This is a genomic window from Microbaculum marinum (assembly GCF_037855135.1).
GTDB classification, from domain to species: domain Bacteria; phylum Pseudomonadota; class Alphaproteobacteria; order Rhizobiales; family Tepidamorphaceae; genus Microbaculum; species Microbaculum marinum.
Genome location: NZ_JAZHOF010000004.1, coordinates 56,600 through 169,279 on the forward strand (window position 1 = coordinate 56,600; position 112,680 = coordinate 169,279).

108 protein-coding genes and 1 riboswitch (2 of these 109 only partly in view) are annotated in these 112,680 nt (G+C 67.1%); of the genes, 41 read left to right on the forward strand and 67 right to left on the reverse strand.

Annotated features, from left to right (window positions below):
• From V3328_RS10285 to V3328_RS10300, 4 genes are all read right to left on the reverse strand, one after another.
• Window positions 1-442, reverse strand: the 5' portion of a protein-coding gene (locus V3328_RS10285) for a lytic transglycosylase domain-containing protein (protein ID WP_340329563.1). 371 nt of this gene lie to the left of the window's left edge; only the first 442 of its 813 coding nucleotides appear in the window; its start codon is at window positions 440-442; its stop codon lies off the left edge, out of view.
• 276 nt (window positions 443-718) lie between these two features.
• The gene (locus V3328_RS10290) at window positions 719-1,456 is read right to left on the reverse strand and encodes an N-acetylmuramoyl-L-alanine amidase (RefSeq protein WP_340329564.1); all 738 of its coding nucleotides are present in this window, start codon (window positions 1,454-1,456) and stop codon (window positions 719-721) included.
• Between the two features lie 6 nt (window positions 1,457-1,462).
• Window positions 1,463-2,395: a DMT family transporter gene (locus V3328_RS10295; protein ID WP_340329565.1), complete on the reverse strand. Its 933-nt coding sequence runs from the start codon at window positions 2,393-2,395 to the stop codon at window positions 1,463-1,465.
• A complete protein-coding gene (locus V3328_RS10300; RefSeq protein ID WP_340329566.1) occupies window positions 2,392-3,111 on the reverse strand; it encodes a TerB family tellurite resistance protein in 720 nt (239 codons plus the stop codon). Before V3328_RS10300 ends, V3328_RS10295 begins: the two co-directional genes overlap by 4 nt.
• A gap of 149 nt (window positions 3,112-3,260) precedes the next feature.
• On the opposite strand from V3328_RS10300, the gene V3328_RS10305 reads away from it, so the two are divergent.
• Window positions 3,261-4,382 (forward strand): calcium:cation antiporter, encoded by a 1,122-nt coding sequence (locus V3328_RS10305; protein ID WP_340329567.1) that lies wholly within the window; start codon window positions 3,261-3,263, stop codon window positions 4,380-4,382.
• Between the two features lie 278 nt (window positions 4,383-4,660).
• Window positions 4,661-5,083, forward strand: coding sequence for a hypothetical protein (locus V3328_RS10310; RefSeq protein WP_340329568.1), 423 nt, complete (start codon window positions 4,661-4,663; stop codon window positions 5,081-5,083).
• 146 nt (window positions 5,084-5,229) lie between these two features.
• Here the strand turns inward: V3328_RS10310 and V3328_RS10315 are convergent, their stop codons facing one another.
• Window positions 5,230-5,769 carry a winged helix DNA-binding protein gene (locus V3328_RS10315; protein WP_340329569.1) on the reverse strand — a complete coding sequence of 180 codons (540 nt, stop codon included), beginning with the start codon at window positions 5,767-5,769 and terminating at the stop codon, window positions 5,230-5,232.
• A 135-nt stretch (window positions 5,770-5,904) separates the two neighbouring features.
• Here V3328_RS10315 and V3328_RS10320 point away from each other — a divergent pair, with 135 nt between their 5' ends.
• Entirely contained in the window at window positions 5,905-9,675 is a 3,771-nt protein-coding gene (locus V3328_RS10320) for a hydantoinase B/oxoprolinase family protein (RefSeq protein WP_340329570.1), read from the forward strand.
• Window positions 9,676-9,828: 153 nt separating this feature from the next.
• A complete protein-coding gene (locus V3328_RS10325; protein ID WP_340329571.1) occupies window positions 9,829-10,482 on the forward strand; it encodes a LysE family translocator in 654 nt (217 codons plus the stop codon).
• Between the two features lie 53 nt (window positions 10,483-10,535).
• On the opposite strand, the gene V3328_RS10330 is transcribed toward V3328_RS10325, so the two are convergent.
• On the reverse strand, window positions 10,536-11,282 hold the full coding sequence (locus tag V3328_RS10330; protein WP_340329572.1) for a hypothetical protein: 747 nt from the start codon (window positions 11,280-11,282) through the stop codon (window positions 10,536-10,538).
• Between the two features lie 441 nt (window positions 11,283-11,723).
• Between V3328_RS10330 and V3328_RS10335 the strand changes: the two genes are divergently transcribed.
• Window positions 11,724-12,113: a hypothetical protein gene (locus tag V3328_RS10335; protein WP_340329573.1), complete on the forward strand. Its 390-nt coding sequence runs from the start codon at window positions 11,724-11,726 to the stop codon at window positions 12,111-12,113.
• A gap of 163 nt (window positions 12,114-12,276) precedes the next feature.
• Here V3328_RS10335 and V3328_RS10340 read toward each other — a convergent pair whose 3' ends face one another.
• The 3 genes from V3328_RS10340 to V3328_RS10350 form a co-directional block, all read right to left on the reverse strand.
• Window positions 12,277-13,233, reverse strand: a complete 957-nt coding sequence (locus V3328_RS10340; protein ID WP_340329574.1) for a lysophospholipid acyltransferase family protein — start codon at window positions 13,231-13,233, stop codon at window positions 12,277-12,279.
• A gap of 162 nt (window positions 13,234-13,395) precedes the next feature.
• Entirely contained in the window at window positions 13,396-13,887 is a 492-nt protein-coding gene (locus tag V3328_RS10345) for a DUF2852 domain-containing protein (RefSeq protein WP_340329575.1), read from the reverse strand.
• 135 nt (window positions 13,888-14,022) lie between these two features.
• A complete protein-coding gene (locus V3328_RS10350) occupies window positions 14,023-14,661 on the reverse strand; it encodes a TetR/AcrR family transcriptional regulator (protein ID WP_340329576.1) in 639 nt (212 codons plus the stop codon).
• Between the two features lie 234 nt (window positions 14,662-14,895).
• Between V3328_RS10350 and V3328_RS10355 the strand changes: the two genes are divergently transcribed.
• The gene (locus V3328_RS10355) at window positions 14,896-15,531 is read left to right on the forward strand and encodes a hypothetical protein (RefSeq protein WP_340329577.1); all 636 of its coding nucleotides are present in this window, start codon (window positions 14,896-14,898) and stop codon (window positions 15,529-15,531) included.
• 39 nt (window positions 15,532-15,570) lie between these two features.
• Here V3328_RS10355 and V3328_RS10360 read toward each other — a convergent pair whose 3' ends face one another.
• From V3328_RS10360 to V3328_RS10390, 7 genes are all read right to left on the reverse strand, one after another.
• Window positions 15,571-16,923, reverse strand: coding sequence for an MFS transporter (locus V3328_RS10360; protein WP_340329578.1), 1,353 nt, complete (start codon window positions 16,921-16,923; stop codon window positions 15,571-15,573).
• 116 nt (window positions 16,924-17,039) lie between these two features.
• Entirely contained in the window at window positions 17,040-18,170 is a 1,131-nt protein-coding gene (locus tag V3328_RS10365; protein WP_340329579.1) for a serine hydrolase domain-containing protein, read from the reverse strand.
• A 134-nt stretch (window positions 18,171-18,304) separates the two neighbouring features.
• A complete protein-coding gene (locus V3328_RS10370) occupies window positions 18,305-18,673 on the reverse strand; it encodes a hypothetical protein (protein WP_340329580.1) in 369 nt (122 codons plus the stop codon).
• Window positions 18,674-18,853: 180 nt separating this feature from the next.
• On the reverse strand, window positions 18,854-19,681 hold the full coding sequence (locus V3328_RS10375; protein WP_340329581.1) for an alpha/beta fold hydrolase: 828 nt from the start codon (window positions 19,679-19,681) through the stop codon (window positions 18,854-18,856).
• A 71-nt stretch (window positions 19,682-19,752) separates the two neighbouring features.
• Window positions 19,753-20,892, reverse strand: coding sequence for a M64 family metallopeptidase (locus V3328_RS10380; RefSeq protein ID WP_340329582.1), 1,140 nt, complete (start codon window positions 20,890-20,892; stop codon window positions 19,753-19,755).
• A gap of 83 nt (window positions 20,893-20,975) precedes the next feature.
• A complete protein-coding gene (locus tag V3328_RS10385; protein ID WP_340329583.1) occupies window positions 20,976-21,707 on the reverse strand; it encodes a hypothetical protein in 732 nt (243 codons plus the stop codon).
• Window positions 21,708-21,800: 93 nt separating this feature from the next.
• Complete coding sequence (locus V3328_RS10390) at window positions 21,801-22,478, reverse strand: extensin-like domain-containing protein (RefSeq protein WP_340329584.1); 678 nt, start codon at window positions 22,476-22,478, stop codon at window positions 21,801-21,803.
• A 153-nt stretch (window positions 22,479-22,631) separates the two neighbouring features.
• Here V3328_RS10390 and V3328_RS10395 point away from each other — a divergent pair, with 153 nt between their 5' ends.
• Window positions 22,632-23,270: a CGNR zinc finger domain-containing protein gene (locus V3328_RS10395; protein WP_340329585.1), complete on the forward strand. Its 639-nt coding sequence runs from the start codon at window positions 22,632-22,634 to the stop codon at window positions 23,268-23,270.
• 23 nt (window positions 23,271-23,293) lie between these two features.
• Window positions 23,294-23,773, forward strand: coding sequence for a hypothetical protein (locus tag V3328_RS10400; protein WP_340329586.1), 480 nt, complete (start codon window positions 23,294-23,296; stop codon window positions 23,771-23,773).
• Window positions 23,774-23,795: 22 nt separating this feature from the next.
• On the opposite strand, the gene V3328_RS10405 is transcribed toward V3328_RS10400, so the two are convergent.
• From V3328_RS10405 to V3328_RS10420, 4 genes are all read right to left on the reverse strand, one after another.
• The gene (locus tag V3328_RS10405) at window positions 23,796-25,172 is read right to left on the reverse strand and encodes an extensin family protein (protein WP_340329587.1); all 1,377 of its coding nucleotides are present in this window, start codon (window positions 25,170-25,172) and stop codon (window positions 23,796-23,798) included.
• 289 nt (window positions 25,173-25,461) lie between these two features.
• Window positions 25,462-29,190, reverse strand: a complete 3,729-nt coding sequence (gene metH, locus V3328_RS10410) for a methionine synthase (RefSeq protein ID WP_340329588.1) — start codon at window positions 29,188-29,190, stop codon at window positions 25,462-25,464.
• Between the two features lie 24 nt (window positions 29,191-29,214).
• On the reverse strand, window positions 29,215-30,120 hold the full coding sequence (gene metF, locus V3328_RS10415) for a methylenetetrahydrofolate reductase [NAD(P)H] (RefSeq protein WP_340329589.1): 906 nt from the start codon (window positions 30,118-30,120) through the stop codon (window positions 29,215-29,217).
• A complete protein-coding gene (locus tag V3328_RS10420; RefSeq protein WP_340329590.1) occupies window positions 30,121-31,140 on the reverse strand; it encodes an ArsR/SmtB family transcription factor in 1,020 nt (339 codons plus the stop codon).
• Window positions 31,141-31,431: 291 nt separating this feature from the next.
• Between V3328_RS10420 and tsaA the strand changes: the two genes are divergently transcribed.
• Together tsaA and V3328_RS10430 are read left to right on the forward strand one after the other, a co-directional pair.
• On the forward strand, window positions 31,432-31,941 hold the full coding sequence (gene tsaA / locus V3328_RS10425; protein ID WP_340329591.1) for a tRNA (N6-threonylcarbamoyladenosine(37)-N6)-methyltransferase TrmO: 510 nt from the start codon (window positions 31,432-31,434) through the stop codon (window positions 31,939-31,941).
• A 395-nt stretch (window positions 31,942-32,336) separates the two neighbouring features.
• Window positions 32,337-33,560 carry a sensor domain-containing phosphodiesterase gene (locus V3328_RS10430; protein WP_340329592.1) on the forward strand — a complete coding sequence of 408 codons (1,224 nt, stop codon included), beginning with the start codon at window positions 32,337-32,339 and terminating at the stop codon, window positions 33,558-33,560.
• A gap of 43 nt (window positions 33,561-33,603) precedes the next feature.
• On the opposite strand, the gene V3328_RS10435 is transcribed toward V3328_RS10430, so the two are convergent.
• The 12 genes from V3328_RS10435 to katG form a co-directional block, all read right to left on the reverse strand.
• On the reverse strand, window positions 33,604-34,377 hold the full coding sequence (locus V3328_RS10435) for an enoyl-CoA hydratase/isomerase family protein (protein WP_340329593.1): 774 nt from the start codon (window positions 34,375-34,377) through the stop codon (window positions 33,604-33,606).
• An 11-nt stretch (window positions 34,378-34,388) separates the two neighbouring features.
• Window positions 34,389-35,096 carry a B3/B4 domain-containing protein gene (locus tag V3328_RS10440; protein ID WP_340329594.1) on the reverse strand — a complete coding sequence of 236 codons (708 nt, stop codon included), beginning with the start codon at window positions 35,094-35,096 and terminating at the stop codon, window positions 34,389-34,391.
• 31 nt (window positions 35,097-35,127) lie between these two features.
• On the reverse strand, window positions 35,128-35,796 hold the full coding sequence (locus V3328_RS10445; protein WP_340329595.1) for a DNA-3-methyladenine glycosylase I: 669 nt from the start codon (window positions 35,794-35,796) through the stop codon (window positions 35,128-35,130).
• A gap of 86 nt (window positions 35,797-35,882) precedes the next feature.
• On the reverse strand, window positions 35,883-36,515 hold the full coding sequence (locus V3328_RS10450) for a LysE family translocator (protein WP_340329596.1): 633 nt from the start codon (window positions 36,513-36,515) through the stop codon (window positions 35,883-35,885).
• A 62-nt stretch (window positions 36,516-36,577) separates the two neighbouring features.
• Window positions 36,578-37,090 carry an OsmC family protein gene (locus tag V3328_RS10455; RefSeq protein ID WP_340329597.1) on the reverse strand — a complete coding sequence of 171 codons (513 nt, stop codon included), beginning with the start codon at window positions 37,088-37,090 and terminating at the stop codon, window positions 36,578-36,580.
• A gap of 54 nt (window positions 37,091-37,144) precedes the next feature.
• Window positions 37,145-38,587, reverse strand: a complete 1,443-nt coding sequence (cls, locus tag V3328_RS10460) for a cardiolipin synthase (protein WP_340329598.1) — start codon at window positions 38,585-38,587, stop codon at window positions 37,145-37,147.
• 131 nt (window positions 38,588-38,718) lie between these two features.
• Window positions 38,719-39,519: a COG3904 family protein gene (locus V3328_RS10465; protein ID WP_340329599.1), complete on the reverse strand. Its 801-nt coding sequence runs from the start codon at window positions 39,517-39,519 to the stop codon at window positions 38,719-38,721.
• Window positions 39,516-40,862: a hypothetical protein gene (locus V3328_RS10470; protein ID WP_340329600.1), complete on the reverse strand. Its 1,347-nt coding sequence runs from the start codon at window positions 40,860-40,862 to the stop codon at window positions 39,516-39,518. Before V3328_RS10470 ends, V3328_RS10465 begins: the two co-directional genes overlap by 4 nt.
• Before the next feature lie 111 nt (window positions 40,863-40,973).
• Window positions 40,974-41,801 carry an alpha/beta hydrolase gene (locus V3328_RS10475; RefSeq protein ID WP_340329601.1) on the reverse strand — a complete coding sequence of 276 codons (828 nt, stop codon included), beginning with the start codon at window positions 41,799-41,801 and terminating at the stop codon, window positions 40,974-40,976.
• Window positions 41,802-41,880: 79 nt separating this feature from the next.
• Window positions 41,881-42,486 (reverse strand): 3-isopropylmalate dehydratase small subunit, encoded by a 606-nt coding sequence (gene leuD, locus V3328_RS10480; protein ID WP_340329602.1) that lies wholly within the window; start codon window positions 42,484-42,486, stop codon window positions 41,881-41,883.
• A 117-nt stretch (window positions 42,487-42,603) separates the two neighbouring features.
• Window positions 42,604-43,167, reverse strand: a complete 564-nt coding sequence (locus V3328_RS10485; protein WP_340329603.1) for a hypothetical protein — start codon at window positions 43,165-43,167, stop codon at window positions 42,604-42,606.
• A gap of 205 nt (window positions 43,168-43,372) precedes the next feature.
• The gene (katG, locus tag V3328_RS10490) at window positions 43,373-45,559 is read right to left on the reverse strand and encodes a catalase/peroxidase HPI (RefSeq protein WP_340329604.1); all 2,187 of its coding nucleotides are present in this window, start codon (window positions 45,557-45,559) and stop codon (window positions 43,373-43,375) included.
• 311 nt (window positions 45,560-45,870) lie between these two features.
• On the opposite strand from katG, the gene V3328_RS10495 reads away from it, so the two are divergent.
• Window positions 45,871-46,770, forward strand: coding sequence for a hydrogen peroxide-inducible genes activator (locus tag V3328_RS10495; protein WP_340329605.1), 900 nt, complete (start codon window positions 45,871-45,873; stop codon window positions 46,768-46,770).
• Between the two features lie 11 nt (window positions 46,771-46,781).
• Here V3328_RS10495 and V3328_RS10500 read toward each other — a convergent pair whose 3' ends face one another.
• From V3328_RS10500 to V3328_RS10510, 3 genes are read right to left on the reverse strand one after another with little or no spacing between them, the layout of a single operon-like run.
• Window positions 46,782-47,582 carry an SDR family NAD(P)-dependent oxidoreductase gene (locus tag V3328_RS10500; RefSeq protein ID WP_340329606.1) on the reverse strand — a complete coding sequence of 267 codons (801 nt, stop codon included), beginning with the start codon at window positions 47,580-47,582 and terminating at the stop codon, window positions 46,782-46,784.
• Between the two features lie 11 nt (window positions 47,583-47,593).
• Window positions 47,594-48,610, reverse strand: a complete 1,017-nt coding sequence (cydB, locus tag V3328_RS10505; protein ID WP_340329607.1) for a cytochrome d ubiquinol oxidase subunit II — start codon at window positions 48,608-48,610, stop codon at window positions 47,594-47,596.
• A 4-nt stretch (window positions 48,611-48,614) separates the two neighbouring features.
• Window positions 48,615-50,009 (reverse strand): cytochrome ubiquinol oxidase subunit I, encoded by a 1,395-nt coding sequence (locus V3328_RS10510; protein WP_340329608.1) that lies wholly within the window; start codon window positions 50,007-50,009, stop codon window positions 48,615-48,617.
• A 229-nt stretch (window positions 50,010-50,238) separates the two neighbouring features.
• Here V3328_RS10510 and V3328_RS10515 point away from each other — a divergent pair, with 229 nt between their 5' ends.
• Complete coding sequence (locus V3328_RS10515; RefSeq protein ID WP_340329609.1) at window positions 50,239-50,997, forward strand: SDR family oxidoreductase; 759 nt, start codon at window positions 50,239-50,241, stop codon at window positions 50,995-50,997.
• Between the two features lie 102 nt (window positions 50,998-51,099).
• Here the strand turns inward: V3328_RS10515 and V3328_RS10520 are convergent, their stop codons facing one another.
• From V3328_RS10520 to V3328_RS10535, 4 genes are all read right to left on the reverse strand, one after another.
• The gene (locus V3328_RS10520) at window positions 51,100-51,666 is read right to left on the reverse strand and encodes an ABC-type transport auxiliary lipoprotein family protein (RefSeq protein WP_340329610.1); all 567 of its coding nucleotides are present in this window, start codon (window positions 51,664-51,666) and stop codon (window positions 51,100-51,102) included.
• A gap of 81 nt (window positions 51,667-51,747) precedes the next feature.
• Window positions 51,748-53,076, reverse strand: coding sequence for an MlaD family protein (locus tag V3328_RS10525; RefSeq protein ID WP_340329611.1), 1,329 nt, complete (start codon window positions 53,074-53,076; stop codon window positions 51,748-51,750).
• 13 nt (window positions 53,077-53,089) lie between these two features.
• A complete protein-coding gene (locus V3328_RS10530; RefSeq protein WP_340329612.1) occupies window positions 53,090-53,974 on the reverse strand; it encodes an ABC transporter ATP-binding protein in 885 nt (294 codons plus the stop codon).
• A 10-nt stretch (window positions 53,975-53,984) separates the two neighbouring features.
• A complete protein-coding gene (locus tag V3328_RS10535) occupies window positions 53,985-55,121 on the reverse strand; it encodes an ABC transporter permease (RefSeq protein WP_340329613.1) in 1,137 nt (378 codons plus the stop codon).
• A gap of 154 nt (window positions 55,122-55,275) precedes the next feature.
• Between V3328_RS10535 and dgcN the strand changes: the two genes are divergently transcribed.
• Together dgcN and dgcA are read left to right on the forward strand one after the other, a co-directional pair.
• A complete protein-coding gene (gene dgcN, locus V3328_RS10540) occupies window positions 55,276-56,289 on the forward strand; it encodes an N-acetyltransferase DgcN (protein ID WP_340329614.1) in 1,014 nt (337 codons plus the stop codon).
• Window positions 56,286-57,269 (forward strand): N-acetyl-D-Glu racemase DgcA, encoded by a 984-nt coding sequence (dgcA, locus tag V3328_RS10545; protein ID WP_340329615.1) that lies wholly within the window; start codon window positions 56,286-56,288, stop codon window positions 57,267-57,269. The genes dgcN and dgcA overlap by 4 nt, the downstream gene beginning before the upstream one ends.
• A gap of 4 nt (window positions 57,270-57,273) precedes the next feature.
• Here dgcA and V3328_RS10550 read toward each other — a convergent pair whose 3' ends face one another.
• Entirely contained in the window at window positions 57,274-58,443 is a 1,170-nt protein-coding gene (locus V3328_RS10550) for an MFS transporter (protein ID WP_340329616.1), read from the reverse strand.
• A gap of 25 nt (window positions 58,444-58,468) precedes the next feature.
• On the opposite strand from V3328_RS10550, the gene V3328_RS10555 reads away from it, so the two are divergent.
• Window positions 58,469-59,236 (forward strand): hypothetical protein, encoded by a 768-nt coding sequence (locus V3328_RS10555; protein WP_340329617.1) that lies wholly within the window; start codon window positions 58,469-58,471, stop codon window positions 59,234-59,236.
• On the opposite strand, the gene V3328_RS10560 is transcribed toward V3328_RS10555, so the two are convergent.
• From V3328_RS10560 to V3328_RS10570, 3 genes are all read right to left on the reverse strand, one after another.
• Entirely contained in the window at window positions 59,233-60,234 is a 1,002-nt protein-coding gene (locus V3328_RS10560; RefSeq protein ID WP_340329618.1) for a threonine ammonia-lyase, read from the reverse strand. The genes V3328_RS10555 and V3328_RS10560 overlap by 4 nt on opposite strands.
• 90 nt (window positions 60,235-60,324) lie before the next feature.
• Complete coding sequence (locus tag V3328_RS10565; protein ID WP_340329619.1) at window positions 60,325-61,374, reverse strand: glycosyltransferase family 4 protein; 1,050 nt, start codon at window positions 61,372-61,374, stop codon at window positions 60,325-60,327.
• Between the two features lie 10 nt (window positions 61,375-61,384).
• Window positions 61,385-62,185, reverse strand: a complete 801-nt coding sequence (locus V3328_RS10570; RefSeq protein WP_340329620.1) for a UDP-2,3-diacylglucosamine diphosphatase — start codon at window positions 62,183-62,185, stop codon at window positions 61,385-61,387.
• Between the two features lie 202 nt (window positions 62,186-62,387).
• Here V3328_RS10570 and V3328_RS10575 point away from each other — a divergent pair, with 202 nt between their 5' ends.
• Window positions 62,388-63,167 carry an SDR family oxidoreductase gene (locus tag V3328_RS10575; protein WP_340329621.1) on the forward strand — a complete coding sequence of 260 codons (780 nt, stop codon included), beginning with the start codon at window positions 62,388-62,390 and terminating at the stop codon, window positions 63,165-63,167.
• A 112-nt stretch (window positions 63,168-63,279) separates the two neighbouring features.
• Here the strand turns inward: V3328_RS10575 and V3328_RS10580 are convergent, their stop codons facing one another.
• Window positions 63,280-64,608, reverse strand: coding sequence for an OmpP1/FadL family transporter (locus V3328_RS10580; RefSeq protein ID WP_340329622.1), 1,329 nt, complete (start codon window positions 64,606-64,608; stop codon window positions 63,280-63,282).
• A 287-nt stretch (window positions 64,609-64,895) separates the two neighbouring features.
• Between V3328_RS10580 and V3328_RS10585 the strand changes: the two genes are divergently transcribed.
• On the forward strand, window positions 64,896-65,738 hold the full coding sequence (locus V3328_RS10585) for a fumarylacetoacetate hydrolase family protein (protein WP_340329623.1): 843 nt from the start codon (window positions 64,896-64,898) through the stop codon (window positions 65,736-65,738).
• A 58-nt stretch (window positions 65,739-65,796) separates the two neighbouring features.
• Here the strand turns inward: V3328_RS10585 and V3328_RS10590 are convergent, their stop codons facing one another.
• From V3328_RS10590 to thiM, 4 genes are read right to left on the reverse strand one after another with little or no spacing between them, the layout of a single operon-like run.
• Entirely contained in the window at window positions 65,797-66,888 is a 1,092-nt protein-coding gene (locus V3328_RS10590; RefSeq protein ID WP_340329624.1) for a TRAP transporter substrate-binding protein, read from the reverse strand.
• The gene (gene thiD, locus V3328_RS10595) at window positions 66,885-67,706 is read right to left on the reverse strand and encodes a bifunctional hydroxymethylpyrimidine kinase/phosphomethylpyrimidine kinase (protein ID WP_340329625.1); all 822 of its coding nucleotides are present in this window, start codon (window positions 67,704-67,706) and stop codon (window positions 66,885-66,887) included. Before thiD ends, V3328_RS10590 begins: the two co-directional genes overlap by 4 nt.
• Window positions 67,703-68,383: a thiamine phosphate synthase gene (gene thiE, locus V3328_RS10600; protein ID WP_340329626.1), complete on the reverse strand. Its 681-nt coding sequence runs from the start codon at window positions 68,381-68,383 to the stop codon at window positions 67,703-67,705. The genes thiD and thiE overlap by 4 nt, the downstream gene beginning before the upstream one ends.
• Complete coding sequence (gene thiM, locus V3328_RS10605) at window positions 68,380-69,138, reverse strand: hydroxyethylthiazole kinase (RefSeq protein WP_340329627.1); 759 nt, start codon at window positions 69,136-69,138, stop codon at window positions 68,380-68,382. The genes thiE and thiM overlap by 4 nt, the downstream gene beginning before the upstream one ends.
• A gap of 77 nt (window positions 69,139-69,215) precedes the next feature.
• A riboswitch (TPP riboswitch) is annotated at window positions 69,216-69,322 on the reverse strand.
• Between the two features lie 58 nt (window positions 69,323-69,380).
• Between thiM and V3328_RS10610 the strand changes: the two genes are divergently transcribed.
• Window positions 69,381-70,196: an alpha/beta hydrolase gene (locus V3328_RS10610; protein ID WP_340329628.1), complete on the forward strand. Its 816-nt coding sequence runs from the start codon at window positions 69,381-69,383 to the stop codon at window positions 70,194-70,196.
• Between the two features lie 238 nt (window positions 70,197-70,434).
• Window positions 70,435-70,671 carry an Lrp/AsnC ligand binding domain-containing protein gene (locus tag V3328_RS10615; RefSeq protein ID WP_340329629.1) on the forward strand — a complete coding sequence of 79 codons (237 nt, stop codon included), beginning with the start codon at window positions 70,435-70,437 and terminating at the stop codon, window positions 70,669-70,671.
• An 18-nt stretch (window positions 70,672-70,689) separates the two neighbouring features.
• On the opposite strand, the gene V3328_RS10620 is transcribed toward V3328_RS10615, so the two are convergent.
• Window positions 70,690-71,652, reverse strand: a complete 963-nt coding sequence (locus V3328_RS10620) for a DMT family transporter (RefSeq protein ID WP_340329630.1) — start codon at window positions 71,650-71,652, stop codon at window positions 70,690-70,692.
• A 143-nt stretch (window positions 71,653-71,795) separates the two neighbouring features.
• On the opposite strand from V3328_RS10620, the gene V3328_RS10625 reads away from it, so the two are divergent.
• From V3328_RS10625 to V3328_RS10635, 3 genes are all read left to right on the forward strand, one after another.
• Window positions 71,796-71,951: a DUF5993 family protein gene (locus V3328_RS10625; RefSeq protein WP_340329631.1), complete on the forward strand. Its 156-nt coding sequence runs from the start codon at window positions 71,796-71,798 to the stop codon at window positions 71,949-71,951.
• 8 nt (window positions 71,952-71,959) lie between these two features.
• On the forward strand, window positions 71,960-72,562 hold the full coding sequence (locus V3328_RS10630; RefSeq protein WP_340329632.1) for a disulfide bond formation protein B: 603 nt from the start codon (window positions 71,960-71,962) through the stop codon (window positions 72,560-72,562).
• A 177-nt stretch (window positions 72,563-72,739) separates the two neighbouring features.
• Entirely contained in the window at window positions 72,740-73,333 is a 594-nt protein-coding gene (locus tag V3328_RS10635) for a hemerythrin domain-containing protein (protein ID WP_340329633.1), read from the forward strand.
• A 146-nt stretch (window positions 73,334-73,479) separates the two neighbouring features.
• On the opposite strand, the gene V3328_RS10640 is transcribed toward V3328_RS10635, so the two are convergent.
• The 4 genes from V3328_RS10640 to V3328_RS10655 all read right to left on the reverse strand — a co-directional run bounded on the left by V3328_RS10640 (window position 73,480) and on the right by V3328_RS10655 (window position 77,954).
• Entirely contained in the window at window positions 73,480-74,991 is a 1,512-nt protein-coding gene (locus tag V3328_RS10640; protein ID WP_340329634.1) for a malonate--CoA ligase, read from the reverse strand.
• Window positions 74,992-75,045: 54 nt separating this feature from the next.
• Window positions 75,046-76,362 (reverse strand): TRAP transporter large permease, encoded by a 1,317-nt coding sequence (locus V3328_RS10645; RefSeq protein ID WP_340329635.1) that lies wholly within the window; start codon window positions 76,360-76,362, stop codon window positions 75,046-75,048.
• A complete protein-coding gene (locus V3328_RS10650; protein ID WP_340329636.1) occupies window positions 76,359-76,859 on the reverse strand; it encodes a TRAP transporter small permease subunit in 501 nt (166 codons plus the stop codon). Before V3328_RS10650 ends, V3328_RS10645 begins: the two co-directional genes overlap by 4 nt.
• Window positions 76,860-76,964: 105 nt before the next feature.
• Entirely contained in the window at window positions 76,965-77,954 is a 990-nt protein-coding gene (locus tag V3328_RS10655; protein ID WP_340330049.1) for a TRAP transporter substrate-binding protein, read from the reverse strand.
• Window positions 77,955-78,234: 280 nt separating this feature from the next.
• On the opposite strand from V3328_RS10655, the gene V3328_RS10660 reads away from it, so the two are divergent.
• Window positions 78,235-80,022 (forward strand): SLC13 family permease, encoded by a 1,788-nt coding sequence (locus tag V3328_RS10660; RefSeq protein ID WP_340329637.1) that lies wholly within the window; start codon window positions 78,235-78,237, stop codon window positions 80,020-80,022.
• Here V3328_RS10660 and tam read toward each other — a convergent pair.
• From tam to ettA, 3 genes are read right to left on the reverse strand one after another with little or no spacing between them, the layout of a single operon-like run.
• Window positions 80,009-80,806, reverse strand: a complete 798-nt coding sequence (gene tam / locus V3328_RS10665) for a trans-aconitate 2-methyltransferase (RefSeq protein WP_340329638.1) — start codon at window positions 80,804-80,806, stop codon at window positions 80,009-80,011. The two genes, V3328_RS10660 and tam, sit on opposite strands and share 14 nt — an antisense overlap.
• Window positions 80,807-80,815: 9 nt before the next feature.
• The gene (locus V3328_RS10670; protein WP_340329639.1) at window positions 80,816-81,016 is read right to left on the reverse strand and encodes a hypothetical protein; all 201 of its coding nucleotides are present in this window, start codon (window positions 81,014-81,016) and stop codon (window positions 80,816-80,818) included.
• A gap of 49 nt (window positions 81,017-81,065) precedes the next feature.
• Window positions 81,066-82,724: an energy-dependent translational throttle protein EttA gene (gene ettA / locus V3328_RS10675; RefSeq protein ID WP_340329640.1), complete on the reverse strand. Its 1,659-nt coding sequence runs from the start codon at window positions 82,722-82,724 to the stop codon at window positions 81,066-81,068.
• Window positions 82,725-83,064: 340 nt separating this feature from the next.
• Here ettA and V3328_RS10680 point away from each other — a divergent pair, with 340 nt between their 5' ends.
• Entirely contained in the window at window positions 83,065-84,021 is a 957-nt protein-coding gene (locus V3328_RS10680) for a S1 family serine peptidase (RefSeq protein WP_340329641.1), read from the forward strand.
• A gap of 91 nt (window positions 84,022-84,112) precedes the next feature.
• Here the strand turns inward: V3328_RS10680 and V3328_RS10685 are convergent, their stop codons facing one another.
• Window positions 84,113-84,478 (reverse strand): hypothetical protein, encoded by a 366-nt coding sequence (locus V3328_RS10685; protein WP_340329642.1) that lies wholly within the window; start codon window positions 84,476-84,478, stop codon window positions 84,113-84,115.
• Between the two features lie 275 nt (window positions 84,479-84,753).
• On the opposite strand from V3328_RS10685, the gene V3328_RS10690 reads away from it, so the two are divergent.
• From V3328_RS10690 to arsB, 3 genes are read left to right on the forward strand one after another with little or no spacing between them, the layout of a single operon-like run.
• Window positions 84,754-85,104: an ArsR/SmtB family transcription factor gene (locus V3328_RS10690; RefSeq protein WP_340329643.1), complete on the forward strand. Its 351-nt coding sequence runs from the start codon at window positions 84,754-84,756 to the stop codon at window positions 85,102-85,104.
• Entirely contained in the window at window positions 85,101-85,637 is a 537-nt protein-coding gene (locus V3328_RS10695) for an arsenate reductase ArsC (RefSeq protein WP_340329644.1), read from the forward strand. The genes V3328_RS10690 and V3328_RS10695 overlap by 4 nt, the downstream gene beginning before the upstream one ends.
• Before the next feature lie 15 nt (window positions 85,638-85,652).
• Window positions 85,653-86,723 (forward strand): ACR3 family arsenite efflux transporter, encoded by a 1,071-nt coding sequence (arsB, locus tag V3328_RS10700; RefSeq protein WP_340329645.1) that lies wholly within the window; start codon window positions 85,653-85,655, stop codon window positions 86,721-86,723.
• A gap of 10 nt (window positions 86,724-86,733) precedes the next feature.
• Here arsB and V3328_RS10705 read toward each other — a convergent pair whose 3' ends face one another.
• Window positions 86,734-87,903 carry a DUF3095 domain-containing protein gene (locus V3328_RS10705; protein ID WP_340329646.1) on the reverse strand — a complete coding sequence of 390 codons (1,170 nt, stop codon included), beginning with the start codon at window positions 87,901-87,903 and terminating at the stop codon, window positions 86,734-86,736.
• 214 nt (window positions 87,904-88,117) lie between these two features.
• On the opposite strand from V3328_RS10705, the gene V3328_RS10710 reads away from it, so the two are divergent.
• Entirely contained in the window at window positions 88,118-89,404 is a 1,287-nt protein-coding gene (locus tag V3328_RS10710) for a histidine-type phosphatase (protein WP_340329647.1), read from the forward strand.
• A 50-nt stretch (window positions 89,405-89,454) separates the two neighbouring features.
• Here V3328_RS10710 and V3328_RS10715 read toward each other — a convergent pair whose 3' ends face one another.
• A complete protein-coding gene (locus V3328_RS10715; RefSeq protein ID WP_340329648.1) occupies window positions 89,455-89,706 on the reverse strand; it encodes a DUF6455 family protein in 252 nt (83 codons plus the stop codon).
• Between the two features lie 173 nt (window positions 89,707-89,879).
• Here V3328_RS10715 and V3328_RS10720 point away from each other — a divergent pair, with 173 nt between their 5' ends.
• Entirely contained in the window at window positions 89,880-90,161 is a 282-nt protein-coding gene (locus V3328_RS10720) for a helix-turn-helix domain-containing protein (protein ID WP_340329649.1), read from the forward strand.
• Window positions 90,162-90,165: 4 nt separating this feature from the next.
• On the forward strand, window positions 90,166-91,896 hold the full coding sequence (locus V3328_RS10725; protein ID WP_340329650.1) for a SulP family inorganic anion transporter: 1,731 nt from the start codon (window positions 90,166-90,168) through the stop codon (window positions 91,894-91,896).
• 15 nt (window positions 91,897-91,911) lie between these two features.
• Here the strand turns inward: V3328_RS10725 and V3328_RS10730 are convergent, their stop codons facing one another.
• The 6 genes from V3328_RS10730 to V3328_RS10755 all read right to left on the reverse strand — a co-directional run bounded on the left by V3328_RS10730 (window position 91,912) and on the right by V3328_RS10755 (window position 99,794).
• Window positions 91,912-92,421 (reverse strand): hypothetical protein, encoded by a 510-nt coding sequence (locus V3328_RS10730; protein ID WP_340329651.1) that lies wholly within the window; start codon window positions 92,419-92,421, stop codon window positions 91,912-91,914.
• Window positions 92,422-92,589: 168 nt separating this feature from the next.
• Window positions 92,590-93,849, reverse strand: coding sequence for an FAD-dependent oxidoreductase (locus V3328_RS10735; RefSeq protein WP_340329652.1), 1,260 nt, complete (start codon window positions 93,847-93,849; stop codon window positions 92,590-92,592).
• Between the two features lie 149 nt (window positions 93,850-93,998).
• Window positions 93,999-95,555, reverse strand: a complete 1,557-nt coding sequence (locus V3328_RS10740) for an adenylate/guanylate cyclase domain-containing protein (protein ID WP_340329653.1) — start codon at window positions 95,553-95,555, stop codon at window positions 93,999-94,001.
• A 68-nt stretch (window positions 95,556-95,623) separates the two neighbouring features.
• Complete coding sequence (locus V3328_RS10745; RefSeq protein WP_340329654.1) at window positions 95,624-96,514, reverse strand: hypothetical protein; 891 nt, start codon at window positions 96,512-96,514, stop codon at window positions 95,624-95,626.
• Window positions 96,511-98,994, reverse strand: a complete 2,484-nt coding sequence (locus V3328_RS10750; RefSeq protein WP_340329655.1) for a Lon protease family protein — start codon at window positions 98,992-98,994, stop codon at window positions 96,511-96,513. Before V3328_RS10750 ends, V3328_RS10745 begins: the two co-directional genes overlap by 4 nt.
• A gap of 221 nt (window positions 98,995-99,215) precedes the next feature.
• Window positions 99,216-99,794, reverse strand: coding sequence for a TetR/AcrR family transcriptional regulator (locus V3328_RS10755; protein ID WP_340329656.1), 579 nt, complete (start codon window positions 99,792-99,794; stop codon window positions 99,216-99,218).
• A 101-nt stretch (window positions 99,795-99,895) separates the two neighbouring features.
• Here V3328_RS10755 and V3328_RS10760 point away from each other — a divergent pair, with 101 nt between their 5' ends.
• Entirely contained in the window at window positions 99,896-100,561 is a 666-nt protein-coding gene (locus tag V3328_RS10760) for a glutathione S-transferase (protein ID WP_340330050.1), read from the forward strand.
• A gap of 36 nt (window positions 100,562-100,597) precedes the next feature.
• On the opposite strand, the gene phnF is transcribed toward V3328_RS10760, so the two are convergent.
• Window positions 100,598-101,356: a phosphonate metabolism transcriptional regulator PhnF gene (gene phnF, locus V3328_RS10765; protein ID WP_340329657.1), complete on the reverse strand. Its 759-nt coding sequence runs from the start codon at window positions 101,354-101,356 to the stop codon at window positions 100,598-100,600.
• A gap of 126 nt (window positions 101,357-101,482) precedes the next feature.
• Here phnF and phnG point away from each other — a divergent pair, with 126 nt between their 5' ends.
• From phnG to phnL, 6 genes are all read left to right on the forward strand, one after another.
• Window positions 101,483-101,968, forward strand: coding sequence for a phosphonate C-P lyase system protein PhnG (gene phnG, locus V3328_RS10770; protein ID WP_340329658.1), 486 nt, complete (start codon window positions 101,483-101,485; stop codon window positions 101,966-101,968).
• A gap of 50 nt (window positions 101,969-102,018) precedes the next feature.
• Complete coding sequence (gene phnH, locus V3328_RS10775) at window positions 102,019-102,642, forward strand: phosphonate C-P lyase system protein PhnH (protein WP_340329659.1); 624 nt, start codon at window positions 102,019-102,021, stop codon at window positions 102,640-102,642.
• Between the two features lie 4 nt (window positions 102,643-102,646).
• Window positions 102,647-103,759 carry a carbon-phosphorus lyase complex subunit gene (locus V3328_RS10780; protein ID WP_340329660.1) on the forward strand — a complete coding sequence of 371 codons (1,113 nt, stop codon included), beginning with the start codon at window positions 102,647-102,649 and terminating at the stop codon, window positions 103,757-103,759.
• A 269-nt stretch (window positions 103,760-104,028) separates the two neighbouring features.
• Window positions 104,029-104,922: an alpha-D-ribose 1-methylphosphonate 5-phosphate C-P-lyase PhnJ gene (locus V3328_RS10785; protein WP_340329661.1), complete on the forward strand. Its 894-nt coding sequence runs from the start codon at window positions 104,029-104,031 to the stop codon at window positions 104,920-104,922.
• A complete protein-coding gene (phnK, locus tag V3328_RS10790) occupies window positions 104,922-105,704 on the forward strand; it encodes a phosphonate C-P lyase system protein PhnK (RefSeq protein ID WP_340329662.1) in 783 nt (260 codons plus the stop codon). The genes V3328_RS10785 and phnK overlap by 1 nt, the downstream gene beginning before the upstream one ends.
• 340 nt (window positions 105,705-106,044) lie before the next feature.
• Window positions 106,045-106,737, forward strand: coding sequence for a phosphonate C-P lyase system protein PhnL (phnL, locus tag V3328_RS10795; protein ID WP_340329663.1), 693 nt, complete (start codon window positions 106,045-106,047; stop codon window positions 106,735-106,737).
• 752 nt (window positions 106,738-107,489) lie between these two features.
• On the opposite strand, the gene V3328_RS10800 is transcribed toward phnL, so the two are convergent.
• Window positions 107,490-108,839, reverse strand: a complete 1,350-nt coding sequence (locus tag V3328_RS10800; RefSeq protein ID WP_340329664.1) for an NAD(P)/FAD-dependent oxidoreductase — start codon at window positions 108,837-108,839, stop codon at window positions 107,490-107,492.
• 249 nt (window positions 108,840-109,088) lie between these two features.
• On the opposite strand from V3328_RS10800, the gene phnC reads away from it, so the two are divergent.
• The 4 genes from phnC to V3328_RS10820 all read left to right on the forward strand — a co-directional run.
• Window positions 109,089-109,934 (forward strand): phosphonate ABC transporter ATP-binding protein, encoded by an 846-nt coding sequence (gene phnC / locus V3328_RS10805; RefSeq protein ID WP_340329665.1) that lies wholly within the window; start codon window positions 109,089-109,091, stop codon window positions 109,932-109,934.
• A gap of 60 nt (window positions 109,935-109,994) precedes the next feature.
• Entirely contained in the window at window positions 109,995-110,993 is a 999-nt protein-coding gene (phnD, locus tag V3328_RS10810; protein WP_340329666.1) for a phosphonate ABC transporter substrate-binding protein, read from the forward strand.
• A gap of 86 nt (window positions 110,994-111,079) precedes the next feature.
• The gene (gene phnE / locus V3328_RS10815) at window positions 111,080-111,907 is read left to right on the forward strand and encodes a phosphonate ABC transporter, permease protein PhnE (protein ID WP_340329667.1); all 828 of its coding nucleotides are present in this window, start codon (window positions 111,080-111,082) and stop codon (window positions 111,905-111,907) included.
• Window positions 111,908-111,915: 8 nt separating this feature from the next.
• Window positions 111,916-112,680, forward strand: the 5' portion of a protein-coding gene (locus V3328_RS10820) for an alpha-D-ribose 1-methylphosphonate 5-triphosphate diphosphatase (protein WP_340329668.1). 378 nt of this gene lie beyond the right edge of the window; 765 of the gene's 1,143 nt are visible here — the first part of the coding sequence; it begins with the start codon at window positions 111,916-111,918; its stop codon lies beyond the right edge, outside the window.

Here is a 112,680-nt window from a genome sequence, read left to right on the forward strand (position 1 = left end):
AGGGCTTGGAGGAGGAAACGGTGGACGCCGCGGTGGACGCGCCCTCGTCACCGGCGGAATCGGATGCCGGCGCCGACGCCGTTCGGCCGCGGCCGACGGGCAGCGACGCATCGCCGCCGAAACGAGACGTCGTCGCGGAGGCCGGCGCCGCCGGATCTTCGATATTGCCCGTCGCTGCCTGTCCCGTGAAGCCAAGCGGTCGGTCCTCCTCGACCTTCAGCGTGACGGTCGATCCGGACTTGGCCTCGGGCGCTGCCGTCACGGCGGCGCCTGCGACGAGTGAGGATGCGGCATCGAAATTTCCCCGCGACTCGGCATGAGCCGGTTCGACGGCGGCAATCGTCAGGCACACGGCCAAGCCTGCCGACAGTGCGGCGGCCGCGGAATTCAGGGTGAGCTTCATCGTCGGCAGCGCCGCTGCCGCGCGAATGCGTACTTTCATCAGGTGTAATCCCCGCTTGTGGTGCGAACTCTTGCAAACACATCGCCGCTAAGCGGGGAATGCGGCGACACATCGCGGTAAATCGGGCCGAAATTGGGAGATTTCACGGAAAATCAACCAGGATCGTTAACTTCCGTTGAGGATCTTCACGGAAACCCGTTGCTTCGTTTCAAAGGAGAAATATTCGTGAGCCGGGAAGCATTTGCTCCCCGACGAGAAGGTCACGCGGGGTCAGACTCGCCGGCTCCGCGGGAATACTGAACGGCCGCCACCCGACTATCGCCGCGGCAGCGCCCGGAGGAGCCGGTCGAGCGTCCGGCGCGTGGAGACGTCGGCAATACCGTCCACCCTCGCCGGCCGGAAATGCCGCTGGAACGCCGTCACGACTGCAACGGTGGCCGCGTCGTAGACGCCGTCCGGCGTGATGCCGTACCCGTAGGAAGCAAGCCGCCCCTGCAGGTCGGCGACGTCCGGTCCCGCCGCGCCGGGCTCCAAGCGCCTGCCGGACGTCAGCCGTTCGGGTTCCACCCAGTGCCCTATCCCATCCGACGCAAGACGCGCCCACGGGAACAGTTCGCCGGGATCCTGCTTGCGGGCCGGCGCCACGTCCGAATGGGCGAGCACACGCCCGGAAGGTATCGGATGGCGCGCCAGTATCTCGCGGCACAGCCCGGCGACCGCTTCGACCTGGGCATCCGGAAACGGCCGATAGCCGAACTCGTGGCCGGGATTGTCGATCTCGATCCCGACCGACCGCGCGTTGATGTCGATCTCTCCGGCCCAACTGGAAACCCCTGCATGCCAGGCACGTTCGCTCTCGGGAACCAGCCGCACGACCCGGCCGTCGACATGGACGAACCAGTGGCAACTGACCTTGGCCGTGGGATCGCAGAGCCGGTCGAGTGCCGCCTCCGCCGAGGTCATGCCGGTGTAGTGGAGCAGCAGGATGTCGACCGGCGCGCCATTCCGGGAGTCGTGATTAGGGCTCTCCCGTATTTCGCTGGACACGGTCATGATGTGCTAGAGGGCGACGTCGCTCACCTTCGCCGAAGGCCTGCGGCGGCCCTCCCGCATGGTGATGATCAGCACGCCGATCAGCGTCATCGCCCCGCCGACGATCATCCGCCAGGTGATGACGTCTCCCAGGAACAGAGCGCCGCCGGCCGCCCCGAGTATCGGCGCCAGCAACATGAACGGTGCTGTGAGACCGACCTCGTAGCGCTGCATGATGTAGAAATATGCCGCGTGGCCGATGAGGCTTGTGCCGAGGACGACGAACAGCAGCCCGCCCCACCCCGCCAGGCCGGCGGAGAGCAGCGGCGGCACGGGATCGCCCTCGAAGATCAGTGAGGCGACCAGCAGCGGAGGCCAGGCGAAGATCGCGATCCAGGCTTGCATGTCGTAGACCGGCACGCCCCGCACCTGCCGCATGAAGATCGTGCCGACGGCCATGACGAAGGCGCCGATCGCCACGAATACGAGCGCGTTGGCGTACTTGAAGACTGCGGGATCGAACCCGACCACGAGCACGCCGGAAAACGCCACGATGAGCGCGGAAATACGCCAGATGCCGAGCCGTTCGTGCAGCACGAAGACCGACAGCAAGGTCGCAAAGGGGACGCCCAGCTGCACGAAGATCGCAACGGGCGCGACATCCTCGGCCATTGCCAGGCCGGTATTCATCAATCCGAAATGAAGGGCGCCGGTAAAGAACGATATTCCCGCCACAAGGTGCATCTGGCCGGGATGCCACCGCAGGAACCGCATCAGCAGCAGCGAGACGATCAGGAATCTGAGAGCAACGAACAGAAGTGGCGGGATCTCGAACATCGCCAGCTTCGTGAAGACGAAGCTGCCGCCCCACACCGCCTGCATCAGCAGCAGAAGACCGAGGTCCGGAAGCTTCAGACCCCGGTGGGCCGTCGAGGCATCGGTACGGGCACTCGCCGTCACAAACCCCGCTCCCGTTCGATCCTGTCGTAGGCGCCGTTGATCCGGGCGAGCTTCTCCGTGGCGATCTTGACGAACTCTTCGGGCAGCCCGCGCGCTACGGCGCGATCGGGATGGTTCTCGGCGACAAGCTTGCGATAGACGCGCTTGATCTCGTCGGCGCCGGCGCTGCGATCGATCCCGAGAATGAGATACGGGTCTTCGCCATCTGGCCTGACGTGGCGCGCGGCGATCCGTTCGAAGTCCGTTTCGGAGAATCCGAAGATCGTCGCGACGTTCTGCAGATAGGCCAGTTCGCGCTCGTGGATCGCGCCGTCGGCCTTGGCGATGTGGAACAATCCGTCGATGACGTCTTCGAGCATGTCCGGCTGTTCACCGAACAATGCGGCGAGCTGGCGCGCGTAGGCCTCGTAGCCGTCGACGGACCGGTTGGCGAGTTCGAAGACCCGGGCGACGTGGCCGACGTCGCGCTCGGGCACCTCGAACACCTGCCGGAACGCGCGCACCTCGTCGTCGGTGACGACGCCGTCGGCCTTCGCCATCTTGGCGGCAAGGGCAATGACGCCGATCGTGAATGCGAGTTGCGCCTGCTGGGGAGACGTAGCCGCCTTGCCGCGATCGAACATCATGTGTCCGGCGACCGCGCCGATAAGCGCGCCGAGCGGACCGCCCAGCGCCAGGCCGGCCGCCGCACCGCCGATCTTTCCCCAAATGCTCATGCAAACCTCATGGCTGCGATCCTAGGACAGTGCCTGCAACAATACGATGCATGTCGCCGGGACGCTGGAGCTTGAGCCCTGCACCCGGCGCATGTCATACGGAGCCGAAGATAACATGCCAGACCGGCAGCAGGTCCGGGGAGCGATCGATGTTCAAGTTGCTGCGAAAGGAAATCCAGCTCGTCGCGGGCTGGGGCACGGTCGCGCTGGTCCTGGCCTTCGGTCACACCCTGACGTCGATATCCTCGATGCCGGTCCGCGCCGCCGTGTTCCTGTGGCTGTTCGGCACGATACTCTGGGGCGCCTTCAACGTGGTCCGGCACGCCGAGGAACTGGCACACCGTCTCGGCGAGCCATTCGGCACACTGGTGCTGACGATGTCGGTCACGGTCATCGAGGTATCATTCATCTTCGTGGTCATGCTGGGTAGCGACGCCGATTCGACGCTCGCCCGCGACACCGTGTTCTCCGTCCTGATGATCACGCTGAACGGCGTTGCCGGCATCTGCATCCTCGTCGGCGGCCTGCGCCATCAGGAGCAGTCGTACAATTTGCAGGGAGCGCGGGCGTTCCTGGCCGTCATCATGCCATTGTCCGTGATTGCGCTCGTGCTGCCGAACTTCACCACCTCGACGCCCGGGCCGACGCTGTCGCATCTGCAAGCCCTGGTGTTCGGCGTCCTGACCATCATGCTCTATGGCGTGTTTCTCGCGATCCAGACGGTGCGTCACACCGGCTTCTTCACCGAGCCCGTCGCCGACGGCGACCTCGGCGAGGACGGCTTCGGCGAGATCGAATCGGAACATGCGGCCGGCGGTACGACGTCGCGCTATCACACCGTGCTGCTCCTGGCTTCGCTGGTCCCCGTGATCCTGCTGACGGAGGAACTGGCCCACATCGTCGAGGACGGCATCCACGCCATAGGGGCGCCGCAAGCCTTCGCTGGTCTTCTCGTAGCCATCCTCGTCCTGTCGCCCGAGGCGTTCGGTGCCTTGCGCGCGGCGCTCGACAACAAGCTGCAGCGGGCGGTCAACATATCGCTCGGATCCGCGCTGGCCACGATCGGGCTAACCGTTCCGTCTGTTCTGGCGATCGGGATCGCGTCGGACAGGCTGATCCAGTTCGGCCTCAATTCCGAGGAAATGGTTCTCCTGACGCTGACTCTGGTGGTGGCCGGCCTGACTTTCGGCGGCACGCGGACCAATATTCTGCAGGGCGCAGTACACTTGGTCCTGTTCGCCGTCTTTCTGGTGCTGATGTTCGATCCCTAGGGATCATCACCCAATACGTTCGGCCCACCTGCGGCCGAACGACGATGGCTGGGTCAACAGGAGCTTCGGCTTTACCGATGGGATGCGAGCAACTTGGCGGTCCCATGCGCTGCGAGTGTCGCCAGTTCTCCGCATGATCGACCGGTTGCACTGCAAAGCCTTCGGACTCGGTTCGTTTACCCTTAACAAAAATTTAGAAAATGCGCTTTGACGTCGCGGCCCCGCCCATGTCAAATCCGAAACTGGGCTTTCACAACACCTAACGGGGTTAAACGGCAATGAAGAAACTGATTTTGTCTGCGGTAGCTCTGCTCACCTTGGTGACCTTCGGCGGCGAGCCGGCATCGGCGGCCAATACGGGCATCAGTGGCACATGGCTGATCAAGTACTACAACAGGAACGGCGTGTATCTGTCCCAGCAGTGCATCCTGTTCGTTCAGACCAACAACATCGCCGGGTACAGGAAGTACAGCGGCACCTGGGGCCTCGTCGGCAGCAAGACCGTCGGCGGCCAGTGGGTCCAGGAAGGCGACGATCTGATGTGGTACGGCGTGAGCGGCAAGGCGGCCCTCAGTGCGGTCGGCGACATCACCACCAAGAACTCGATCGGCGGCACGGGCTACGTCCAGTTCCAGACCTCCAACGGCGGCACGATCGCGGCCGGCAACTGGACCGGCAAGAAGTCGGCCCGCTGCAACTGAAGACCACACCCGTTCGACTTGTGGACCGGGAGCGGACATAGCCGCTCCGGTCTGGTCGGATAGAGTTGAAGCCGGCGGCGCATGATGCGTCGCCGGTTTTGTTTTGCACCGGTGCCGCCGCCGCTTTGCCGGTCTGGACGATCCGCCTACAGCGATGCGGCCGACCGCGCCGCCTGGTCGTAGTGGCCGGACAGGGCCCGGAGCAGCGCGGCATCGTCCGACAGGACATCCGCCGCGAAGCCGATCCCCTTCACGGCCCGCACCAGGAGTGCCTCGCGTATCTCGAAATAGCGCCTGCAGACCGCCTGTCCCTTCGCGGTCATCTCGACGGTTTTCTCATTGCCGGCACGTCCGCCCGCCACAAGGCCCCTGGTCTGCAGCTTGCGCACGGCGTAGGTGACCAGATGAGTGTCCTCGATGTTCAGGACGAGGCAGATATCCGCGAGCTTCTTGGGGCGGTCCCGGTGGGCTACCGAATGCAGCACGAGGATGTCGAGCGCCGACAGTCCGCCGACTCCCGCCGCCTGCATGCAGCGAACCATCCACCGGTGAAAGGCGTGCGACGCCAGGATCAGGCCGAACTCGAACTCCGACAGGCTGGGCATTTCACCGGCGGCCAGATGGGCCGAGGAAACGATCGGACCGAGCCCCTCGCCGGAGGTGTGCGCTGACTGGTCGGCAGTCATGTCCGTTCCTTGCCGAAAAATTTCATCGACAATTTATCGACGAAATGTTGACGTTGGCAAGCGCCCCGCATGGCGGGCGGGCTTCACAAAGATGGAGCCGGACAGGGTCCGGCAAGGTCAGCAAGGGGAACATGCATGTCCGGCAAGTGGGACTTCTGGATCGACCGCGGCGGCACGTTCACCGATATCGTTGCGCGAAGTCCCGAAGGGGAGATAGTCCCGCACAAGCTGCTCTCCGAGAATCCGGAGGCCTATCGCGACGCTGCGATCCAGGGCATCCGCGATCTTCTCGCCGTTGCGCCTGACGCCCCGATCCCGTCTGAAAAGATCAACTCGGTGAAGATGGGAACGACGGTCGCGACCAACGCCCTGCTCGAGCGCAAGGGCGACCGTACGGTGCTCGTCATCACCTGCGGTTTTCGCGATGCGCTCGAAATCGGGTACCAGGCGCGGCCCCGCCTGTTCGACCGTCACATCATCAAACCTGAACTGCTTTATGAATGCGTCGTGGAAGTCGACGAGCGCGTTTTGTCCAATGGGGACATAGAGATACCTCTCGACCTTGAATCTGCCCGGCAGGCACTTGAATCAGTTTATCAGGACGGCATCCGCGCCTGCGCCATCGTGCTGATGCATGGCTTCAGGTACCACGACCACGAAGCAAAGCTCGCCGCCCTCGCCCGCGAGATCGGCTTCACCCAGGTGTCGGTCTCGCACGAGGTCTCGCCGCTGATGAAGCTCGTCGGCCGGGGCGACACCACCGTGGTCGATGCCTATCTCTCACCTATTCTGCGCCGCTATGTCGACCAGGTGGCAGGCGAGCTGTCGGCGGTCGATGCGCCCTCGCTGCCGGATGCCGAGAAGCGGAAGGTCGCCGGGGACGCCCCGCGCCTGATGTTCATGCAATCGCACGGCGGACTGACGGCCGCCGACCTGTTCCAGGGCAAGGACGCTATCCTGTCCGGTCCGGCCGGCGGGGTCGTCGGAGCGGTCGAGACGTCACACATGGCGGGCTTCGAGCGGATCATCGGATTCGACATGGGCGGCACCTCGACGGATGTCTCCCACTACGACGGCGAGTTCGAGCGGACCTTCGAAACGGAAGTCGCCGGGGTCCGGATGCGGGCCCCGATGATGCGCATTCACACGGTGGCTGCCGGCGGCGGGTCGATCCTGCACTTCGACGGCGCCCGCTTTCGCGTCGGGCCGGACTCCGCCGGCGCCAATCCAGGTCCGAAGTGCTACCGCCGCGGCGGCCCGCTGGCGGTGACCGACGCCAACGTGATGCTGGGCAAGATCGATCCCGAATTCTTCCCGAAGATCTTTGGCCCCGACCGAAACCAGCCGCTCGACCTCGAGGCGGTCCGCACTGCCTTCGCCGCCATGGCCGACGAGATCGGCGACGGCCGCAGCCCCGAAGAGGTGGCGGAGGGCTTCCTGCGCATCGCGGTCGAGAACATGGCGAACGCCATCAAGAAGATATCCGTGGAGCGTGGCTACGACGTCACCGAGTACGCGCTGACCTGCTTCGGCGGCGCCGGCGGCCAGCACGCCTGCCTGATCGCCGATACGCTCGGCATGAAGACGGTGCTCATCCACCCGCTCGCCGGAATTCTGTCGGCCTACGGCATGGGCCTCGCCGACATCCGGGCGAACCGCCAGCAGGCGGTCGAGCGGGAACTCAAGGCCGAGGCGATGGACGAGGTCGAAGACATCGCCGGGCGTCTGACCGCCGAGAACGAGGCCGAGCTTGCCGGCCAGGGCATCGCCGGCGGCGACGCGACGACCGTCGTCCGTGTCCACCTGCGCTATGCCGGCACGGACACGCCGCTCACCGTCGAGCTGGCCTCGCCCGAGGAGATGACGAATGCCTTCGAGGCAGCTCATCGCCAGCAGTTCGGATTCATCACGCCGCAAAAGGCGATCATGATCGAGGCGATCGAGGTGGAGACAGCCGGCGGCGGCGCGCGTCGCGACGAGCCGGATCATCCCGCCGTCGCCGGTGCCGCCGAGCCGTCCGCCCGGACGCGCCTGTTTTCCGGCGGCGAGTGGCGCGAGGCGCCGGTATTTGGCCGCGAGGCTATGAGCCCGGGCCATACCGTCACCGGACCGGCCCTGATCATCGAACCGCACAATACCGTGGTGGTGGAGGACGGCTGGCGGGCGGAAATCACGCCGAAACAGCACCTCGTCCTGCGCCGCGTCGCAGCCCTCTCCCGCCAGTCGGCGATCGGCACCGAGGCCGATCCGGTGATGCTCGAGGTGTTCAACAACCTTTTCATGTCGATCGCCGAGCAGATGGGCGTGACGCTGCAGAAGACGGCCTATTCGGTCAACATCAAGGAACGCCTCGATTTCTCCTGCGCCGTCTTCGCGACTGACGGGTCGCTGATCGCCAATGCGCCGCACATGCCGGTGCACCTCGGCTCGATGGACCGGTCGGTCATGGCGGTCATCGAGCAGAACCCCGAAATTCACCCCGGCGACGTCTTCGTCCTCAACGCCCCCTACAACGGCGGCACCCACCTGCCCGACATCACCGTGGTGACCCCGGTGTTCCGGCATGAGGCCGGATCCGACGCCGGAGCCTACCCGACGTCATCCCGGCCGGAGCAACGCGGAGAGCCGGGATCGCCCGAAGCCGCAGCGCCGGAGCCTGGGGCGATCCCGGCTCAGCCTGCGGCTGTCCGGGATGACGTTTTAAAGAAATCAGGAGAAATCCTCTTCTGGATCGCCTCGCGCGGGCACCATGCCGATGTCGGCGGCAAGGCTCCCGGCTCGATGACGCCGCGGGCGAACTCGATCGAGGAGGAAGGCATCGTCATCGACAACTTCAAGCTGGTCGATCGCGGCAGCTTCCGCGAAGAGCCCCTGCGCGAACTGCTCACCTCGGGCCCGTGGCCGTGCCGCAATCCCAACCAGAACATCGCCGACCTGCGCGCCCAGATCGCGGCCAACGAGAAGGGCGTCGTCGAGCTTCGGAAGATCGTCGGCCATTTCGGCCTCGACGTCGTGCAGGCCTACATGCGGCATGTCCAGGACAACGCCGAGGAGAGCGTCAGGCGGTTCATCGACGCACTGCATGATTGCGCGTTCGAATACCCGATGGACATCGGCGCGGTGATCAAGGTTCGGATCACGGTGGACAAGAAGCGCCGCGAGGCGACCGTCGACTTCACCGGAACGTCGCCGCAGCAGCCCTCCAACTTCAACGCCCCGCACCCGGTCACCCGCGCGGCGGTGCTCTACGTGTTCCGCTGCATGGTGAACGACGAGATCCCGATGAACGCCGGCTGCCTGAAGCCCATCAACATCGTCATCCCGGACGACTGCATGCTGGCGCCCAAGTATCCCGCCGCCGTCGTCGCCGGCAACGTCGAGGTGAGCCAGGCCGTGACCGACACCCTCTTCGGGGCGCTCCGCGCGCAGGCTGCCGCCCAGGGCACGATGAACAACTTCAACTTCGGCAACGCCACATACCAGTACTACGAAACCATCTGCGGCGGCTCCGGCGCCGGACCTGGCTTCGACGGGACCTCGGCCGTCCACACGCACATGACCAACACCCGCCTCACCGATCCGGAAATCCTGGAATTCCGCTATCCCGTCGTACTCGAGGACTTCCGCGTCCGGCGCGGCTCCGGCGGCAATGGCAAATGGCGCGGCGGCGACGGCACGATGCGCACGATCCGCTTCCTCGAGCAGATGGACGTCTCGCTGCTGACCGGCCACCGCATCGTGCCGCCCTTCGGCCTCGACGGCGGCTCTCCCGGCGAATGCGGCGAGAATTCCGTTCGCCGCGCCGACGGAACGATCGAGAAACTGGAAGGCTGCGACCAGACCGAATGCGCGCCCGGCGACGCGATCATCATCAGGACGCCGAGTGGCGGGGGTTTTGGGCAATAGCCGGCGAGCCGCCGTGATATACGGCCCGATTGCGATTCAACGGATGCTGCAGCCGGCTCGCGCACGCGTGCAAAAGTCGCCGACTCCGTATACCTTCCCGGCAATTCTCGTGCCCGCGATAGCCGCGGCGAAACTCCGGCCGGATTGCCCGTCATGACCGCCCCGTCCCTCCTTTCCGCCCTGCTCGCCCTTTCCGCGATCCATCTGGTCGGGGCCATGGTGCCCGGGCCCAACATCGTGGTCACGGCTCACGTCGCCGGCACTCGCGGCGCGCGGCAGGGGCTGTTGTGTGTGGCGGGTATCGTTGTCGCCACGCTCACCTGGGTCAGCCTGACGCTCGCAGGTGTCGGAATCGTGCTGCAGGAGTTGGGCGCGCTCTACAACGGCCTGAAGCTCGCCGGCGCCGCCTACCTCGTCTGGCTCGGCGCCCGCATGCTGTGGGGCGCGATTTGGCAGGCACCCGGACCGCGGGCGGCAGCCTCGGAACCGAAGCGGCTTCCCGTCGCCGCCTTCCGGCTGGGGGTGCTGACGAACCTCGCCAACCCGAAATCGGCAGTGTTCTGGACCTCTGTCTTCATCGTCGCGGTTCCCCCGTCTGCGCCCGTCTGGTTCTACGTCGCGGTGATCGCCATCATCGGCATCCAGACGGGGCTTTGGTACGGGCTGGTCGCGCTTGCCTTCGCAGCGCCGCCGGCACAGGCGGCGTTTCAGCGCATGAACCGGTATCTCGCCGGGCTTGCCGGTTCGCTGATGATCGGCTTCGGAATCAAGCTCGCTCTCGGCACCGACGACGCTGCGGCACGCTGAGCCGGGCTGCCGCACGGCTTGGATGCATGCGGTCGAGCGCATTTCGCTCGGCCTCAGTCTCGGGAAATGCTCCCGCCGAACGCGCCGCGCCACCAGATATCCGTCAGGAAATCCGCGAGCGCGTCTTCGTCCTCCGCCAGATCGGTCAGCTCGGGGTCCCTGCGCAGGTAGATCCGCGCCAGCAACGCCTCGACCATGCCCGCCAGCGCGTAGGCGAGCGGCAGCAACTGCGCCGGCGTCTGCCTCGGCGCCCCCGGCATGGCGCTCCGTCCCCTGGCGATCCACGCAGCGATCCGCATGAGCCACTCCCAGTAGCGGGCCTGCACCGCCGCGGCGGTGTCGCCGTTCATGATGGCAGGCTCGGGAGCGATCAGGCAGGCCATCAATGCGCCGTTGTCCCGGAACAGTGCGACCTGAACCAGAAAGATCGCCCGGACGCGCTCCCGAGAGCCCGCATCGCCTGCCCCCGCGCCGTCCAGCGAGCTGCGGCAAAACTGCGAGAACGCGTCGATAAGGGCATCCATGCCGTCGGAGGAATCGGCGAAGTAGCGATAATAGGTGCCGTGTGCCGCGCCGGCGCCGGCCGCCACGGCCGCTACCTTGACGCCCGATCGTCCGCCCGTCGCCAGTTCGCGGGCAAGGCTCGCCAGCAGCGCGTGCCGCGTGCGCTCCGTTTTCCGCAAACCGGCATCGCGTGCCTTGACGAGCAGGAGATCCGCGAAGTCGTAGCTGGCGCCCTGAATGTGATTTCCTCCGGAAGCCGGACCACCCGTCGCGGTTGCGCCCCTGTCCGAGCCCACGGATCGGTTCAGCGGTCGCTGGAGTCGCTCAATCCGGGAGCCCCAGTATCCGCAACTGACAGTGATATCATTATCACCGACTATAGAGAAATACAATGGCCTGAAGGGTTTCAGTCAGATCCTCGCCTGCCCGCGGTCATTTCCCTGCGAAGATGGTGGCCCTTGGAGCCGGCGTGATGCGTTCCGGCACTGGAATTGGCGGCCATTCTGCATCCCCCCGGCAGGTGAAGCAATTCGACGCCGGACCTCATCGGCACGCCTCGATGGATTGGCGAATAACGCCGAACCGTCCATTCATCGACGCGTGCTTTCCGGCCCAAGTCTGACCCAGCGCACCCGGCAGCCCGCCTCGGCACATGCGCTTGCCTTGAGGAGCACCCGCCACGCACTACTTCCAGCGTCACTGTGTGATGCGACCGATGAAGGTTGCCGGAGGCTCCGATGAAACGACTCGTGAGATACCTTTCGCTTGTCCTCTTCACCCTGGTCCTGGCGGGTGCAGACTTCGCACACGCCCAGGGTCCCGGCAGCTATGCCCGCCGTACCGGACCGCTCGGCGGACCGCTGCGCCTCGAGGCGAACTTCGTAGCCGGCGACACCTGTCAGGCCGCACTGTCGGCAAAGCGCGGTGCACCCGCCGGTCAGGCCATCGGTCCCGACACCATTCCGGTCACCATCGTAATCGGGCCAAATCCCAAGGGCTGCGGCACCAGTCGCGTCGTGACGCGCATCATGACCCTCGGGGGACCGAAGGAGATCAACATTATCCAGATCTTCTTCGTCAATCCGGCCGGCCGAATCCTCAAGGTGGAGCGGATTTCCGCCGGCTGACGGGACGGGCCACGCCCGCTCCCGCGGCGTGACGATGTAGGCTGCAGCGAAAGCAGTCCTCGACGCCGAAGGTCCGGACTGCCGGACGTGATGCGACCGGGACCCTGCGTGGCCACGACGACCTGAGATCAGGCGACGGCACTCCACACATTGTCAGGCCCTGTTAGGTCGATGCCTGTTTTCGGCGGAAGCGACTGCTTCCCCGGATCCTCCCCTGGCGCATCCAGTCGAATTCGGCGGTCGGCGCGAGCGCATAGGTGCGGCGCCTGAGTTCGCCGGTGAGCGCCGCCTTGTCCCGGTAGGCTTCGAGTGCCTCGAACGCAACGGGCTCGCCGATCGTCACGTCCACCCGCGTGCCGATGCGCCGCGTGGTTTCCCGGAACAGGAGCGACAGTCGCAGGGTCAGGCTCAGATGACTGGCGATCTGGAACAGCCGGCTGTTCTGGCCATGGAAATGGATCGGAACCACGGTCGCCCGAGCCGCGCTCACGAGCTTCGCGGTGAAGGGATGCCAGGGCAGATCGTAAACCGGCCTGCTGAACACCCGCTCGCTGGTTGCCACTCCGCCGCCGGGAAAGATGCCGATAGCCCCGCCCTCGGCCAACCAGGCTTGGGCAGCGCGGCGCGAGGCGACATTGATCGCCAGGGACTGCCGCGTTTCTCCGAAGGCGACCGGCAACAGGTGCGCCCGTGTCTCCGGCACCCGGTAGAGCACGTCGTTCGCGAGGATCTTTGTCTCCGGCCGCACCCGCAGCGCAAGTGCGGCGAGCACTATTCCGTCCAGCACGCCGTAGGGATGATTGGCGACGAATACGACCGGGCCGGATGCGGGGACCGCGCGCAGTGCCTCCTGATCGAAACGGACCTCCAGCGCCAGGAATCGGATCGCTGCGTCGAAGAAGCTTTCTCCTTCCAGGCGGCCCCGACGCTGATCGTCGTAAAGCTGCTTGAGACGCCGTTGTCCGCCGGCCAATTCAACGGCGCGGATCACCGCCTGCTGAAGCAAGGGTAGGTCAGGGCTGGAGTAGGAAAAGCGGGCCGCATCGGGGAACTCGCCCCGACCCTCGATGGTCCTGAAACCGGGATCCAACATCATGACCCGCTTTTGGCGGGATTCCATGACATCTTCGCCGCGCTGGCGTGACCGTTCGGTGACTCAAGGAATTGGCGACAAACGAAAGGCCGCGCATCCGTTCCGACGCGCGGCCATGCGACCGGTCAATTTGGAGATTTCGGCGGCGCGACATTCCTGTCCGGGCGCCGCACCGGAATGGTTCGGCCGTCAGGCCGGCGCGCCCTCACCCGTGTTGATGATCGGACCGCCACGGCTCGCCATGAAGCGATCGAACTCCTCGCGATCCTTCTTGCGCTTCAGTTCGTCGAGGAACTCGCCGAATGCCTTCTGCTCTTCTGCAAGACGCTGGCGCTCGCGCTCCAGGCGCTCCAGTTCCGCGGCCTTGTATTCCTCGAAGGCCAGGTTTCCGGTGCTGCGGCGCAGACCCTCGCCGCGGTAGCTGCGACGTGACCAGCCGCCATTCTGCCTATGCCTGTACATGGCCTTTGCTCCCCAGATTTTCCAAAGCAGGAACGCCAGTCCGATCGGCCAGAACACGATGAAGCCGACGATCGTCGCGACGATTTCCCAAGTCTTCCAGGTGGCAAATGGACCCCACCTGCTGTTGCTGGCGTCGTCGCTGCGGGCGCTTTCCGAAGAGCCGTTACCGCTGTAGACGCCCGGGCCCCAGGATTCGGCCCAACTTGCACCGCATGCCATCGTGGCACCTCCCATCAGATGTTAACAGGATTTACATAGTCCCGGCTTTGCACGTTCGCAAGACCTGCAGTGGGAAAAATCGAACGCGGCCGGGCGCGATTTCGAACCCGCTTTCCGCCGGCGATATTCCTGCCGTCAGTCCCGCCCGGCACCTCGGACCAGCGCATCCACGCCGCTCGACAGGATCTCGGAGGGATCCGGCACCCCCGGTCCGCGCGGCAAGCGACCGGCGGCCGCGAGGGTCGCGATGCCGTGGGAAAGCGCCCAGACATTGAGCGCAACGACGCGCGGGTCGGCGCCGCCGAAGGCCTCTTCGCCGTAGGCCTTGGTCAGGCCGGCAACCAGGATCGAGAATGCGCCGGCGCCTGCATCATGATCCGAGGCGCCGACGGCTTCCGCGTCGAACATCGCCTCGTAGTATCCCGGTTCCTCGGCGGCGAAGGCGAGATAGGCCTCGCCCAGCTTGCGGAACGCGTCCGCAGGATCCGCGCCGGTTTCCGCCGCTCCCCTCAGACGGTCCGAGAACAGTTCGAAGCCGCGGTCGGAGACCGCCCCGATCAGCGCCGCGCGGTCCTTGAAATGACGGTAGGGCGCCGCCGGACTGACGCCGGCGAGCTTCGCTGCGTCCTTGAGGGTGAACCCGGCCGCCCCCTTCTCCGCCAGCAACTGCCGTGCCGCTTCGATGAGGGCTTCGCGCAGATTGCCATGATGGTACCCGCGCCGGCGCGCAAGGCAGGGGCCGGCGGTCGGGGCAAAGGAGGATGCGTGCTTCATGCGCGCGAGTATGCCGGAGCGTGGCGGCGCCGGTAAAGCGGAGAGGTATGACGGCCGCCACGAGCGATGGCTCGGGCATGCGGATCGGCACTGCTGCGCCGCGTACTCCGATCGTGAGGGAACTTCGAAACGATTGAAACATTTGCCCTTCGTCGCGGACATCGCGCTGAAATTGGACGCTGCGACGTATCCGCGCTTCGATCAACAACCCCCAGACGTCGAGGGAAAAGACAAATGGCAGTTTCGGGCCGGACGGTGTTTAGCGCGGGTATCCTCTGCGGCGCAGCACTGCTTGCCGCGACGTTCCTGTCGTCGTCGGTCGATGCGGACACCACTGTCGCCGCATTGAGCACTCCCGAGACGGCCAGTGCCGAGGCCGGGCCGACACGTGAGAACATCGCCGCCCAGCTTCCCGCCGTGCGATTGGCGTCCCGGCGGATCTGCGAATCGGGGTTCGACATCCAGACCGGCAACCTGACGCCGCGTCCCGCCGGTGCCGGCGATCTCGCGCCGGCGGCGTCCGTTGAAATGGCCAAGCCTTGCGACGGCCCGGTCCTCGTGCGGTTTTCCTCCGGCGTGCTGGCGCCGGGCGGGGGCAACGGCCTGTATGTCGTCCTGGTTGCCGAATGCCTGGGCAACGGTGGCTACGCCAACCATTGTGCTCCGGGCGAGACCCACACGGCCGCACCCGATTCCAGGGGCGTGCAGCTGGTTTCCGGCCCTGCCTCGGGTGCCCCCGCCGCCGCACAATGGATCTACCCCGACCTGAAGCCAGGGATATGGAAGTTCGTGGCCCGCCCCGCCCACTACGGGGATGGCGAAGTCACCCTTTCGGGACGCGGCCTGTCCGTGGCAGCGTTCAAGGGCTGAGATCCCTCTTCCTCTACAGCAAGCCTGATCCCGGCTCTTCTACGAGGGCGGCTGGACGGCAGGGTGTGTTGGAGCCTGCCACCGAGCCCGCCTGGCCGCCTGTCCGGCGACAAGCCGCACCTTGCGCGGACTGGCCATCCAGATGCATCCCGCCGACACGAAGCTCATGACGAAGCAGACCGCGAAGGCGGGATCGTATGAGCCGGCATGGTCGAAGATCGCACCGGTCACCCACGGGCCGACGCCGGCACCGACATTGGCGCTGATCGTGCTCACTGAGAAGATCGTGGCGAACCGCCGGCCCGCGAAGATCTCCGCAGGGATCGCCCCGAACAACGAAGCCAGGCCATACCCCAGAAGCCCCTGTGCCGCCGCCATCAGATAGACGAGCCACCGGGCCGGGTACTCACCGAGGGCGATCAGCGCGACATAGGTCAGGGCAAAACCGATGCAGGCGAGCGTCCAGGCCCATTCCCGTCCGATCCTGTCCGACAGTGCGCCGATGCCGATCTGACCGCCGATGCCGAAGAATCCGACGAGGCCCAGCGCCAAGGCGGCTTCGGGGGCATCGAAACCGATGTCGATCAGGTATCGGGTCTGGTGGACCTGCACCGAATACCAGGCGTAAAGCCCGGAGGCGGCCCCCGCCGAGATCCACCAGAACCGTCCGGTCCGCAGCGCCTTCGCCAGCGTCCAGTCGACCCCGACCCAGTCCTGATCGACCACATTGTCGATCGCGGGGGACTCGTTTCCGGCCTTGTCGCGTCTGGCTCCTCCGTCGGGCTCCAGGCCGATGTCCGATGGCCGCCGTCGCTGCAGAACGGCGTTGAGCGGGATGATCACGACGACAATCGTCACCGCGATCGCCACGCAGGTGGCCCGCCAGCCGGCCGATTCGACATAGAACTGGATCAGCGGCAGCAGCACGATGGCGCCGACCCCGACCCCGGCAAACGCCAGTCCGACGGCAAGGCCGCGCTGCCTGATGAACCAGTTGGGCAGGAACATCGAATGGCCGATATAGCTCATGCCGACCGAGGCGCCGACGACCAGAAGACCGAGGCTGAAATACAGCATCGCAGGCGTGTCGATGCCCGTGGCGACCATGAAGCCGATCGACACGATCACCGCGCCAAGCGGAATCACCAGGCGCGGCCCCCAGCGATCCATCATCAGACCGAACAGAGGGGCTGAAATCGTCGCGGCCATGAAGCCGATGGTGAACGCGATGGCTGTTGCGCCCCGCTGCCAGCCGAACTCGTCGAGAATCGGCGGATAGAGCAGGCCGAAGGCGGTGCGGGCGTTCACCGCGATCGCCATCGTGACGAAGGCGACGGCTACGACCACCCACCCATAGAAGAACGGCAGGCGGAGGGGCGGAGAAGCGCTCATGGATATGTTCCGGCGGCGGGAACGGCCAATGTCGGAAATTATGAGAAGGCGAACAAGTCGTTACCGCCAAAGTTCAGGCCGGACTGCGGGAACTCGTCCGGACGTATCGCCTGGCGTCAGTATCCAAGCATCGAGCTGATCTCCTTGAAGATCGGCGCGGACGGATTCGTGTCGATATCGCTTTTTGCGCCGTGCGTGATCACCACCACGAGGGTCACGTCCTCGGAGGCCAGATAGCCGGCGGTTCCGCCGTAGCCGCCGAAGGCGAAGGTCTTCTGGATCCAAGGAGCCACGAATTCCATGCCGAGACCGAAATAGCGGTCGGGCGTCATCGGGCCGAAGCCCACATTCGTCTCGGCCTTCATCTCAGCCAGGCTTTCATCGGAGATTGTCTCGCCGGTCGCGACCGCGCGCATCAGCTTGGCGGTGTCCGCAAGGTCGCCGTTGAGCGACCCGGTATAGGAGGTCCAGGAGGGGCTCCAGTAGGTCGAATCCTCGAGGATCCCCCGTTCCGTGGTGAAGGCGTGCAGCGGCGGGTCAGGGAGCTCAGCCGTGGTCCAGATCTTGGTCTGCATAAGGTCGAGCCGATCGACGATGCGGTCCTGCAGCAGCGTCTCGTAAGGCTTGCCTGTTGCTGCCCCCAGCGCCTGACCGAGTACGATGAAGTTGGTGTGGGCATACAGGAAATCGGTGCCGGGCTCGAACTGCATGCCCTGCTCGAACGCGACGTCGAGCAGTTCGCGGTCCGACCATTCGTAGAACACGTCCTCATAGAACGCGTCGGTGAACTGCGGCGCCGAGATATAGTCCGCATAGCCTGAACTCGAATCCGCCAGCATCCGCAGCGTGACCTTGTCGGCATCGGGATATTCCGGCAACCAATTGTCGATCGTGTCATCGAGCGAGACGACGTTTTCGTCCACAAGTTGCAGCAGGATCGTTGTCAGCGAAGCGATCGCCATCGCGCCCATGCGGTAATGCATGTCGGTCGATGCCGGAACGCCGCTCATCGACGTGCCCGCAGCCCCGAGCACAGGCTCGCCGTCTCCCTTGGCTATTGCGACGAGCAGCGCGGAGACGCCGTACTTCGCGTGCAGGGCCTCGAGCTTGTCCATGACGGAGGCGCTTGCCTCCGGGAAGTCTCTTGCGACCGCATTGGACTGATCGTCGGCGCGTGCAGCAACCGGCAGAACGGCACCGGCCACGAACAGCATCACGGCCACTGGAAATGCGGGTAGGATCTTCATCCAGCGTCTCCACGCAGAGAAGGGCGGGCGGGCAAGCGGCCTCGACAATCTACCGCACGCTGTCGCGGTGTGCCAACGCCGCCGGGGTGCGAAGACTCAGCATTTCTGCTCGATCGCTTGTCCGGCCAGTGCGCCTAAAGCCGCGCCTCGCTGCCCAGATAGGTTACCGCGGTGACATTGCCCCTCGGTCCCACGACGCAGCGCCAGGGAGCGCCGGATGCCGGATAGCCGACCATCACCACCATCTCGACCTGCGTCCCCTGGCTGCTGATGACCCCGACGTCCTCGGCATTGGTCTGCTGCTGGACCGCCTTCACGCAGATGTCCTCGGCGGCAAAGTTCGGTGCCTGCGGCGGACGAAGAGGTCCCGTGCGAGTGGTCGCGGCCATCGACGCAGCCGATGTCGGCGCCGAGGTCTGGGCACCATTGCAGCCGGCCAGGGCCAGGCCTGCCAGCGCCAGCGACACGATTGCCGGCGCACCGAACTTTTGCGTATTCATCATCAAGCCGTCCCGGATTCGCTGTCCAAATCAGGATAGATCCTGCGCCAGCCTGAAACGTGGCCGGACGCGATTCGCAAATCCTGCCCAGTACTGACCGCCCGATGCAAGGGCATCGGCCGGGATACCGGCATGCGCTGGTGCGGTTGCGAGTCGACAACCGGTGAAGAAGGGATCGCGCGTCTATCCGCTGCCGGACCGCAGAAACGGCAGGAGTTTCTCGAGAACCGTCTCCGGGTTCTCGAGTTGCGGAAGGTGTCCAAGGCCGGGCATCGTCGCGAACTCGGACCCAGGCATTCTGCTGTGCAGGCTGCGCCCCCGCTCGAGCGGTATCCACGGGTCGTCCTCCCCCCACAGGATCCTGACCGGGCACCGTACGCTGCCGAACATAGGCTCGATCTCCGCGGTATAGCGCTCGTCGGCCTGCGCGAACTGATTGTAGAAGCTGATGCGGCCATTCTCCGACAGCCAGGGCGCCACCAGGGCCTCCAAGTCCTCCGGGAGCAATTCACCGACGAGGGCACCTTTGATGTAGGCCCTGACGACGGCTTCGTGGATGTGCGGCGGAAGCCCCGAGAACGCCTCGGTGTACCTTCCGACATGATCGAAGAAGGCGGAGCCCCAGGGACGCATGGCCACGACATTCATGAGCACCAGCCGGTCGTACTCGCAACCATGCAGCAGATGCGCACGCAATGTGATCGCGCCGCCGAAATCGTGGGCAACGACACGCGGCTTCCGGAGGTTCCAGTGATCGAGCATGGCGGAGAAGATCTCCCCCTGCACGTCGAGCCCCGTTCGCTGCCCCGGCTTCATTTCCGATTGGCCGAAGCCGGGCATGTCATACCAGTGCACCCGGAAGTTCTCGGCAAGCCGGGGGAGCACCCTGTGCCAGGAGTACGATGACCAGGGCCAGCCGTGCGCCAGCACCAGCGCCGGGCCGTCTCCCGCAGACCCTGCGGCAACCCGTCCGGCGGACGTCGCGACGCTGTCACGAAGATGCCATTGCATTGCCTGCTCCGACAGTCCGAGGCGAATTGTTGTCGGGCGGTGAAGCCGGTTCACCCTTCGCTCGCCCGAGCTTACTTCCGCTTGATGACTCGCCAGTTCCTGGTCTCGATCAGCACGCCTTTCGGATCATTGCGGACCAGCGGCGTGCCATCCCTGACAGAAAGCGTCAGCGTCGATCTGCGCCCGCTGATGTCGCCGAACCGCACCTGCGACGCCTGGCGCTTCGATATTCGCTTGCCGTCCAGCCGCCACACCGTCGAGATCGTCTTGAGGCGCTTGTCGGCGAGATCGGACTTGAAGCGCTTCGAGGTGCCCCTCGCCAGGCGGACCTTGTCGCTCTTCGGTTTCACGGAATCGAGGGGCCGGATCGTCTCGTAGAAGCGGCGGACGAACTGCTCGCTGTTCACCGGCCCGGCCGGCGCGCCGTTGGTCCGCATGATCGAGTCGTATGTCGGCCGGAACCATCCTTCCGCGCAATGGTAGGCGCCTTCGTAAAGACCTGTCCCGTGGTCGCCGTCGTCGGGGGTCGGCAAGGTCTGCTTCTTCGGGATCCAGACCTTCCAGGGAATTTGCGGCTTCTTCCTCTTCTGGGTGACGTTGAAGCCCCAGGGGTCATCGTAGCGTCCGCAGTTGTCGTCGATGTATTCGTCGTCGAGGTGGCCGAAGCTGTGGCCGAACTCGTGGACCGCGACCTCTCGGCTCAGCTCGTGCGTAGAGGCAACGGCGTAGTCGCCACCGGAGCCGCCGTACTCTTCGTCGTTGACGAGCACCAGCACCATGTCGATCTGGTTGCGCTTGAGGTTGTCGAGGACCACTTCCTCGACCCTGTCGTCGTCCGCGCAAAGCAGTCGGCGGATGTCGAAGCAGCCGAAGCGCGATCCGTAGACGTTGTCGACGGGCTCATCGGGCCGCGAGGCGCCGGACTGCCTGCTCGGCGTCTCGATCCGCAGCGCGTTGAAATATCGCCGGTACGTCTTGAATGGCTGCTGCATCAGCATGTAGTCGAGGAACTCCTCGGCATCTTCCTCGAACTTGTCCATCTCGCGCGCCCGGTAGCCGTCACCCAGGATGACGACGTCTATCCGGTTCCGAGACGGGCCGGTCTTCAGCATCTGCTCGACGGTGGCCGATTCCCCGGCAGCTGCCTGCGTGGCGGCTGGAGTCGCGACGAGTGCCGTCGCCGCGCCCGCAACAAGGGCGCCTGCCAGCATGTTTCGCAAACATCCCGCGAGGTATCGGATTTCCACGGGGCCCTCCTTCAGAATTCTCTTGAAACGATCGCGGCACGAACCGGCTATTGCAGGTTGACCTCGGCGACCCCTGCTGCGGCCCCCTTCGAGGGTGCCGTTATCCGCAGGGCCGCGATCGCCGGATCGGCGGGAATGTCGGCGCGAACGGTCGCCTCGGTGCGGTAGAAGTCGGTGCGGCCAGTGAACCGTCCGTCCTCGTCCACGGCCTCGTAGCGCACCAGCCTCGGGTCGGGCACCACCGTGCGGTAGAGCTCCTCGCCGGCGGTGTCCAATGCGCGCACCAGCAGCATTCCCGGTCCGGCCTCTCGGGCCGGCGGAGCGACGGCTGCGCCGGTGCGTCTGCCGACCACCGAAGCGGTGTACGGTGTCGCCGCAAGTTCCGAGGCGGCCACCGCCTCCGCACCCGTCTCCGACGCGTTCAGTCGGATCTCGTAGGTGACGAACTCGTGCGGCGTCTCCTGCTGCCGAGCCGGCACATTGCCGCGAACCAGGCGCACCGTACGGAGATCGGGGTCGGCAAGCAGCCGCTCGTAGCCATTCCGGCTGGTACGGATCAGCAATCCGGTCCTTCGTTCGGCGACGAAAGTCAGAGGTGCCGGCTTTGCGATATCGGCCAACTGCGCGATCGCCCCGTCCAGCGCCGTATCCTGGTCGAAGGCAACCCTTACAAGCAGTTGCTCCGCCGAAACGGACTCTTTCGGCGCCGCCATGCCGAAGCAGAGAAGGCAGGCGATTGCGGCCAGAAGCGCGCGGCGAGCCGACTTTCGAGCTTTCATAATGCGTCCCGATCAGACCTGTATTGCAACCAGACATAACGTTGCGACAGGCATGCCGCAACCTTGAGCCGCAGCCCCGGAGCCGGCGACCGGTCACTTGCAGTAGTGGTACGAGCCGTCCTCGTTGTGACGGGCGAGATCCAGGTGGAAGTGATTGTAGTGATGGCTGTCGCCGTCCGGGCCGATCACGGTCGTGAACAGTTTGCACGCGCCTGAGTGGGCCTCGCGCAGAAAGGCCCGGTCGGCGGCGCTGCCGCGCCAGCCGTGCTGCACGGTGACGGTGCGACCGTCGGACAGGGTGAAGGCGCCGATGTCGAGGGCGTTGCCGAAGGAGTGCTCCGATACCTTGGCATAGGCCTTGGAATTGCGCGTCCGGCACGAATAGGAGGCCATCACCTGAACCTTGGTCACGTAGGCGCCGTAGATCCGAGCGGCCGCCGGCTGCACCACGTGATAGAACCAGCCGTCGACGGCGGCCGTCATCGGGCAGTTGACGACGGCGGGTGTCGAATAGGCCACGTAACCCTGCAGCGCTCCCGAGACCTTGAGCGGATACCAGATGCCGCAGGCACCCTTGTCGTTGATGCGGCGCATCCGTTCCACGAATGCGCTCGACTCGTAGCCCCCCTTGCCCATGCAGATCGCCTCGGCGTCCTTGCGCCAGGCCTGGTCGCGCCACGAATAGAGCGACCGGTTCGCGCAGCCGCTGAACACGAACAGGAGCGCGCCGACGAGCAGGATGGCGACTGTGCGTTGGCCGGAATGAGTCATGCAGGGATCATTCGGAAGCGAGAGAAACGCGCGGTTAAGAAGCAGGGTAAAAATTCCGTTGCTGTGCAGTCCCGTCATTGGCGGCCACAGGGATTGCCGAAGGCTGACAAAGGCAGTATGTAACCAGTAACATCCGATTTACCGGTTTATGGGATGCCCTTTGCCTGGACCGAGCGGCAGTTCGTCGGCGGCGCGCTGTGCCTCGACTTTGCCAATACCGTCTACTACGCGGATGATGCCGCCCGGCGCGGCGACCGTTTGCGCGACGGCGCCGACATCGCAGCCTGGCTCGCCGCAGCTATCCGGTTTGATGCGGCGACGTGCTACATCCCGCTGATCACGGTACCGGACTGCAGCTTCGATACCCCCGCCGTCCTCGACATGCTGGCGCTGCGCCAGTCGATCGACGAGCTGTTCCGAACCGCGGCCAGCGGGATGGCGCCGCCATCCCTGGCCTTCCGGCCCCTGCTATACGCACTGGGCAACGCGATGTCGGAGGTTGCCGTCGACATCGGCGCGGATGGCCTTGTTCCGAAGATTGCTCCCGCCGCAGGCGCCTCCCCCGCTACCGCTCGCGCGGCGCTCGCCCATTCCGGGCTGGCCCTCGCCCAGTCGCCGGTGATCGCCCAGGTCAAGAGTTGCCCCAATTGCAACTGGCTGTTCGTCGACCGTTCGCGCAACGCCAGCCGCGTCTGGTGCGACATGCTCACCTGCGGCAACCGCGCCAAGGCGCGACGCCACCAGATCAGAAAGCGTCCTAATCTAACTATAGTACCGGATTTTGACGGTTAGCTCACTTGCTGGGAGGAGTTCCTATGCCTGCCGTGGTTGCCGGAGCAGTCGCCGCGCTCAGAGGTCTGGTCGTACTCTGCCTACTCGTCCTGGCAGCCGGCTGCGAGCCGTCCGACGGGCCCTATGTCGAGGTGTCGGGTGGCGGCTTCCAGTTCAACTACCGCCTATCCGAAGCGACCTACACGATGGTCGCCACCAGCCGGCGCACCATCCCGGAAGGCACCGTATTCGTTGCCGAATTTGAAGATCCGGCAGGCGGCGAACCGCTCAGGGTCCAGGCCGTCTCGACCGCAGGACAGAAGCGCATTGCCATCCAGTCGCCCCCCGTACGGGGAGTCCAGGAGGATGTGCCCTACAAGGTGGTTCTCACACTCAGCGCGCCGGATGGCTCCCTGATCGAGACCCACGAAAAGAGCTACACGTCCAAGATCGGGTCGGACGTATTGCCGGAGCAGCCGCCGACGATCGGCCCGGGCTACACGAAGAATCCCGCCGCTCGGTAGCGGGTCCGTTTCTCCGGCTTGGCTACTGGCAATATGTGGTGCGCCCGTTGGCGCCGCGCGGTTGCAGGTCGATGTGGAAATGGTCCCGGTGATACTCGTCACCCTCGGGTCCGATGACGGTCGTGAACGGGCCGCAGGCCTTGCCGTGGATTTCGCGGAGGAAGCGCGCGGCAGCCGTTTCCTCCTTGTTGAACCCCTCTGTTTTCGGAATGGAATCCGGTTCGGCGGGCGCGTCGGACCCGTCTTCTGAGGCGTCGGCCTCCGCCATCTCTTCATCGGACGGGCCTTCATGGCCCGCGTCCGAAGTCGGGTCTGTCTCGGTTCCCGATGCAACAGCAGCATCCGCTGCCGGCACGCTTCCCCAATCCGCAGAGACCGTGATCACACGGCCATCGGCGAGCATGAAGCTGGAGAGATCGATGGCATTCGCCTTGCCGTGCTCGCTTGGTTCGGCATCGGCCACCCCGTTGCGGGTCCGGCAGACATACGATCCGGCGATGCCCAGGCCCGTCAGATCGGAGCCGAGGATCTCTCTCGCGGCCGGCTCGATCACCTCTTCCACGAACGCGTCGAGCCTGTCGACCATCGCACAGTTCAACTCGGCCTCCGGCGCCAGCGTGATCGCGCGATCGGTTCCCACCGACGATACCGCGTAGACAGCCGGCACCACGCAGCCCGCCGGATCCTCGATCGGCTTCAGCGGTCGGCCGGAGACCCTGCCCTCCTCGATCGCTGCGCAGGCCGGCGACATCGCGTCCTCGGCGAACAGAGGCGCCTTCGGTCCGGTCTCCTCTCCAGCGGCCTCGTCTGCGCGCACTTCGCTCGCCCCGGGCTCGCCTTCCGCGGTCTCATTCTCGGGCTTCTCCTCCGGCAGGGGTGGTCCGGCCTCGTCCGGCCTATCCTCCGGCAACGGCGCGGCGGCCTCTGCCGGCTTCTGTTCGGGTACGGGAGCAGCCGCCTGCTCGGGCTTCTGCTGAGGCAATGGAGTGCCGGCGTCGGCTGGTCCTTGTTCGGAATTCGGCGTCGCAACACCTTCCGGTCGGGCTTCCGGCAATGGCGCCTCGACCCCGCCAGGAGCCCGCTCGGGCTTGTCTGCGGGAAGAGGCGGTGCGCCGGCCGGCTCGTTTGCCGCAACCTCGACAACCACCGCTTCGCTGCGGGGCCTGTCAGGCGGCAGCGGAACGGCTTCGGCTGCGTCTTGTGGGCTTTGCTCGGAAGGTTGGACGCTGTCCACTGCCGGTTTGCCGATCGGGAGCGGGGCTTCGACCTGCTGCGGACGTTCGCGCGGCACAGGCACCGATTCGCGGGCCCCGCTCATGTCGGCCGCGGCGACGAGCCCTCCGGCTCCCAGCAGGACGGCGATCCAGAGCCGTTCAAGTCGTACTGTCGTGCTGCCCATTCGACGCCGCCGATTCGCTTTGCGGCCTAACAAGATGGACGCATTCGTCCACAGTGACTAGCGCGAATCGAAGTCCATATTGCGGCGCAGCAACGAAAATTCTTCGTCTTGCCGCCGGCTCACGTTACACTTCTGTGACTGGGGAGATGCGGGAGACGGAACATGACCAGCATCCGACGATTACAGTTCCTGATGACCGGCGCGGTGTTCCTGTTCGTCGCGGCAATCGTGTTCGGAGCCCTGTGAGGCTCCGTTTTGATTCCTGGGGCGGCCTGATTTCACCAGGGGATCACGCCGCCCGCGCCGTGGGCAGGTAGGCAAGCACCGGAGCGAGCCAACGCTCCGCCTCATCGATCGACCAGTTCTTGCGGGCCGCGTAGTCCGCGATCTGATCGCGTTCGATCTTTCCGAGCCCGAAATAGCGGCTTTCCGGATGGGAAAAATATATCCCGGAGACAGATGACCCCGGCCACATGGCGTAGGAGTCGGTCAATTTGACCCCCGCCGCCGCTTCGGCGTCGAGCAGGTGGAACAACGTCCCCTTCTCCGTGTGGTCAGGCTGGGCAGGATACCCCGGCGCCGGCCGGATTCCCTCGTACGTCTCCGAGATCAGCTCGGCGTTGCTCAAGGTCTCGTCCGGAGCGTAGCCCCAGAACTCGCGGCGCACGCGTTGATGCATGTGCTCGGCGAATGCTTCCGCAAGACGGTCGGAAAGCGCCTGGAAAAGGATCTTCGAGTAGTCGTCGTTCGCCTGCACGAAGCGCGAGATCGTCGCGTCCTCGCGATGTCCGGCGGTCACGACGAACCCGCCGACGTAGTCGGCGAGGCCCGTCTCGCGCGGGGCGACGAAATCGGCAAGCGCAATGTTCGCCCGGGTCGAACCACTGCGAGACATCTGCTGCCTGAGAGTGTGCAGGGTCGTCAGGCCCTCCCCGCGCGTGTCGTCCCGGAACAGGGCAATATCGTCGCCATCGGCGTTGGCGGGCCAGAACCCGATCACCGCGCGCGCCTCGAGCAGGTCCTCTTCGACGATCCGGTCCAGCATCTCCTGTGCATCGGCAAAGAGCTGCCGCGCTGCCTCGCCCTGGCGCGGGTCGTCCAGAATTTCGGGAAACCGGCCGCTGAGTTCCCACGTCTGGAAGAACGGCGTCCAGTCGATGTACCCGGCCAGCGTCTTCAGGTCGTAGTTCGTGAACGCCTTTGTGCCGAGCAATGTCGGCTTCGGCGGGACATACCCGGACCAATCCAGGCTCAGCCGGTTCGCTCGGGCGTCCTCGATCGTCAGCCTTGCCTTGCTGTCCTGCGCACGAGCGTGCCCGGCGGCGATCTTGGCGTATTCCGCCCGGGTCTTTTCATACAGCGTCGGCCGGCCCGTCTCCGACATCAGGTTGGAGACGACGCCGACCGCACGGCTCGCGTCCGTCACATAGATTGCCTGGCCGTGCGAGTAGTTCGGGTGCACCTTGACGGCGGTGTGGATCTTGCTGGTCGTGGCCCCGCCGATGAGCAGCGGCAGGTCGAAGCCCTGCCGCTCCATTTCGGCGGCAACGTTGCACATCTCGTCGAGAGACGGCGTGATCAGACCCGACAGGCCGATGATGTCGGCCTTCTCGGCCCGGGCCGTCTCCAGAATCTTCTCCGCCGGCACCATGACGCCGAGGTCCACGACCTCGTAGTTGTTGCACTGTAGCACCACGCCGACGATGTTCTTGCCGATGTCGTGGACGTCGCCCTTGACCGTCGCCATCACGATCTTGGCTACGGCCTTCTGCGCTGCCGCGCCCGACGCCGCCCTCTCCTCTTCCATGTAGGGTTCGAGATAGGCGACCGCCTTCTTCATCACGCGCGCCGATTTCACGACCTGGGGCAGGAACATGCGGCCCGAACCGAACAGGTCGCCCACGACGTTCATGCCGTCCATCAGCGGCCCCTCGATCACCTCGAGCGGCTTCGAGGCAGCCTGGCGCGCCTCCTCGACGTCTTCCTCGATGAAATCTGCGATACCGGCAACGAGCCCGTGCTCGATACGCTTTCCGACCGGCCATGACCGCCACTCAAGCGTCTTGGCCTCCTTCTCCTCGCTGCCGTCCTGCTTGAAACGTGCCGCAGCGTCGACCAGGCGCTCGGTGGCGTCCGGGCGGCGATTCAGCACCACGTCCTCGCACAGGTCGCGCAGTTCGGGGTCGAGATCGTCGTAGACGCCGAGCTGGCCGGCATTGACGATCGACATTCCCAGACCGGCCTTGATGGCGTGGTACAGGAACACCGAGTGCATTGCCTCCCGCACTGGCTCGTTGCCGCGGAACGAGAACGACAGGTTCGATAGGCCGCCCGAAACATGCGCGTGGGGCAGGTTCTGCTTGATCCAGCGCGTCGCCTCGATGAAGTCGACTCCGTAGTTGTCGTGCTCGGCAATGCCGGTGGCGACCGCGAAGATGTTGGGATCGATGATGATGTCTTCCGGTGCGAGCCCGGCCTTGTCGACCAGCAGGCGGTAGGACCGCTCGGCGATTTCGATCTTGCGCTGTTGGGTATCGGCCTGCCCGTCCTCGTCGAACGCCATCACCACGACGGCGGCACCGTAGCGGCGGACCTTTTCGGCCTGCTCCAGGAACGCCGCCTCGCCTTCCTTCAGCGAGATGGAATTGACCACCGCCTTGCCCTGCACGCATTTCAGGCCGGCCTCGATGACGGACCACTTCGAGGAGTCGATCATCACCGGCACGCGCGAGATGTCCGGCTCGGCGGCGACCAGGTTGAGGAAGGTCGTCATCGCCTCGGCGGAATCGAGCAGCCCCTCGTCCATGTTCACGTCGATGATCTGGGCGCCGTTCTCGACCTGCTGGCGCGCGACGTCCAGCGCGGTCGCGTAGTCACCCTCCTTGATGAGCTTGCGGAAGCGCGCGGAGCCAGTGACGTTCGTGCGTTCGCCGATGTTCACGAAGTTCGTCTCTTCTGTCATCGTGAACGGCTCGAGGCCCGACAGCCGCATGTACGGCTTCATGGCGGCAATGCGCCGCGGCGGATGTGCGGAAACGGCGTCTCGTATCGCCGAGATATGGGCCGGCGTCGTGCCGCAGCAGCCGCCGACCACATTGACGAGCCCGGCCTGCGCGAACTCGCCGATCAGGGCCGCGGTCTGGTCGGGGCCCTCGTCGTATCCGCCGAAGTGATTGGGCAGCCCGGCGTTCGGATAGGCGCAGATGAGCGTATCGGCAACTCGCCCCATCTCGGCAAGGTGAGGGCGCATCTCCGTCGCACCGAGGGCACAGTTCAATCCCACCGTCAGCGGCCTGGCGTGCCGGACGGAATACCAGAACGCCGTCGGCGTCTGTCCCGACAGCGTGCGGCCGGACAGATCGGTGATCGTGCCGGAGATCATCACCGGAAGTCTTCGGCCGATCCGGGCGAAAACCGTTTCGATCGCAAAGATCGCGGCCTTGGCGTTGAGGGTATCGAAGATCGTCTCGATCAGGATCAGATCCGCGCCGCCCTCGATCAGCGCGCCCGTGGCCTCGGCATAGACCGCGGCCAACTCGTCGAAGGTAACCGCCCGATAGCCGGGGTCGGTGACGTCGGGCGAGATCGACGCGGTCCTGTTCGTCGGGCCCAGGGTGCCGGCAACGAAGCGGGGGCGGCCGTCCGCCTTTTGCGCAAGGTCCGCGGCCTCGCGGGCGAGCCGGGCACCCTCGCGATTGATTTCGGCGACGAGATCCTCGGCGCCGTAGTCGGCCTGTGCGATCGATGTGGAGGAGAACGTGTTCGTCGACACGATGTCGCTGCCGGCAGCGAAATAGGTGCGGTGAATGTCGCGAATGGCCTCGGGCTGCGTCAGGTTCAGGATGTCGTTGTTGCCCTTCAGCGGCTTCGTCCAGCCTGCCAGACGCTTGCCCCGGAAGTCCGCCTCGTCCAGCTCCAGCGCCTGGATCTGCGTCCCCATTGCGCCGTCAAGCAGCAGGATGCGGTCGGCGGCGAGCCGACGTAAGTCGCGCTCGGTTTCAGAGCGGTACTCGGACATGTACTTCCTCTTGGATCTGTGTGTTCAGGCCGCCGCGTCGGTCGTCATCGCCCTGAGACCCAGCATGTGGCAGGTCGCATAGACGAGTTCGGCCCGGTTCAGCGTGTAGAAATGGAATTCGTCGACGCCGTTGGCGGCGAGGTCGAAGACCTGCTCGGCGACCACCGTCGCGGCAACGAGGCGGCGCGTGTCCGGATCGTCATCGAGGCCCTCGAAGCGCTCGGCGAGCCAGCCCGGCACATGCGTGCCGCAGCGGCCGGCGAAGCGCGCCGCCTGGGAGAAGTTGGAAATCGGGAAGATGCCCGGGACGAGGGGAATGTCGATGCCGCGCTTCTCCAACCGGTCGCGGAAGCGATAGAAGTGATCGTTGTCGAAGAAGAACTGGGTGATCGCCCGGCTCGCTCCTGCATCTACCTTTGCGGCCAGCACGTCGATGTCAGCATCGAAGTCTCGCGACTCCGGATGCTTCTCGGGATAGGCGGACACCGACACTTCGAGGTCGCCTGACCGCTTGATGGCGGCGACAAGCTCGGCCGTCGTCTGGAATCCCTGCGGATGCGGAACGTAGGCTTCGCCGACGCCTTCTGCAGGATCGCCGCGCAGCGCCACGATGTGGCGCACGCCGACCTGGCGATACGAATGGATGACCTCTTCGAGCGTCGCCCGGCTTGCATCGACACATGTCAGATGCGCAGCCGGCTCGATGTCGGACACCCGGCGCATCCGTGCCACGATCTGGTGCGTGCGGTCCCGCGTCGAACCGCCCGCTCCGTATGTGACGGAGGCAAAGCGCGGTCCGAGCGGGGCGAGCCGCTGGAAGGCGGACCACAGGGAGGCCTCCATTTCCGCCGTCCTGGGCGGGAAGAACTCGAATGAGACCGCGAAGCCGGGAACGGCACGCGAATGGGGGGGAGCGAAAGTCGTCGTCATTCAGGCAGCCTCTTCCGATGCGCCGCGCGGGATGCGCTGGCCGGTGTCCGTGCCGAGCCAGACCGATACGGTCAGCCGGCCGATCTCCGCGAAATCCGTATGCTCGGGCGGGAAATCGACCTGACCGCTCAACTCGACGCCGGCGGCCTTCATCCAGTCGGCGATCTGTTTGCGTGAAAATCCCAGGCGCAGGTGCGCCTGGTCGGCGCGTAGGAACTCCAGACCGTGCGGCGCGAAGTCCACGACCAGCAGCCGCCCCCCCGGCTTCAGCAGGCGGGAGGCTTCGGATATGGCGCGGTCGGGATCCTGCAGATAATGCAGTACTTGGTGGATCACCACGAGGTCGGCGATGCCGTCCTCCAGCGGCGGGTTGTAGATGTCGCCCTGCCGGAGCTGGCAGTTGCGCAGGCCCTCGCGCTCCAGACGGCTGCGAGCGTAGGACAGCATGTCGTGGGAGACGTCGACGCCAATGCTGCGTTCGGTATGCGGCGCGAAGACCTCGAGCATGCGGCCGGTGCCGGTCCCCAGATCGACGACGAGGCCGAGCTTGTCCTCGCCGACCAGTTGCAGCAGGCCCGCCTCGATCTTCTGTTCGTTGGCGTGCAGCGAGCGGATCTGGTCCCAGCGGCTCGCGTAGGCGCTGAAGTAGCGGGCCGCCACCTCCGCATTCGCCCTGCGCACGGCTTCGAGCCGCGCCCGGTCGCGCGCCAGCACAGGGTCCGAACGATCGAGGCGCGCCACGATCTCCCGGCAGATCTCCCCTGCCGGGCCGGCATCCGCGATCCGGTAGAACGCCCAGGATCCCTCGGCGAATCGCGTGATCAGACCAGACTCCGCGAGCAGCTTCAGATGCCGGCTGATGCGCGGCTGGCTCTGGCCGAGGATGTCGGTGAGGTCCTTCACGCTGCGCTCTCCTTCCGCCAGCAGTGCGAGCAGGCGCAGCCGCGTTGGCTCGCCGGCGGCGCGCAAGGCATTCAGGAGCCCATCGGTGGAGATCGGCAGCATCTCATCGATCCTCATGTGCTAATATCGATATAAAGATATCTTTATGTTGTCAACTCGATCTCGGGCAGACCGCTACACGAGGAGGCGAGGAACCGCACCTTGGCGGCACCGTGGAGGCACCTGGAGGTACCTTGGAGGCCCCCCTTGGCGCACCCTTGGAGGCGCCCCTTGAGGCGCACCTTCTAAACGCCCCTTCGAGGCGCACCCTCGCGACGCGACTTCGCGGCGCACCTTCGGCACTTGTCGTTGGCAGACGGCTGCTCCGATCGGCTAACGTCGCCCGATCACCTGATAAGGAGTTTCGACATGCCGGCGGGTTCGACCCTCACGTTCATCGGCCGCATCCACACCCCCTGGACGCAAACCGGCAACTGCCCGAGGAACTCCATGGAGAGCGATGAAATCTGCAGTATCAGCGTCGATCAGCCCTATCGGACGGGCTTGGCGTCACTCGAAACCTGCACGCACGCGATCGTTCTGTACTGGCTCCACGACGCCGCCAGGAACGTGACGACGCTGACCCCGCCGAATGACCATGTGAGCCATGGCGTATTCGCGCTGCGGTCTCCGGTACGACCGAACCCGATCGGCCTTTCGGTTGTCGACATCGTCGCCGTCGAGGCCGACGGGCTCAGGGTACGCCATATCGACTGCCTGGATGGCACGCCGCTGCTCGACATCAAGCCTTATTTCGCGTCGACCGATTCCAAACCGGACGCCAGGGTCGGATGGCACGAGCGCCGGTCCAGGCCGCTTGCGCGGCGGAACCCGGGAACAGGACAGAACCGGTCAGGTGTTCGGCAGGGCCCGGGGTAGCGGCAGTTCTTCAGCCCGAGGAAGAGGCAATCGCCAGTTCAAGTCGCGGCGTCGGAGGGGCAAGCCGCCGACACTCACGAATTCGTGATCGGTCCTAAGGTCAACCAATCGACCGCGTGCTGCGTTACCTCGTCTGGTCGAAGCACCAAAAGTTAGAACTGTGATCCTGTCTGAGGTGTTTCCAGAGGCCCCGCCAGCAATGCGTTCTGCATATGCCTTTGGAATCCAGTAACCGAGCCGCAAGCAAATACATGCAAAAATGTTTAGCTGGCGCATATTGTAAGTTAGCGACGACCTTACCATTTTCGGGATCATCAACCGCGATGACGCCAGGCTAGATCGTGTCACAGGACCGCTCACCTCTGCTCAGCCTACTGAGAAGTTCCGACACCTCCGTGGACGAAGGCGACACCGTCGTCAGGCAAGCACTGAAGGTGATGCGCGAACATCTTGGGATGGAGGCGGCGTATATTTCCGAGATCGTCGACGGCCGCTCGGTGTTTCGTGTCGTCGACGCGCCGGGCCAGGAGCATCTCATAAAGGTCGGCGACAGCCATGCGCTTGAAGACGTGTACTGTCCGCTCATTCTCGACGGACGCCTTCCCGAACTGATCCCTGACACGGCAGATGAGCCACTGGCGGTCGCACTCCCCATCACCGCAGCTGTTCCGATCGGTGCACACGTTAGCGTGCCGCTGCGGCTGTCGAACGGCCGCGTCTACGGAATGTTCTGCTGCCTGTCCTTCAAGCCAGACAAGACGCTCAACAAACGCGACCATACGATGATGCGCGCCTTCGCCGATCTGGCCGCACGCGAGATCGGCCGTGATCTGGACAAGCGAAAGCACACAGACGAACGACTTGCCCGCATATCGGAGGTCATCAGGGAGAACCGCTTTTCAATCGTCTACCAGCCGATCTGGGACCTGGAATCCCGACGTCCCGTCGGCCTCGAGTGCCTCACCCGCTTCACCGCCGAGCCCCTGAGGTCACCTGATCGATGGTTCGAAGAGGCCGCCAGCGCCGGCATGGGTGTCGATCTGGAAATGGCAACCCTGAAACGCGCCGTCGCCGTGTTCCCGCAGCTTCCGCCTGGTACGCACCTGTCGATCAATGCCTCCCCGGAAACGGTGAACTCGGAGGCATTTCAGAACCTGATGACTCGGCTTCCGGCGGAGAGGTTCGTGCTCGAGATCACCGAACACGCCCTGATAGACGATTACGCTTCCATAAATGCGCGTCTGAAGCCGCTCCGCGAAAGGGGCCTGCGCATCGCCGTCGACGACGCGGGGGCGGGATATTCGTGCCTTCAGCATATCCTTCAGCTGCTTCCCAATATCATCAAGCTGGACATGAGCCTGACGCGCAACATCAACGTGGATCCCGTGCGCCGGGCATTGACCGCCGCCCTCGTCGGCTTCTCCGTGGAGACCGGCAGCAGGATCGTCGCCGAAGGCGTTGAATCCATGTCAGAACTGAACACGCTGACCGCCCTGGGCGTGCAGAAGGGCCAGGGCTATTTGCTGGGCCGCCCGGTGCCGTTCGCGGCCGCTCTGGGCAATTTCGAGAAGTACGGCTTTCCGCATGCGGACTGCGTCGCCGCTTCGCCGCGGTCATAGCCTTCCGGCACGACAGGGCGCCGCGACCTCGCGATCCGCGTAGTCAGGATCCCGATTTCGCAAACCGTGCCACGGCGCGGCGAAAATCCTCCGAAAGCCAGGCCAGCGCGTGCTGATCCTTGTCCAGCCGGCTCTCCGCGAAACCGGAGCCGCGGATGGACTCCAGCTGTCGCTTGACCATTCGCGTCGGCGCCGGCGGACGGGATCCAAGGACCTCCGCCATCGCAAGTGCCGCATCGAGCGCAGCGGTTGCGTGGCTCACCTCGTCGACGAACCCGCGCCGCAGCGCCTCGTCGGAGTCCCACTGCTCGCCGAGAAGCAGCAGCCGCCGGGTGGTCTGCTCCCCGATCAGGCTGACCAGGCGCGGCACCGAGTGCCATCCCATGTTGAGGCCGACGGCCACCTCGGGAGCGGCAAACCGGGCCGCGACGCCGGCAATCCGGAAATCGCAGATTGCAGCCAGGGCAAGGCCGCCCCCGATACAAGGTCCCTCGATGGCGGCAATGGTCGGGATCTCGACCGAAGCCCATGCCCGCACCATCCGCGGACCGCATTCGGCAAGGGCGCGCACCTCGTTGAGGCTCATGCCGTCCAGCCGGGCGAAGGCAGGGTCGCGCAGGTCCATTCCGCCGCAGAAGACCCCGGCTGCGCCGGTCAGGACGATCGCCGCCGTGTCGCTGTCCTGCTCGAAGGACCGCGCGGCTTCGGTCAATGCATCCATCATGGCGAAGTCGATGGCATTGGCGCGGCCCTGCCGGTCGAACCGAACGATTGCACTCGACCCCCGGCGCTCGATGGTGACTGCGGGGTGCGTCATGCAATCGCCTTTCAGGGCATCCGGAGATCGACGGAGGGCTGTGTCGCAGAAGCCCGGGTGACTGTGGCGCGGCCACCGCAGCTAACCTCGATCAAGTGGACCAGATCCGTCACCGCCGCGTCGAGATCGCCCCAGCCGTTCGCCTGGACGGTGACTATCGCGCGCCGGGTTCCGGGCGATACCAGAGATCGCTGGTCCTGGCGCCAGTTCCAGCGCCGGCACAGCACCTTGGCCGCGTCGGAATACACCACCTCTCCCGGCTTCGGCGGGTCGTTCGTCTCCTGTCCGCTTGCCATGTCGAGGAAGGTATCCCCGGGACGGGAATATCGGAAGGCCACGTCTCCGACCACCTTGTCCAGGTCGTCTGCGCCGAGCGGAAGGACGTGCGACAGCGACACTGCGTTGTAGGAGTCGACGAACCCGTTGATCGGCGGCAACGGACGGCCCGCAAGCGCATTCTTAACCAATCTCTCGACCGATGAGCGGTAGCTGGTCTTCCTGATGCCGAAGGCCCGGTACGCACGCCGCCAGGCAGCAATCCCCGGGATCGCCGACAGTTCCATGCCCGCCCAGCGCCGCATGACATCCGCCTCGCGCTCGCCGATCAGGTCGTGCAGCGAGGCGGGACGGGTCTCGGGGATCGAAAGTCCGCCTGCGACGACGACAGCGACGCAGAAGTCGGGGAAATCGGCGGCGATGTCGGAAATGTCGATGCGCATCACCGCGTGATGCCGGATTTCGCCGGCGATGTCACGGTGCTGAGGACAACTGCGCGCCTTGCCCCGGCCGCTCGAACGCCGTGCGCTCGGCCTCCACCGCCGCCCGGCAATGGCAGCCTTCCAGATGATCGTTGACCAGTCCCATCGCCTGCATGAAGGAGTAGACCGTCGTCGGCCCCACGAAACTCCAGCCGCGCTTCTTCAGTTCCTTCGACAATGCCGTCGATTGGGGCGTCTTCGCCATCTCCCTGAGTGCGGCATGGTTTACTCGAGCGGGCCGATCTGCGGCGGCGGGCTCGAACGTCCAGACGAACGCCGCGATCGACCCGGCCTCCTTCCTGAGTTCCAGTGCCCGCCTGGCGTTGTTGATGACCGAGACGATCTTGCCGCGATGGCGAACGATGCCGGCGTCCTGAAGCAGCCGCTCGATGTCATTGTCCCCGAAGGCCGCCACTTCATCGATGTCGAAATTCGCGAACGCGTTGCGGAAGTTCTCCCGCTTGCGGAGGATCGTGATCCACGACAGACCCGACTGGAAGCCTTCCAGGCAGAGCTTCTCGAACAGCTTGCGGTCGTCGGAAACCGGACGGCCCCACTCGGTGTCGTGGTAGTCGGCATAGAGGGCATCCGAGCCTGGCCACCAGCAGGACACCCTGCCATCCTCGCGGCGCATCAGTCCGGATGCCAGTTCGTTGCTCATCTCACCTGCCCGATTCCCGGGACCCGATCACAGCGTCCATCAGACCCCGTCCACCGAACCCCGTCAAGAACGAAGCAGGAACACTCCTATACGGGCTGCGGGCGCCGCGCCAGCGCGAGAACTACGCCGGCGGCCACAAGCGCACCACCGGATATCCGGTTCACCCAGCGCATCCGGTTCGCCGTGCCTGCCAGCGCGCCGACCCGCGAGCCGCCATAGGCGTACAGCGCGATGGCGATTGCCTCGAACACGATGAAGGCCGCGCCCATCAGCGAGATCTGCCAGACGTAGTCGCCGCCCGGCACCAGAAACTGCGGAAAGAAGGCGGTGAACGTCACGATGGCCTTGGGATTGGTTGCGGCGACGAAGAATTCGCGGCCGGCCAGTCTCGAAACCGGCTCCCTCCGGCCGATCGCAGTCAGGGCCGACATGTCGACCGGCGCCCGCAGCATCTTTACGCCGAGCCAGACGAGATAGGCCGCGCCGATCCATTTGAGCGCCGTGAAGAATGTCTCCGAGGCAGACAGCACGACGCCGAGACCGACCGCCACGAGGCCGATCATGACCGCAAAGGCGGGCAAACGGCCCAGCGCCGCTCGGAATGCATGGCCGAAGCCGAACCGTGCCCCGTTGCCCAACGCCAGGATGTTGTTGGGGCCGGGATAGATGTTGATCGCAAAGCAGGCGGGCGCGAACAGAAGCCAGAATTCGAGCGGCATGGCGGATCCTCCGGATCGCGGTCTCTAACGCGCCGTGACCGCCGCCGCAATCGTTCCGTCGATCACGACGCCGAGTTGATCCGCGCCGACAGTTCCGGCCGGTTGTTGAGCGTCTGGAACACGACGCAATAGCGCTCCGTCAGCTTGAGAAGCTGGTCGAGCTTCTCGCGGGGTACATCCGTATCGACGTCGAACGTCAGGCGGATGTCCCGAAAGCCCACGGGGGCGTCCCTGGCGACGCCCAGCGTGCCACGGAAATCGAGGTCTCCCTCCGCGCGGACCGTCGCATTGCGCATCTCGACCCCGATAGCGGTCGCGACCGCCTTCAGGGTCACCCCGGCGCAAGCGACGAGAGCCTCGAGCAGCATATCGCCTGAACACGCCTCCAGACCGCTGCCGCCGGTTGCCGGATGCAATCCCGCCGTCACCAGCGCCTTGCCGGTATCGACCTTGCAGGCGATCGCCTGGTCGTCGACCCTGCCTTCCGCCTTCAGGGTGATCACGGCCGCCCCGGGGGTTTCCCTGTAGCGGTCCTTGATTGGCGCCTGCATGGCGCGCAGTGCTTCGCCGTCCATTTCTGCCTCCGTTCGGTTGGATGCCATACTGGCAGGTCGCGGCCTGCCGGCCCCTCACAACAGCGGGCTGACGAGCCTGACGGTGTTGTCGATGAGGCGCTGATAATACGGCCTGGCGCGCCAGGCATCCGGGTCCAACTGGTTGGAGGCGGCGATATAGCGCGCCTGCAGGTCGCGCAGCGCGGTGGCGAACTCGCGGCAATAGACGAACATCGACACCTCGTAGTTCAGCCAGAGGCTGCGCATGTCCAGATTGACCGTTCCGAACATCGACAGGCAGCCGTCCACGGTGATCGACTTGGTGTGCAGCAATCCCTCGTGGAAGAGCTGGATCTTCACCCCGATATCGAGAAGCTCGTCGTAATAGGTGCGGCTGGCGTGCCGCGACAGGAAGGAATCGATCTTCTCCGGCAGGATCAGGGTCACGTCGACCCCGCGTCCCGCCGCACCGCGCAAGGCCCGCAGCAGCGACTCGTCGGGCACGAAATACGGCGTCGTCAGGATCAGTTCCTCGCGCGCCGCGTTGATCAGCGCCAGCAGCATCAGGAGCAGGCCGTCCTCGGTCTCGCCGGGGCCGGAGGCGACCACCTGGATGTGCGTATTGCCGCGCGGGCGGGTCAGCTTGAGGCCCGTGCTTTCGACGATGTCGCGGATCGAATCCCCGGTCTCGAGCACCCAGTCGCCGACCACGGTTGCGGCAAGGATCGGCACCGCCGGACCTTCGATGCGGGCCATGGCGTCGGTCCATTCGCCGACGCCGGCATCCTGCTTGAAGAACCGCGGATCGACCATGTTCATGCTGCCGGTCCAGCCGATCTCGCCGTCGATCACGACGATCTTGCGATGGAGCCTGAGATCGGCCCGGCCGAACAGGGTGCGGAACAGTCCGACCGGCAGGGCCGGAACCACCTCGACGCCGGCCTCGCGCAGCAGCCGCGGCTGCTCGCTGCGCCACCACGGACGCCAGCCCAGGTCGTCGATCAGCACCCGGCAGGCGACGCCGCGGCCGGCGGCCCGGATCAGGGCGTCGTGGACCTCGTCGGCATAGCCGCCCTCGTTCCAGATGTAGAACTCCATGAAGACGCTGGTCGTGGCGTTGTCGACGTCCCGGGCGATCGCCTGGAGAATCGCGCCAGGATCGCTCAGCAGCGTGAAGTCGGAGCCGCCGACCGTGCCGGTGCCGGCCACCTGGCGGCCGAGCCTGTCCAGACCCCTGGCGGCGGGCAGGTGGTCCGTCCAGTCGACTTCCGCCAGCCCTTCCCGGACGGCCTCCTCGCTCAGGTGGCGGTAGCGGGCGCGCAGATGGCCGAGGCCCCTCGCCCGCTTGCCGCCGATGCGGCGCTCGCCGATCAGCAGGTAGGCCGCCGCGCCGCCGAACGGCACGGCCATCACCAGGAACAGCCAGGACAGCGCCACCCCCGTCGGCGGGCGCTTCATGATCACCCGCACCGTGATCGCCAGCACCAGCGTGACGTGCAGGATGGTGGTCAGCGTCACCGACTGGGCGGCCGTGAGGATTGAGGAGAAGTCGAACAGGGCGGTCGCTCCCGGCAGGATGGTCCGGTGCGCACGCTATACGTTCGGGGGAGGCCGTCAAAGTGGCAAACGCCATCGGAACGGCTGCAGGATCAGCCGGACGGCGCGATGCCGGTGGCGAGCCTGAGCTCCAGGAGTTCGTCGGGGGTGAAGTAGAACAGCTCGTCCTTCGGCGTCTCCATGGCGTGGATCCAGACGCGCGGATCGACGCCCATGTCGAGCAGGAAGCGCTGGCATTCGGCGGAGACGCGCTGGGCGTTGTCCATCCCGACCGCCGCCGACACCGCCGCCTCGCCGGCCGAATAGACCCGGTGCACGCCGACCGAGGCATCCTCGGCGACGACGCGCTCGTTGCCGCCGGCCAGCAGCAGCGGGCACGACGAGGCGCAGTAGCCGCCCGCCTCCACCGCCGTGTCGTAGCCGCCGTCGCGGATCATCCGGGCGATCTCCAGGGCGTCGCCGACCGAGCCGCCCGGGGAGTTGAGGACGACCGTCTTCACGTAGCTGCCGCGTTTCTCGATCTCCTCGGCGAATCGCGTCGCAGCCCCCGTATCGATGCCGCCCTCGAGCAGCAGCCGGCCGTCGGCAACCAGTTCGAAACGGGCGGCTTCGCGCAATGCGCCGGGCGCGGTGTCGCCAGGCCGGGCCGGCACGCCCTCGCGGATGGACGGCAGGTAGGGCTCGATCTCCGGCGCAACTCCCGGAACGGCGGGATCGACGAACTCGTCGGCCTGCTCGCGCATCTCGCTCAGGTCGGTCGCCAGCACCACGACGGTCGCCACCAGCAGCCCGCGGAACGCCCATTTCAGGATCGTCTCGTCGGGCCGATCCCTCAGCCAGCGCCGGAACCGGCCCTGGCCAGGGCGGTCGCCGTGATGACCGGCGAGGCTCATTCCTTCTTCGCCGACCGTCCGGACGCCAGCGGCGTCACGACCCCGGACTTGGCGTCCGGCGGCGTTGACGTGACGTCTGGCGCGTTTTCGGACACCGACTCGTCGGACGTGGCGTCGACCTCGCGGGCCGTCGCGGGGGCGGTCGGCAGCAGGTCGGGACCTCCCCGCACCAGGCGCGTTTCGCCGTCGACCTCGCGCAGGATGCGCACCGCCGTCAGCAGGTCGGCGGCCGACATGGTCGTGGCGTCCGCGACCGGTTCGTCCTCGCGGCGGATGCCGGCATGAACGACGCAGAGGATCAGGATGAGCACGGCGGGCATCAGGTCGATCGAGATCGCACCGGCCCAGCTCGGCAGGAAATCCGGGGCGTAGCGCAACACCGCCTCGGCCGTCGACAGCGGCTCGAACCGCTCCGGCCGGACCGGTTCGGCGGCGAGGATCTGCTCGGCGGCGGCGGCAAGCACCCGCGACTGGGCGGCGACCGCCTCCTCGACATTGCCGACGATCGCCGTCTGCCGGGCGGCCAGGTCGCCTGTTCCGCCGTCCGCGATCGGCGCGATGAAACCGCCTGCCAGGTCTTCGGCCGCCCGCTTCACCGCCGGGGCGACCGAGGTCTGCTGCAGAGAGGCGATGACGCCCATCAGCGCCATCGATTCGGCGGCGAAGGCATCGCTGCGCGGATTTATCGGGCCGCGCGCCGAGACGAGTTCGCGCATCCTGGCGATGTGCGCGCTGCCCTCGTCGTACAGTTCGGCCACCTGCCCGGCGGACTGTTCGATCTCCGCGGCCAGCCCGTCGACCTGGCGCGACATCTGGGTCAGGAGCTGCACCACCGTGCCGGACCCCGACGTCCCGGTCAGCGACCCCTGCCGCTGCTCGTCCTCCGCGAGCTGTGCGAAGCGCAGCGAGGCCATCTGGATGTCGGGAAGCAGGCTCTGGGCGGCGAGCGCATTGTTGTGCGCGCGGTCCAAATCGGTGGCGAAGCTCTCAAGCTTGTTGGCGAGGTGCTGCTCCAGCGCGGCGGAGCCCGCAAGCGCGGCAGCGTTTAGCCACGACGACATGGCGATGATCATCGCCGATCCGAGGATCATCGCGAGCACCAGCAGGCCGCGGCTGACCGCGTCGCGGACGTGCGGCATGAACCGCATCAGGTACGACCAGAACGCGTAGATTCCGATCGACACCGCGGCCGAGTAGATGATCGCGGCAAAGAACACGAGCGTCGCCGACCCGTCCAGCAGCTCGCGCACTCCGAGATAGGTGTAGACGCCACTCGCCAGCGCCAGCACGCCGAGCGTGACCTTGGTCGTGACGTCGAGACTGGTTACGGCCTTGCGCAGCATGATTCCCGTCCTTGCCGGCCCCGTTTCGGATTCCACCTAAGATGCCGCACCAATTGGCGGAGACAATGAGGTCGGACTGTGGCACGCCAATTACCCGGCGAACGCCCGCGGCTACAGGACCTCCGCCAGGAAGGCGGCGAGGCCGTCGGTATAACGCCGGCCGCTGACCAGGAACCCGTCGTTGTGCCCGCCTTCGATCTCCAGAAAGCGCTTCGGCGCGCTCGCAGCCTCGTACAGCGCCTGGCCGTCGGCGAACGGAATGATCTCGTCGCCACGGCTGTGCACGATCATGACCGGGCTGCGTATCGACCTTACATGGTCGATCGTCGGAAACTTTAACCTGCTGAGGGTGCGGACCGGGAGCCACGGATACATCCTCGCGCCGAGATCGGGAACCGACACGAAGCCGCTCTCGAGGATGACGCCCGCGGGCTTCCTGTCCGCGGCCAGCCTCGCAGCGACCGAAGCGCCGAGAGAGCGGCCGAAAATGACTATTTTTTCCGGCGCGGTCTCACGGTGCTCGACGAGGTATCGCCAGGCGGCTTCCGCATCCCTGCCAAGCCCGGCTTCGGACGGGCTGCCCTCGCTTCGCCCGTAGCCCCGATAGTCGATCAGCAGGACGTCGAGGTCCAGCTCGTGGAAGATCCGCACCGACTCCAGACGATGCGAAATGTTGCCGGCATTGCCATGGAAGAACAGCAGGACCCCGCGCGGCGCCACTGCCGGAACATACCACCCGTCCAGCAGGATGCCATCCGCCGTACGGATGGCAACCGGTTCGAAGGCAAGCCCGATGTCACCGGGATCGGCCTCGATCGAACGGGTCGACACATTCGGCAGGAACAGCAGTCGCGGCTGCAGCACCAGCATCGCCGCGACGACCAGGCCATACGAAACCAGCGCGCCGACGAGAACGTAGAGGAGCGACGTCACCGACACCGGCACGCTTCAGCCCGCGACGTCGCGGCGGAACGTGCGTGCGGCCATCCGCCCCGGGAAGCCGGCGCGGCGCGGTTTCCTAAAGCCAGGGCCGGTGCTCGGCCTCCCGCTTTTCGAAGCCGGCAATCAGGTCCTCCTTCTCCATCGTCAGGCCGACATCGTCGAGGCCGTTCAGAAGGCAGTGCTTGCGGAAGGAGTCGACCTCGAAGGTGATCGATCCGCCGTCCGGACCCGAGATCGTCTGGCTCTCCAGATCGACGGTGATCATTGCGTTGGCGCCGCGGCTGGCGTCGTCGAGCAGCTTGTCGATCTCTTCCTGCGGCAGCTTGATCAGCAGCATGCCGTTCTTGAAGGAGTTGTTGAAGAAGATGTCGCCGAAGGACGGCGCGATGACGCAGCGGATGCCGAAATCCATCAGTGCCCACGGTGCGTGCTCGCGCGAGGAACCGCAGCCGAAATTCTCGCCGGCGATCAGGATCTTGGCGTTGCGATAGGCCGGCTTGTTGAGCACGAAGTCCGGATCCTCGCTGCCGTCCTCGTTAAAGCGCCGCTCGGCGAACAGGCCCTTGCTCAGACCGTCCCGGGCGATCGTCTTGAGGTACTGCTTCGGGATGATCATGTCGGTGTCGACATTGACCAGAGGCAGGGGCGCGGCGACGCCGGTGAGCGTGGTGAACTTTTCCATCGGGAACGGTCTCTTCGGATTGATCGGGGCTGTGTGATCCCTGTTTTGGGGCGCGGCGGGACGGGAATCAAGTCCCTCGTTGCATGGCCGGACTTCCGACAGGCGATCGCGCCGACTTTACCGGTACGTCTGGCCGTCCCGCGTGGCAACGGGCGATGGCGCCGAGGTCGGACGGGTGGCGGAGGCGTAGCACGCCTGAATCGCCGCGCAGCGCGCGGCCCGGTCGGGATGTTCCGCACTGCGGCTCTTGTGCGGGAAGATCCGGCACACCGCATCGATATCGGAGGGCTGCAGCCACCCCTCGGCCTTGCCGCGCTTCGCAGCGTAGCAGTCGGCCCGTTCTTCGCCCGGTCCATAGAGCTGATGGGCACACTCGTGGCTGTAGACGAACAGCCGGGTCGCCGCCGAGAGACGGTCGAGCTTCTGCGGATTGAGAATGATGAAGGCGCCGATCGAGGCGCCGTAGTCGCCGAGATCCGCCGTCAGGATCGTGCGGGCCCGCCCGCAATTGGGGATTCGCTCGCCGACCCGGAAATCCCCGGCCTCGTAGAGCGTACCGCGGAGGACGAGTTCTTCGGCCACTGCGCGCGCCGGCACGCTGCAGGCCGCAAATGCGCAGATACCCGCCGCCAGGGCACCCGAAATCAGGCCAAGCACGCTGCAATTCGCCGAGATACGCATCACACGCCGCCGAAACCCCTCGATCCGCTCCGACCATAGCGTGGCCCGAGGCTTGCGGAAAAGGGGCAATTCTTCGCGGTGGCGAAGTCAGCGCCGAGAAATCCGCGCCGACAACAGGCGGGCGCGGCTCGCAGGAAACCGCGCGCCCCTGGGGGCGCGCGGTGGCGAGGGAAGGGTTGCATACCCTTCCCCGTCTCGATAGCTGCTAGCGGGCGTCGGCGATGTCGAACCGGTCGGCGTTCATCACCTTGTTCCAGGCTGCGACGAAGTCCTTCACGAACTTCTCCCGGGAGTCGGAGCACGCATAGACCTCGGCGAAAGCGCGCAGCTGCGAATGCGCCCCGAAGATGAGGTCGACACGGGTCGCGGTCCATTTGCGCTCGCCGGTCTTGCGGTCGATTCCCTCGTATGTGCCGTCGCCGAGGTCCTTCCACTTGGTCGCCATCGTCAGCAGGTTGAGGAAGAAGTCGTTCGTCAGCATGCCCGGCGTCTTCGTGAAGACGCCGTGCTCGGAGCCGCCGGTGTTGGCGCCCAGCACACGTAAGCCCCCGAGCAGAACCGTCATCTCCGGTGCTGTCAGCCCCAGGAGTTCGGCCCGGTCGACCAGCGCCTCTTCGGGCATCATGAACTCCTTGCCGCTCGAATAGTTGCGGAACCCGTCGGCCCGCGGCTCGAGCGCCTGGAAGGATTCCACGTCGGTCTGGTCCTGTGAGGCGTCCATGCGGCCCGGCGTGAACGGGACCTTGACCTCCGTGCCCGCATCCCGGGCAGCCTTCTCGATCGCCGCGGCGCCGGCGAGCACGATGAGATCGGCCAGCGACACCTTCTTCTCGCCGGTCTGGGCGGAGTTGTAGTCCGCCTGGATCGACTCCAGCTTCTCCAGCACCCTGGCGAGACGGGCCGGCTCGTTGACCTCCCAGTCCTTCTGAGGCGCCAGGCGCACGCGTGCGCCGTTGGCGCCGCCGCGCTTGTCGGACCCCCGGAACGTCGAAGCCGACGCCCAGGCCGCCGAGACCAGATCGGACACCGACAGGCCGCTGGACAGGATCTTCGCCTTCAGGTCGGCGATGTCCTGCTCGCTGACCAGTTCATGATCGATCGCCGGGATCGGATCCTGCCAGATCAGCGTCTCCTTCGGCACGAGCGGGCCGAGGTAGCGCTGGATCGGACCCATGTCGCGATGGGTCAGCTTGAACCAGGCCCGGGCGAAGGCGTCGGCGAACTCGTCGAAGTTCTCGTGGAAGCGCCGCGAGATCTTCTCGTAGGCCGGATCGAAGCGCAGCGACAGGTCCGTGGTGAGCATCGTCGGCCGGCGGAACTTCGAGGGATCGTGCGCGTAGGGGATCGACTCCGGAGCGTTCTTTGCCACCCACTGCTTGGCGCCGGCAGGGCTCTCGGTGAGCTCCCACTCGAAGCCGAACAGGTTGTCGAAGAACAGGTTGCTCCACTTGGTCGGGGTCTGCGTCCAGGTGACTTCGGGACCACCGGTGATGGTGTCGTCGCCAAAGCCCGTGCCGTAGCCGTTGCTCCAGCCCAGGCCCTGGTCCTCGATCTCGGCGCCTTCGGGATCGGGCCCGATCAGCGAGGGATCGCCGGCCCCATGGGTCTTGCCGAACGAGTGGCCGCCGGCGATCAGCGCGACGGTTTCCTCGTCGTTCATCGCCATGCGCCGGAACGTTTCGCGGATGTCCCGTGCGGCGGCGATCGGGTCCGGATTGCCGTTGGGGCCTTCCGGATTGACGTAGATAAGACCCATCTGCACGGCCGCCAGCGGCTCGGCGAGCTGACGTTCGCCGCTGTAGCGCTCGTCGCCGAGCCAGGTGCCCTCCGGCCCCCAGAAAAGCTCCTCCGGCTCCCAGACGTCCTCGCGGCCGCCGGCAAAGCCGAATGTCTTGAAGCCCATCGATTCAAGCGCGACGTTGCCGGCCAGGATCATCAGGTCCGCCCAGGAGATCTTGCGGCCGTACTTCTGCTTGATCGGCCAGAGCAGGCGGCGCGCCTTGTCCAGGTTGGCGTTGTCCGGCCAGCTGTTGAGCGGTGCGAAGCGCTGCTGCCCCGCACCGGCGCCGCCGCGTCCGTCGGTGATGCGATAGGTGCCGGCGCTGTGCCATGCCATCCGGATGAACAGGCCGCCGTAATGGCCGAAGTCTGCCGGCCACCACTCCTGCGAGTCCGTCATCAGCGCGTGCAGGTCGGCGATCACGGCATCGAGGTCGAGGCTCTTGAACTCCGCCGCGTAGTCGAAGTCCTTGTCCATCGGGTCGGACAGGTCGGAATTCTTGTGGAGCATCTCGACATCGAGCTGCTCCGGCCACCAGTCGGCGTTGCGCCGTCCGCGCCTACCGCCGGAAAACGGGCATCCGCCTGTGCCGTCGTCAGTTTTCGCGTCCATGTCTCTCTCCGATCATGTTCTCTGTGCGTCGATCCGGTGCGTTGGGAACGACCGCCGTTCCTGGCAATCCATACCGGCCCAATCCGGGAGGGGCGCCCGCGCTACGGGTGAAGCGGTGCCTGCAGCGATCGGGCTCTCGGCTGACGCGGCCAGGGTCCGAGCTCCTGCGACGGAACAACGGGACCCTCTCACCGGATGGAAACCGTATCGCGCGGACGCCTCCCTGATTTGAAGCGTTCTAAGGTGATATTGACCCGAGCGTCCAATCAGCGCAAATTGGAAAATCAGAATAATCGATAAGATTAACTGATATGCCAACCCTCAAGCAGTTCAAGTACCTGGATGCGCTGGACCGCGAGCGGCACTACGCCCGCGCCGCGGCATCCTGCCACATCAGCCAGCCGGCGCTCTCCATGCAGATCAAGGAACTGGAGACCGAACTCGGCATCGGGCTGGTCGAACGCGGCCGGGGAAGCCTCGCGCTGACCACTGCCGGCAAGGAGATCGTCAGGCGCGCCCGCTCGATCCTGCGGGCGACCGACGACTTGGTCGACTACGCCCGCCAGGCGGACAGACCGTTGTCGGGCGGCCTGCGGCTCGGCGTCATCCCGACGATCGCCCCCTATCTCCTGCCCCGGGCCCTGCCGCTCATCCGGACGCGGTTCCCCGACATCGCGCTCGAGCTTCGCGAGGCGCAGACCAGCCGCCTGCTCGATGATCTGACCCGGGGCCAGCTCGACCTGGTGCTGCTGTCGCTACCGGTCGAGGGACCGGACATCCAGACACTGCGGCTGTTCGAGGATCGTTTCCTGCTGGTGCGGCCGGCCGGCGACGCGCCCGACGAGCGCCGGCGGGTCGACCCGTCGCTCCTGGCCGACGAGCGGCTGCTGCTCCTGTCCGAGGGCCACTGCCTGCGCGACCAGGCGCTGAGCCTGTGCCAGATGGCGGATCGCGACACGCTCGGAGAACTCGGCGCCACGAGCCTCACGACGATCGTCCAGATGGTAGCCAACGGGTTCGGCGTCACGCTTGTGCCGGAGATGGCGATCGACGCGGAGCTCCGCGACGAGCGGACCGTCCTGCTCCGGTTCCGCGATCCCGAACCGAGCCGGACCATCGGCCTCGCCTGGCGGCGCACGTCGGCGCGCAAGCACGACTTCGTCACGCTCGGCCAGGCCCTGTCGGAGCTTGCCCTGCGGCGCGACGACTAGCGGCTGCGCGCTCAGTCGGCGAAGGCGATCGTCGGCAGGTCGACGATGCTGGCGCCGCCGTCCACCGTCAGCACCGCGCCGTTCACCATCGCCGCCTCGGCGCTGGCCAGGAAGCAGATCACGTTGGCCACCTCCTCCGGCGTGGCCGGGCGGCCGATCGGCACGTGTTTCGTCACCAGCGCGTAGGCCTCCTCCACCGAGGTGACGCCGAGCGCGGCCCCGGCCTGGCCGACGAGCGTCGCCATCTCCTCGTCGGCCATCTCGGAGGTCACCCAGCCGGGGCAGACGATGTTGGTGCGCACGCCCTTGCGGCCGTAGTCGCGGGCGAGCGATTTGCCGAGCCCGATGCAGGCGTGCTTCATGGTGACGTAGCCGGCCGCCTCCGGCGCGGCGGCAAGCCCTGCGATCGACGACACGATGACGATGGTGCCGCCCCGTTCGATCAGGTCGGGCAGGCATTCGCGGGCGCAGACGAAGGCGGTGTCGAGGTTGGCGCGGGCGGACTCGGCCCATGTCCGGTCGTCCATCGACACGGTCGGGCCCATCCCGTGGCCGCCGGCATTCGCGATCAGGATGTCGACCGGACCGGCCCTGGCGCGGATGTCGGCAAGCGCGGCGCGGACCGCGCCGGTATCGGCCGCGTCGGCGGCGATGGCGATGCCGCCGGTCGCCGCGGCGACGGCCTCGAGCGGTTCGCGCCTGCGCCCCAGCACCGCCACGGTTGCGCCGTCCGCCGACAGGCGCCGCGCCACCGCCGCGCCGATACCCGTGCCGCCGCCGGTGACCAGTGCCGTCCTGCCCTCGAAGCGCATCGCCGGCCGCCTCAGTGATAGCCCTCGCCGGGATGCACCTTGCCCCGGAACGTCCAGTACACGAACGCCGTGTAGCCGAGAATGACCGGCAGCATGAAGACCGCTCCGACCAAGGTGAAGATCTGGCTTTCCGGCACGGCGGCCGCATCCCAGATGGTGACGTTCGGCGGCACCATCAGCGGGAACGTCGAGATCGCAAGGCCGAGATAGGACAGCACGAACAGGCCGAGCGTTGCGAGGAACGGCATCGCCGCCCCGGCGCGTTCGAGCGACCGCCACAGCAGCAGCGCCAGCGCCGCGGTGATCAGCGGCACCGGCCACAGGTAGTAGATGTTGGGCGTCGTGAACCAGCGGTCGGCGATCCGTTCGAACCCGAAGGGCGTCCACAGGCTGACGATCGCGATGAACCCGAGCACCACCAGCAGGATCGTCCGCGACTGGCGCCGCGCCCGCTCCTCGACCTCGCCCGAGGTACGCATGATCAGCCAGGTGGCGCCCAGCAGCGCGTAGCCGCAGACGAGGCCGACGCCGCACATCACCGAGAACGGCGTCAGCCAGTCGAAGGCGCCGCCGACGAACTCGCCGTCCTCCACCGCGATGCCCTGGATCAGCCCGCCCAGGATCAGTCCCTGGCAGAAAGCGGCGATCGTCGATCCGCCTGCGAACGCGCGATCCCAGCGGCGGTGTCGCGGCTTGGAGACCCATCGGAACTCGAACGAGACGCCGCGGAAGATCAGCGACAGCAGCATCACGATCACGGGCAGGTAGAGCGCCGGCATGACGATCGCGTAGGCCTGCGGGAACGCCACCCACAGGCCGCCGCCGCCCAGCACCAGCCACGTCTCGTTGCCGTCCCAGAAGGGCGCGACGGAATTCATCATCTGGTCGCGGTCCTCTTCCTTGCGGGCGAAGGGAAAGAGGATGCCGACGCCGAGGTCGAAGCCGTCGAGCACCACGTACATCGCCACGGCGGCAGCGATCAGCCCGGCCCATATCACCGGGAGATAGAAATCGAAGGTCAGATCCATCGCCCTATCCCCTGTATGCATCCGGGCCGGCGGACCCGACTGCCGTCAGCGGCCGCGAGGGAACGCCTTCCTCGGTCTCGTCCAGCCTCTTCGGTCCTTTGTTGAGCAGCCGGTTCATGTAGTAGATCCCGAAGGAGAACACGAACCCGTAGACCACCACGAACAGGGCGAGACTGGCCAGCACCGCATAGGCGGGAACGGGCGAGGCCGCGTCGACCGTCCTGAGTATCCCGGTTGCCACCCACGGCTGCCGGCCGACCTCGGTGACGATCCAGCCGCACAGCACGGCAACGAAGCCGGCCGGCCACATATATGAGGCGACCTTGAGGAACAGCCGGCTGCTCTCCAGCCGTCCGCGCCACCACAAGAAGCCGCCGGCCCACGCGACGATGATCATCAGGATCCCGATTCCGACCATGATCCGGAATCCGAAGAACGGTCCCCACAGCGGCGGCCGGTCCTCCGGCGGAAACGCCTTGAGGCCGGGGAAGGAGCCGGTCAGCGAGTGGGTGAGGATCAGGCTTCCCAGGTACGGAACGGCAATCTCGAAGTCGTTGCGCTCCTCGGCCTCGTTCGGCCAGGCGAACAGGATCAGCGGCACCGGTCCCGGCTCGTCAGCCGCCCAGTGGGCTTCTATCGCCGCCAGCTTGGCCGGCTGGTATTGGCCAACCTTGAGCCCGCTCTGATCGCCGACGAAGGCCTGCAGGGGCGCCAGCACGATCGCCATGCCCAGCCCCATGCGCAGCATGATCCGTCCGTATTCTAGGTGGATCCCCGCCAGCAGATAGCGCGCGCCAATCGCCAGCACCACGAAGGACGTCGTCAGGTACGCAGCCAGCAGCATGTGCGCCAGCCGCAGCGGGAAGGTCGGACTGAAGACGATCTGCAGCCAGTCCTCGGGGTAGGCGATGCCGTCACGGACGACGTGACCGACGGGATACTGCATCCAGGAGTTGGCCGACAGGATCCAGAAGGCTGAAATCATCGTCCCGACCGCCACGACAGCCGCCGACGTCACGTGCAGCCACGGCGGCACCCTGTTCCAGCCGAACAGCATGATGCCGAGGAAGGTCGCCTCCAGGAAGAACGCCGTCAGCACCTCGTAGCCGATCAGCGGCGCGACGACGTTGCCGACGACATCCGAGAAGCGGCTCCAGTTGGTGCCGAACTGGTAGGACAGCACCAGGCCGGAGACGACTCCCATCGCGAACGAGATCGCGAAGACCTTCGTCCAGAACTGCGCCAGTTCCCGGTAGCGCTCGTTGCCCGTGCGGCGCCACACCACCAGCAGCGTGGCGATCCACGCCGCAAGGCCGATGGTGAAACTCGGAAAGATGATGTGGAAGGCGATGGTGAACGCGAACTGTATGCGGGAGAGCATTACGAAGTCGAGATCCATGCCGGTCACCTCCGCACATACGATTCGCTGCAACTCAGCTTAACATGCAGCCGGGCAGGCGGCCGACAATGCGGGGTAATGTCACGGCTGGAGATCGGGCTGTCGATCTCCGCCGCGAAATCCGTCGGCCTCTTGCGCTAACTCGTCTTTGGCCTTTCAGGAAACGGGTGTCGGCGCAGCCTCGGCAGCCACTACAGATCCATGAAACGACCTTGCCGAGGAGCACATCATGGAACTGGACAACAAGACGATCATCATCACCGGCGCAAGCAGCGGAATCGGTGCCGCCGCGGCGGCCCTGTTTGCCGCTGAAGGGGCCAATGTCGTTCTCGGCGCCCGCCGGCCGGCGGAACTGGAAGCGGTCGCGGAGGCGATCAACAGGAGCAACGGCAGGGCGGTCTTCCTTGCCGGCGACGTCCGGGACGAGGACTATGCAGAAGCGCTCGTCGACCTCGCACTGACCGAGTTCGACGACCTTGACGGTGCCTTCAACAATGCCGGTATCGTGGGGGAGATGGGCCCGGTCCCATCCATGAGCGCAGACAACTGGAACGACGTCCTTTCGGTCAACCTGACCGCAGCCTATTTCGCCGCCAAGGCACAGATCCCCAGGCTGACCAGGCGCGGAGGCGGCTCGATCGTCTTCACCTCGTCCTTCGTCGGCTTCAGCAACGCCGGCCTACCCGGCATGGGAGCCTACGCGGCATCGAAGGCCGGCCTGATCGGGCTGACGCAGTCCCTGGCGTTGGACCATGCGGCAGATGGCGTCCGCGTGAATGCGCTGTTGCCGGGCGGCACCGTCACGGCGGCGGGCGGAGAAGGAAATCCGGACTTCATGGAGTTCATCGCGAACCTGCATCCCATGAAGCGAATGGCGAATGCGAAGGAGATCGCCCAGGCTGCGCTCTTCCTGTTGTCCGACAGGTCGAGCTTCATGACGGGAAGTCCGGTGATCGCCGACGGCGGCATGTCCGTGCGGCTGACCTGAGGTCCGACCTGCCGGCCGGATGACTCCGACGGTCAGCCGGCTGGTTCGCATGAACTGCTTCGGAAGGCCGCCGAGCCCTGCAGGAGCCCGCAGCCGCGCCGGTCAGATCCGGGCCAGGGTCCAGACGACGATCTCGACCGCCGCCTGCTGGAAGGCCGCGTTCATCGCATCCACCATGGCGTTGGCGTCGTTTCCTGCGACGGGCTGGCGCGCGGTGAAGATCCGCGAGTCCAGCACCCGCCCCGTCGTGTCGGACACGATGCGAACGGCAATGGAAACGACGGCCTGCCCGGCGGTGGCGTCGATCTGGAAGTCCTGAAGATCGGTCACCAGGCCGATGTCGTTCTGGACGGCGCCGCCGGGCAGCCCCACCGAGCGGACCTTGCCGGTATTCCGGAAGGCGTCGATCAGGCGTGCCTGGACGAGCTTGGGCACGCGGTCGCTCCACTGCACCTTGCCGAGATAGGTGACCTCGGTCGGCATCGGCTGCACGACGATGCGCTCGCTGTCGAGGGCGCCAACGGCGGTGGGCTCGGTGATCGCGAACTGCAGTCCGGTCGAGCCGACGTTCGCGGGAAAGCTCGTCGGGGCCTCGAGATCGAACGTCGCCGGCGGCGATTTCGGCACGAGCGCGGCACATCCGCCGACGAGCGCGACGAATGCAAGCACGACAGTCGCCCGCCACGCTACGTACACTTCAATTCCCCCTGCCCTCTACGCAACGCGTGCGCACTTGCCCTGCGCATTCTGTCAGAAACGCCGGCCCGGATTGTATTCAGGTACCGAAGATCGTCCAGACAGAAAACCCGCCGGATTGCTCTCCAGGTTCGAAAGCGCCCGATCGATGTTCGACAGGGTGCGTCGTCCTTCCGCCATGAACGACTGGAAGTCCTTTAGTCCGCCGACGCCGTACCGCTCGATCCCGGCGGTGATCGGATCGAGCTTGGAATTGAGGTTGTCGGCGAGCTTCCGGAAGGAGACGGCGGCCTCGTTTATGTTCTGTATCATGTTGCTGCCGCCTTCATCGCCGACCATTCCGTCGACCTTCTGCAACAGCGCGTCGACCCGCGCGCCTACCTTCCTGAACTCCGCGGCGGTGGCGGTCGCGTCGTCGATGAACTTGGTGATCTCCTGATCCTTGTCGGCGATCGTCGCGGTGATGCGGTCGAAATTGTCGACGGTCCGGGTGATCGCCTCCGGATTGACTGCCTGCACCACCTTCCGCACGTCGTCGGCGACGCCTTCGAGACGGCCGGCAATGTCGTTGATGCGCTGCGCGGCCTGCCCCGCATTCTCGGCCAGCACGGTCACCTTGTCGGAATTCGCCGCCAGCGCGTCCGCGAAGGTGCGAACGTCGCCAACGATCGCGCGGACCGCATCCGGCTGGATCGCTTCCACCACGGTGTTCAGGTTGGTCGCCAGCGTCTCGATCTTGCCGCCGACCTCGCTGAGGCTCTTCGCCGCCGCGCTCGCATCCGTGATGAACGAGGAGATCTTGTCGGAATTGTCGGCCAGTGCTCCCGAGAAGGTCTCCAGGTTGCGCACCGTGTTGCGGATCGACGTCTCGTTCTCGCCGATCACCGTATCGAGGCGCGTCACCACGGAATCGACCTTCGCCATGATCGACTGCGCGCCTTCCAGCAGGTCCTGGAAGGTCGACTTCTCCGCGTAGATGATCGGCGGCTCGCTGGAGTCGCCCCACGCCTCCACGAGCGGCTTGGCATCGGCCTTGGCCGTCTTGAGCTGGACGAACCCGACGCCGGTGATGCCGGTGAACTGAAGCTGCGCCGTGGTGTCGACGTTGATCGGATACTTGGGGTCGACCTGGATGAGGGCGACCACCTGCGCGGGATCGTCGACGGCCACCGACAGGTCGAGGACGTCACCGGCCTTGATGCCGTTGTAGAGGACCGACGATCCCTTGTTGAGGCCGGTCACCTCGTTGGAGAAGACCACGCGATACCGCACGTTGCCGGCGGAATCCGCGAAGGTCCCGATCCAGTAGATGAAGCCGAAGGCACCGGCGACGACCGCCAGGGTGAACAGGCCGACAATGAACGGGCTTGCCCGGATTTCCATTACTCGTACTTGCCTATTGCTGACTCATGCCGGCAGCCGTTGCGCGCGCCCGCTTGCCGTGAAAATACTCTTCTATCCACGGATCCGGATAGTTCATGACCGTTTCGAGGTCGCCGGCGACCAGGATTCGCTTCTTGCCCAGAGCGGCGATCCGGTCACAGATCGAAAACAGGCTGTCCAGGTCGTGGGTTACCATGAAAACCGTGAGACCTAAAGTGTCTCGCAACTTGGAGATCAGGTCGTCGAAGTCCGCCGCGCCGATCGGATCGAGGCCGGAGGTCGGTTCGTCGAGGAAAACCAGATCGGGATCGAGCGCCAGGGCACGCGCCAGGGCGGCGCGCTTGATCATGCCTCCCGACAGCTCGGATGGATACTTGTCGCCGGCGTCTGCCGCCAGCCCGACCATGGCGATCTTCAGCTCCGCCAGTTCGTCCATGAGGGAGGATTCGAGGCGCAGATGCTCGCGCATCGGCACCTGGACGTTCTGCTTCACCGTCAGCGACGAGAACAGGGCGCCCCCCTGGAACAGGATGCCCCACCGGCGCTCGACCGCATTGCGCTCGGCCGCCGAGGCACTGTCGATATCGGTGCCGAACATGTCGATCGTGCCGCCGCGGCGCGGCTGCAGTCCGACCAGCGTGCGCAGCAGCACCGACTTGCCGGTGCCGGATCCGCCGACGACGCCGAGGACCTCGCCGCGATAGACGTCGAGATCGAGGTTCTCCAGGATATTCGTCCGCCCGAAGCCGACGGTGATCCCGCGCCCCCTGATGACGGCGTCGCGTTCCCCGGCACCGTTTGCGACGGGCCCGGTGCCCGTGACGCCGGCACCGGCGCCCGAGCCGCTTCCCGGTGCGTTGTCCGATACGCTGAATGCCGATCCGTTGGTCGCCGCCATGCCGGGTCTCTCAGTAGTCGATTGCCGCGAAGAACATCGCGAACAGGCCGTCGAGCACGATGACCATGAAGATCGCCTTCACCACGGCCGCCGTCGTCTGGCGGCCGAGCGACTCGGCGCTCCCTTTGACCTGCATGCCTTCCAGGCAGGCGATCATCCCGATCACCAGCGCCATGAACGGCGCCTTTATGAGGCCTACGAGAAAGGTGTTCAATGCCACCGCGTTCTGGAGATACGGCAGGAAGGTCTGCGGCGTCACGTCGATGTAGATCCAGGCGGTGAGGCCGGCGCCGGCCAGCGCCGACATGTTCGCGACGAATGTCAGCAGCGGCAGCGCGATGACCAGCGCGATGAGCCGCGGCACGATCAGCACCTCGACGGGATCGAGCGCCAGCGTCCGCAGCGCATCGATCTCCTCGCGCATCTTCATCGACCCGAGTTCGGCCGTTATCGCGCTGCCCGATCGCCCGGCGATCATGATCGACGTCAACAGCACGCCCAGCTCGCGCAGGACGAGGATGCCGGCCAGGTCGATCGACAGGATCTCGGCGCCGAAGTAGCGAAGCTGGTAGGCGCCCTGCTGTTCGACGATGCCGCCGATCAGGAAGGAGATCAGCGCGATGATCGGCACCGCCCTGAGCCCCATGTACTCCAGGTGGTAGGTGATCGACGTCAGCCGCATGCGCCAGGGCCGGAACAGGAAGCCGGCCATGATCAGGACGGTCGAGCCGAGCAGCGAGCTGAGCTGCACCAGGTCGCGTCCCGACTGGATCACCGCCTCGCCGGTATCGTTGACCAGCGCCGTGACGAACGGCGCCTCGCGTCTCGGCTCGGCCGGCGGGCGGTCGGATTTCTCGACCTCCCCGATCAGGATTTCGCGCGAGGGGCCGATGCCGGTATAGACGACCTCGAGGCCGTCGTTGACCATGTTGCGGGCCGTGCGGTGGATCAGCCAGGCGCCGGCCGTGTCGAAGCGGTCGATGCCGGACAGGTCGATCGTCACGCGGCGTGTTCCCGACGGCAGCCTGGCGGCCTGCCGGATCTCGCCGTTGAGCCTTTCGGCCTCGGTCACCGTCCAGTTGCCGGATGCCGCAAGCGTCACCCCGTCGCCGGCCTGGGATGCACTGATCGCCGGTCTTTGATCCATTCCCGCCGCCTTGCGGCCCCTTTCGTGCGATTGGCCGGCCATCCCGCTTGCTAAGGATGGCCGGCCACCGATAATACGGCGCATCTTGATGTTCGTTCGCGCCCGCAGCAAGTGCGCGGGCGCCACGAAAACGACAATTCGGGGCCTAGATAGCATGGAAATCGCGCGTCCGTATCTGTTGTTCCTCGGCGATGTGCCGGACGACCTTGCCGCCAAGACGGCCTACGGGATCGTCGACTGGCGCCGCGACTGGTGCGTCGGACAGTTCCGTCTGCCCGGCTGCAAGGCCGATGCGGAGATCCCGGACATGACGATCGCCGAGGCCGTTTCGGCCGGCGCGCGCACCATGATCATCGGCGTCGTCAATGCCGGCGGCGTGCTGCCGGACCACTGGGTCGAGTCGATCGTGACGGCCATCGAGGCCGGGCTCGACATCGCCAGCGGCCTGCACATGCGTCTCGGCGAGATCGAGGCGATCGCCGAGGCCGCGCAGCGCTGCGGACGACAGCTGTTCGACGTGCGCCACAGCCGCGAGCGGTTCGCGACCGGCAAGGGAACCAAGAGGTCCGGCAAGCGGCTTCTCACGGTCGGCACCGACTGTTCGGTCGGCAAGAAATATGCCGCGCTGGCGCTGGAGAAGGGCATGCGGGATGCCGGCTTCGACGCCGATTTCCGCGCCACCGGCCAGACCGGCATCTTCATTTCCGGACGCGGCGTGTCGGTCGACGCGGTGGTGGCCGATTTCATTTCCGGCGCCGCCGAATGGCTTACGCCGGCCGCCCCCGACAGCCATTGGGACGTGGTCGAGGGCCAGGGATCGCTGTTCCACCCCTCCTTCGCCGGCGTGACCCTCGGCCTCCTGCACGGCGCCCAGCCGGACGCCTTCGTGGTCTGCCACGAACCGACCCGCACGCACATGCGCAACGTCCAGCACCCGCTGCCGACGATCGGTCAGGTGATCGAGGCGACCATCGCCTCGGGCCGGCTGACCAACCCTGCGATCCGCTGCGTCGGCATCTGCATCAACACCGAGAAGCTCGACGAGGCGGAAGCCCGCGAAATCTGCGAGCGCACCGCGACGGAATACGGCGTGCCGGCGTCCGATCCGGTCCGCTTCGGCGTCGAGGGCATCGTCGCGCGCATCGCCCGGGACTTCCCGGCGTCATGAGCGCCGCCCTCACCGTGCGCACCGAACGCTGGCCGATCGCCGGCGGCTTCACGATCTCGCGCGGCACCAAGACAGAGGCGGTCGTGGTCGTCGCTGAAATCCGCGACGGCGACGCCGTCGGCCGCGGCGAATGCGTGCCCTATGCCCGCTACGGCGAGACCGTCGAGGGCGTCGGCGACGCCATCGCGGCGGTCGCGGGCGACATCGCGGGCGGCATGACGCGCGAGCGGCTGGCGACGGCCATGCCGGCGGGCGCGGCGCGCAACGCCGTCGACTGCGCACTGTGGGACCTCGACGCCAAGCGGGCCGGCCGGCCGGCCTGGTCGCTGGCCGGGCTCGGCACGCCGAAACCGCTCGTCACCGCCTACACGCTCAGCCTCGCCAGCCCGGAAGCGATGTACGAGGCCGCCCACACCGCAAGGCACCGGCCCCTGCTCAAGGTCAAGCTCGGCGGCGCCGGCGATGCCGAGCGGATCCAGGCGGTGCGCGAGGGTGCGCCCGAGGCGCGGCTGATCCTCGATGCCAACGAAGGCTGGAAGCCGGCCGATCTGGAGCGCCTGCTCGCGGTGAGCGCTGCGGCCGGGGTCGAACTCGTCGAGCAGCCGCTGCCGGCCGACGCCGACGAGCCGCTCGCCGATATCGAGCGTCCGGTGGTCGTCTGCGCCGACGAAAGCGTCCACGACCGGGCAAGCCTGACGGGACTCGCGGCGCGTTACGACGCGGTCAACATCAAGCTGGACAAGGCCGGCGGCCTCACCGAGGCGCTGGCGATGTCGGCGGCGGCGCGTGCCGAAGGAATGAAGATCATGGTCGGCTGCATGCTGGCGACGTCGCTGGCGATGGCGCCGGCGCTGCTCGTCGCCCAGGATGCGGAGTGGGTCGACCTCGACGGACCGCTGCTGCTGGCGAAGGACCGGCAGCCGGGTCTTCGCTTCGACGGCAGCACCGTGCACCCGCCGGATGCCGAGCTCTGGGGCTAGCCGTTCAGGTGCGCCGCGGGCGGAGCGTCACCAGCAGGATGAGGCCGCCGGCCCCCGCCCAGATCGCCATCGCCGCGTAGCCGCCGCTGCCGAATGTGCGAAACAGCGGGCCTGCCGCCAGCGTCGCAGTGCCCGTCATCAGCCCGTACAGCGTGAAGAACAGCCCCTGGGCGCTGCCGGCATGGTGATCCGGGGCCTCCCGGGTCAGGTAGTTCATCGTCGCCAGATGGGTTGCTCCGAAGGTCAGGGCATGCAGCGCCTGGATCGGGAAGTACACCGCCACCGGCCATTCCGCCACCATCAGGCTCCATCGCAGGACGGCGGCGATCGCCCCGGCCGCAAACAGACCGCCGATGCCGAGCGTCGCGACGATACGGGCCGCGACCGCGAACAGGCAGACCTCGACCAGCACGCCCGTGGCCCAAAGGAATCCGACCGTCGAGGGCGAGATCCCCTGCTCCACCCAGCCGATCGTGCCGAAGGCGTAGAACATGCCGTGGCTGGACTGGATGAGCCCGGACCCGATCAGTACGGCGGCGAACCGCGGCTGCCGCAGCAGGCCGTAGAGTTCGCGCATGTTGCCGCGGACGGGCTTCTGCGCCGCGACCGGCGCATCGTCGGAAGCCGGCTCGCGGCGCGGCAGCGCGAAGGCGGCGATGGCCGTCAGGACGGCCGCGGCGTTCAGGGCCAGCAGCGCGCCGGCTCCCCCGCCGCGGGCGACGACCGCGCCCCCGATGATGTTGGCGGCAATGAAGGACAGAGATCCCCACAGTCGGATCCGTCCATAGTCGAGGGCGTAGAGCCGCGCCCCGCGCATCGCCACCGCCTCTGTGATCGGCAGCAGCGGCGTGAGGAACACGGCAACGACCGCCACTGCCGCCGCGATGACCCAGAACCCCTCGGTGAGGTGAAAGACGAAGAGCAGCGTCGCGGCCGCGACGGAGTAGATCAGGAGGGCGACCTGGCGCGCCGGCATCCGGTCGGCAAGAAAGGTCATGACGGGGATCGCGCCGAGCCGAACGACCATCGGAATCGTGAGAATCACGCTAATCTGCGTCGGGGACAGACCTCTCGATTCGATCCAGAGCGGCAGGTACGGCAGCATCAGGCCGATGATGAGGAACAGGGCCGAGTAGTAGACGGACAGGCTCCAGGCAAACCGATTTCGATCCATAGTATGACTGCTCGAGAATAAGCTCTTGAAAAAGGACGAAGAATTGCCGGTCGCGCCGGCCGCTTCGCCGGCGGAACCCGCTGGTATACAGCGGCAGCCGGACCCCGACTATGAGGCCGTCCGCGCGGCGGTGATGGAAACCGCGCGCGGCCGGTGGTTCCTCGACGAACATGCCAGACGCAATCGCATCGCCGATACCGGCACCGTGCTCGCCGCGGTGGAGCGCCTGGAACACGCCGTCCAGGGCGCGGGCCTTGCCGGGATCGAAGCAAGCCGGTCTGACATATCCGACATTTCGGCGATCCTGGCCCGGACGCGATCGCAGATGGCGGCGCTTCCCGACCTCGACCCCGGAGGCCCCACCGGCCGCGGGGCGATCTGGCGCGAGACCGTCGCGCTCAGGGCGATCAACACGATGGGCGAGGCGCTACAGCGGATCGAGGACCGCGTCAATGCCATCGCGGCGGCAACAGCGGGCGAGGACGAGACGGCCGAGCTGGCGCCGAGCGCTCGCAGCGGTACCGACGCGGCGGTCGGTCGCTTTCTCAAGGACATCGCCGCCTTTTACGCCGACGACGTCACGTGGGCGGACGAAGGCGCGGGAAGCCGGGACGCAGCGCGGCCAGGCACAGGTCCGGACCCCGGCTGTCGGACGGATCGTGCGGATCGGGACGCGGCCGTGCCGGCGCTCCCGTCGCGGCGTTTCCGGTCCGAGACCTCGGACGACCCTGTCGCAAACGCCTCGGACGGCAAGATCGTCCGGCTGCGCGAGCCCGGCAGTCGCCTGTACTAGTCCGGGCCGGCCGCGCCGACGGCCCGCGCATAGACCTCCGGATCCGCATTGCCGCCCGACAGCACGACGGCGACGGTCCTGCCCGCAGTGTCGGCCTTGCCGGCCAGGATCGCCGCGAGGCCGACGGCGCCGCCGGGCTCCACCACCAGCTTCAGTTCCCGCCACGCATAGGCCACCGCGGCCATCGCCTCGGCATCCGAGACGGCGAGGCCGCGGGTTACCCGCGACCTGTTGAGTTCGAACGTCAGTTCTCCGGGCTGGTGCGCCATCAAGGCGTCGCAGATCGATCCGGCCTTGGCCTGGTTGTGCTCGCGATTGCCGGAGCGGAACGAACGGGCGTGGTCGTCGAAGCCTTCCGGTTCCACGGTGATCACCTCGGTATCCGGCAGCAGCGACTTGACCGCAAGCGCCAGTCCGGCCGTCAGACCGCCGCCACCGCACGGCACCAGCACGATATCGGGCAGGAGCCCCATCTCGTCGGCCTGGCGAACCAGTTCCAGACCGGTCGTGCCCTGCCCGGAAATCACTCCGGCATTGTCGTAGGGCGCGACGAACACGCCGCCGGTATCGGAGACGATTGCCGCGGCAATGGCGTCGCGGTCGCCGGTGGCGCGGTCGTAGTCGACGACGCGGGCGCCGTAGGACTCGGTGCGCTGCCGCTTCAGGCGCGGCGCGTCGCTCGGCATGACGATCGTCGCCGGCACCCCGTACAGTGCCGCGGCGGCGGCGATGCCCTGGGCATGGTTGCCGGAGGAACAGGCAACGATGCCGCGCGAACGCTCCGCCTCGGGAATGCCTGAAATCGCGTTGTAGGCGCCGCGGAACTTGAAGGATCCCGTGCGCTGGAGCGTTTCGGCCTTGAACAGGACGCTGCCGCCCACTTGCGCGTCCAGCGCGGCCGAGCGGACCAGCGGCGTCCTGAACGCCACGCCCTCCAGACGCTGCGCGGCCGCCTGCACATCCGCGAAAGAGGGAACCGACTGCATTGCCGTGGTCATCTGTCCGTCCTCTATCGGTCGGCAGGTGTCGATCAGCGGCCGGCCGGACCGGATCAGCCTACAGCAACCGGAAACAGCGGCAAGCGGCGATCAGCCGACGGCCGCCACCGGCTTTGCGACGCCGGCGCCGGGAACGCGGCCATTGGCCGTCCGCACGATGTCGGTGAAGGCCTCGGCGCTTCGGGACCAGTTGAACTGCAACGCCCGTTCACGACATGCCTCCCGCGGGATGTCGAGCGCCGCCAGCGCCGCTGCACGCAGGTCCTCGTCCAGCACCCCCGCCCCCGAGTCGCCGACCACATCGCGCGGTCCGGGCACCGGGTGGGCGGCGACGGGAATTCCGCAGCCCATCGCCTCGATCGATACCAGTCCGAGCGTGTCGGTGCGGCTGGGAAACACGAAGACGTCGGCGGCGCGATACAGGCGCACCAGATCGTCGCCGGTATGGACACCGAGGAACTTCGCCTCCGGGAAGCGACGCTCCAGCTCGGCCCGTTGCGGTCCGTCGCCCACCACGACCTTGGTGCCAGGAAGGTCCAGCGCCAGGAAGCCCGCGACGTTCTTTTCGACCGCCACGCGGCCGACATAGAGGAAGATCGGCCGCGGATGGTCGAGCGCCGCCGCCTCGCCCGGGCAGAACACCCCGGTATCGACGGCACGCGGCCATATCGCCAGCTTCCGGAAGCCGCGCCCGCTCAGTTCGTCGGCAAGGGTCTGCGTGGACACCATCGTCGCCAGGCCGGAATTGTGGAATCGGCGCAGCCAGGCATACGAAACAGAGGTAGGAACAGGCACGCGCGAGGCGAGATACTCCGGGAACCGGGTGTGGAAGCTTGTCGTGAAGCCGCGGCCCTGGCGACGGCACCAGCGCCGCGCCGCCATGCCTATCGGTCCTTCGGTGGGGATGTGCACGAATTCGGCGCCTGCCGCCTCGATACGCCGGCCGACGGAGCTCGGGCTGCACAGGGCGAGCTTGATCTCGCCGTAGGTCGGCAGCGGAACGGCCGGAAAGCCGTCCGGCGAAACGACGTCGATCTCGAGACCGTAGGCGGGGGTTTCGCGGCGCAGGCGGTCGAGGACGCGAACGACACCGTTGACCTGCGGATGCCAGGCGTCGGTGGCGATGACGAGCTTGTTCATCGCCGGGAGGTCACGCCGCCGCCCGGGCCGTTTCGATATCTGCGACAGGCTGCGAGGCGCGGACCACCGGCCAGTGGATCAGTTCGAGCGTCCCGTCCTCGTGTTCGGCAAGCGCCGTGCAGCTTTCCACCCAATCGCCGCAGTTCAGGTAGCGGACCCCGGACATCATCCGGTCGGCGGGATGATGGATATGGCCGCAGACCACTCCGTGCACGTCGAGCCGTGCCGCCTCGCTGGCCAGCGCCTCCTCGAACTCGCCGATGAAGTTGACGGCGTTCTTGACCTTCAGCTTCAGCCAGGCCGACAGCGACCAGTACGGAAAGCCGAGCTTGCGGCGCACAACGTTGAAATGGGTGTTGCAGAACAGCGCGAAGCTGTAGCCGACGTCGCCCAGCATCGCCAGCCACCGGGCGTAGCGAACCACCACGTCGAATTCGTCGCCGTGGATGATAAGCAGCCGCTGGTCGTTGGCGGTGGTATGGACCGCGCGCCGCACCACCTCGATGCCGCCGAAATGCGTGCCGATGTATTCGCGCAGGAATTCGTCGTGGTTGCCGGGCACGTAGACGATCTTGGCACCCTTCCGCCCCTTGCGAAGGAGCTTCTGGATGACGTCGTTGTGCTCCTGCGGCCAGTACCAGGTCCGTTTCAGACGCCAGAAGTCGATGATGTCCCCGACGAGGTAGATCGTCTCGGCATCGTGATGCTTGAGAAAATCCAGAAACAGTTCGCTTTGACACCCCTTGGTCCCCAGATGCAGGTCGGAGACAAACAGGCTTCGGTAGGTTTTTGCTTCCGACGGCTGGCTCAAGGTGACCCTCGCCCTGCTCTACAGTCTTTGGCTCATAAATTCGATTCCGTTGGCAGGATTATGACGTATGTCACACAGTTTCAAAACACTGTAGACCCATCGTTGCCATGCGCCTGTTACATATCAAAACCGCGCAGCAATGCATAGGTTCCGGTTCGCCCGGAGCAGGCCGGCAGCAGTCCGAACAGGGAGAGAAGCGCTTATGGATCTTGGAATTAGGGGAAAGCGTGCGATTGTCTGTGCGTCGAGCCGGGGCCTCGGACGGGCCTGCGCCGAGGCGCTGGCGGAGGCCGGCTGCGATGTCGTGATCAACGGCGTCGACGCCGATCGGCTCCAGCGCGTCGCAGGCGAGATCGCGGCCGCGACCTCGCAGAACGTCACCCCCGTCGCAGGCGACGTCAGCACCCCGGAGTGCCAGGAGGCGCTGATGGCCGCCTGTCCGCAGCCCGACATCCTGGTCAACAACAACGGCGGTCCGCCGCTGCGCGACTTCCGGCAGCTCGACCGCGAGGCGATGCTGAAGGGTGCGACCATGAACATGGTCACGCCGATCGAGATGATCCAGCGGGTGATCGAGCCTATGGCCGAGCGCGGGTTCGGGCGCATCGTCAACATCACGTCCTACTCGGTGATGACGCCGCTCCAGGGGCTCGACCTGTCCAGCGGCGCGCGCGCCGGCCTGACGGCCTTCGTCTCCGGGGTCGCCCGCCAGTTCGCCGATCGCAACGTCACCATCAACAATCTGCTGCCGGGCATGTTCGACACCGACCGGCTGCGCTCGACCTTCGGCCCGCGCGCTGAGGCGACGGGGCTGTCGGAAGAAGAGGTCGCCAGCCAGCGGCGCGCCACGGTGCCCGCCAACCGCTTCGGCGAACCGGCCGAGTTCGGCAACACCTGCGCGTTCCTGTGCAGCGTCCACGCCGGCTACATGACCGGCCGGAACATCCTGCTCGACGGCGGCTACTACGGCGGCAACTGGTAGCCGCAACCGCCGGCCTCCGGAGGCGGCGCAGGACCGGTCCGCCCGGGACCGGTCCTGCGCATCACGCGGGCCGCCCCCGCCCCCGCGACCTGGGTCGCCACCCGGCAGCCCGTCAGTTCTTGTAGACGATCTCCTCGACCGGTTCGGGCGCCCCGCCGAACCGGTACTTCAGGCCGACGGACAGGATGTGCACGTTGGCGTCGACATCGGCGGCAAAGGTCACCGGCGGCACGTAGAGCGGATTGCCGGGACCGATCGCGATCCGGGTGTCGAAGGTCGTCAGGAACGAGTAGCCGAAATTGAGCTTCAGGCGATCGTTCCAGTCGTAGGAGCCACCGATCGACAGCCACAGCCTGTCGTCGTCGGGAAGACGGATCGCGCGATCGGCGTCGTCGACCGGCGAAATCTCCCAGCCGACGCCGGCCCGCAAGGTCCACTGGTCGTTCCAGTCGTATTCGCCGCCCAGCGAGAAGAACCAGCCGTCCTTGTATTCGAAGGGCAGGAACGTCGCCGGCAGACCCGTCAGGTCGTTGGTGACCGTGAATGTGCCGAACCGGCTCCAGTTCGTCCACTCCGCCGTGCCCATCAGCGTGAAGGCATCGGTGAAGCGGTGGCTGAAGCTGGCGCTGATCATTTCCGGCAAGGTCGGCTCGACCGAGACGGGCAGCTGCGCCGTCAACGGGATCGTCAGGGTGCCGTCGACGGAGTGCTTGACCGGCGAGCGGTAGCCGATGCCGATCTCCGTATCGGGGCTGGGCGTGATCAGGATGCCGACCGTTGCGCCGACCCCGACATCGTCACCGGACAATTCGGCCGACGGGGCGAACGGTGCCGGCGACACCGCCTGGGTCAGCTTGATGTCGATGTACTCGACGCCGATGCCCGCGGCGAGCGCGAAATAGTCGTTGAAGCGGTAGCCGACGATCGGATTGACATTCAGCGAGAAGACCTCGGACTTGCGGCCGTAGATCTGGGCGGCGTGGTTGAAGTTGGTGTCGGTCGCCAGCCCGAACGGGCCGTTGATGGTCACGCCGAAATACCAGTTATTGTCGAAGTTGTAGGCCGCCGTCGCCGCCGGCACCCAGCCCACTTCACCGATGTCGCCGGGATCGCCGGCGAAGAACAGCGGGCTGCCGGGACCGAAGAGGCTGCCTGGGAACGGATCGGTGGTGACGTCCGTCTGCGGCAGGATCACCGACAGCGAGCCTTCGACCTCCAGCCCGTCGGCACAGGAGACCACCGCCGGGTTCCAGAAGGCGCCCGCAACGGAATCGCCGCATACCGCCTCGCCCGCGAATGAGGCGCCCTGCCGGTAGGCGCTCTGCTCGCGGATCGCGAAGGCGCCGGCGAACGCCTCGGTTGCGAGAAGTGTCGAAAGTCCAACCGCTCCCGCGGAAATGGCCGTCCACGATGTCGTGCCGCGTCGGTTAGCACAGCGCATATCGCCGTATCCTCCCAGGGCGCCTGTTCGACTCTTTTCGAGTTCTGATGCGATTCTGTGCAATCAAGTCTGCCAACCGCCGAACGGACGTGCAATTGCCCATAGATGCTACTGTCGCCCGTTTGCCATGCGCCGGGCCGTTTCGAACCATTTGTGACAATGGCGCAACATAGTTTTCCGCCAATACCGTCCTGCGCGGCGACAATCGGTCCGCGACCGGCTTGCGGGCGGAGGACCGATCACCGATTATCCGCGACCGTTTTGATCAATGATGTGAGGGAATGCTTATGAAACTTGTCCGGTTCGGCCCCGCGGGCAGCGAAAAGCCGGGTATCGTCGATGGCGACGGCACCATCCGCGATCTGTCCTCGATCGTCGACGACCTGACCGGAGACGCGCTGTCTCCGGCCGGCCTCGAGAGGTTGCGCGGCGTCGATCCCGCCTCGCTGCCGGCCGCGCCGTCCGGCGCCCGTCTCGGTCCGTGCGTGCCGATGCCGTACAATTTCCTCGCCATCGGCCTGAACTATGCCGACCACGCCGCCGAGACCGGCTCGCCCATCCCCGCCGAGCCGATCCTGTTCAACAAGGCGCCGACGTCGATCTCCGGCCCCAACGACGACATCGTGCTCCTCAAGGATTCCGTGAAGACCGACTGGGAGGTCGAGCTGGCCTTCGTCATCGGCACGGAATGCTTCAACGTGCCGGCCGACAAGGCGCTGGACCACGTCGCCGGCTACTGCCTGTGCAACGACGTCTCGGAACGCTTCTGGCAGACCGAGAGCACCGGCCAGTGGGTGAAGGGCAAGAGCGCCCCGACCTACGGTCCGGTCGGTCCCTGGCTCGTCACTGCCGACGAGATCGCCGATCCGCAGAATCTCGCCATGCATCTCGACGTCAACGGCAAGCGGATGCAGACCGGCTCCACCACGACGATGATCTTCGGCGTGATCGAGTTGATCGCCTACGCCTCGCGCTTCATGAAGCTTCTGCCAGGCGACATCGTCACCACAGGCACCCCGCCCGGCGTCGGCCTCGGCATGAAGCCGCCGGTGTTCCTGAAGGCCGGCGACGTCGTCGAGCTGTCGATGGAAGGCCTCGGCGAACAGCGCCAGAAGGTCGTCGCGCCGTAATTCCGAAGACTATACTCGATCGAAGGGCGGGGCCGTTGCGGCGCCCGCCCTTTTCGTTTCAGGCGATCCGGCCCGTCAGATACGGCGCGACCGACAGCTCCGACCAGCCCCCGAGCCGCGACAGGGCTGCGGTGTAGGACTCCGATATCTTGCGCGTCTGCGGCGATTTGGCCGCAAGCTCGGCGAGGACTTCGTTCGCCGCCGGCTTCGCGGCCTCGACGAGGTCGGCCGGGAAACGGGCGAAGGTCACCTTGCTCTGGTCGCGCAGCGAGGCGACCGCAACGCCGTTCATCCAGTCGGCTTCGGCCAGCCCGATCGACGCTTCCGCGGCGCATGCCATGGTGACCGCCGCCTGCAGGTCCGGCTCCAGCGCCTCGTAGGCGCCGGTCGAGACGATCGCCTCGCCCGTCCCGTTCGGCTTGTTGAAGCTCGGCCACAGATAGTACGGGGCGACCCGGTCGAAGCCGAGCGCGATGTCCGAGAACGGCCCGAGGAATTCCACCGCGTCGACGACGCCGGATTCGAGCGCCCCGAAGATCTCGCCCGGCGCGATGGCCACCGCATTGGCGCCGAGCCGCCGGAACACCTCGGCGCCGAGGCCGGCGGAGCGGATGTTCAGTCCCGCCAGGTCGTCGACGGACGTCACCGGCTTCTTGAACCAGCCGCCCATCTGGAAGCCGGTGTTGCCGGCCATGAAGGGCTTCACCCCGAAAGGCGCGTAGAGATCGTCCCACAGCGCCTGGCCGCCGCCGCGCTCGACCCAGGCGACGTGCTCGGTCGGCGTCAGGCCAAAGGGAACGGTCGTGAAGAACACCGCGCCGGGTACCTTGCCCTGCCAGAAGAACGAGGCCGTATGGGCGATCTCGGCGGCCCCCTGGGACACCGCGTCGAAGACGCCGAAGGCCGGCACCAGTTCGCCGGCAGCGAACACCTCGACGGTCAGCCGGCCGCCGCTCAGCGTGCCTATCCGGTCGGCGAGGCGCTGCGCGCTGACGCCCGGCCCGGGCAGGTTGGCGGGCCAGGACGTCACCATCTTCCACCTGGTGAGGCCCTGCGCGATCGCCGGCCGCGCCAGCGTCGAGGCGCCGGCCGCTCCGAGGGCTGCGGCGCCGGTCAGCGCCTGGCGGCGGGACAAGGTGGCTTTCGTCATCGTTTCTCTCCCGGCAGGTTCGGCCAGAGGGCATGGAAGTGATGAACCGGCCCCTGGCCGTGGCCGATCCGCAGGTCGTCGGCCGCCGCAAGCGCGGCGGTCAGATAGTCCTTGGCGGCGCGCACGGCCGATGCCAGCGGCGCGCCCGTCGCCAGTCCGGCGGCGATCGCCGACGACAGGGTGCAGCCGGTCCCGTGGGTATTGCGCGTGGCGATGCGCTCCGCCGCCAGCCGCACCACCTCGTCTTGCGTGACGAGCAGGTCGACGGACTCCGCGCCGGTGCCGTGGCCGCCCTTGATCACCACTGCCTCCGGTCCGAGATCGAGCAGGCGCCTGCCCTGCTCGAGCATGGCGTGCTCGTCCCCGGCCGGGTCCGCATCGAGCAGCCGGGCGGCCTCCGGCAGGTTCGGCGTGATCACCATCGCCATCGGCAGCAGGGTATCGCGCAGCGTCGCCACCGCCTCCGGAGTGATCAGCGGATCGCCGCTCTGGGCGACCATGACCGGGTCGAGCACGATGTTGCGGGCCGCAAACTCCGCAAGGCCGTCGGCCACCGCGCGGATGGTCTCGGGCCGACTCAGCATGCCGATCTTCACGGCGTCGACATCGAGATCGGTGAAGACCGACCTCATCTGGGCGCGCACGAACTCGGCCGGAACGTCGTGCACGCCCTGGACGCCGGTCGTGTTCTGCGCGACCAGGGCGGTCATCACCGTGGCGCCGTAGACTCCGAGGGCGGAAAACGTCTTGAGATCGGCCTGGATTCCCGCACCCGCGGTCGGGTCGGTTCCGGCGATCGTCACGGCGATCGCCGTCATGCCGCGCTCCCGGTTGCCGCGCCACGGGCCTCGAGCGCCCGGTCGACGGTGATTCGCAGTCCCCGCGCGGCCGCCTCGGCGTCGTCCGCCATGAAGATCGCCGAGATGATCGCGACGCCGTCGGCGCCCGCGCCGATCACACCCGGCACGCGCTCGTCGTTGATCCCCGCGATCGCGCAGACCGGCAGGTTCGGCCGTCTCGCCCGGACCCGCCCGATGAGCCGCGTCAGCCCGTCGATACCGACCGGCTTGTCGGGGTTGTCCTTGCTGAGCGTCTCGAACACGCCGCCGATCGCGACGTAGTCGATGGCGCCGATCGGGGCGGAATCGACGTCGGCCTCGTTCTTGATCGTCAGCCCGATGATGGCGTTCGGCCCGAGCTGGCGGCGGGCGTCGCGGGCGTCCATGTCGTCCTGGCCGAGATGGACGCCTTCGGCGGCGACGGCCAGCGCGACGTCGACGCGGTCGTTGATCAGCAGCGGCACGCCGCTGCCCCGCATCGCGGCACGGACGAGCCGCGCCTCCTCGACGAAGCGGCGCGTCGATGCCTGCTTGTCGCGAAGCTGGATGAGCGTTGCCCCGCCGGCCACCGCGGCGGCCGCGAGACTGCCCGGATCGCGGCCGCCGCTGCGCGTCGGGTCGACGAGGCCGTATAGTCTGAGATCGACAGGTATCATGAGATCCTCGCTTGCGCGCCGGCCTCCTCGGGCGTCAGCGCGTGAAGTGCGTCCAGGAACGCGGGAACGAAACTGCCCGGGCCGGCGGCCTGCGCGCCCGCCCGCTCCGCCGCAGCGGCGACGAAGCCGAGGCAGGCCGAGGCGGCCGTCACGGGATCGTCCTCGACTGCCAGAAATCCGGCCAGCAACGCCGTCGCGGCGCAGCCGGCCGCGGTGATCGAGGCCATCAGCGGATGGCCGCCGGCAATCCTCACCGCGCGGGCGCCGTCGGTGACGTAGTCGACCTCGCCGGTGCGCACCACCGTGGCGCGCGACGAACGCGCCAGCGCGTCGGCCGCCGCGTCGTCTCCGCCCGCGCCGGTCAGCCCGTCCAGTTCCGGCCGGTTGCCGCGGATCACCGTCGGTCCGCGCGCCAGGAGCTGCCTTGCGAGCGCCAGCCGTGGCCGCGACCGCTCCACGAAGACCGGATCGAGCGCCCACGGGGTGCCGGCTGCGCCTGCCACCCCGACCGCGACATCGATCGCCTCGCGGCGCAGCGGATCCAGGGTGCCGAGGTTGACGAGCAGCGCGTCGGCGCTGGCAACGAAATCGGGCAGTTCTTCGGGATTGACGGTCATCGAGGGGATGGCGCCGGCTGAAAGCAGCACGTTGGCGGTGAAGTTGACCGCCGCGGAATTGGTGATGCAGTGAACCCGGGGCCGGCGTTCGCGAAGCCGGGCAAGCGCGCCGGCGACCGCCGCGGAATCGATCGTCATGCCCGTCATCGACGCACGCGAACGCCCCGGCGGCCACGGAAACCCGCGGCACCTGAATTGTCGAACTTACGGCTTGCGAGATTGTTCATCTCATGTCCCTCCGCCGGCATGATCCGGATCAGGTTCAATGGGTTGACCGGCATTCGGCCTCTCAGTCCCGCACGGGACACCCCAATGAGATCGTGCTAGTCACGTAGCTGACATGCAGGCCGCTTTCAAGACCCGAGGAGCCCGGCACGAAAATGAACGCGACCGACTACGAGGCCGAATACAACAATCGCGCGCGCGTCCCGGAACATCCCGCCATCATCGAGGGCTGGGCGCGCGACGCCGCGGCTTTCCGGGAGCAGGCGGAGTGCGAAACAGCCATTTCCTACGGTGGTCGCGCGCGGAACCGGCTGGACCTGTTCCTCCCCGGCAACGGTGCGAAGGTCGATCGGCTCGCCGTGTTCATCCATGGCGGCTACTGGCAGGGCCTCGACAACAGCTTCTTCAGCCACATGGCGCGCGGCGCCCTCGCCCACGGGCTCGCCGTGGCGGTACCCACCTACACGCTGTGTCCGGAGGTGCGCATCGGCGACATCGTCGCCGAGATGCGGCTTGCCTGCGACTGGCTCTGGGACCGGTTCAGGGTGCCGATGGCTGTCTCCGGCCATTCCGCGGGCGGCCACCTCGCCGCCGCGCTGCTGGCGAGCGAATGGGAACCCGGCGGCCCGGAGATCGTCGCAGCTCAGCCGATCTCCGGCCTGTTCGACCTCGCCCCGCTTATTCCCACCAGCCTGAACGGCGCGCTCCGCCTCGACGAGGCGGAGGCGCGCGACCAGAGCCCGCTGTTCTGGCCGGCCCCGGCGGGACGCAGGCTGCACGCCTGGGTGGGCGGCGAAGAAAGCGGCGAGTTTCACCGCCAGTGCCGCGAGATCGCCAGGACCTGGGGAGCGGCCGGCGTCGAGACCTCCTGCACCTCGCTCGACGGGACGAACCATTTCACCGTCATCGCGCCGCTCGCCGACCCCGACAGCGAGATGACGCGGGACCTCGTCGCCCTGGCCACCGCGTAGGCGCGAGGCCGCTACGGCTCTTCCGCACGGCGCAGGACGCCCGATCGCTCCGCAGCGGGTCCAGGCCCGAAGGGTCAGCGGCTCTCGGGACCGAGAAGCCCTCACGAGAGCAATCGATCGCGACTCCGCCGGACTTGCCGTTTGTACCGGCATCTGGTCACATCGCGGCGACCCCCGGAACCGATTCCGGCGCGCGGGACGAAGCCCGCCCACCGTCCGACATCCTGCGGAGACGCGCATGATCCCGTTTTTCGTCCAGATCAAATGCAATCTCGGCCGCTCCTACGAGGTCGCCAACCAGATCGCCGACGCGGAAATCGCCTCGGAGATCTATTCGACCGCCGGCGACTACGATCTCCTGGTGAAGTTCTACGTCGACGCCGAGACCGACATCGGCCACTTCGTCAACGAGAAGGTGCAGTGCATCGAGGGCATCCGCGACACCTACACGATCATCACCTTCAAGGCGTTCTAGGCGCCTGCGCAGCGCCGGTCACACCGGCGGCAGGCCGGAGCGGCGCATCTCGGCGCGCTTGAGGCCGAGCCAGTGCTCGCGCCAGATCACCGCCAGACCGGCCGCGATGACCACGGTGGATCCGACCAGCACGATAGGCAGCGGCACCTCGCCGAACATCAGGAAGCCGAGCAGGATCGACCAGATCATCGCCGTATAGTCGAACGGCGCGATGACCGACGCCGGCGCGTAGCGGTAGCTCAGCGTCAGCAGTATCTGCCCGAACCCGCCGATCAGGCCGATCGCCAACAGGATCAGCGCGCCCTTCAGATCGGGCATGACCCAGCCGAACGGCAGCGTCGCCAGCCCCATCACCGACGTCGTGATGGAGAAGTAGAAGACGATCGACGCCGTCGTCTCCGATCCCGCCAGGTTGCGGATCTGGATCATCGCCAGCGCCGTCAGCGATGCCGCCACCACGGCCAGCAGGGCACCGAACGCGCCTTCGTCGCCCTTCCATCCGCCGCCGATGTGCGGCCACAGGATCAGGATCACGCCAAGGAAGCCGACGCTGACCGCGGTCCAGCGGAACAGGCGCACCGTTTCGCCGAGCAGCAGTGCAGCCAGCGCCACCGTCATCAGCGGCGAGACGAACTGGATCGCGGTCATGTCCGGCAGCGGCAGGAAGCGCAGCGCCGTGAAGAAGCCGATCATCGCGGCGCCGCCGAACGCGCCGCGCAGGATCTGGCCGCCGAGCCGGTTGGTCCGGAGCGCGGTCGGAAACTCCTTGCGGATAATCATCCAGACGATGAGCGGGCCGAGCGCGAAGAAGCTGCGCGCGAACATCAGTTCGCCCGTCGGGATCGTATCGGCCATGAGCTTCACCAGCGCCGCCATGCTGGTGAGCAGGAACGTCGCGGCGATCTTGAAGCCTATGCCGATGAGATGCTGCAGGGAATCCTCCGGTCGGTACGGAGAACCACGAAACGCGGCGCAGTACAATCGCCGCCGGCGCAGAGCCGCCCTGCTTCATCCGTTTGGCAAGCGGGCGTCGGGTGCTCCGCTGGTGTAGAGTTGCCCGCAAAAGCCCGATTCGATGGCTGCCCTCCGGAAGGTCGGCGGCTGGCCCACCGGAGACACAGCCGATGATGGCCCTGCCCTTCTTCACCGCCTTCCTGGCACTGCTCACCACCTGGCGCGGCTGGCGCGGCGCGACGATGGCGCTGTGGGCGCTGACGATCGTGGTGCTGCTGGTGCTGGTGAAGTTGCACTTCACCGACGCGCTCGACATCGACCTGTGAGGGAACAGATGATGACCCCGTCCCTCGCCCGCACGCTGAACGCACTCGGTCTCGTCGCCATTTCGGTGCCGCTTCTGTTCGCCTTCACCGACCAGTTCGTCAATCACGACCTGCCCTGCCCGCTCTGCCTGTTGCAGAGGGCGGGCTTCGTCGCCGCCGGCATCGGCATCGCGCTGAACGCGATCGAGCCGCGCCCCGCGCACTACGCCATGGCGATCGTATCCTCGATCGTCGGAGCGGCCGTGTCCCTGCGCCAGATCGCCCTGCATGTGGTGCCGGGCACGGGCGGCTACGGCGACCCGTTCCTCGGCATGCACTTCTACACCTGGGCCTTCGTCGTCTTCGTCCTGATCATCCTGGGCTCGGCGGCGATGCTGTTCCTGGAGGGACAGTTCGAGCCCGAGATCGGCTACCAGCGGCCGCGGCTTGCCGGACTCGGACTGTTCGCCGTCGCGTTGTTTGCCCTCATCGCGCTGGGCAACGCCGTCTCCACGGTTGCGGAATGCGAGCTCGGCCTGTGCCCGGACAATCCGACGACCTACCAGCTCTTCGAGGGACAGCCCGCCCAGGGGACGCCGCCGGACGACGGCGGTTCGGCAACCGCCCAGTGATACCGCCCAGTGATACCGGCCTGATACCGGCCTGATACCGACCTGATACCGGCCGCGGGATCCTGGCGCAGGACACCCGAAACGGGCGAAAGTCCGGCGACGGATTGAACGAACGGGGATACGCACCAGATTCGTGGTCGAATCCCCTTCCCGAAGTCCCTGTTCACACGGCCCCAGATGTCCGCCACCGACGACGACGCACTGCTAGACCTCGACCACCGCACCGGATGGCCGGCCGACCTGCGGGTCCTGCTGGAGCGTTATCCGCGCGAGGTCTGGGAGGAGCACCCCAATCTCGGCGACCTGTCCCGGTTCTGGCTCGGCCGGCACGACATGTTCCGCGAGCTCAACACGGGGTTGCTGTCCGCGGCCGACCAGCTCAAGGCCGGCACCGTGCCGGCCGAGGCGTTCCGCACCTGGTTCGTGCCGCGCATCCAGTTCTTCCTGCGGGAACTGCACGGCCACCACATGATCGAGGACCACAACTATTTCCCCATGCTCACCGCCACGGAGCCGCGGCTGGCGCGCGGCTTCGAGGTGCTGGAAGGCGACCACGAGATGATCCACACCGGGCTCCTGTCGCTGCAGGAGGCCGGCAACGGCCTGCTGCAGGCGCTGGCCGGCCCGAAGGACCGCGTGCAGTACGCCGCCGACGGCATGTCCGATGCGCTGTCGGGCTTCCTGAAGAGCCTGCACCGTCACCTCGGCGACGAGGAGGACCTGATCATTCCGATCCTGCTCGACCGTGGCGAGGGCGCTCTCGGCCACTGACCCGACGCACGGCCGTTCGTCGGGACACGCCCCACCTCTCACACGTCATCCCGGAAGCTGCCAGGCAGCTATCCGGGATCGCGATGGAACCGCAGGACCTGCCACCCCGGGCGGTCCGGACTCAGCCCCAGTCGCATCCGACCGGATCAGCCATACGTGTCCGCGTAGGACTCCCTGAGGACGTTCTTCTGGACCTTGCCCATGGTGTTGCGCGGCAGTTCCTCGACGAAGAACACCCGCTTCGGCAGCTTGTAGGCGGCGAGGCGTTCCTTGAGGCGGGCCTTGACGTGCTCCTCCTCGAGCACCACGCCCTTCTCGCAGACGACGACCGCCGTCACGCCTTCGCCGAAGTCGCGGTGCGGCAGACCGATGACCGCCGACTCCACCACGCCTTCCATGTCGTCGATCTCGCTCTCGACTTCCTTGGGATAGACGTTGAATCCGCCCGAGATGATCAGGTCCTTGGCGCGGCCGACGATGTGGACGTAGCCGTCCGGGTCGATGAAGGACACGTCGCCGGTGATGAAATAGCCGTCCGGCCGGAACTCGGCAGCGGTCTTCTCCGGCATCCGCCAGTAGCCCTTGAAGACATTGGGGCCCTTCACCTCGATGACGCCGATCTCGCCGTCCGGCAGTTCGGCGCCGCTGTCGGGATTGACGATCCTCAGATCGACCCCCGGCAGCGGGAAGCCGACGGTTCCCGCCCGGCGCTCCCCCTCATAGGGGTTCGAGGTATTCATGTTGGTCTCGGTCATGCCGTAGCGCTCGAGGATCCGGTGCCCGGTCTTCTCCTCGAAGGCCCGGTGCGTCTCGGCAAGCAGCGGCGCCGACCCGGAGGTGAACAGCCGCATCGACCGGGTCACATCGCGGTCGAGGCGGGGACTGTCGATGAGCCGGGTGTAGAAGGTCGGGACGCCCATCATCGCGGTGGCCTGCGGCATCAGGTCGAGCACCGTATCGGCGTCGAACTTCGGCAGGAACAGCAGCGACCCGCCCGCCATCAGCACCGTGTTGGTCGCCACGAACAGCCCGTGCGTGTGGTAGATCGGCAGCGCATGGATCAGCACGTCGTCGCCGGTGAAGCGCCAGGAGTCGACGAGCACCTCGGCATTCGAAGCGAGGTTCTGCTGGGTCAGCATGGCGCCTTTCGAGCGGCCCGTCGTGCCCGAGGTGTAGAGGATCGCGGCGAGGTCGTCGGCCGCCCGCGGCACGGTGGCGAACGTCGCGGGGAAGCCGGTGGCCCTGTCGACGATGGACCCCCGGCCCGCCTGGTCGAGCGTCTCGACAGACGCCACTCCGCCGGCTTCCGGCAGCGCCGCGACCTGGTCGCGGACGGCCGGGTCGACGACGACCACGGCAGGCTCGGCGTCCGAGATGAAATAGGCCAGTTCCGCCAGCGTGTAGGCCGTGTTGAGCGGCAGGTAGGCGGCGCCGGCGCGCACGCAGGCCAGATACAGGATCAGGGCTTCCGGCGACTTCTGCACCTGGACGGCGACACGGTCTCCGGGCCTGACGCCGAGGTCGACAAGCGCGCCGGCCATCCGGGCGCTTTCGCTCTCCAGGTCGCCGTATGTGAAGGCTCGCCCCTCGAGCGTGGTCAGGAAGGTCTTGGCGGGATCGGGAAACCGGGCCGCGATCCGGTCGTAAAGCGACGTCATTCTGAAGCAGTCTCTCGTTCTGGTCTCGCTATGGTCGACGCCCTCGGCCCCGGCTCAGCCGCCCGGCCCCATCAGCAAGTTCGGGAGCCAGGTGACGATGTCGGGAAAGATGCTCAGGATCACGATCCCCAGCACCATGCACAGCACGTAGGGCAGCGAGCCGCGCAGGATCGTCTGTAGCGATATATCCGGTGCAATGCCATTGATAACATAGAGATTCAGCCCCACGGGGGGCGTGATGAGGCCGATTTCCATGTTGATCGTCAGGATCACGGCGAACCAGTAGGGGTCGAAGCCGGCCTGGGTGATGATCGGCAGCAGGATCGGCGCGGTCATCAGGATCACCGCGACCGGCGGCAGGAAGAACCCCGCCACCAGCAGGAACACGTTGATCAGCCCCATCAGCACCCAGCGGTTGACGTCGAGGTCGCCGATCCAGCCGGCAATCGACTGGGTCACGAACAGCGACGACAGGGTGAAGGCGAACAGCTCCGAGGCGCCGATGATCATCATGATCATCACCGACTCCTTGAGCGACGACCGGAACACCGACAGCAAGGGCCCGGGCTTCCAGATCCGGTAGATGACGGCGACCAGCACGATGCAGAACAGCGCCCCGGCGCCGGCCGCCTCCGACGGCGTCGCGACGCCGCCGTAGAGCACGTAGAGGATCCCGACGATGATCAGCAGGAACGGCAGCACCCGCGGCAGCGCCTGAAAGCGCTCGCGGAACGAGTACCGCGTCGCCATCTTCTCGAAGCTGTAGCCGGCATACTTGCAGGCGATGATCGTCCAGATCATGAACAGCACGGTCAGCAGCAGGCCCGGCAGCAGCCCGGCGATGAACAGCCGGCCGATCGAGGTCTCGGTGGCGATGCCGTAGACGATCATCGTCACCGACGGCGGTATCAGGATGCCGAGCGTCCCGCCGGCCGCGATCGAGCCGGCCGCGATCGACTTCGGATAGCCGCGCTGGACCATCTCGGGGATGCCCATCTTGCCGATCGCCGCGCAGGTCGCCGGCGACGAGCCCGACAGCGCCGCGAAGATCGAGCAGGCCCCGATGTTCGACAGGACCAGGCCGCCCGGCACCCTGTTCAGCCACCGGTCGAGCGCCTCGTAGAGATCCTTGCCGGCCGGACTGGAGGCGATCGCCGCACCCATCACGATGAACATCGGGATCGAGACCAGCGCGAAGCTCGCAAGCCCTCCGAAGAAGGTCTCGCCGACGATCTCGATCGAATCGAAGCCCTCGGTCAGGATCAGCGCGGCGATGGACACGAGGCCCAGCGCGAAGGCGATCGGCATGCCGGTCGACAGCAGCACCAGCAGGACCACGAGGACGATGCCGCCCATGCCGAGCGGGCTCATGCCGCGACCCCGCCGGTGTCGCGTTCCGTGAGCTTCATCAGCTCGGCCACGTATTGCAGGCACAACAGCCCGATGCCGAACGGCATCGGCAGCAGCGGTATCCACAAGGGCAGCGCCCAGACGGTCGCCGTCTTCCAGCCGCGCGTCAGGGCCTCATGGAAGTAGAGCCAGCCCGACCACGCCAGCGCGATGCAGAACAGCAGGCCGAGGATCCCGGCGACCAGGCGCAGGACCGTCTTCGCGGAGCCGTCCAGCGCGTCGGGAAGCAGGTCGACGCCGACATGGCCCCGCTCCAGCAGGACCGAAGGCGATCCGAGAAAAGTTGCCGCGACGATCGCGTAGGTGACGAACTCCGTCTGCCAGACGGTCGATCCGTTCAGCACGTAGCGGACGAAGATCATCTCGCAGACGACGAGGATCGCCGCCACCAGCAGCAGAAGTGCCACGACCCCGCAGAGTCGCGACACCGCGCTGACTGCACGCACGTAGGCCCGCATTCGGTAGTCTCCCCCCTTGGATGACCGGCACCCAGGACCGGCGCCCTGGACGACCGGCAGAACCACCGGCGCCGAACGCTCCCTCCGGCGCCGGATTCGTCGGTGCTATTCGACGGCGAGCGCCTTTTCGATGAGCTCTTTGCCGCCCGGAACGTTCTCTTCGAAGTTCTTGTAGGACGACCCCTGGGCGATTTCGAGCCAGGCCTGGTAGTCGTCGCCCGACATCTCGACGATCTCCACGCCGTTCTCCTTGAACGTGTCGATCATCTCCTGGTCGATCTTCTTGGCCTCCTCGAAGAAGAAGTCCTCCGCCTTCTGGCCGGCTGCCATGATGGCGTCCTGCTGCTCCTTGGTCAGGTCGTCCCAGCTTCGCTTGGACATCAGGATCGGCTCGTACATGAACCACAGCGCGTTCGCTCCCGGCGCGGTCAGGCATTTGACCTGCTCGAAGAGACGATAGGAGACGAAGGACCCCGACGAGGTATTGGCCGCGTCGAGAACCCCGGTCTGCATGCCGGAGTAGATTTCCGATGACGGCATCGAGGCGATCGAGGCTCCGGCCGCCGCCAGCATCTGCTCGAAGGCCGGTCCGGCGGCCCGCGTCACCTGCCCCTCCATCGAGGCCGGATCGGTGATGCATTGCTTCTTCGAGGCGAACGCGCCGGCGAGCCAGGCATCCGCCACGACGATCACGTCGTTGTCCTCGATCAGTTTCTTGATGTCTGCCATGAAGTCCGAATCGTTCATCCGCTTGGCGCGGTCGTGGTTGCGCACGAGGCCCGGCATCAGGGTGGCCGAGAACTGCGGAACGCGTCCCGACGCGTAGTCGAGCGGGAACGCCGAGATGTCGAGCTGGCCCTTGGTCAGGGCGCCCCATTGCTCGGCGGGCTTGTAGAGCGAGGCGCCGGGATAGACCTGGATCTCGAGGCCGACATTGGCGTTGGCAACTTCGCGGGCGATGATCTGCACCATCTCGTCGCGGACGTCGCCCTTGCCGCCCGGCCATTGATGGGAGGCCTTCAGGGTCACGTCGGCGGCGAAAGCCCCTCCGGTTCCGATCGCCAGGGCCACCAGGGCGGCGCCGGTTGTCATCATGCATTTCATGAGCGAGTTCCTCCGATTGTTCTGATGGCAAACTATTGCGCCAGCGCAGCACGGATCACCGGTCCGGTCAATGTATCCATTATGCGTGGATCGGCGAGCCGAGCGCGTTGGCCTGGTCCTGGAAGGGCGAAGCCTGCGCCGGACCGCGGGGCCGGGGGTGTTGCTGCGATGCATCGCGCGGCAGGGGCCGGAATCCGGCCTCAGAATCCGCATGGCGTTTTCGACGGTTTGTGCGTTTACATCCGTCCTGTCCTCGTGTGGTCTCCGCATCATGCCCTTCCCTGATGAGTACAATGCGTTTATCGGCCTGGCCCTGCTGATCGCGCTGTTCGTCGCCTTCGTTCTGGAACGGTACCCGCCGGCCGTCATCGCCAGCGTCGGGGCCATCGCCTTCCTCAGCCTCGGCTTTCTGACGACCGACGAGATGATCGGGGTCTTCTCCAATCACGCCCCGATAACCATCGCGGCGATGTTCGTCCTGTCCGGGGCGCTGGTGCGGACCGGGCTGCTCGAGGCCGTCGCCTCGTTCGCCATCGCGAAGGCGGCGCGGAGCCCCGGTTTTGCGCTCGCCTCCGTGCTTCTCGGCGCGATGGCGGCGTCGGCCTTCGTCAACAACACGCCGGTGGTGATCGTTCTCATTCCGATCGTCATCCGCCTGGCGATGTCGGTCGGCTCGTCGCCCTCCCGTCTGCTGATCCCGCTGTCCTACGCGACCATCCTCGGCGGCACGTGCACGCTGATCGGCACTTCGACAAACCTGCTCGTCGACGGCGTCGCCCGGCAGGGCGGACTGGCGCCGTTCTCGATCTTCGAGATCACGCCGATCGGCATCGTCACCGCGCTCGTCGGCATCGGATACATGATGGTAATCGGACAGCGGCTGCTGCCCTCGCAGTCCGAACTTCCCGATGCCATCCAGAAGGAAGACGAACAGACCTTCCTGACCGAGGTCACCGTGCACCAGGACTCCGACATGGTCGGCGAGAAGATCGGCGCGCTGACCGAATTCAAGATCGGCGGGGTGCGCGTCATCGGCGTTCAGCGTCGCACGGGCACGCTGCGCGAAAACCTCGCCGAGGTGCAGATCGAGGCGGGCGACCGCCTGATCCTGCTCGCCCCGTCCGCCGAGGTGCTCACCCTGAACGACATGTACGGGATCTCGGTCGGTGCCACGAAGCGGCGGCAGGACCGGCTCGAGAAGACCGACACGCTGGTCGTGGAGGCGGTGGTCGCCACCTCGCCGCACGGTCCCGCCCACACGCTGAGCGACCACGACCTGCCGGGACGGTACGGTATCGTGCCGCTGGCGATTCATCGTCATCAGCACATTGCCGGTCCGAACCTGGCTTCGGTGCGGCTGCGCCCGGCCGACCTGCTGCTGCTCGAGGGCAGGCCGTCGGCCCTGGCCGCGCTCGCATCCGACAGCGAATTCGTCACCATCTCGCAGACCAAGGCGCGTGCCTATCGCCGGGCCAAGGCGCCGCTTGCCATAGCCGCGCTGGTCGCCGTGGTGGCAATGGCGGCGCTGAACGTGATGGACATCGGCGGGCTGGCGCTGATCGCGGCAACCGTGTTGCTGCTGACCCGCTGCATCGATCTCGACGAGGCGCTCGGGTCGATCAACGGCAGCGTGCTGCTGCTGATCTTCGCGATGCTCGCGATCGGCATCGGCCTGGAGAATTCCGGCGCGATAAAGCTCATCGTCGACGCGATCTCGCCTGTGCTGCAGGGCACCTCGCCGATCCTGTTGCTCTTGGCGCTCTACACGCTGACCTCGGTCCTCACCGAGATGGCGACCAACAATGCCGTCGCCGTCATCGTCACGCCCTTGGCGATCGGCCTTGCCCAGTCCCTCGGCGTCGATCCCCGCGCCTTCGTGGTGGCGGTCATGTTCGGCGCCAGCGCCAGCTTCGCCACACCCATCGGCTACCAGACGAACACGCTCGTCTACGGCGCCGGCAACTACCGGTTCACGGACTTCCTGAAGGTCGGCGTTCCGATGAACATCATCGTCGGGATCGCCACATGCGCGGCAATCGCCCTGTTCATGGACCTGTAGGAGCGACCCGCCCGTTGCGGACCGCGACCAGGAACAGCCGCGGAAACCAGAGCAGCGCCTTGCCGTCGGACCGAACCGGATAGGCCGCCGCGATCCGGCTTTCGTAGGCCGCCAGGAAGGCCTGCCGATCGCCCTCGTCGAGCGGATCGACGTAGGGTCGGAGCCCGGTGCCCTTCACCCACTCGACGATCGCCGCTGCGCCGTCGAGGGGATGGGTATAGATCGTGTGCCAGATGTCGAAGCTCGCCGACCAGGGTGCGAGCCGGTCGTAGTAGACCTCCTTGCCCGGCAGCGGGTCGCGCGCCAGGCCGGCGGCCTCCAGCCGGTCCGCCCACGGCCCGTCGGCAGCCGTCTCCGCCATCGCGACGTGGCTCGGCTCGCCGAGGTTGTCCGGCATCTGCACGGCGAGCACGGCGCCCGGCTTCAGGGCGGCCAGGAGGCGCTCCAGCACGTCGAGATGCCCCGGCACCCACTGGAACACGGCGTTCGAGTAGAGCAGATCCTCGTCGCCGTCGGGCGACCATCCTGCCACGTCCGCCGTGAAGAAGCGGCAGCCGGGAAGACGCCTGCGCGCCGCCTCGAGCATGTCGTCCGAGGTATCGAAGCCGGACACCGCCGCATCCGCCCAGCGGTTGACCAGCAGTTCGGTGGAGTTGCCTGGCCCGCAGCCGATGTCGACGATCTTCTTCGCGGCCTCGAGCGGCACCCGCGCGACCAGCTCCGCCGCCGGCCGGGTGCGCTGGTCCTCGAACTTCAGGTACTGGGAGGGGGACCAGGACGGCACTGAGGCTTGTCAGGCCTCCGCCAGGTTCAGGCGCGTCTCGATGCGTTCGACCCGGCTGTCCAGCCGGTCGAGCCGGCCGGAGAGACCGGCATACCGGTTTTCGAGGATGCCGAGCCTGGTCTTGACCTCGCGCATGTCTTCTCGCACGTCGTCCACGGCATTGCGGATGTGGCGCAGATACTCCGGCACGATGTTCCCGGTATCCGTCATTCCTTCAGGATCGCCGAATTGTGGCCCTGCGTCCAGCGGATCGGCCTCCTCAGGCCCTTGTCAGCCGCTTGTACTTGATCCGCTTCGGCATCACCGCGTCGGCGCCGAGCCGCCGCTTCTTGTCTTCCTCGTAGTCCTCGAAGTTGCCCTCGAACCACTCGACGTGGCTGTCGCCCTCGAAGGCGAGGATGTGCGTGGCCAGCCGGTCGAGGAACATGCGGTCATGGCTGATCACGACGGCGCAGCCGGCGAAGTCCTCCAGCGCGTCCTCCAGCGCCGAAAGCGTCTCGGTGTCGAGATCGTTGGTCGGCTCGTCGAGCAGGAGCACGTTGGCGCCCGACTTCAGCACCTTGGCCAGGTGCACGCGGTTGCGCTGGCCGCCCGACAGCGAACCGACCTTCTGCTGCTGGTCGCCGCCCTTGAAGTTGAACGCCGAGGTGTAGGCGCGCGAATTGACCTCGCGCTTGCCCAGCTCGATCAGCTCGCTGCCGCCGGAGATCTCTTCCCAGACCGTCTTGTTGGGGTCGAGTGCGTCGCGGCTCTGATCGACATATCCGAGCTTGACGGTTTCGCCGAGGTCGATCTCGCCCGAGTCCGGGGCCTCCTGCCCCGTGAACATGCGGAACAGCGTCGTCTTGCCGGCGCCGTTCGGTCCGATCACACCGACGATGCCGCCTGGCGGCAGCTTGAACGTCAGGTCGTCGATCAGCAGCCTGTCGCCGTAGCCCTTCGACAGGTGCTCGACATTGATGACGACGTCGCCGAGCCGCGGGCCCGGCGGGATGACGATCTGCGCGTCGCCGGAGCGCATCCGCTCCTCGTTCTGCCTGAGCAGTTCGTCATAGGCCTGGATGCGCGCCTTGGATTTGGCCTGCCGCGCCCGCGGGCTGGCGGCGATCCATTCGCGCTCGCGGCTCAGCGCGCGCTCGCGGGCGGCGTCCTCGCGGCCCTCCTGCGCCATGCGCTTGGCCTTCTTCTCCAGATAGGCGGAATAGTTGCCCTGGTAGGGGATTCCCCGGCCTCGGTCGAGCTCGAGGATCCAGCCGGTGACGTTGTCGAGGAAGTAGCGGTCGTGGGTGACGATCAGGATGGCGCCGGGATACTCGCGCAGGTGGTTCTCCAGCCAGTGCACGGTCTCCGCGTCGAGGTGGTTGGTCGGCTCGTCGAGCAGCAGCAGGTCGGGCTGCTCCAGCAGCAGCCGGCACAGCGCCACGCGGCGGCGCTCGCCGCCCGACAGCGGCCCGACGTCGGCATCGGGCGGCGGGCAGCGCAGCGCGTCCATCGCCTGCTCCACCTGGCTGTCGAGGTCCCACAGGTTCAGGCGGTCGATGTCGTCCTGCAGTTTGGCAGCCTCGTCCGCCGTCTCGTCGGAGTAGTTCATCATCAGTTCGTTGTATCGGTCGAGGATCGCCTGCTTGGCCGCCACGCCCTCCATGACGTTGCCGCGCACGTCCTTCGACTCGTCGAGCTGCGGCTCCTGCGGCAGGTATCCGCAGGTCGCCCCCTCTGCGAGCCACGCCTCGCCCGAAAACTCCGTGTCCAGGCCCGCCATCAGGCGCAGCAGCGTCGACTTGCCCGAGCCGTTTGGTCCCAGGACGCCGATCTTGGCGTCGGGATAGAAGCTCAGGTTGATGCCCTCCAGGACCTTCTTGCCGCCCGTGTAGGTCTTCGTCAGGCCCTGCATGTGATAGATGAACTGGCGCGCCATGGCTGCCCAAACTCCGTCGTCCGCTGTCTCGGGAAATCGGCTTCGACATAGGCGATCGGCTGCCCCGGAGCAATAGGCGCAATTTGGCGCCCGCGGCCGGATTCGGCAGGCGGGATGGCAGCGGGCATCACCGCACGTCGGCCGTTGCCGCAGCGGCTTTCCTATAGCCGGAACGAATAGCGGCGCGGCCGGGCCACCTCCAACTATTCACTAGGCAGGATTTGGCCTCCCGATTAGATTCTCCTGTCCCTCCGGTAGTTTGCGACTGCCGGGGGTGCCTCGATCAACCATATCGATCTGCCGTGTCTGCAACCGGTATCGAGCTTCCATTGGAGTGAACATGCGTCTGCGCATTTCATTGCGGGCGGGGATCCTGCTCGCCATTTCGTCGATCGCGATAAGCACTGCGCCCGTTGCGGCGCAGCCGGCATCGGATCCTTTCACGGCTCTCGTGCCCGGCAAGGGGGCCTCCGACGTCGACTACGGTCTGAGTTTCCGCGACATCGTCGCCCATCGCCAGGCCGCGGTCATGACGCGGGTCCTGGGCGAGGAGGTCGCCCCCAATCCCGAAATCATTGGCGGCAGGAAGGCCCGCAAGGGCAAGTGGCCGGGACAGGTCGCCCTGCTGCAGTCCAGGTATTCCGACAACCGGAAGGCCCAGTTCTGCGGCGGCTCGCTGATCCGCCCGCGCTGGGTTCTGACGGCGGCGCACTGCGTCGACTTCCTGAAGTCGGTCGCGGATGTCGAGATCCTCACCGGTACCCAGTCCCTGAAGAAGGGCGGCCGGCGGCATGCGGTGGCCGACATCTGGATCGCCAGCGAATGGGATCCGAAGACCTACGACTACGACATCGCCGTCATCAAGATGAAGACCAGGGTCAGGAATCCGGAGACCTACCGGATGGCGGCCCGCGCGTTCGGATTGAAGTACGTGGTGCCCGGCAGGATGACCACGGTCACCGGCTGGGGCAACACCAGCACCACGAAGAAGGTGCTGCCGATCAACCTTCGGGAGGTGAAGGTGCCCTTCGTCAGCCGGGAGACCTGCAACAGCCCGCAGGCCTACAACGGCGAGATAACGGCGAGGATGATCTGCGCCGGCTACAGGGAAGGCGGCAAGGATGCCTGCCAGGGCGACTCAGGCGGTCCTCTGCTGGTCAGGGAAGACGGGGAGTGGCGGGTCCAGGCGGGTATCGTCAGCTGGGGCTTCGGCTGCGCCCAGCCCGACAAGTACGGCGTCTACACGAACGTTCCAATGTTCGCCCGCTGGGTCGACGAACTGATCGAACGCAACTGAGCGCAATCGGATTGGGCTGAACATGGCGAAACGCCCGGCGCTGCTGGCGCCGGGCGTTTCTGCTACCCGAAGGTACGGTGAAGCTTCCGAATTACGAATCGTCGGAGCTGACCGGGTCCTGGTTCGTGTCCGGGACCACCTCGCCGCCGGCGGTGGTGGCGGGCTTGCCGGTCTTCAGGGTCGTGCCGGTCTCGGCGCCGGCCTTCATGTCGACCGAGCCCTGCGGCTCGCCGTCCGCACCGGTGATCGCGCTCGACCCGGCGGTCGTCGCCTTGGTGCCGGTCTCGACGCTCGTGCCGCCGGCGCTGCCGGTGATGTCGGCCGGCTTGGAGACGGCCTGGTTCTCGACGGTGGGCGACGTCACGAGTTCGCCGCTGGCCTTCGTGGTGCTGTCGGCCAGCGCCGGAGCGGCGGCGAACATCACGGCCATGGCAGTGCCTGTCAGGAGCTTACGCATTGTAGAACCTCGTTTCTTGATTGATGAATTTCCGACGAGGCGCGTCGGCCACATCGTTTCGATGGTGGGTCAACGACACCCTCTGCCCATTGTTCCGGGACCGGTCCTCACGATGATTTGAGGGCGCTCGCCTCCCGCAAAACCCGCGGAATCCGGGGCGGTTCCCCGAAAGCCGCCCGAAACGCGGTGTCACGAGCGCAACCGACCGCGTGGCAGCTTCCGTCGCTCCAGGGTTTTTCCGATTGACATTTCAATATTTATTGTATCATTGAAATATGGAACACGAACTCGCCGTCGAACGACTTGCCGCGCTTGGCCAGACCCATCGCCTGGGTTTGTTCCGGCGTCTGATGCGCGCCGGTCCCTCGGGCCTGCCGGCCGGCGTCCTGGCAGGCGAGTGCGCGCTGCAGCCCTCGGCCCTGTCCTTTCACATCGGGCAGCTGGAGAAGGCCGGCCTTGTCACGAGCTGGAGACGCGGCCGCAATATCTTCTACGCCGTCGCGATCGAGGAGATGCGCCGCCTGATGGTGCACCTGACGGAGGACTGCTGCGACGGTCATCCGGAGATCTGCGGCGGCCTGTCGGAGGCCATCGCCAACTGCTCGGACTGCGAGGTATCGCCATGACCACAGACGCCGAACGCTACAACGTGCTGTTCCTGTGCACCGGCAACTCCGCCCGGTCGATCATCGCCGAGGCGATCATGAACCGTCTCGGCCGGCCGCGCTTCACAGCCTTCTCCGCGGGCAGCCATCCGAAGCCGGCGCCGCACCCCTACGCGCTCGATCTCCTCAGGGGACTGAACCACCCCGTCGAGGGCCTGCGCTCGAAATCGTGGGACGAGTTCGCCGGCCCGGACGCGCCGCCGATGGATTTCGTCTTCACGGTCTGCGACAACGCGGCGAACGAGCCCTGCCCGATCTGGCCCGGCCAGCCGATGTCGGCCCACTGGGGCCTGCCCGACCCGGCCGCCGTCGAAGGCCCGGAAGCGGTCAGGCGGGCCGCCTTCGCCGACACCTACCGGATGCTCCACCAGCGGCTGTCGATCTTCCTCAGCCTGCCCCTTCGTTCGCTCGACCGCCTGGCCCTGCAGGAACGCCTGGACACCATAGGAAACACACCCGCTGCGGCGGCGCCGCGGGGCGAATCCGCAGCCTGACGAGAGTAGCAGAGCGTGACCGTCTTCGAACGATTTCTGACCGTGTGGGTCGCCCTGTGCATCGTCGTCGGGGTTGCGCTCGGCCATTTCCTGCCCGCTGTCTTCCAGCGCCTCGGCGCCATGGAGGTCGCCCACGTCAACCTGCCCGTGGCGGTGCTGATCTGGCTGATGATCATCCCGATGCTGCTGAAGATCGATTTCGCCGCACTGGCCGGGGTCGGCGAGCACTGGCGCGGCATCGGGGTGACGCTGTTTGCCAACTGGGCGGTGAAGCCGTTCACCATGGCGCTGCTCGGCTGGATCTTCATCGGCTGGCTGTTCCGGCCGTGGCTGCCCGAGGTCCAGATCGACAGCTACATCGCCGGGCTCATCCTGCTCGGCGCGGCGCCCTGCACGGCGATGGTGTTCGTCTGGAGCAACCTCACCGACGGCGAGCCGCATTTCACGCTCAGCCAGGTCGCGCTCAACGACGCGATCATGGTGTTCGCCTTCGCGCCGATCGTCGCGTTGCTGCTGGGCCTGTCGGCGATCACCGTGCCGTGGAACACCCTGGTCCTGTCGGTGGTGCTCTACATCCTGGTCCCCGTCGTGATCGCCCAGGTCCTGCGCCGCGTCATCCTGCGCCGCGGCGAGGAGCCGTTCGCCGCGTTCCTGGCAAGGCTGCAGCCGATGTCGATCGCGGCGCTGCTGGCAACCCTGGTGCTGCTGTTCGCGTTCCAGGGCGAGCAGATCCTTGCCCAGCCGCTGATCATCGCGCTGCTGGCGGTGCCGATCCTGCTGCAGGCCTACTTCATCTTCGGGATCGGATACCTGCTCAACCGTGCCACCGGCGAAGTCCACTGTGTCGCCGGCCCCTCGGCGCTGATCGGGGCGAGCAACTTCTTCGAGCTCGCGGTTGCCGCCGCGATCAGCCTGTTCGGCTTCCAGTCGGGCGCGGCGCTCGCAACCGTGGTCGGCGTGCTGATCGAGGTTCCGGTGATGCTGTCGCTCGTCTGGGTCGTGAACGCCAGCAGGCCCTGGTACGAACGCGGCCGGGCTGCGCGGGCGGGAGCGCGGCCTGGCGCCGAAGGCGCCGCCTCCCGCTGAACGCGGCGCGCTATGCGGCCGCCGCCGGCGGTGTCATCTGCTGCTTCATCATGACGGCGGCCTGTGCGTAGCCGCCCGCTGCACCGTCGATGAAGTGCATGTGGTCGTCCGTCATGACCGACGGCACCAGGCAGGTCATCAGCGCGGCGTCCTGGACGTGCAGCCCGTAGTTGGCGATCCCCGCCGCATGCGCCGCCTCCAGTTCCTCGCGGATCGCGCCCTCGACCGAGGCATCGCAATCCAGCGTCATCCGCAGCCCGTCGTCGAACTTCCGGAAGTCCGAGTTCTGGATGCTCTTGACCTTGTAGGCGTCGGGGTCGAACCCGCCCAGCGGACGGTGGCTGTTGAAGAGCACCCAGGCGAATGCCGACAGCGCGAGCAGCTTCAGATAGGCCGCCGCGATGCCGACCGCCCCCCTGCGGCTTCTCGCCTCCATGCGCAGACCGATCCGCGACAGGGCCGGGTTCATGCCTTCGGCCGAGACCGGCACCGCGCTGTCGGGCGCCGCGTTGGCGATCTCGGAGATGCGGCTCACCAGGTCCGCGAAGGCCCGCTCGCTCGCCATGGCGGTCGGAACGGCAATCAGCGACAGGATGCGTCCGTTGCGCGCCTCGATCGGCTCCCACCGGCAGGACAGACCGGTCAGGTCCGGCCACGCATCGGGCGGCAGCACCGGCTCCTCCAGTCTGCCGGCCTTCAACTCGGTCTCCGCCCAGTTGACGCCGTTGCCGGCAAACAGGGCGAAGGACACGTCCGGCGAGGCGCTGAATCTCGCCACCCGCACGTCATGGCCGGCGGCGCGGATCGTCTCGACGGGCACGAGGCCCACGCGCAGCGTCAGGGCGAGCGAGTCCCGCGCATACCGACGCACCGCCGCCAGCGTATCGGCGGCAGGACCGGCGGCGTCCGGCGGCACCGCGATCGACGCGCCGTCGCCGCCGAAGGCGAACGGAAAGTCGCGCGACTGTAGCGCGTTCATCATTGCCGCGATGACCGAGGCGCCGACCATGTTGACCGCCTTGTAGCGACCCTCCGCGATCGCCTTGGTCGAGCTCTCCACGTCCGCCACCCCCACCAGCCAGCCGGCGGGAAGCGGTATGTAGCGTGCGGTATCGCCGACATCCTCGAACCGGTCGACGGTCGGGATTTGTTCGTAGAACGTGTTGGTCGCCTGGGTCATCCGGCCCTGCCTTCCTTCGAGGCGCTCGGTGGAGCGGCGTCAACATGTGGTTCGGCACCGCAACCGGCAAGCTGCGGGCCGCCTCACCGCTCGTCACATTTGCGTGGCCCGGGCCCCGCCCGCGCCCGAAAAAATCGATGCGCTGTCCACTACCATGCGATACCTTCCGTTAAGTCACGTCCTCCTTTCCCTGGACTGCCCCCCGGAGACGCCAATGAGAAATCTGTGGAACGCCTTGCTGATCTGCTGCGCCCTTATGGCGCTGGGCCACGAAGCACAGGCGGCGGCAGGCAGCCAGACGCTCGAAGCGGTGGTCCTGATCAACCGGCACAGCATTCGATCGCCGCTGACGGGAAACTTTACGGGCACCTCGATCCCCTACACCGCGATGTCGAGGGACGAATGGCCGGACTTCAAGGTGGACCCGGGAAAGCTGACGCCCCGAGGCGCCCTGACCGCGCAGACCTTCGGGGCCTTCTACGGGCAGCTCTACCAGCAGGCCGGCCTGCTCCCCGGCACCGGCTGTCTGGCCAGGAGCCAGGTCTGGGTGCACTCTGACTCCGATCAGCGGACGATCAGGACGGCGCGGAAGCTGATGGACGGAATGACGCCCGGCTGCAGCTATCCGGTCACGCACGTGGCGCAGGGGACGACCGATCCGCTGATCGACCCGGTCAAGGCCGGGGTCTGCGAACTCGAGGCAGGCCCGTACGATGCCTCCCAGGATGCCCTGCTCGGCTCGAATCCCGAGATCGTGTTCGAAGCCTACCGCCCGTCTCTCGAGAAGCTTCAGGATGTCCTCGATTGCTGCAAGCCCAGCTTGTGCAGGAAATTCGTTGGCAAGCGCAGGTGCACCCTGTCCGACCTGCCGGCGAGCGTCGCTCTGGATGGCGCGACCAACATTTCCGAGAACTTTCTGATGGAGTACGCCAACCGGTTTCGGATGCGGGACGTCGGCTGGGGACGGATCCAGGGGCCGCAGGAGATCAGCCACATCAACATGACCCACGCCCTCAACTTCTGGTCGGGCAATGCCAATCCGTATGGCGCGGCGGTGCTGGGATCGAACCTGATGAACCGCGCGCTGACCGCCCTGCAGGCCGCGGCACAGGGACAGGGGCCGGTGTTCTCGCTGATCGTTGCCCATGACAACAATCTGCTGAACATCGCCGGGTTGCTTGGTCTCTCCTGGTTCCTCGACGGCTACCAGCAGAACGAGGTCCCTCCCGGCGCCGGCATCGCCCTGGAGCTGTGGCGCGACGACACGAGCAGGCAACCGTTCGTCAAGGTCGTGCTGCGGGCCCAGACGATGGACCAGCTCCGCAACAACACCCCGCTCAGCCCCGACGGAACGAATCCTGCCTCTTCGGACCAGACGCCGATCGCCTGCGGGATCACGGGTGTCGAGAACGGATGTTCTCTCGCCACCTTCGCCCTCAAGGTTCAGGGAGCGTTGCTGAGCCAGTGCATTTCGGAGTCGTCGATCGGCCGGTCAGGGTAGACCCCGGCCGCCGATCCGCCGTCTGAACGTCTACCGGCGGCCCGGCTTCGTCAGGCCGCCAGCTCCGCGAAGATCCGCGCGTTCGGGCAGAAGGCCTCGGCTCCCGCCGGGCCGTCGGTCTGCGCCATCCAGCGCCCGCAGTCGCCGGCCGAACCGCATCCGAGGCACGTGCGCGCGGCCCGCTCCAGGTTGACGGCCCCGGTCATCGACATATCGCCGCTCTCCAGCACGCCGAAGCGGCGCATCATCTCTCCCATCAGCTTGGCATGGCGTTCGCGGTTCTTCTGCAGGCGCTCGAACATCGCACTCTCCCTCGCGCTTCGATCCGGGAAAGTGTAGCCGCACCCTGCGGCGGCCGATTTGCGCCAGCGCAAGCAGGTTGCAGCACTCAATATTGAGGTCTGATATATCATTATTGATTGACTGACCCCAACACTTGTGGCACCAGACGGCAGCTGAACCTCCAGGGGGCAGAATGATATCCGCCGGCCAGATGCGCGCCGCCCGAGCCTTGCTCGGCATCGACCAGAAGACGCTCGCGGAACGTTCCGGGGTCTCGCTGGCGACGATCCAGCGCATGGAGGCGAGCGAGGGCCATGTCCGCGGTGTGGTCGAGACGCTGACCAAGGTCATCGCCGCCCTGGAGGATCTCGGCGTCGAGCTTATCGGCGAGAACGCGCAGAGCCCGGCCGGCGGCCGCGGCGTCAGGCTGAGGACGCCGCCGGCACGGGACGGGTCGGCACAGAGCCCACGTTAGGCGCATGAGCGACCTGACGGCCCCGCACCGCCAGTCGTCGGACTGGAAGCTGTTCGTCCCGAAGCTGGTCATCACGCTTCGCGAGGGCTACCGCCTGGTCGACCTGCGCCACGACGCGATCTCAGGCCTCACCGTCGCGATCGTCGCCCTGCCGCTTGCCATGGCGCTTGCCATCGCGTCCGGGGCGGCGCCGGCGCAGGGCCTGGTCACCGCCGTCGTCGCGGGCTTCCTGATCTCCGCCCTCGGCGGCAGCCGCTTCCAGATCGGCGGCCCGACCGGCGCCTTCGTAGTCGTGGTCTACGGCGTCATCGACCGGTTCGGCTATGACGGGCTGATTCTCGCCACGCTGATGGCCGGGTTGATGCTGATCGTCGCCGGCCTCGCCCGCTTCGGGACCTGGATCAAGTACATCCCCGACGCAGTCGTCACCGGGTTCACCGCCGGCATCGCCGTCATCATCTTTTCGAGCCAGGTCAAGGATCTGTTCGGCCTGGAGATGGCGGAGGTGCCCGCCGAGTTCGTCGACAAGTGGCACGCTATGTGGCTGGCGCGCGGCACGCTCGACCTGGCGTCGCTGGCCGTCGCCGCAGGGGCGCTCGCCCTCATCGTCGCCCTGCGGATCTACGCGCCGAAGGCGCCCGGCTTCCTGGTCGCCGTCGTCGTCGGCTCGCTTGCCGCCGTCCTGTTCGGGCTGCCGGTCGAGACCATCGGCTCGCGCTTCGGCGGCATCCCCGGCAGCCTGCCGACGTTCAGCTTTCCCGAGATCAGTCTCGGACGGATCGCCGAGTTGCTGCCGAGCGCCTTCACCATCGCCTTCCTGGCCGGCGTCGAATCGCTGCTGTCGGCGATGGTCGCCGATGGCATGACCGGTCGCCGTCACCGCTCGAACTGCGAACTCGTCGCGCAGGGCATCGCAAACTCGGCCTCGGCGCTGGTCGGCGGCCTGCCGGCGACCGGGGCGATCGCCCGCACCGCGACCAATATCCGCTCCGGCGCCCGCAGCCCGGTCTCGGGCATGCTGCACGCGGTGTTCCTGATGCTGTTCATGCTCGTCGCCGCACCGCTCGCCTCCTACATTCCGCTGGCGGCCCTCGCCGCGGTGCTGGTCGTCGTTGCCTGGAACATGAGCGAGATCGACCGGTTCCGGCAGCTCATGACGGCGCCGATCGGCGACCGGCTGGTGCTGCTGGTGACCTTCGCGCTGACCGTTCTGGTCGATCTGACCGTGGCGATCGAGGTCGGCGTCGTGCTGTCCGCCGTCCTGTTCATGCACCGGATGAGCGAGGTCGTGGCGATCGGCCAGCCCGGCGCGACGATCATCGAGGGCGACGAGGAGGAGGAGGCTGTCTCCGGCCGGGCCGGTCGCCGCGAGGCCGACGACCTGCCCGACGGCGTCCAGGTGTTCGAGATGCGCGGCCCGCTGTTCTTCGGCGTCGCGCTGCGGCTCGCCGAGACCATGGACCGCATCGGCAAGCCGCCCGCGGTCTACGTCCTGCGGATGCGCGAGGTGCCGCTGATCGATTCGAGCGGCGCCGCCAAGCTGCGGGAATTCCTTGCCCATGCCCGGCGTGGCGGCTCGACGGTGATCCTTTCCGGCCTGCAGCGCCAGCCGAGGCGCACGCTGATCGCCATGCACGTCCTGCACCCGGGCGACGGCATCCATCTGGCTCCCGACTTCAGGACCGCCCTCGAACGCGCCCGGGAGATGCTGCCCGGGTCGGCCGCCGGGACGTGAACCGCCGAGGAACGCTCAGGAGGAGAACTGCACCGTGAAGGCCCCGCTGTAGACGCTGCATCCTGCGTCCGCGGGCATGCCGAACGGCGCCAGCTTGAACTGGTAGGTGCGCTTTCCCGGCTTTCCCACATTGTACACGCGCGTCGAGGCGAGGTTGAAGCTGACCGTCCTTGAGTTGCCGTCATACGGCTCGACGGATTCGATGAAGCTCAGCCCGGAGGGACCTTCCGGGTCGGGCGCGCCCTTGATGACGATCTGGGAATAGATGATGAAATTCGTTTGGAGCGCCCTGTTGCTCAGGCAGTAGAGCGTGCCGTGGAAGGTCACGACGGCAGTGCCCTTGCGCGGCGCATCGAAACTGATCTTTCGCGCGACGACGGTCGTGTCGCCCGCCCCCATGCTCACGCAGACCCCCGGACAGGGCGGCTGTGTCTTCACCAGTTCCGCGGCCGATACGCCGGCGGCCACCGCCGACGCTCCCGCGGCCAGACATGCCGACAGCACGACAGCGCGCAAGGTCCGCATGGATGTCCTCCAGTGTCGGGACTGGCCGGTTCGGCCGACCGGAATCACACCACGGAACCCGAATTTCCGCAATCGGAATAGAACTCGCATCGCGGCGTCTTTCCGGAGACTGCCGTTGCAGCCCGACAGGCCGGCGGCCGCTTGCACCGGACACGGACCGCGCCGGAGCTATCGGCCGGTCGTTGGCTCCGCCAGTGCCGCCGGGTCCTCGGACAGCCTGACGTGCTCGGGGCGCACGCCCATGCCGATGATCCGCGCCGGCAGGCGGCGCAGCATCGGGAACCTGTCGGCGAGCCGCACCGGCAGCGGCGGCTTCAGGTCGTCGGTCTCCGACAGCAGCGGACTGATGACATGGTTCTGGATCATCACCTGCATCTTCTGGGTGACCTTGACCGCGAACTCCCGGCGCTTCTGCACCGCGGCGAGGTCGGCGTCGGTGACGGTGCCGGCGCGCAGCTTCGCCGCCAGCAGGTTCGCAGCCGCCACCCCGTCCTGCACCGCCAGGTTCACGCCGACGCCGCCGATCGGCGACATCGCGTGCGCGGCGTCGCCGATCAGCAGCAGTCCCGGCCTGTGCCATGTCTTCAGCCGGTCGACCTGCACCGACAGGAGCTTGATCTGCTCCCAGTCGCCGATCTCCGACACCCTGTCCCGGAAGAACGGCGCGATCTGGATCAGCTGGCGGTGGAAGGCGTCCATTCCCTCCGCCTTCAGATGCTCCAGGCCGCCCTTCGGGATGATGTAGGCGATCTGCCAGTAGTCGCCGCGGTTGAGCAGGATGACGATATGGGCCGCCTCGAAGAAGAACGTCGTGCGGTCCGGGTCGGCCGGATTGCGCGGCATGCGGAACCACAGCACGTCCATCGGCGCCCCGAGTTCCTCCGACACGAAGCCGGTGACGTCCCGGATCGTCGAATGGCGGCCGTCCGCCGCCACCACCAGGTCGGCCCGGATCTCCATCTCCCCTGGGGTCGGCGATGACGGCGACGTCGCCCGCACCCCGACCACCTTGCCGTCCTCCTCGATGACGCCGGTCGCCTCGGTCTGCATGCGCATGTCGAAGGTCCGGTAGCGCTTGCCGTAGTCGGCCAGGAAGTTGAGGAAGTCCCACTGCGGCATCAGGGCGATGAACTTGCAGTGGGTGGGAAGGTGGGTGAAGTCCGCGACGGTGGTCTCGAACTCGCCGAAGCGGGCGCCCACCGTCGGCGTCTTCTCGTGCGGCACCTTCAGGAAATCGTCGAGGATGCCGAGCTCGTGCATCACCTCCAGCGTCGAGGGATGGATCGTGTCGCCGCGGAAGTCGCGGAAGAAGTCGGCGTGCTTCTCCAGCACGGTGACTTCGACCCCGGCCCGCGCCAGCAGCAGCCCGTGCATGACGCCCGCCGGGCCGCCGCCGACGACGCAGACTTTCGTGCGGATCTGTTCCATCGCGTCCGTTTCCCCCGGTCCGGAGCCCGGCCGGTGCCGAGCATTGTGCCGCACCCGTCGGTGCGCCTCCGGGAACCATGGCCGACAATCGTTGCCGTTTTGTCACCCATACTGGTGAAGCCGGAGTATCGGTGCAAGCTCGACGCCGGTCAGTCGCGCCGCGCCACCCGGAACGCATTGATCGCGTGGACCCGGCACTGTTCGCCGGTGCGTGCGCAGTCCGCCATCGCCGCGGCGACCGCCTCGGCCTCGCTTGCCCGCCCGACCGTCACGCCGTATCCGCCGCTGCCGACGGCCACGGCGCGCCAGTCCGAGCCCGCGTAGAGGCCTGCCAGGTCCGCCCGCTGCTGCGGCGTGAACGCGTCGTCGGTCTTCGGGCGGAACAGTCCGGTGATCGCGTAGCTCTCGGGCAGGCCGACCACGAACGTCTCGTCCACCGCGACCAGCAGGCAGGCGCTGCCCGACCGGTCGCCGCAATACTCGAGCGAGCGGCGGATGGGATCCTGCGCCGCCGCCCCGCCCCAGCTCATGCCGATATAGCCGTCGTCGTTTACCGACAGCGCGCGCGGCAGCGGCCGCCCGGCGAAGCTCGCGATCAGCTCCTCGTCCGCCTCCCGCACGAACGGCACCCGCTCGGGATCGAACGGCATCGCCTCGCCGGGAACGCCGCGCAGCCACGGCTCGGGCGGCAGCGGCGGCAGCGGATGCGGCCACACCAGTTCGTCGCCTTCCGCGTAGATCTCGCAGGCCTCGCCCGTCGACTGGCGGCACGAGTCGAGCGCCTTGCGCCGGGCGGTCTCCAGGTCGGGCTCGGCGACCACGAAGCCGTAGCCGTAGCGGTTCAGCGCCAGCGCCTTGTCGCCGCGCGCGCCGACATAGCCGTCCTTGATGTCGTTGCGGTTGTCCTCGCGCAGGAACGGGATCTGCTCGGCGACGAACGGGAGGTCGCCGGCCGCCTGCGCCGGCCCGGCCTGCGAAACCGGCGCACCGTCCGCCACGCGGTCCGGGCCGGTCCCGCCCGGTCTCCCGTCGATGGCGTACCATCCCGCCGCCATGAGCACCGCCACCAACACCGCGACCGCGCCTGCCACCGCCGCGAAGATCGGCCATCGCCGCAAGCCGCGCGGCGGCACCGGGGCCGGCGCGGCTGGCGCGGTTTCGGTCTTCACCGGCACCGCGGTTACGCCACCCGCCTCGTCGGGCATCACCGCGTAGACGTGCACCGGGGTGGGAATGTTCTTCACCGACTGGGCGCCGAGGTCGCGGAACGACAGCGACAGCTTGCCGGCCACCTGCTCGTGCACAGAGCGCGAGATCCACACCCCGCCCGGCACCGCCAGCCCCTGCAGCCGGGCCGCGAGGTTGACCGCGTCGCCGAGCAGGTCGCCGTCGCGCTCGATGACGTCGCCGACGGTGATGCCGATGCGGAACTGCATGTGCCGGGACGGCGGATAGGCGAAGTTCCGCATCCTCAGCGTTTCCTGGATGTCGATCGCCGCCCGCACCGCCTCGACCGAGGACCGGAACTCCGCCAGCACCGCGTCGCCGGCGGTGTTGAAGATCCGCCCGCCATGCTGCTCGACGAACTCGTCGAACACCTCGCGGTACGACATCAGCCGGCGCAGGCTCTCCTCCTCGTCCTCGGCGACGAGGCGGGAGAAGCCGACCACGTCGGCGGCCAGGATGACAGTGACCTTTCGCTGCACGCTCGCGCCCCCGAACCTCGGCGGTCATGTAAGCAGACGGACGCGCGCCCTGGAAGCGGACATCCGCCTCAGGCCGCCTCGTCTGCCTCCGACCCCTCCCCGCCGGCCGGCTCTCCGACCAGCAGCACCGGCACGCCGCGCAGGGCGGCGAACGCCGACGGCATGGCGACGTCGTCGGCCCGGAAGACGCTCCGGCCGAGCACGACCATCCGTTCGTCGAGCCCCCTGAGTGCCGCCGACAGGGACGCGATGTCGGACAGGGCCCGGCGCGCCACGCGGAGCCGGCCGGTCGGCACCTCTCCGGCCGACACCCCGGCGCCTTCGCCCCTCGGGGCCGCCGGCGCCCCGTCCGCCCCGTCCGTCACCTCCAGGACCACGACGCTTTCGCCGGCCGACGCCGCCACGGCGGTGGCGACCGCGATGCTCGCGTCGTCGCGCGAGGTGGCGACGGCGACCACCGGGCCGCTGCGCCGCACGATGCGCCGCGGGATGTAGAACACCGTCGCCTTTGACTGGAATGCCGCCCGCACGAGTTGCGGAAACGGCGCCAGGACACGTTCGGACGGCGACTGCGGCTCGGATATGATGACGATGTCGCCGCTCGTCGGCAGGCTCCGCAGCGCCTCGCCGACCGCCGCCCGGACGGTCTCGAAGCGCCCCTGCACGCCGGCCCGTCGCGCCGCCTCGTCGAACAGCCGGCGCACCGCCCGCGCGTGCAGGTCGATCTCCCGCGACAGCTGGTCGGAGTCCAGCGGGCTCCAGTGCCGGCCGAGCACCCGGAATTCGCGCCTGCCCGGATAGGCGGCGAGGCCCGAAAGCCCCGGATCCTCGATGCACATGCAGCACAGGTCGACCCGCAGCAGTCCGGCCAGCTCCGCGGCGAGGCGGACCGCGGCCCGGTCGGGTGCGCTTTGCTGGAATCCGACCAGAACCCGCTTGAAGGCGATCCGTGTGCTCATGATGTCGTCCCTTGCCCCGTGCCGCCCTCCCGGCCGAAGCTGCGGCGAATGTCGGCAAAGGCCTGCAGCCGCGCCTCGACGGCGGCGTAGACGCTGCCCTCGGGAAAATTGCCGTCCGGCCCGCGCTCGCCGGCGGGACGGCCGGTCAGCAGCGAGATGCCCTGCTCGATCCGGGCGATCGGGTAGACCGCGAACCGCCCTTCCCGGCACGCCTCGACGACGTCGTCGCGCAGCATCAGGTGGCGCACGTTGGACGCCGGTATCATGACGCCCTGCGTCCCGGTCAGCCCGCGCTCGCGGCAGATGTCGAAGAAGCCCTCGATCTTCTCGTTGACGCCGCCGATCGCCTGCACGTCGCCGAGCTGGTTGACCGATCCCGTCACCGCCAGGTCCTGCCGGATCGGCAGCTCGGCGAGGGCCGACAGCAGCACGTAGAGTTCCGCCGACGAGGCGCTGTCGCCGTCGACGCCGCCGTAGGACTGCTCGAACACCAGGCTCGCCGACAGCGACATCGGCGCGTCGAGGGCGAACCGCCCGGCCAGGAATCCCGACAGGATCAGCACGCCCTTTGAATGGAGCGGCCCGCCGAGTTCCACCTCGCGCTCTATGTCGATCACCTTGCCGGCCCCCGGCCGCACCTGGCAGGTGATCCGCGTCGGACGCCCGAACGCGAACCCACCCAGCGACATCACGCTGAGGCCGTTGATCTGGCCGACGCGGGCGCCCTGCGTGTCGATCAGCGAGACCTTGTCGATGATCTGTTCCTGCAGCCGGTCGCGGACCCGCGAGGACCGCCAGATCCACTGGTCGAGGGCCTTGCGGACGTCGGCGCGGGCGATGGTGTCGCGTCCCGCCTTCTGCGCCCAGAAATCGGCCTCCGCCAGCAGGTCGCGGAGCTGGTCGACCTCAAGGGTCAGCTTGCCGGCATTGTCGGCCACGCGCGATGCGTGTTCCAGGACCAGCGCCACCCCGTCGGCATCCATCGGCTTCATCGACTCGCGCCGCAGGATCGAGGCGATGAAGCGCGCCAGCAGCGCCTCGGTCTCGGCGGACCGGTCGAAATCGTCTTCGAAATCGGCCACGATCTTGAAGTGTTCCGACAGCTCCGGATCGGCCGCTGCCAGCATGTAGTAAAGCGTCCGGTCGCCGAACAGCACCACCTTCAGGTCGAGCGGAATCGGGTCCGGATCGAGCGAGATCGTGCTGCTCGTGCCGACCAGCCGGCTCGGATCCTCGATGACGATCTGGCGGCTGCGCAGCGCCCGCTTCAGCGCGGTCCACGAGAACGGCTCGGTGAGCACGCTGCGCGCGTCCAGCAGCAGGTAGCCGCCGTTGGCGCGGTGCAGCGCGCCCGGCTTGATCAGCCGGAAGTTCGTCACCAGGGCGCCCTGCCGCGCGAGGTGCTCGATCCGCCCGGTCAGGTTCGGCAGGGTGGGATGCAGTTCCTCGATCACCGGCGCGCAGCCGTCGCAGTCCTGCTGCGAGACGAGCACGTTGACCTGGTAGCGGTCGAACGGGCCGCCGGGCAGCGTCTCGCCGCCCGAATCCCCGCCAGAACTGCCGCCCGAATCGCCCGCCTCCGCCTGCGTCCCGGCAACGACGAAGGCAGCGATGTTCTCCACCAGGTCGGCCCGCACCGCCTCGACATGTTCCAGCACCCTCGGCAGGTCGGCGAGCCGCCGTCGGACCTCTTCGATCGGCTGGGCGATGGCGATCTGCGCCGTCTCCTCGTTGACGCGGCGCAGTTCGTCGCGGCGTTCCTTGTCCCAGCCGGGGATCTGGTGGACGATGTGCTCCAGGTCCTTCTCCAGTTCCGCGATGGTCTTCTGGATCGCCTCGCGCTGCTCCTCCGGCAGGGCATTGAACTCGGGCGGCGGAATCGGCTCGCCGTCGCGCGAGGGCACCAGCGCGAAGCCCATCGGCGTGCGCATCACGACGATGTTGTGCTCCTGAGCCCGCTTCTGGAGTTCTGAGAACGCTTCCGCCTGCTTCTTCTGGAACGCCTCATCGATGGCGCCGCGCCGCGTCTGGTACTCCTCGCTCTGGAACACCGCCGGCAGCGCCGTCTTCAGTTCGTCGACGAGTTCCCGCATCGCATCGCGGAAGTCCGGCGCCCGCCCCGCCGGCAGGTCGATCGCGATCGGCCTGTGCGGCTCCTTGAAGTTGTTGACATAGACCCAGTCCGACGGCGCCGGCCGGTCCGCGGCGGCGTCGTTCAGCACCGACTCGACCGCCCTGCGGGTCAGCGCCCCAGTATGGCCGATGGCGAACAGGTTGAAGCCCTGCCGCGGCACCCCGGTGCCGACCGTGATCGCGTCGAGCGCCCGCTGCTGTCCGATCAGCCCGTCGATCGGCTCGAGATCCGCCGTCGTCTCGAAACCCAGCCCGGCCGGATCGGCCGCCCGGTACAGCCGGTCGGGGTCGAGCGGCGCGGCTTCGCCGGCGGTCTCCTCGTGTCTTTCGGCGGGATTATTTGCCATGTCCTCGTCCAATCGGATTGCACGTTCGGGGCGTCTCACAGGCGCCGGCGTGGCGCACCAGTATCAGCGCGCCTCACATGCCGCGATGTTGCGCCGTAACAATTGCACATGCGTCGTCGGGACGACATGGGCGTCGACGAGGCAGCCGGTCATAACAGCGGTAGCTGAACTCACGAGAGGTCTGGGTTGGCAAATGCGGCATCCTCCGCTCAGGTCTGCTCTCATTGCTCAGATGGGATTGAATCAGGCCGGAAGAGACCGACGTTCCTATAGGTGGCGATGATGTCATCGTACCGGCGCAGTCCTCCCGAACCGCGCGCGGTCAATTGCGCCCCTGCCACCGCCGCGTAGATGGCATCGGCGCGGCGCATGGCTGTATCATCCGGCGCAGACGCGGAAAGACGCTCAGCAAGCCATGTCACGTTGATATGGATGAACGCGCGGATCTCTGTTCGCAGCTTTTCCGGCACATCATCGATTTGAGCTGACAGGAAGCTTGCCAGGCAGATGCGACTGTCGCCGTCGAGAGCCTTTCGGAAAATCCCGGGATAGGCCTGCAGGCAGGCACTCGGTGAATCATTGGCCCGAGAAACCGCATCGAGGGCTGCCTTCACATCGTCGCAATACCGCCTAGCTACGGCGGCGCCGAGAGCAGCCTTGCTCGGGAAGTGGTGATAAAGGCTGGGGGCCCTGATCCCGACCCTTGACGCAATGTCCCTGAAATTCAGGCCATCATAGCCATGCGCCTGCACCTGCGCGCGGGCTACGGCCAGGATGTTCTCCACTGTGTTTTCGGACATGGTCTGGGGCTCACGATATTTTGCAAGGCCAAGGATTGATTTTGCGGTGGGTCGTGTCAACGTAGCCTACCAACTGATAGGTAGAGAGGCGGTTTCCGATGATGACGATCCATGACTTTGGCCGCGGACCCTATCCTGCCCGCGTTCGCATCGCGCTGGCAGAGTTGAATTTGCAGGACAAGGTACGATTCGTCGAAGTGGACTTGAGGACGGGTGCCCACAAGCGACCGGAGTTTCTGGAGAAGAACTATTCTGGCACCCTGCCCGTCCTCGAACTCGCCGACGGGACATACCTGGCCGAATGCACTGCCATCACGGAGTATCTGGATCATCTTGAGGGTCGGCCCCGTCTGACCGGCGTTTCGGCACGGGAAAGGGGCATGGTCCATATGACGAACAAGCGCGCCGAGATCGAACTCCTGGATCCGATCAGCGTCTACTTCCATCACGCGACCCCGGGTCTGGGTCCCCATGTCGAACTCTACCAGAATCCCGAATGGGGCGAACGGATGCGCGACAGGGCATTGCGAGGGGCGCGGTATTTCGACGACCTTCTTTCCACGCGCCCCTATGTCGCGGGTGAGACTTTCTCGATGGCAGACATAACCGTGGTCGCCGCCTTCGTTTTTGCGGACATCGTCAAGCTGACAATTCCGCTGCGCCTCGGCCATCTGCATGCATGGCACGACCGTATGTTGGCCCGACCAAGCGTGCAGGGGTGGCGTGACATGGGGCGATCCACCGGAAATTGCCCTTTGGAAGCATAGGCGCCAAGCGGATTTGGCTCACCCCCCGCCCCGCCCTCACGTCTCCACCACGATCTGCACCCGGTCGGCGGCGAAGCGGGCGAGCGAATACTGGATCGGCCGCCCCTCCGTGTCCGCATTGATGCTTTCGGTGGCGATCAGCGGGCTGCCCGGCGCGATGCCGAGCGCCAGCGCGTCCTGCGCGTCGGCGATGCGCGCCGTCACCCGCGTCTCGCGGCGCTGGTAGTCCGCGACGCCGCAGCGCTGCAGCGCCCGGGTGATCGAGCCGGTCTCGGCATAGTGCGCCACGAAGCCCGGCAGCCGCTCGGCGGGAAACCAGCTCGTCGCGACGTTGAGCGGGATGCCGTCGGCGGCGCTCAGCGTCTCCAGCCGCAGCACCGGCGTGCCGCGCGCGATGCCGAGGGCGGCGGCGACGTCCGGCTCGGCCGACATCTCGTCGGCGGCGATCAGCCGGCCGGAGGGCGCGCGCGCCTGCCGCGAGACGATTTCCGAGAACCGGGTGCGCGGACCGATCGGGTAGTCCAGCGGCCGGCCGCGGACGATGGTTCCCCTGCCCTGCTCGGAGCGCACCAGCCCGTCGCCGGCCAGCGCCGCCAGCGCGCGGCGCACCGTGTGCCGGTTCACGCCGAACCGTTCCGCCAGCACCGATTCCGACGGCAGCCGGTCGCCCGGCGCGTGCTCGCCGGCGGCGATCTCCCGGCGCAGGGAATCGGCGATGCGCCGCCACAGCGCGATGCCGTCCTGCCCCGGAGCCGCCCCGGGGCCTCTTGCGGCGGTGACATGGGGGTCCGCCATTGCGTCCGTCATACGAATGTCACCCGCAGCCGGTATCAAACCACTTGTCTAGATTACTAGACATGTTCACGGAACGGGTCCAGACAATTCCGCCGGGACCCCGATCCGCAACGAGTTCCACGCCTGATGGCCGACAGTGGCAGCGAAATAGAGTCCGGGGGCGCCGGGACCGCACCGAGGCGCCGCGCCATGTCGGCGCTGGCCGCCGCCGACGGCAAGTTCCTCGCCGATGCATGGGAAACGCTGGCCACAAAGCCCGACTGGTCCTGGCTGCGCAGGCCGGAGAGCGGCCTCGTCATGGTGCGCGGCCGCATCGGCGGCGCCGGCTCGCCCTTCAACCTCGGCGAGGTCACGGTGACCCGCTGCGCCGTCTCGATCGACAGCGGCGAGGCCGGCTTCTCCTGGATCATGGGCCGCGACGCTGCGAAGGCACGGCTGGCCGCGCTGTTCGACGCGATGTGGCAGGCGCCCGAGCGGCGCGACGAGATCGAGGCGCGGGTGGTCGGGCCGGCCCTCGCCGCGCAGGCGGCCGCCGACCGGACCGCCGCCGAGGAGACCGCGGCGACCCGAGTCGACTTCTTCACCATGGTGCGCGGCGAGGACGAGCAATGATCGGCCCCGCATCGACAGATGCGTCGGCAGGTGCCGCAACGGCTGCCCGGATGCGCGCGACGGCGGCACTGTCGGGCGGCTTCCAGGCCCCGGTCCACGACTCGCAGGCGGTGTTCCGGACCATCATGAACGCGCTGGCGCGGCCCGGCACGGTGCACGACCTTACGCCCCGGGCGAAGCCGCCCGCGACGCTGTCGGCGGAGGCCGGTGCCGTCGCGCTGGCGCTGCTCGACCATGAAACGCCGGTGTGGTGCGACCAGGCGCTCGCCGCCGCCCCGGCCGTCGCCGACTGGCTGCGGTTTAATACCGGAGCCCCGATCGTCGCGGCGCCGGAGGAGGCCGAGTTCGCCTTCGTCGCCGATCCGCTGCGGATGCCGCCGCTGTCGTCCTTCGCGCAGGGCACCGCCGACTATCCCGACCGCTCGACGACGCTCGTCGTCGCCGTCGAGACCCTGGACGCACGCACCGGCGCCGACATCCGGGGCGCCGACCTCCGGGGTCCCGGCATCGCGACCACCGCGCGGCTTGCGCCGCATCCGCTGCCGCATGCGTTCTGGGACCAGGCCCGCGCCAACCACGCCCGCTTTCCCCGCGGCGTCGACCTGCTGTTCACCGCGCCCGGCCGGATCGCCGGGCTGCCGCGCTCCACCCGCATCCTGGCCCCGGAGGCCTGAGCCCATGTATGTCGCGGTCAAGGGCGGCGAGACGGCCATCTCGAACGCGCACCGGCTGCTCGCCCACGAGCGGCGCGGCGACCGCTCGGTGCCCGACATCACGCTCGCCCAGATCGCCGGCCAGCTGGCGCTCGCCGTGGACAGGGTGATGGCGGAGGGCTCGCTGTTCGACCGCGACCTCGCCGCGCTCGCGGTCAAGCAGGCGCGCGGCGACCTGATCGAGGCGATCTTCCTGATCCGCGCCTACCGCACCACCCTGCCCCGCTTCGGCACCAGCGAGCCGGTCGACACCGCGGCGATGCGGATCCGCCGCCGCATCTCGGCGACCTACAAGGACCTGCCCGGCGGCCAGCTGCTCGGCCCGACCTTCGACTATACCCACCGCCTGCTCGAGCCCGAGCTTGCCGGCGACACCGATCCGCCGCCGCCCGAACAGCGCGGGGAAACCGATTCAGGTAGGCCCGTCCCGCGCGTCACCGACCTGCTCGGCGCCGAGGGCCTGATCGAGGCCGATCCGGACCTGCCGCCCGACCGCGAGACCCGCGACCTGACCCGCGAGCCGCTGGAGTTCCCCGCCGACCGCGACCTGCGGCTGCAGGCGCTGGCGCGCGGCGACGAGGGCTTCCTGCTGGCGCTCGGCTACTCGACCCAGCGCGGCTACGCCCGCTCGCATCCCTTCGTCGGCGAGATCCGCATCGGCGAGGTCGAGGTGGAGATCGTCCCCGAGGAGCTCGGCTTCGCCGTCTCGATCGGCCGCATCACCCTGACCGAGTGCCAGATGGTCAACCAGTTCCGCGGCTCCGCGAAGGCGCCGCCGCAGTTCACCCGCGGCTACGGCCTCGTCTTCGGCCAGTCGGAGCGCAAGGCGATGTCGATGGCGCTGGTCGACCGGGCGCTGCGCTGGGAGGAGCTCGGCGAGGAGCAGACGGCGCCGGCGCAGGACGAGGAGTTCGTCCTGTCGCACGCCGACAACGTCCGCGCCACCGGCTTCGTCGAGCACCTGAAGCTGCCCCACTACGTCGACTTCCAGGCCGAACTGGAGCTGGTCCGCAGGATGCGGGCGGAGATTGCAGCGTCGGACGACGAGGCCGACCCCCGCAGGGAGGCGGCGGAGTGATGACTAAGCCCCGCAACGAAAAGCTCCCCTCCCCCTCGTGGGGAGGGGTCGGGGGTGGGGCGCGGAGCGAGCGCGAGCGAGCGCAGCGTCCGGCGGAAGCGGTTCGCCCCGTGGCGCCGGACACCCGACCGACCCATCGAGGGCCGGTCGGCTGCCCCCCCACCCCGACCCTCCCCTCCACGACATCGGATGTTTCCGATGTCGCCCATCTCGACAAGGAAGTCGGAAACTCCCGACTTCCTGCGGGGGGAGGGAGATCGGACGACGCAATGCCTCCGGAAAACGCAACGGCTCAGGGTGATACCGGTGCCGGCTCGCCCGACATCCCCTACAACTTCGCCTATCTCGACGAGCAGACGAAGCGAATGATCCGCCGGGCGATCCTCAAGGGCATCGCCATTCCCGGCTACCAGGTCCCCTTCGCCAGCCGCGAGATGCCGATGCCCTACGGCTGGGGCACCGGCGGCGTCCAGGTGACCGCCGCGATCCTCGGCCCCGGCGACGTCCTCAAGGTGATCGACCAGGGCTCCGACGACACCACCAACGCGGTCGCCATCCGCGGCTTCTTCGCCCGCACCGCCGGCGTCGCGACCACCACGAGGACAACCGAGGCGACCGTCATCCAGACCCGCCACCGCATTCCCGAGAAACCGCTCGCCGCCGACCAGGTGCTGGTCTTCCAGGTGCCGATCCCCGAGCCGCTGCGCTTCCTGGAGCCGCGCGAGACCGAGACCCGCAAGATGCACGCGCTCGAGGAATACGGGATCATGCACGTCAAGCTCTACGAGGACATCGCCCGCCACGGCCACATCGCTACGACCTACGCCTACCCGGTGCTGGTCGACGGCCGCTACGTCATGGACCCCTCGCCGATCCCCAAGTTCGACAATCCGAAGATGCACCGCGCCGAGGCGCTGATGCTGTTCGGCGCCGGCCGCGAGCAGCGCATCTACGCGATCCCGCCGCACACCGACGTCGAGAGCCTCGACTTCGAGGACCATCCCTTCGAGGTGCAGCGCTTCGAGGAGCCCTGCGCCCTGTGCGGCTCCAGCGGCGTCTATCTCGACGAGATCCTCACCGACGACCGCGGCGGCCGCATGTTCGTCTGCTCGGATTCCGACCACTGCGAGGAAACCCGGTCGCGCAGCGGGGAAGCGGCATGATGACGGATACGTCTCCCTGGCTGCTGCGCGCGAGCGGCCTGTCGCGCTACTACGGCAACCGCATCGGCTGCCAGGACGTCGGCTTCGAGCTGTGGCCGGGCGAGGTGCTGGCGATCGTCGGCGAATCCGGGTCCGGCAAGACGACGCTGCTCAACTGCCTGTCCGGCCGGCTGACCCCGACGGCGGGCGTCGTCGAGTACCGGATGCGCGACGGCACCGCCCGCGGCGTGTTCTCGCTGAGCGAGGCCGAGCGCCGCTTCCTCGCCCGCACCGACTGGGGCTTCGTCCACCAGGACGCCCGCGACGGCCTGCGCATGAGCGTCTCGGCCGGCGGCAATGTCGGCGAGCGGCTGATGGCGATCGGCGGCCGCAACTACGGCGCCATCCGCGCGACCGCGCTCGACTGGCTCGGCCGCGTCGAGATCGCCGAAGACCGCATCGACGACCGGCCGGACGCCTTCTCCGGCGGCATGCGCCAGCGCCTGCAGATCGCCCGCAACCTCGTCACCGGGCCGCGCCTGGTCTTCATGGACGAACCGACCAGCGGCCTCGACGTCTCGGTGCAGGCCCGCCTGCTCGACCTCTTGCGCGGCCTCGTCGCCGACCTCGGCCTCGCCGCCATCATCGTCACCCACGACCTGGCGGTCGCCCGGATGATCTCGCACCGGCTGATGGTGATGCGCGCCGGCAAGGTCGTCGAGAGCGGCCTCACGGACCAGGTCCTCGACGATCCGCAGAGCCCCTACGCCCAGCTCCTCGTCGCCTCCGTCCTGCAGCCGTAGCGCTCCATCCGATGTCCGCTCGAGAAAACCACGCATATCCCGCCCCGGGCACTGGTGGCGACCCGGACTTGATCCGGCCTCACCGACCAGGTCCTCGACGACCCGCAGAGCGCCGACGCCCAGCTCCTGGTCGCCTCCGTCCTGCAGCCGTAGCGGTCCATCCGATGCCCGCTCGAGAAAACCGCGCAAATCCCGCCCCTGGCACTGGTTACGTCCCGGACTTGATCCGGGATCCGGTCCGGCAAGGGCGACGGGCATCTTCCCCGGCACGTCTCGTCGCAGCCGCCGCCCGGGCCCGCGGCACGCCCGCACGAAGAACTCAACGCGGAAAGCCATCGTCATGACCATGCGCCTCTGCCTGTCCGGCGTCGGCAAGACCTTCACCATGCATCTGCGCGGCGGCGTCGAGCTGCCGGTGCTGCGCAATGTCGAGTTCGCCGTCTCGGCCGGGGAATGCGTGGTGCTGACCGGCCCCTCGGGCGCCGGCAAGAGCACCATCCTCAGGATGATCTACGGCAACTACCTCGCCGACGCCGGCCAGATCCTGGTGGTCGACGGCGACACCATCGTCGACATCGCCTCCGCCCCGCCGCGCCGGATCCGGGACATCCGCCGGCGGATGATCAGCTATGTCAGCCAGTTCCTGCGCGCCGTGCCGCGGGTGCCGGCGATCGACGTCGTCGCCGAACCGCTGCGCGAGCGCGGACGGCCCGCCGACGAGGCCCGCGACCGCGCCGCCGCCCTTCTCCAGCGCCTCAACCTGCCGGAGCGCCTGTGGTCGCTGCCGCCGGCGACCTTCTCGGGCGGCGAGCAGCAGCGGGTCAACATCGCCCGCGGCCTCGTCTCCGACCACCCGATCCTGATCCTCGACGAGCCGACCGCCTCGCTCGACGCCGCCAATCGCGACATCGTCGCCGAGCTCATCGAGGAGCGCCGCGACTCCGGCGCCGCCCTGCTCGGCATCTTCCACGACGCCACCATGCGCCGCCGCGTCGCCACCCGCGCCGTCGACGTCGGCGCCTTCGCCGCCTGAGGGTAGGAAGCCGACCGAGGCTCCTTTCTTTCGACCTGGACGCAGACCCACCCCCTCCCACGTCATCCCGGCCAAGCGCAGCGCGGAGCCGGGATCGCAAGAGGCCGCAGCGCTGCGGTTCTGGGCGATCCCGGATAGCCGCAAGACGGCTTCCGGGATGACGTAGAGGTGTGCGGTAACGACTACGCCCCGCCCTTCCTCCTTCACGTCGAAGCATTGCAATGGGGCACCGCCGCCCTCCTCACCCCCCACGTCATCCCGGCCAAGCACAGCGCAGAGCCGGGATCGCAAGAGGCCGCAGCGCTGCGGTCCAGGGCGATCCCGGATAGCCGCAGCCGCGGCTTCCGGGATGACGTAGAGGTGTGCGGCTTCGATTGCGCAGCACCCCCTCGCCCCCTAGACGTCACCGTTTCGCAATGGGCACCCCGCCCCTCACCCCTTCACGTTGCGGCCTCGACGCACCACCGCCCCCTCACCCCCCACGTCATCCCGGCCAAGCGCAGCGCCGAGCCGGGATCGCACCGGACCGCAGCCCCCGCGGCTTCTGGCGATCCCGGGTAGCCGCATCGCGGCGTCCGGGATGACGTAAGTGTTGACGGCACCGATTGTGCCCCGCGACCTCACCCCTCCCACGTCATCCCGGCCAAGCGCAGCGCAGAGCCGGGATCGCACCAAGCCGCAGCCCCTGCCGCTTCCGGCGACCCCAAGCGCTCCGCCTCAGCCGCCCCCTCCCCCACCAGCCGGCCGCGCCCCTACAGCACCTCGTCCTGCAGCCGGTAGGCCATGTAGGCGCCGCGCAGGTAGAGCGGCCTGAGGCCGGGCAGCGGGAACCGCGGCAGCGGCTGGCCGGCGACCGCCGGGACGATCTCGCCATCCGCCCCCTCACCGACCGTGAGCCGTGCGGCGGCCCGGCCGGACCACGTTGCCATCGAGACGCCGTTGCCGTGATAGGCGAGCGCGTGGACGACGCTGGGGTCGTCGGGCAGGCGCCCGACATGCAGCACCAGGTCGGCGGCGAGGCAGACGAAGCCGCGCCAGAAATGGCTGATCTCGACATCCGCCCAGGCCGGGAACAGCCGCGCCAGCCGCCTGCGCATGTTCGCTTTCATCCGCGCGACGCTCTGCGGCGAGGCGGAGACGCCGCCGCGCGCGCCGAGCATGAAGCGGCCGTCGGGCAGCAGCCGGAAATAGTGCAGCAGCCGGCGGCTGTCATACGCCATGGTCGGCGTCGTCCAGCCCTGCGCCTCGCGCTCGGCGACCGTCAGCGGCCGCGTCGTGACGATGTTGGAGAGCACCGGCAGCACCCGCCCGGTCAGGCCCGGATGCAGGTCCTCGGCGGTGTAGCCGTTGGTGGCGACGATCACCTTGCGTGCCCTCAGCGTGCCGCCCGGCGTCGACAGCCGGTGCCAGCCATCTACCTTCTGCCAGGCCTCGACCGGACTGTTGGCGTGGATCGCGACGCCCCGCGCCACGGTCGCGCCGGCGAGCCCGCGCGCGTATTTCAGCGGATGCAGGCCGAAGCCGTGCGGCATGTGCAGCGCCCCCTGCGCACCGGCCATGGCGAGGCCGGCCTGCCGCAGTTCCTCCTGCGGGTAGAGCCGGCTGTCGAGGCCGTAGACGTCGCGCATGAACGCCTGCTCCTCGTGCAGGTCAGCGACGCGGCCCTTGTCGTGCGCCACCAGGATGTCGCCTTGGCCGCTTGCGTCCAGGTCGAAGCCCTCGCCCTGAGACAGTTCGCGGACCAGGTCGATGGCCTCCAGCTGGGTCATCGCGAACCGGCGCGCCTCGGCCTCTCCGTAGCGGCGGATCAGGGTCGCGAACGACACCTTGGTGCCGCCCAGGCAGCAGAACCCGCCGTTGCGTCCGGATGCCCCCCAGCCCGGTGCGACGCGCTCCAGGATGCGCACGTCGGTTCCGTGGTCTCGGGCCAGGTGCAGCGCGGCCGACATGCCGGTGTAGCCGGACCCGATGACGGCGACCTCGCAGGTCTCGTCGCCGCCGAGTGCCGGCGTGTCGATCTCCAGCGGCGGCGCCGAGGCCGCCCAGTAGCTGTCGACGGGGATCGCCGGGTCGAACGCGGAGGAGTGATAGATGTGCTTCACGCGAGGGCTCCTTCGGCACGAACGGCAGGTTCCGGGGCGCCGATTCTGATGCGCGCGCCAAACCGGTCGCGTCAAGCCGTTTCTGGCGGAACAGCCGGGTCCGAAACCCCAGCGAAATCCCGGGCATACCGGGCCTGTGGATTGTCATCGAACCGACACGCGACCGCAAAACAGCCGTCACGGGCCGTCGCTAAGCCTCCTGTCGTTGATGATTTACCGGTTCAGCGCGCAACCAGTAAGGGGATCGCCGTGGCGGCAGTCGTGGTCGAAGGGCTTTCCAAGACGTTTCGGGGCGGCAAGCGCGCCCTCAACGACGTCTCCATGTCCATAGACGGCGGCGAGATGGTCGCGCTGATCGGCGCGTCCGGCTCCGGCAAGTCGACCCTGATCCGTCATGTCGCCGGTCTGGTCCAGGGCGACCGCGACGCCTGCTGCAAGGTGACGGTCAACGGTCGTCCGGTGCAGTGCAACGGCCTGCTGACCGCCGAGGCGCGCGACATCCGGCGCGAGGTCGGCGTCATCTTCCAGCAGTTCAACCTGGTCACCCGGCTGTCCGTGCTCACCAATGTGCTGACCGGCGTGCTCGGCCGAATTCCCGCCCTTCGCGGCACCTTCGGCATCTTCACCCGCGAGGAGCGGATCGCCGCGATGCGGGCGCTGGCACGGGTCGGCATCGCCGAGGCCGCGGGCCAGCGCGCCTCGACGCTCTCCGGCGGCCAGCAGCAGCGCGCCGCGATCGCCCGCGCCATGGTCCAGGGCGCCCGCGTCATTCTCGCCGACGAACCGATAGCCTCACTCGACCCGGCCTCCGCCAAGCGCGTCATGGAGACGCTGTCGGAAATCAATCTGAACGACGGCATCACCGTCATCGTGTCGCTGCACCAGGTCGAGTACGCCCGGCGCTACTGCCGGCGCACCATCGCGCTGCGCGACGGCGAGATCGCCTTTGACGGGCCGAGCGAGGCCCTGACGCACGACTTCCTGCGCGAGCTCTACGGCGACGCGTCCGAAGAGCTCGTGCTTCCCGACGTCCCTGCGAAGGCCGACGGACCGCGCGCCGCCCTGCGGCCGGCTGCGGCGTTCGCGGGCGCGTGACCGTCCCCGGACGGTCCAACTCGAATTCGACCCAAACCGCCAGTTGGCACGGAGGACTACATGAATCTTGTCGCTAAAGGCCTTGCCGCCGCGGCGATTTCCGCCACGCTCGTCGGCGCCGTCCAGGCCCAGACGACCGAAATCAACTTCGGCATCATCTCGACCGAGTCGAGCCAGAACCTGAAGACGATCTGGACGCCCTTCCTCGAGGCGATGGAGAAGGACACCGGCCTGAAGGTCAACGCCTTCTTCGCCACCGACTATGCCGGCGTCATCGAAGGCATGCGGTTCGGCAAGGTCGACGTCGCCTGGTTCGGCAACAAGTCGGGCATGGAAGCCGTCGACCGCGCCAACGGTGAGGTGTTCGCCCAGACCGTCGATTCGGAAGGCAACCCCGGCTACTGGTCGCTGCTGCTCGCCAATGTCGACAGCGACATGGAGAAGCTCGATGACGCGCTGAAGTGCGACGGCACGCTGGACTTCGGCATCGGCGACCCGAACTCCACCTCGGGCTTCCTGGTCCCCACCACCTTCATCTTCGCCAAGAACGGCATCGACCCGAAGACCTGCTTCAAGACGGTCCGCAATGCCAATCACGAGACCAACCTGATGGCGGTCGCCAACAAGCAGGTCGATCTGGCCACCAACAACACCGAGAACCTGCGCCGCCTGCAGACCACCAACCCGGAAGCGGCCAAGAAGGTCAAGATCATCTGGCAGTCGCCGCTGATCCCGTCCGATCCGATCCTGTGGCGCAAGGACCTCGACCAGGCCGCCAAGGACAAGATCTACACCTTCTTCTTCTCCTACGGCCGCCTCGGCACGCCCGAGGAAGTCGAGTCCGCCCGCGACGTGCTGGCCGCCCTGCAGTGGGCGCCCTTCAAGCCGTCCTCGGACGCCCAGCTCTATCCGATCCGGATCATGGAGATCACCAAGCAGGAGTTCCAGGTCCAGTCGGACGACAAGATGTCGGCCGACGAGAAGACCGCGAAGCTCGAGGAGCTGAAGGCGGAGAAGGCCAGGTACGAAGGCCTGATGGCCAAGGTCCCGCAGTCGTAGGCGTCAGCGACCGGAAAGACCGGCGGCGCCGCGGCCCTGCGCCCGGCGCCGCCGTCCCGTTCCAACACATCCTTTCGAGACGCCCCATGACGAGCGAAACGAGCGCCGCCGCTGGCCCCGCCCAGCCGCGCCCCGTCGAACTGCCCCGCGCCTCGACCACCGACGTCCTCTACCGGCTGTTCGTCTGGGGCGGGCTGGCGCTGGTGCTGGCCTGGAGCTGGGGACCGGCGGAAATGTTCCGGCTGGTCAACCTGTTCACCGACGCCGGCAACATGGCCGACTACGCCGGCGGCTTCCTGTCGCCGAACTTCCGCGACTGGGAGTACTACGTCGAGGAAATGGTGCTCACCGTCCAGATCGCGATCTGGGGCACGGTGCTGGCGATCGTCTTCGGCATCCCGTTCGCCCTGCTGTCGTCCAGCAACATCGCCCCCGTATGGGTGGTGCAGCCGGTCCGCCGGCTGATGGACGCCTGCCGCGCCATCAACGAGCTGGTCTTCGCCGTCCTGTTCGTCGTCGCCGTGGGCCTCGGCCCCTTCGCCGGCGTGATGGCGCTGTTCATCCACAACATGGGCATCGTCTCCAAGCTGTTCTCCGAGGCCGTCGAGGCGATCGACCCGCGCCCTGTCGAGGGCATCCGGGCGACCGGCGCGACGCGCCTGCAGGAGATCGTCTACGGCGTCGTCCCGCAGGTCCTGCCGCTGTGGATCTCGTTCTCGCTCTACCGCTTCGAGACCAACGTCCGCTCCGCCACCGTGCTCGGCATCGTCGGCGCCGGCGGCATCGGCCAGATCCTGTTCGAATCCATCCGCGGCTTCTACTACGGCGAGACCGCCGCGATCATCATCATCGTCGTGGTCACCGTGTCGCTGATCGACATCCTGTCACAACGCCTTCGCAAGATGGCCATATGACGCCGGCCATGCCTGACACGATCCTCACCAACGCGCGCATCGTCCTTGCCGGCGAAATCGTCCCCGGCACGCTCGTCATGTCGGAGGGCGTGATCCGCGCGGTCGATGCGGGCGCCACCGCCGTGGCCGCGGCCGAGGACCTCGGCGGCGACTTCCTGATCCCGGGCCTCGTCGAACTGCACACCGACCACCTGGAGGGCCATGTCGCGCCGCGCCCCGGCGTCAGCTGGAACCCGATCGCCGCCGTCCAGGCGCACGACGCCCAGATCGCCGCCTCCGGCATCACCACGGTCCTCGACGCGCTCCGGGTCGGCACCGACGCCGACACCTCGCGGCTCGGCCGCCACATGCGCACGCTCGCCGACGCCATCGTCACCGCCGGCGCGAACGGACGGCTGCGCGCCGACCACTTCCTGCACCTGCGCTGCGAGATCGCCGCAAAGGACGTCGTCGAGGAAGCCGAGGCCTTCCTCGGCAACCCGAGCCTTAAGCTCGTCTCGGTGATGGACCACACGCCGGGCCAGCGCCAGTTCGTCAGCCTCGACAAGTACAGGGAGTACTACCAGGGCAAGGTCGGCATGAGCGACGCCGAGATGGAGGCCTTCATCGCCGAGCGCCACGCCCTGCACGCCGCCAACGCAGAGCCGAACCGCAGGGCGCTGTTCGAGCTCTGCCGCCGCTCCGGGATCGTCGTGGCCAGCCACGACGACGCCACCGAGGAGCATGTCGCCGAGGCCGTCGCCGAGGGCGTCGTGCTGTCGGAGTTTCCGACC

Bases quoted from the DNA above. Each gene is read 5' to 3' on its own strand.
- V3328_RS10290 (WP_340329564.1), bottom strand. From the start codon at position 1,456: ATGACCGTGTCCAGCGAAATACGGGAGAGCCCTAATCACGACTCCCGG.
- V3328_RS10300 (WP_340329566.1), bottom strand. From the start codon at position 3,111: ATGAGCATTTGGGGAAAGATCGGCGGTGCGGCGGCCGGCCTGGCGCTG.
- V3328_RS10305 (WP_340329567.1), top strand. From the start codon at position 3,261: ATGTTCAAGTTGCTGCGAAAGGAAATCCAGCTCGTCGCGGGCTGGGGC.
- V3328_RS10310 (WP_340329568.1), top strand. From the start codon at position 4,661: ATGAAGAAACTGATTTTGTCTGCGGTAGCTCTGCTCACCTTGGTGACC.
- V3328_RS10315 (WP_340329569.1), bottom strand. From the start codon at position 5,769: ATGACTGCCGACCAGTCAGCGCACACCTCCGGCGAGGGGCTCGGTCCG.
- V3328_RS10320 (WP_340329570.1), top strand. From the start codon at position 5,905: ATGTCCGGCAAGTGGGACTTCTGGATCGACCGCGGCGGCACGTTCACC.
- V3328_RS10325 (WP_340329571.1), top strand. From the start codon at position 9,829: ATGACCGCCCCGTCCCTCCTTTCCGCCCTGCTCGCCCTTTCCGCGATC.
- V3328_RS10335 (WP_340329573.1), top strand. From the start codon at position 11,724: ATGAAACGACTCGTGAGATACCTTTCGCTTGTCCTCTTCACCCTGGTC.
- V3328_RS10340 (WP_340329574.1), bottom strand. From the start codon at position 13,233: ATGGAATCCCGCCAAAAGCGGGTCATGATGTTGGATCCCGGTTTCAGG.
- V3328_RS10345 (WP_340329575.1), bottom strand. From the start codon at position 13,887: ATGGCATGCGGTGCAAGTTGGGCCGAATCCTGGGGCCCGGGCGTCTAC.
- V3328_RS10350 (WP_340329576.1), bottom strand. From the start codon at position 14,661: ATGAAGCACGCATCCTCCTTTGCCCCGACCGCCGGCCCCTGCCTTGCG.
- V3328_RS10355 (WP_340329577.1), top strand. From the start codon at position 14,896: ATGGCAGTTTCGGGCCGGACGGTGTTTAGCGCGGGTATCCTCTGCGGC.
- V3328_RS10360 (WP_340329578.1), bottom strand. From the start codon at position 16,923: ATGAGCGCTTCTCCGCCCCTCCGCCTGCCGTTCTTCTATGGGTGGGTG.
- V3328_RS10365 (WP_340329579.1), bottom strand. From the start codon at position 18,170: ATGAAGATCCTACCCGCATTTCCAGTGGCCGTGATGCTGTTCGTGGCC.
- V3328_RS10370 (WP_340329580.1), bottom strand. From the start codon at position 18,673: ATGATGAATACGCAAAAGTTCGGTGCGCCGGCAATCGTGTCGCTGGCG.
- V3328_RS10375 (WP_340329581.1), bottom strand. From the start codon at position 19,681: ATGCAATGGCATCTTCGTGACAGCGTCGCGACGTCCGCCGGACGGGTT.
- V3328_RS10380 (WP_340329582.1), bottom strand. From the start codon at position 20,892: ATGCTGGCAGGCGCCCTTGTTGCGGGCGCGGCGACGGCACTCGTCGCG.
- V3328_RS10385 (WP_340329583.1), bottom strand. From the start codon at position 21,707: ATGAAAGCTCGAAAGTCGGCTCGCCGCGCGCTTCTGGCCGCAATCGCC.
- V3328_RS10390 (WP_340329584.1), bottom strand. From the start codon at position 22,478: ATGACTCATTCCGGCCAACGCACAGTCGCCATCCTGCTCGTCGGCGCG.
- V3328_RS10395 (WP_340329585.1), top strand. From the start codon at position 22,632: ATGCCCTTTGCCTGGACCGAGCGGCAGTTCGTCGGCGGCGCGCTGTGC.
- V3328_RS10400 (WP_340329586.1), top strand. From the start codon at position 23,294: ATGCCTGCCGTGGTTGCCGGAGCAGTCGCCGCGCTCAGAGGTCTGGTC.
- V3328_RS10405 (WP_340329587.1), bottom strand. From the start codon at position 25,172: ATGGGCAGCACGACAGTACGACTTGAACGGCTCTGGATCGCCGTCCTG.
- metH (WP_340329588.1), bottom strand. From the start codon at position 29,190: ATGTCCGAGTACCGCTCTGAAACCGAGCGCGACTTACGTCGGCTCGCC.
- metF (WP_340329589.1), bottom strand. From the start codon at position 30,120: ATGACGACGACTTTCGCTCCCCCCCATTCGCGTGCCGTTCCCGGCTTC.
- V3328_RS10420 (WP_340329590.1), bottom strand. From the start codon at position 31,140: ATGAGGATCGATGAGATGCTGCCGATCTCCACCGATGGGCTCCTGAAT.
- tsaA (WP_340329591.1), top strand. From the start codon at position 31,432: ATGCCGGCGGGTTCGACCCTCACGTTCATCGGCCGCATCCACACCCCC.
- V3328_RS10435 (WP_340329593.1), bottom strand. From the start codon at position 34,377: ATGACGCACCCCGCAGTCACCATCGAGCGCCGGGGGTCGAGTGCAATC.
- V3328_RS10440 (WP_340329594.1), bottom strand. From the start codon at position 35,096: ATGCGCATCGACATTTCCGACATCGCCGCCGATTTCCCCGACTTCTGC.
- V3328_RS10445 (WP_340329595.1), bottom strand. From the start codon at position 35,796: ATGAGCAACGAACTGGCATCCGGACTGATGCGCCGCGAGGATGGCAGG.
- V3328_RS10450 (WP_340329596.1), bottom strand. From the start codon at position 36,515: ATGCCGCTCGAATTCTGGCTTCTGTTCGCGCCCGCCTGCTTTGCGATC.
- V3328_RS10455 (WP_340329597.1), bottom strand. From the start codon at position 37,090: ATGGACGGCGAAGCACTGCGCGCCATGCAGGCGCCAATCAAGGACCGC.
- V3328_RS10465 (WP_340329599.1), bottom strand. From the start codon at position 39,519: ATGAGCCTCGCCGGTCATCACGGCGACCGCCCTGGCCAGGGCCGGTTC.
- V3328_RS10470 (WP_340329600.1), bottom strand. From the start codon at position 40,862: ATGCTGCGCAAGGCCGTAACCAGTCTCGACGTCACGACCAAGGTCACG.
- leuD (WP_340329602.1), bottom strand. From the start codon at position 42,486: ATGGAAAAGTTCACCACGCTCACCGGCGTCGCCGCGCCCCTGCCTCTG.
- V3328_RS10485 (WP_340329603.1), bottom strand. From the start codon at position 43,167: ATGCGTATCTCGGCGAATTGCAGCGTGCTTGGCCTGATTTCGGGTGCC.
- katG (WP_340329604.1), bottom strand. From the start codon at position 45,559: ATGGACGCGAAAACTGACGACGGCACAGGCGGATGCCCGTTTTCCGGC.
- V3328_RS10495 (WP_340329605.1), top strand. From the start codon at position 45,871: ATGCCAACCCTCAAGCAGTTCAAGTACCTGGATGCGCTGGACCGCGAG.
- V3328_RS10500 (WP_340329606.1), bottom strand. From the start codon at position 47,582: ATGCGCTTCGAGGGCAGGACGGCACTGGTCACCGGCGGCGGCACGGGT.
- cydB (WP_340329607.1), bottom strand. From the start codon at position 48,610: ATGGATCTGACCTTCGATTTCTATCTCCCGGTGATATGGGCCGGGCTG.
- V3328_RS10510 (WP_340329608.1), bottom strand. From the start codon at position 50,009: ATGGATCTCGACTTCGTAATGCTCTCCCGCATACAGTTCGCGTTCACC.
- V3328_RS10515 (WP_340329609.1), top strand. From the start codon at position 50,239: ATGGAACTGGACAACAAGACGATCATCATCACCGGCGCAAGCAGCGGA.
- V3328_RS10525 (WP_340329611.1), bottom strand. From the start codon at position 53,076: ATGGAAATCCGGGCAAGCCCGTTCATTGTCGGCCTGTTCACCCTGGCG.
- V3328_RS10530 (WP_340329612.1), bottom strand. From the start codon at position 53,974: ATGGCGGCGACCAACGGATCGGCATTCAGCGTATCGGACAACGCACCG.
- V3328_RS10535 (WP_340329613.1), bottom strand. From the start codon at position 55,121: ATGGATCAAAGACCGGCGATCAGTGCATCCCAGGCCGGCGACGGGGTG.
- dgcN (WP_340329614.1), top strand. From the start codon at position 55,276: ATGGAAATCGCGCGTCCGTATCTGTTGTTCCTCGGCGATGTGCCGGAC.
- dgcA (WP_340329615.1), top strand. From the start codon at position 56,286: ATGAGCGCCGCCCTCACCGTGCGCACCGAACGCTGGCCGATCGCCGGC.
- V3328_RS10550 (WP_340329616.1), bottom strand. From the start codon at position 58,443: ATGGATCGAAATCGGTTTGCCTGGAGCCTGTCCGTCTACTACTCGGCC.
- V3328_RS10560 (WP_340329618.1), bottom strand. From the start codon at position 60,234: ATGACCACGGCAATGCAGTCGGTTCCCTCTTTCGCGGATGTGCAGGCG.
- V3328_RS10565 (WP_340329619.1), bottom strand. From the start codon at position 61,374: ATGAACAAGCTCGTCATCGCCACCGACGCCTGGCATCCGCAGGTCAAC.
- V3328_RS10575 (WP_340329621.1), top strand. From the start codon at position 62,388: ATGGATCTTGGAATTAGGGGAAAGCGTGCGATTGTCTGTGCGTCGAGC.
- V3328_RS10580 (WP_340329622.1), bottom strand. From the start codon at position 64,608: ATGCGCTGTGCTAACCGACGCGGCACGACATCGTGGACGGCCATTTCC.
- V3328_RS10585 (WP_340329623.1), top strand. From the start codon at position 64,896: ATGAAACTTGTCCGGTTCGGCCCCGCGGGCAGCGAAAAGCCGGGTATC.
- V3328_RS10590 (WP_340329624.1), bottom strand. From the start codon at position 66,888: ATGACGAAAGCCACCTTGTCCCGCCGCCAGGCGCTGACCGGCGCCGCA.
- thiD (WP_340329625.1), bottom strand. From the start codon at position 67,706: ATGACGGCGATCGCCGTGACGATCGCCGGAACCGACCCGACCGCGGGT.
- thiE (WP_340329626.1), bottom strand. From the start codon at position 68,383: ATGATACCTGTCGATCTCAGACTATACGGCCTCGTCGACCCGACGCGC.
- thiM (WP_340329627.1), bottom strand. From the start codon at position 69,138: ATGACGATCGATTCCGCGGCGGTCGCCGGCGCGCTTGCCCGGCTTCGC.
- V3328_RS10610 (WP_340329628.1), top strand. From the start codon at position 69,381: ATGAACGCGACCGACTACGAGGCCGAATACAACAATCGCGCGCGCGTC.
- V3328_RS10615 (WP_340329629.1), top strand. From the start codon at position 70,435: ATGATCCCGTTTTTCGTCCAGATCAAATGCAATCTCGGCCGCTCCTAC.
- V3328_RS10625 (WP_340329631.1), top strand. From the start codon at position 71,796: ATGATGGCCCTGCCCTTCTTCACCGCCTTCCTGGCACTGCTCACCACC.
- V3328_RS10630 (WP_340329632.1), top strand. From the start codon at position 71,960: ATGATGACCCCGTCCCTCGCCCGCACGCTGAACGCACTCGGTCTCGTC.
- V3328_RS10635 (WP_340329633.1), top strand. From the start codon at position 72,740: ATGTCCGCCACCGACGACGACGCACTGCTAGACCTCGACCACCGCACC.
- V3328_RS10640 (WP_340329634.1), bottom strand. From the start codon at position 74,991: ATGACGTCGCTTTACGACCGGATCGCGGCCCGGTTTCCCGATCCCGCC.
- V3328_RS10645 (WP_340329635.1), bottom strand. From the start codon at position 76,362: ATGAGCCCGCTCGGCATGGGCGGCATCGTCCTCGTGGTCCTGCTGGTG.
- V3328_RS10650 (WP_340329636.1), bottom strand. From the start codon at position 76,859: ATGCGGGCCTACGTGCGTGCAGTCAGCGCGGTGTCGCGACTCTGCGGG.
- V3328_RS10655 (WP_340330049.1), bottom strand. From the start codon at position 77,954: ATGATGACAACCGGCGCCGCCCTGGTGGCCCTGGCGATCGGAACCGGA.
- V3328_RS10660 (WP_340329637.1), top strand. From the start codon at position 78,235: ATGCCCTTCCCTGATGAGTACAATGCGTTTATCGGCCTGGCCCTGCTG.
- V3328_RS10670 (WP_340329639.1), bottom strand. From the start codon at position 81,016: ATGACGGATACCGGGAACATCGTGCCGGAGTATCTGCGCCACATCCGC.
- ettA (WP_340329640.1), bottom strand. From the start codon at position 82,724: ATGGCGCGCCAGTTCATCTATCACATGCAGGGCCTGACGAAGACCTAC.
- V3328_RS10680 (WP_340329641.1), top strand. From the start codon at position 83,065: ATGCGTCTGCGCATTTCATTGCGGGCGGGGATCCTGCTCGCCATTTCG.
- V3328_RS10685 (WP_340329642.1), bottom strand. From the start codon at position 84,478: ATGCGTAAGCTCCTGACAGGCACTGCCATGGCCGTGATGTTCGCCGCC.
- V3328_RS10690 (WP_340329643.1), top strand. From the start codon at position 84,754: ATGGAACACGAACTCGCCGTCGAACGACTTGCCGCGCTTGGCCAGACC.
- V3328_RS10695 (WP_340329644.1), top strand. From the start codon at position 85,101: ATGACCACAGACGCCGAACGCTACAACGTGCTGTTCCTGTGCACCGGC.
- V3328_RS10705 (WP_340329646.1), bottom strand. From the start codon at position 87,903: ATGACCCAGGCGACCAACACGTTCTACGAACAAATCCCGACCGTCGAC.
- V3328_RS10710 (WP_340329647.1), top strand. From the start codon at position 88,118: ATGAGAAATCTGTGGAACGCCTTGCTGATCTGCTGCGCCCTTATGGCG.
- V3328_RS10715 (WP_340329648.1), bottom strand. From the start codon at position 89,706: ATGTTCGAGCGCCTGCAGAAGAACCGCGAACGCCATGCCAAGCTGATG.
- V3328_RS10720 (WP_340329649.1), top strand. From the start codon at position 89,880: ATGATATCCGCCGGCCAGATGCGCGCCGCCCGAGCCTTGCTCGGCATC.
- V3328_RS10725 (WP_340329650.1), top strand. From the start codon at position 90,166: ATGAGCGACCTGACGGCCCCGCACCGCCAGTCGTCGGACTGGAAGCTG.
- V3328_RS10730 (WP_340329651.1), bottom strand. From the start codon at position 92,421: ATGCGGACCTTGCGCGCTGTCGTGCTGTCGGCATGTCTGGCCGCGGGA.
- V3328_RS10735 (WP_340329652.1), bottom strand. From the start codon at position 93,849: ATGGAACAGATCCGCACGAAAGTCTGCGTCGTCGGCGGCGGCCCGGCG.
- V3328_RS10745 (WP_340329654.1), bottom strand. From the start codon at position 96,514: ATGAGCACACGGATCGCCTTCAAGCGGGTTCTGGTCGGATTCCAGCAA.
- V3328_RS10750 (WP_340329655.1), bottom strand. From the start codon at position 98,994: ATGGCAAATAATCCCGCCGAAAGACACGAGGAGACCGCCGGCGAAGCC.
- V3328_RS10755 (WP_340329656.1), bottom strand. From the start codon at position 99,794: ATGTCCGAAAACACAGTGGAGAACATCCTGGCCGTAGCCCGCGCGCAG.
- V3328_RS10760 (WP_340330050.1), top strand. From the start codon at position 99,896: ATGACGATCCATGACTTTGGCCGCGGACCCTATCCTGCCCGCGTTCGC.
- phnF (WP_340329657.1), bottom strand. From the start codon at position 101,356: ATGGCGGACCCCCATGTCACCGCCGCAAGAGGCCCCGGGGCGGCTCCG.
- phnG (WP_340329658.1), top strand. From the start codon at position 101,483: ATGGCCGACAGTGGCAGCGAAATAGAGTCCGGGGGCGCCGGGACCGCA.
- phnH (WP_340329659.1), top strand. From the start codon at position 102,019: ATGCGCGCGACGGCGGCACTGTCGGGCGGCTTCCAGGCCCCGGTCCAC.
- V3328_RS10780 (WP_340329660.1), top strand. From the start codon at position 102,647: ATGTATGTCGCGGTCAAGGGCGGCGAGACGGCCATCTCGAACGCGCAC.
- V3328_RS10785 (WP_340329661.1), top strand. From the start codon at position 104,029: ATGCCTCCGGAAAACGCAACGGCTCAGGGTGATACCGGTGCCGGCTCG.
- phnK (WP_340329662.1), top strand. From the start codon at position 104,922: ATGACGGATACGTCTCCCTGGCTGCTGCGCGCGAGCGGCCTGTCGCGC.
- phnL (WP_340329663.1), top strand. From the start codon at position 106,045: ATGACCATGCGCCTCTGCCTGTCCGGCGTCGGCAAGACCTTCACCATG.
- phnD (WP_340329666.1), top strand. From the start codon at position 109,995: ATGAATCTTGTCGCTAAAGGCCTTGCCGCCGCGGCGATTTCCGCCACG.
- phnE (WP_340329667.1), top strand. From the start codon at position 111,080: ATGACGAGCGAAACGAGCGCCGCCGCTGGCCCCGCCCAGCCGCGCCCC.